The 113,960-nt window shown below is 57.6% G+C and carries 105 protein-coding genes and 1 tRNA gene (2 of these 106 running past the window's edge); 59 read left to right on the top strand and 47 right to left on the bottom strand.

Annotated elements, in window-relative coordinates:
- From purB to ABUK73_RS02570, 3 genes are all read right to left on the bottom strand, one after another.
- Positions 1-1,262 carry the 5' portion of an adenylosuccinate lyase gene (gene purB, locus ABUK73_RS02580; RefSeq protein ID WP_353575895.1) on the bottom strand. Its footprint begins 46 nt before the window's first position, so 1,262 of the gene's 1,308 nt are visible here — the first part of the coding sequence; its start codon is at positions 1,260-1,262; the stop codon falls past the left edge of the window.
- A gap of 125 nt (positions 1,263-1,387) precedes the next feature.
- Positions 1,388-2,065 carry a ribulose-phosphate 3-epimerase gene (gene rpe, locus ABUK73_RS02575; protein WP_113085925.1) on the bottom strand — a complete coding sequence of 226 codons (678 nt, stop codon included), beginning with the start codon at positions 2,063-2,065 and terminating at the stop codon, positions 1,388-1,390.
- 81 nt (positions 2,066-2,146) lie between these two features.
- Entirely contained in the window at positions 2,147-3,220 is a 1,074-nt protein-coding gene (locus ABUK73_RS02570; protein ID WP_353575894.1) for a branched-chain amino acid ABC transporter substrate-binding protein, read from the bottom strand.
- Between the two features lie 684 nt (positions 3,221-3,904).
- On the opposite strand from ABUK73_RS02570, the gene ABUK73_RS02565 reads away from it, so the two are divergent.
- Positions 3,905-4,438: a hypothetical protein gene (locus ABUK73_RS02565; protein WP_353575893.1), complete on the top strand. Its 534-nt coding sequence runs from the start codon at positions 3,905-3,907 to the stop codon at positions 4,436-4,438.
- A 96-nt stretch (positions 4,439-4,534) separates the two neighbouring features.
- Here ABUK73_RS02565 and ABUK73_RS02560 read toward each other — a convergent pair whose 3' ends face one another.
- The 4 genes from ABUK73_RS02560 to bcp form a co-directional block, all read right to left on the bottom strand.
- Positions 4,535-4,954, bottom strand: coding sequence for an NUDIX domain-containing protein (locus ABUK73_RS02560; RefSeq protein WP_353575892.1), 420 nt, complete (start codon positions 4,952-4,954; stop codon positions 4,535-4,537).
- Between the two features lie 2 nt (positions 4,955-4,956).
- Complete coding sequence (locus tag ABUK73_RS02555; RefSeq protein ID WP_353575891.1) at positions 4,957-6,459, bottom strand: DEAD/DEAH box helicase; 1,503 nt, start codon at positions 6,457-6,459, stop codon at positions 4,957-4,959.
- Between the two features lie 208 nt (positions 6,460-6,667).
- Positions 6,668-7,939 carry a M23 family metallopeptidase gene (locus tag ABUK73_RS02550; RefSeq protein ID WP_353575890.1) on the bottom strand — a complete coding sequence of 424 codons (1,272 nt, stop codon included), beginning with the start codon at positions 7,937-7,939 and terminating at the stop codon, positions 6,668-6,670.
- Between the two features lie 99 nt (positions 7,940-8,038).
- Positions 8,039-8,506, bottom strand: a complete 468-nt coding sequence (gene bcp / locus ABUK73_RS02545; RefSeq protein WP_353575889.1) for a thioredoxin-dependent thiol peroxidase — start codon at positions 8,504-8,506, stop codon at positions 8,039-8,041.
- A 178-nt stretch (positions 8,507-8,684) separates the two neighbouring features.
- Here bcp and ABUK73_RS02540 point away from each other — a divergent pair, with 178 nt between their 5' ends.
- The 3 genes from ABUK73_RS02540 (at position 8,685) to ABUK73_RS02530 (ending at position 14,348) form a co-directional block, all read left to right on the top strand.
- On the top strand, positions 8,685-12,083 hold the full coding sequence (locus ABUK73_RS02540; protein WP_353575888.1) for a YhdP family protein: 3,399 nt from the start codon (positions 8,685-8,687) through the stop codon (positions 12,081-12,083).
- A gap of 132 nt (positions 12,084-12,215) precedes the next feature.
- Positions 12,216-13,337: a hypothetical protein gene (locus tag ABUK73_RS02535; protein WP_353575887.1), complete on the top strand. Its 1,122-nt coding sequence runs from the start codon at positions 12,216-12,218 to the stop codon at positions 13,335-13,337.
- 429 nt (positions 13,338-13,766) lie between these two features.
- The gene (locus ABUK73_RS02530; protein WP_353575886.1) at positions 13,767-14,348 is read left to right on the top strand and encodes a transglutaminase-like cysteine peptidase; all 582 of its coding nucleotides are present in this window, start codon (positions 13,767-13,769) and stop codon (positions 14,346-14,348) included.
- A 33-nt stretch (positions 14,349-14,381) separates the two neighbouring features.
- Here the strand turns inward: ABUK73_RS02530 and ABUK73_RS02525 are convergent, their stop codons facing one another.
- Genes ABUK73_RS02525 through ABUK73_RS02515 form a run of 3 tightly spaced genes read right to left on the bottom strand, consistent with a single transcriptional unit; the run spans position 14,382 to position 16,117 of the window.
- On the bottom strand, positions 14,382-15,089 hold the full coding sequence (locus tag ABUK73_RS02525) for a TIGR02281 family clan AA aspartic protease (protein ID WP_353575885.1): 708 nt from the start codon (positions 15,087-15,089) through the stop codon (positions 14,382-14,384).
- A complete protein-coding gene (locus ABUK73_RS02520) occupies positions 15,086-15,280 on the bottom strand; it encodes a DUF1289 domain-containing protein (RefSeq protein ID WP_113088020.1) in 195 nt (64 codons plus the stop codon). The genes ABUK73_RS02525 and ABUK73_RS02520 overlap by 4 nt, the downstream gene beginning before the upstream one ends.
- Before the next feature lie 18 nt (positions 15,281-15,298).
- Complete coding sequence (locus tag ABUK73_RS02515) at positions 15,299-16,117, bottom strand: adenosylcobinamide-GDP ribazoletransferase (RefSeq protein WP_353575884.1); 819 nt, start codon at positions 16,115-16,117, stop codon at positions 15,299-15,301.
- 100 nt (positions 16,118-16,217) lie between these two features.
- On the opposite strand from ABUK73_RS02515, the gene cobT reads away from it, so the two are divergent.
- The gene (gene cobT / locus ABUK73_RS02510) at positions 16,218-17,240 is read left to right on the top strand and encodes a nicotinate-nucleotide--dimethylbenzimidazole phosphoribosyltransferase (protein ID WP_113088022.1); all 1,023 of its coding nucleotides are present in this window, start codon (positions 16,218-16,220) and stop codon (positions 17,238-17,240) included.
- 8 nt (positions 17,241-17,248) lie between these two features.
- Positions 17,249-17,668, top strand: a complete 420-nt coding sequence (locus tag ABUK73_RS02505) for a diacylglycerol kinase (RefSeq protein ID WP_113088023.1) — start codon at positions 17,249-17,251, stop codon at positions 17,666-17,668.
- On the opposite strand, the gene ABUK73_RS02500 is transcribed toward ABUK73_RS02505, so the two are convergent.
- Entirely contained in the window at positions 17,665-19,200 is a 1,536-nt protein-coding gene (locus tag ABUK73_RS02500; RefSeq protein ID WP_353575883.1) for a sensor histidine kinase, read from the bottom strand. The two genes, ABUK73_RS02505 and ABUK73_RS02500, sit on opposite strands and share 4 nt — an antisense overlap.
- Positions 19,201-19,307: 107 nt before the next feature.
- Here ABUK73_RS02500 and ABUK73_RS02495 point away from each other — a divergent pair, with 107 nt between their 5' ends.
- The 3 genes from ABUK73_RS02495 (at position 19,308) to ABUK73_RS02485 (ending at position 21,098) form a co-directional block, all read left to right on the top strand.
- Positions 19,308-19,886, top strand: a complete 579-nt coding sequence (locus ABUK73_RS02495) for a thermonuclease family protein (protein ID WP_353575882.1) — start codon at positions 19,308-19,310, stop codon at positions 19,884-19,886.
- 9 nt (positions 19,887-19,895) lie between these two features.
- A complete protein-coding gene (locus tag ABUK73_RS02490) occupies positions 19,896-20,543 on the top strand; it encodes a uracil-DNA glycosylase family protein (protein ID WP_353575881.1) in 648 nt (215 codons plus the stop codon).
- A gap of 66 nt (positions 20,544-20,609) precedes the next feature.
- The gene (locus ABUK73_RS02485; protein ID WP_111838188.1) at positions 20,610-21,098 is read left to right on the top strand and encodes an Lrp/AsnC family transcriptional regulator; all 489 of its coding nucleotides are present in this window, start codon (positions 20,610-20,612) and stop codon (positions 21,096-21,098) included.
- 89 nt (positions 21,099-21,187) lie between these two features.
- Here ABUK73_RS02485 and ABUK73_RS02480 read toward each other — a convergent pair whose 3' ends face one another.
- The 5 genes from ABUK73_RS02480 to ABUK73_RS02460 all read right to left on the bottom strand — a co-directional run bounded on the left by ABUK73_RS02480 (position 21,188) and on the right by ABUK73_RS02460 (position 25,038).
- Entirely contained in the window at positions 21,188-22,012 is an 825-nt protein-coding gene (locus ABUK73_RS02480; protein WP_353575880.1) for a class I SAM-dependent methyltransferase, read from the bottom strand.
- Between the two features lie 78 nt (positions 22,013-22,090).
- Positions 22,091-22,357: an usg protein gene (locus ABUK73_RS02475; protein WP_113088026.1), complete on the bottom strand. Its 267-nt coding sequence runs from the start codon at positions 22,355-22,357 to the stop codon at positions 22,091-22,093.
- Positions 22,358-22,519: 162 nt separating this feature from the next.
- Positions 22,520-23,350 (bottom strand): ABC transporter permease, encoded by an 831-nt coding sequence (locus ABUK73_RS02470; RefSeq protein WP_113088027.1) that lies wholly within the window; start codon positions 23,348-23,350, stop codon positions 22,520-22,522.
- The gene (locus ABUK73_RS02465; protein ID WP_353575879.1) at positions 23,347-24,150 is read right to left on the bottom strand and encodes an ABC transporter permease; all 804 of its coding nucleotides are present in this window, start codon (positions 24,148-24,150) and stop codon (positions 23,347-23,349) included. Before ABUK73_RS02465 ends, ABUK73_RS02470 begins: the two co-directional genes overlap by 4 nt.
- A 114-nt stretch (positions 24,151-24,264) precedes the next feature.
- Complete coding sequence (locus ABUK73_RS02460) at positions 24,265-25,038, bottom strand: ABC transporter substrate-binding protein (RefSeq protein ID WP_113088029.1); 774 nt, start codon at positions 25,036-25,038, stop codon at positions 24,265-24,267.
- Positions 25,039-25,378: 340 nt separating this feature from the next.
- Here ABUK73_RS02460 and ABUK73_RS02455 point away from each other — a divergent pair, with 340 nt between their 5' ends.
- A complete protein-coding gene (locus ABUK73_RS02455; RefSeq protein WP_353575878.1) occupies positions 25,379-27,661 on the top strand; it encodes an OmpA family protein in 2,283 nt (760 codons plus the stop codon).
- A gap of 92 nt (positions 27,662-27,753) precedes the next feature.
- On the opposite strand, the gene ABUK73_RS02450 is transcribed toward ABUK73_RS02455, so the two are convergent.
- Both ABUK73_RS02450 and ABUK73_RS02445 read right to left on the bottom strand, forming a co-directional pair.
- A complete protein-coding gene (locus ABUK73_RS02450; protein ID WP_353575877.1) occupies positions 27,754-28,677 on the bottom strand; it encodes a pseudouridine-5'-phosphate glycosidase in 924 nt (307 codons plus the stop codon).
- A gap of 31 nt (positions 28,678-28,708) precedes the next feature.
- Positions 28,709-29,647, bottom strand: a complete 939-nt coding sequence (locus tag ABUK73_RS02445) for a carbohydrate kinase family protein (RefSeq protein ID WP_353575876.1) — start codon at positions 29,645-29,647, stop codon at positions 28,709-28,711.
- 247 nt (positions 29,648-29,894) lie between these two features.
- Here ABUK73_RS02445 and recA point away from each other — a divergent pair, with 247 nt between their 5' ends.
- Positions 29,895-30,983 (top strand): recombinase RecA, encoded by a 1,089-nt coding sequence (gene recA, locus ABUK73_RS02440; RefSeq protein ID WP_113088033.1) that lies wholly within the window; start codon positions 29,895-29,897, stop codon positions 30,981-30,983.
- A gap of 191 nt (positions 30,984-31,174) precedes the next feature.
- A complete protein-coding gene (gene alaS / locus ABUK73_RS02435) occupies positions 31,175-33,838 on the top strand; it encodes an alanine--tRNA ligase (RefSeq protein WP_353575875.1) in 2,664 nt (887 codons plus the stop codon).
- Positions 33,839-34,030: 192 nt separating this feature from the next.
- Here alaS and ABUK73_RS02430 read toward each other — a convergent pair whose 3' ends face one another.
- The 4 genes from ABUK73_RS02430 to ABUK73_RS02415 form a co-directional block, all read right to left on the bottom strand.
- The gene (locus ABUK73_RS02430) at positions 34,031-34,657 is read right to left on the bottom strand and encodes a glutathione S-transferase family protein (protein WP_353575874.1); all 627 of its coding nucleotides are present in this window, start codon (positions 34,655-34,657) and stop codon (positions 34,031-34,033) included.
- 168 nt (positions 34,658-34,825) lie between these two features.
- Complete coding sequence (locus ABUK73_RS02425; RefSeq protein ID WP_353575873.1) at positions 34,826-35,284, bottom strand: hypothetical protein; 459 nt, start codon at positions 35,282-35,284, stop codon at positions 34,826-34,828.
- 57 nt (positions 35,285-35,341) lie between these two features.
- Positions 35,342-35,689 carry a YidB family protein gene (locus tag ABUK73_RS02420; protein ID WP_353575872.1) on the bottom strand — a complete coding sequence of 116 codons (348 nt, stop codon included), beginning with the start codon at positions 35,687-35,689 and terminating at the stop codon, positions 35,342-35,344.
- Between the two features lie 189 nt (positions 35,690-35,878).
- On the bottom strand, positions 35,879-37,093 hold the full coding sequence (locus ABUK73_RS02415; protein WP_112500010.1) for an NADP-dependent isocitrate dehydrogenase: 1,215 nt from the start codon (positions 37,091-37,093) through the stop codon (positions 35,879-35,881).
- Positions 37,094-37,303: 210 nt separating this feature from the next.
- Here ABUK73_RS02415 and ABUK73_RS02410 point away from each other — a divergent pair, with 210 nt between their 5' ends.
- The 7 genes from ABUK73_RS02410 (at position 37,304) to ABUK73_RS02380 (ending at position 43,952) form a co-directional block, all read left to right on the top strand.
- Positions 37,304-37,834, top strand: coding sequence for a hypothetical protein (locus ABUK73_RS02410; RefSeq protein ID WP_353575871.1), 531 nt, complete (start codon positions 37,304-37,306; stop codon positions 37,832-37,834).
- 77 nt (positions 37,835-37,911) lie between these two features.
- Positions 37,912-38,742 (top strand): RNA methyltransferase, encoded by an 831-nt coding sequence (locus ABUK73_RS02405; protein ID WP_353575870.1) that lies wholly within the window; start codon positions 37,912-37,914, stop codon positions 38,740-38,742.
- Positions 38,723-39,544: a glutamate racemase gene (gene murI, locus ABUK73_RS02400; RefSeq protein ID WP_353575869.1), complete on the top strand. Its 822-nt coding sequence runs from the start codon at positions 38,723-38,725 to the stop codon at positions 39,542-39,544. Before ABUK73_RS02405 ends, murI begins: the two co-directional genes overlap by 20 nt.
- Before the next feature lie 410 nt (positions 39,545-39,954).
- Positions 39,955-40,173 carry a DUF1127 domain-containing protein gene (locus tag ABUK73_RS02395; RefSeq protein ID WP_353575868.1) on the top strand — a complete coding sequence of 73 codons (219 nt, stop codon included), beginning with the start codon at positions 39,955-39,957 and terminating at the stop codon, positions 40,171-40,173.
- 577 nt (positions 40,174-40,750) lie between these two features.
- Complete coding sequence (locus tag ABUK73_RS02390) at positions 40,751-41,383, top strand: LysE family translocator (protein ID WP_353575867.1); 633 nt, start codon at positions 40,751-40,753, stop codon at positions 41,381-41,383.
- Between the two features lie 43 nt (positions 41,384-41,426).
- Positions 41,427-42,305 (top strand): EamA family transporter, encoded by an 879-nt coding sequence (locus ABUK73_RS02385; RefSeq protein ID WP_353575866.1) that lies wholly within the window; start codon positions 41,427-41,429, stop codon positions 42,303-42,305.
- Between the two features lie 129 nt (positions 42,306-42,434).
- On the top strand, positions 42,435-43,952 hold the full coding sequence (locus tag ABUK73_RS02380; protein WP_353575865.1) for an ATP-binding protein: 1,518 nt from the start codon (positions 42,435-42,437) through the stop codon (positions 43,950-43,952).
- A gap of 229 nt (positions 43,953-44,181) precedes the next feature.
- On the opposite strand, the gene ABUK73_RS02375 is transcribed toward ABUK73_RS02380, so the two are convergent.
- On the bottom strand, positions 44,182-45,171 hold the full coding sequence (locus tag ABUK73_RS02375; protein ID WP_353575864.1) for a TerC family protein: 990 nt from the start codon (positions 45,169-45,171) through the stop codon (positions 44,182-44,184).
- A gap of 440 nt (positions 45,172-45,611) precedes the next feature.
- On the opposite strand from ABUK73_RS02375, the gene rpsD reads away from it, so the two are divergent.
- Complete coding sequence (gene rpsD / locus ABUK73_RS02370; RefSeq protein ID WP_111838204.1) at positions 45,612-46,229, top strand: 30S ribosomal protein S4; 618 nt, start codon at positions 45,612-45,614, stop codon at positions 46,227-46,229.
- 96 nt (positions 46,230-46,325) lie between these two features.
- Here the strand turns inward: rpsD and xth are convergent, their stop codons facing one another.
- The gene (gene xth / locus ABUK73_RS02365) at positions 46,326-47,123 is read right to left on the bottom strand and encodes an exodeoxyribonuclease III (protein WP_353575863.1); all 798 of its coding nucleotides are present in this window, start codon (positions 47,121-47,123) and stop codon (positions 46,326-46,328) included.
- Positions 47,124-47,217: 94 nt separating this feature from the next.
- Positions 47,218-47,547, bottom strand: coding sequence for an iron-sulfur cluster insertion protein ErpA (gene erpA, locus ABUK73_RS02360; protein WP_113088290.1), 330 nt, complete (start codon positions 47,545-47,547; stop codon positions 47,218-47,220).
- Between the two features lie 191 nt (positions 47,548-47,738).
- On the opposite strand from erpA, the gene ABUK73_RS02355 reads away from it, so the two are divergent.
- From ABUK73_RS02355 to ABUK73_RS02295, 13 genes are all read left to right on the top strand, one after another.
- Positions 47,739-48,956: a deoxyguanosinetriphosphate triphosphohydrolase gene (locus ABUK73_RS02355; protein WP_353575862.1), complete on the top strand. Its 1,218-nt coding sequence runs from the start codon at positions 47,739-47,741 to the stop codon at positions 48,954-48,956.
- 72 nt (positions 48,957-49,028) lie between these two features.
- A complete protein-coding gene (argS, locus tag ABUK73_RS02350) occupies positions 49,029-50,786 on the top strand; it encodes an arginine--tRNA ligase (protein ID WP_353575861.1) in 1,758 nt (585 codons plus the stop codon).
- 66 nt (positions 50,787-50,852) lie between these two features.
- Positions 50,853-53,840 (top strand): SPOR domain-containing protein, encoded by a 2,988-nt coding sequence (locus ABUK73_RS02345; protein WP_353575860.1) that lies wholly within the window; start codon positions 50,853-50,855, stop codon positions 53,838-53,840.
- A 229-nt stretch (positions 53,841-54,069) separates the two neighbouring features.
- Positions 54,070-55,086, top strand: coding sequence for a beta-N-acetylhexosaminidase (nagZ, locus tag ABUK73_RS02340; protein WP_353575859.1), 1,017 nt, complete (start codon positions 54,070-54,072; stop codon positions 55,084-55,086).
- Between the two features lie 48 nt (positions 55,087-55,134).
- Positions 55,135-55,965 (top strand): segregation and condensation protein A, encoded by an 831-nt coding sequence (locus tag ABUK73_RS02335; protein ID WP_353575858.1) that lies wholly within the window; start codon positions 55,135-55,137, stop codon positions 55,963-55,965.
- Complete coding sequence (scpB, locus tag ABUK73_RS02330) at positions 55,955-56,686, top strand: SMC-Scp complex subunit ScpB (RefSeq protein WP_353575857.1); 732 nt, start codon at positions 55,955-55,957, stop codon at positions 56,684-56,686. Before ABUK73_RS02335 ends, scpB begins: the two co-directional genes overlap by 11 nt.
- A 157-nt stretch (positions 56,687-56,843) precedes the next feature.
- Positions 56,844-57,065, top strand: coding sequence for a twin-arginine translocase TatA/TatE family subunit (locus ABUK73_RS02325; RefSeq protein ID WP_113088284.1), 222 nt, complete (start codon positions 56,844-56,846; stop codon positions 57,063-57,065).
- A 61-nt stretch (positions 57,066-57,126) separates the two neighbouring features.
- The gene (gene tatB, locus ABUK73_RS02320; RefSeq protein WP_353575856.1) at positions 57,127-58,011 is read left to right on the top strand and encodes a Sec-independent protein translocase protein TatB; all 885 of its coding nucleotides are present in this window, start codon (positions 57,127-57,129) and stop codon (positions 58,009-58,011) included.
- Positions 58,008-58,820: a twin-arginine translocase subunit TatC gene (tatC, locus tag ABUK73_RS02315; protein ID WP_113088282.1), complete on the top strand. Its 813-nt coding sequence runs from the start codon at positions 58,008-58,010 to the stop codon at positions 58,818-58,820. The genes tatB and tatC overlap by 4 nt, the downstream gene beginning before the upstream one ends.
- A 92-nt stretch (positions 58,821-58,912) precedes the next feature.
- Entirely contained in the window at positions 58,913-60,196 is a 1,284-nt protein-coding gene (gene serS, locus ABUK73_RS02310) for a serine--tRNA ligase (RefSeq protein WP_353575855.1), read from the top strand.
- 231 nt (positions 60,197-60,427) lie between these two features.
- Positions 60,428-61,204, top strand: coding sequence for a 5'/3'-nucleotidase SurE (gene surE, locus ABUK73_RS02305; protein ID WP_353575854.1), 777 nt, complete (start codon positions 60,428-60,430; stop codon positions 61,202-61,204).
- A complete protein-coding gene (locus tag ABUK73_RS02300; RefSeq protein ID WP_353575853.1) occupies positions 61,201-61,854 on the top strand; it encodes a protein-L-isoaspartate(D-aspartate) O-methyltransferase in 654 nt (217 codons plus the stop codon). The genes surE and ABUK73_RS02300 overlap by 4 nt, the downstream gene beginning before the upstream one ends.
- A 297-nt stretch (positions 61,855-62,151) precedes the next feature.
- Positions 62,152-63,765, top strand: a complete 1,614-nt coding sequence (locus ABUK73_RS02295) for a peptidoglycan DD-metalloendopeptidase family protein (RefSeq protein ID WP_454892311.1) — start codon at positions 62,152-62,154, stop codon at positions 63,763-63,765.
- A 54-nt stretch (positions 63,766-63,819) separates the two neighbouring features.
- Here the strand turns inward: ABUK73_RS02295 and mobB are convergent, their stop codons facing one another.
- From mobB to moaA, 5 genes are all read right to left on the bottom strand, one after another.
- A complete protein-coding gene (gene mobB / locus ABUK73_RS02290) occupies positions 63,820-64,332 on the bottom strand; it encodes a molybdopterin-guanine dinucleotide biosynthesis protein B (RefSeq protein ID WP_353575852.1) in 513 nt (170 codons plus the stop codon).
- Positions 64,329-64,961, bottom strand: a complete 633-nt coding sequence (gene mobA, locus ABUK73_RS02285; protein ID WP_353575851.1) for a molybdenum cofactor guanylyltransferase MobA — start codon at positions 64,959-64,961, stop codon at positions 64,329-64,331. The genes mobB and mobA overlap by 4 nt, the downstream gene beginning before the upstream one ends.
- Positions 64,958-66,184 (bottom strand): multidrug effflux MFS transporter, encoded by a 1,227-nt coding sequence (locus tag ABUK73_RS02280; RefSeq protein ID WP_353575850.1) that lies wholly within the window; start codon positions 66,182-66,184, stop codon positions 64,958-64,960. Before ABUK73_RS02280 ends, mobA begins: the two co-directional genes overlap by 4 nt.
- On the bottom strand, positions 66,181-67,083 hold the full coding sequence (locus tag ABUK73_RS02275) for a DMT family transporter (protein WP_353575849.1): 903 nt from the start codon (positions 67,081-67,083) through the stop codon (positions 66,181-66,183). Before ABUK73_RS02275 ends, ABUK73_RS02280 begins: the two co-directional genes overlap by 4 nt.
- A gap of 134 nt (positions 67,084-67,217) precedes the next feature.
- Positions 67,218-68,267, bottom strand: coding sequence for a GTP 3',8-cyclase MoaA (moaA, locus tag ABUK73_RS02270; protein ID WP_454892310.1), 1,050 nt, complete (start codon positions 68,265-68,267; stop codon positions 67,218-67,220).
- A gap of 120 nt (positions 68,268-68,387) precedes the next feature.
- Here moaA and ABUK73_RS02265 point away from each other — a divergent pair, with 120 nt between their 5' ends.
- The 3 genes from ABUK73_RS02265 (at position 68,388) to ABUK73_RS02255 (ending at position 71,285) form a co-directional block, all read left to right on the top strand.
- Positions 68,388-68,756 carry a DUF971 domain-containing protein gene (locus tag ABUK73_RS02265; protein ID WP_353575848.1) on the top strand — a complete coding sequence of 123 codons (369 nt, stop codon included), beginning with the start codon at positions 68,388-68,390 and terminating at the stop codon, positions 68,754-68,756.
- Positions 68,757-68,793: 37 nt separating this feature from the next.
- On the top strand, positions 68,794-70,611 hold the full coding sequence (locus ABUK73_RS02260) for a monovalent cation:proton antiporter-2 (CPA2) family protein (protein WP_353575847.1): 1,818 nt from the start codon (positions 68,794-68,796) through the stop codon (positions 70,609-70,611).
- 65 nt (positions 70,612-70,676) lie between these two features.
- Positions 70,677-71,285 (top strand): pyridoxamine 5'-phosphate oxidase family protein, encoded by a 609-nt coding sequence (locus ABUK73_RS02255; protein ID WP_353575846.1) that lies wholly within the window; start codon positions 70,677-70,679, stop codon positions 71,283-71,285.
- 28 nt (positions 71,286-71,313) lie between these two features.
- Here ABUK73_RS02255 and ABUK73_RS02250 read toward each other — a convergent pair whose 3' ends face one another.
- Together ABUK73_RS02250 and fumC are read right to left on the bottom strand one after the other, a co-directional pair.
- Positions 71,314-72,381, bottom strand: a complete 1,068-nt coding sequence (locus ABUK73_RS02250; protein WP_353575845.1) for a GGDEF domain-containing protein — start codon at positions 72,379-72,381, stop codon at positions 71,314-71,316.
- Positions 72,382-72,719: 338 nt separating this feature from the next.
- Complete coding sequence (fumC, locus tag ABUK73_RS02245) at positions 72,720-74,111, bottom strand: class II fumarate hydratase (protein WP_353575844.1); 1,392 nt, start codon at positions 74,109-74,111, stop codon at positions 72,720-72,722.
- Positions 74,112-74,532: 421 nt separating this feature from the next.
- Here fumC and ABUK73_RS02240 point away from each other — a divergent pair, with 421 nt between their 5' ends.
- The 5 genes from ABUK73_RS02240 (at position 74,533) to ABUK73_RS02220 (ending at position 80,233) form a co-directional block, all read left to right on the top strand.
- Positions 74,533-76,437 carry a L,D-transpeptidase family protein gene (locus tag ABUK73_RS02240; RefSeq protein ID WP_353575843.1) on the top strand — a complete coding sequence of 635 codons (1,905 nt, stop codon included), beginning with the start codon at positions 74,533-74,535 and terminating at the stop codon, positions 76,435-76,437.
- 195 nt (positions 76,438-76,632) lie between these two features.
- Positions 76,633-77,562 (top strand): glutaminase, encoded by a 930-nt coding sequence (locus ABUK73_RS02235; protein WP_353575842.1) that lies wholly within the window; start codon positions 76,633-76,635, stop codon positions 77,560-77,562.
- Between the two features lie 70 nt (positions 77,563-77,632).
- Positions 77,633-78,511 (top strand): tRNA 2-thiocytidine(32) synthetase TtcA, encoded by an 879-nt coding sequence (gene ttcA, locus ABUK73_RS02230; protein WP_353575841.1) that lies wholly within the window; start codon positions 77,633-77,635, stop codon positions 78,509-78,511.
- Between the two features lie 46 nt (positions 78,512-78,557).
- Positions 78,558-79,385: an inositol monophosphatase family protein gene (locus tag ABUK73_RS02225; protein WP_353575840.1), complete on the top strand. Its 828-nt coding sequence runs from the start codon at positions 78,558-78,560 to the stop codon at positions 79,383-79,385.
- A 23-nt stretch (positions 79,386-79,408) separates the two neighbouring features.
- Positions 79,409-80,233 carry an inositol monophosphatase family protein gene (locus ABUK73_RS02220; protein ID WP_353575839.1) on the top strand — a complete coding sequence of 275 codons (825 nt, stop codon included), beginning with the start codon at positions 79,409-79,411 and terminating at the stop codon, positions 80,231-80,233.
- A gap of 70 nt (positions 80,234-80,303) precedes the next feature.
- Here ABUK73_RS02220 and ABUK73_RS02215 read toward each other — a convergent pair whose 3' ends face one another.
- The 3 genes from ABUK73_RS02215 to parE all read right to left on the bottom strand — a co-directional run bounded on the left by ABUK73_RS02215 (position 80,304) and on the right by parE (position 84,171).
- A complete protein-coding gene (locus ABUK73_RS02215; protein WP_353575838.1) occupies positions 80,304-81,554 on the bottom strand; it encodes a multidrug effflux MFS transporter in 1,251 nt (416 codons plus the stop codon).
- A gap of 92 nt (positions 81,555-81,646) precedes the next feature.
- Positions 81,647-81,982 carry a Grx4 family monothiol glutaredoxin gene (grxD, locus tag ABUK73_RS02210; RefSeq protein ID WP_353575837.1) on the bottom strand — a complete coding sequence of 112 codons (336 nt, stop codon included), beginning with the start codon at positions 81,980-81,982 and terminating at the stop codon, positions 81,647-81,649.
- Positions 81,983-82,104: 122 nt separating this feature from the next.
- The gene (parE, locus tag ABUK73_RS02205) at positions 82,105-84,171 is read right to left on the bottom strand and encodes a DNA topoisomerase IV subunit B (protein WP_353575836.1); all 2,067 of its coding nucleotides are present in this window, start codon (positions 84,169-84,171) and stop codon (positions 82,105-82,107) included.
- A gap of 173 nt (positions 84,172-84,344) precedes the next feature.
- Between parE and ABUK73_RS02200 the strand changes: the two genes are divergently transcribed.
- From ABUK73_RS02200 to proP, 8 genes are all read left to right on the top strand, one after another.
- Complete coding sequence (locus tag ABUK73_RS02200; RefSeq protein ID WP_353575835.1) at positions 84,345-85,226, top strand: alpha/beta hydrolase; 882 nt, start codon at positions 84,345-84,347, stop codon at positions 85,224-85,226.
- Positions 85,227-85,412: 186 nt separating this feature from the next.
- Positions 85,413-86,183: a triose-phosphate isomerase gene (gene tpiA, locus ABUK73_RS02195; RefSeq protein WP_353575834.1), complete on the top strand. Its 771-nt coding sequence runs from the start codon at positions 85,413-85,415 to the stop codon at positions 86,181-86,183.
- 102 nt (positions 86,184-86,285) lie between these two features.
- A complete protein-coding gene (gene secG, locus ABUK73_RS02190) occupies positions 86,286-86,765 on the top strand; it encodes a preprotein translocase subunit SecG (RefSeq protein ID WP_353575833.1) in 480 nt (159 codons plus the stop codon).
- Positions 86,766-86,923: 158 nt separating this feature from the next.
- Positions 86,924-88,552, top strand: a complete 1,629-nt coding sequence (locus tag ABUK73_RS02185) for a CTP synthase (protein ID WP_353575832.1) — start codon at positions 86,924-86,926, stop codon at positions 88,550-88,552.
- A 219-nt stretch (positions 88,553-88,771) separates the two neighbouring features.
- On the top strand, positions 88,772-89,155 hold the full coding sequence (locus ABUK73_RS02180; RefSeq protein ID WP_353575831.1) for a hypothetical protein: 384 nt from the start codon (positions 88,772-88,774) through the stop codon (positions 89,153-89,155).
- Positions 89,156-89,334: 179 nt separating this feature from the next.
- The gene (locus tag ABUK73_RS02175) at positions 89,335-89,727 is read left to right on the top strand and encodes a hypothetical protein (protein ID WP_353575830.1); all 393 of its coding nucleotides are present in this window, start codon (positions 89,335-89,337) and stop codon (positions 89,725-89,727) included.
- A gap of 164 nt (positions 89,728-89,891) precedes the next feature.
- The gene (locus ABUK73_RS02170; protein WP_353575829.1) at positions 89,892-90,245 is read left to right on the top strand and encodes a hypothetical protein; all 354 of its coding nucleotides are present in this window, start codon (positions 89,892-89,894) and stop codon (positions 90,243-90,245) included.
- 365 nt (positions 90,246-90,610) lie between these two features.
- Positions 90,611-92,131 (top strand): glycine betaine/L-proline transporter ProP, encoded by a 1,521-nt coding sequence (proP, locus tag ABUK73_RS02165; RefSeq protein WP_454892309.1) that lies wholly within the window; start codon positions 90,611-90,613, stop codon positions 92,129-92,131.
- Between the two features lie 10 nt (positions 92,132-92,141).
- Here the strand turns inward: proP and ABUK73_RS02160 are convergent, their stop codons facing one another.
- From ABUK73_RS02160 to ABUK73_RS02135, 6 genes are all read right to left on the bottom strand, one after another.
- A complete protein-coding gene (locus ABUK73_RS02160; RefSeq protein ID WP_353575828.1) occupies positions 92,142-93,356 on the bottom strand; it encodes a molybdopterin molybdotransferase MoeA in 1,215 nt (404 codons plus the stop codon).
- A 65-nt stretch (positions 93,357-93,421) separates the two neighbouring features.
- Positions 93,422-93,910 (bottom strand): cyclic pyranopterin monophosphate synthase MoaC, encoded by a 489-nt coding sequence (moaC, locus tag ABUK73_RS02155; protein WP_353575827.1) that lies wholly within the window; start codon positions 93,908-93,910, stop codon positions 93,422-93,424.
- Complete coding sequence (trpC, locus tag ABUK73_RS02150) at positions 93,907-94,722, bottom strand: indole-3-glycerol phosphate synthase TrpC (protein WP_353575826.1); 816 nt, start codon at positions 94,720-94,722, stop codon at positions 93,907-93,909. Before trpC ends, moaC begins: the two co-directional genes overlap by 4 nt.
- A gap of 9 nt (positions 94,723-94,731) precedes the next feature.
- Entirely contained in the window at positions 94,732-95,745 is a 1,014-nt protein-coding gene (gene trpD, locus ABUK73_RS02145; protein WP_353575825.1) for an anthranilate phosphoribosyltransferase, read from the bottom strand.
- A 25-nt stretch (positions 95,746-95,770) separates the two neighbouring features.
- Positions 95,771-97,660, bottom strand: coding sequence for a peptidylprolyl isomerase (locus ABUK73_RS02140; protein ID WP_353575824.1), 1,890 nt, complete (start codon positions 97,658-97,660; stop codon positions 95,771-95,773).
- Positions 97,661-98,081: 421 nt separating this feature from the next.
- Entirely contained in the window at positions 98,082-98,261 is a 180-nt protein-coding gene (locus tag ABUK73_RS02135; RefSeq protein ID WP_113088116.1) for a hypothetical protein, read from the bottom strand.
- Between the two features lie 418 nt (positions 98,262-98,679).
- On the opposite strand from ABUK73_RS02135, the gene coaD reads away from it, so the two are divergent.
- The 6 genes from coaD (at position 98,680) to ABUK73_RS02105 (ending at position 103,960) form a co-directional block, all read left to right on the top strand.
- Positions 98,680-99,174, top strand: coding sequence for a pantetheine-phosphate adenylyltransferase (gene coaD, locus ABUK73_RS02130; RefSeq protein ID WP_353575823.1), 495 nt, complete (start codon positions 98,680-98,682; stop codon positions 99,172-99,174).
- 29 nt (positions 99,175-99,203) lie between these two features.
- Positions 99,204-99,773 carry a peptidylprolyl isomerase gene (locus ABUK73_RS02125; RefSeq protein WP_045230545.1) on the top strand — a complete coding sequence of 190 codons (570 nt, stop codon included), beginning with the start codon at positions 99,204-99,206 and terminating at the stop codon, positions 99,771-99,773.
- 35 nt (positions 99,774-99,808) lie between these two features.
- Positions 99,809-100,318, top strand: coding sequence for a peptidylprolyl isomerase (locus tag ABUK73_RS02120; RefSeq protein WP_062449175.1), 510 nt, complete (start codon positions 99,809-99,811; stop codon positions 100,316-100,318).
- Positions 100,319-100,573: 255 nt separating this feature from the next.
- Positions 100,574-101,656, top strand: coding sequence for a tRNA preQ1(34) S-adenosylmethionine ribosyltransferase-isomerase QueA (gene queA, locus ABUK73_RS02115; RefSeq protein WP_353575822.1), 1,083 nt, complete (start codon positions 100,574-100,576; stop codon positions 101,654-101,656).
- Positions 101,656-102,786, top strand: a complete 1,131-nt coding sequence (gene tgt / locus ABUK73_RS02110; RefSeq protein WP_353575821.1) for a tRNA guanosine(34) transglycosylase Tgt — start codon at positions 101,656-101,658, stop codon at positions 102,784-102,786. The genes queA and tgt overlap by 1 nt, the downstream gene beginning before the upstream one ends.
- 22 nt (positions 102,787-102,808) lie before the next feature.
- Positions 102,809-103,960, top strand: coding sequence for an aminodeoxychorismate synthase component I (locus ABUK73_RS02105; RefSeq protein ID WP_353575820.1), 1,152 nt, complete (start codon positions 102,809-102,811; stop codon positions 103,958-103,960).
- A 70-nt stretch (positions 103,961-104,030) separates the two neighbouring features.
- Here ABUK73_RS02105 and ABUK73_RS02100 read toward each other — a convergent pair whose 3' ends face one another.
- From ABUK73_RS02100 to ABUK73_RS02075, 6 genes are all read right to left on the bottom strand, one after another.
- On the bottom strand, positions 104,031-104,876 hold the full coding sequence (locus tag ABUK73_RS02100) for a universal stress protein (protein WP_353575819.1): 846 nt from the start codon (positions 104,874-104,876) through the stop codon (positions 104,031-104,033).
- 166 nt (positions 104,877-105,042) lie between these two features.
- Complete coding sequence (locus tag ABUK73_RS02095) at positions 105,043-105,816, bottom strand: competence/damage-inducible protein A (protein ID WP_353575818.1); 774 nt, start codon at positions 105,814-105,816, stop codon at positions 105,043-105,045.
- Between the two features lie 564 nt (positions 105,817-106,380).
- Entirely contained in the window at positions 106,381-106,626 is a 246-nt protein-coding gene (locus ABUK73_RS02090) for a DUF982 domain-containing protein (RefSeq protein ID WP_113088125.1), read from the bottom strand.
- A gap of 97 nt (positions 106,627-106,723) precedes the next feature.
- Positions 106,724-107,029, bottom strand: a complete 306-nt coding sequence (locus tag ABUK73_RS02085; RefSeq protein WP_353575817.1) for a hypothetical protein — start codon at positions 107,027-107,029, stop codon at positions 106,724-106,726.
- A 191-nt stretch (positions 107,030-107,220) separates the two neighbouring features.
- Positions 107,221-107,294, bottom strand: a tRNA-Cys gene (locus tag ABUK73_RS02080).
- Between the two features lie 146 nt (positions 107,295-107,440).
- Positions 107,441-107,593, bottom strand: a complete 153-nt coding sequence (locus ABUK73_RS02075) for a DUF3309 family protein (RefSeq protein WP_082469772.1) — start codon at positions 107,591-107,593, stop codon at positions 107,441-107,443.
- Between the two features lie 248 nt (positions 107,594-107,841).
- Here ABUK73_RS02075 and ABUK73_RS02070 point away from each other — a divergent pair, with 248 nt between their 5' ends.
- The 4 genes from ABUK73_RS02070 to ABUK73_RS02055 form a co-directional block, all read left to right on the top strand.
- Positions 107,842-108,513, top strand: coding sequence for a protein-L-isoaspartate O-methyltransferase family protein (locus ABUK73_RS02070; RefSeq protein ID WP_353575816.1), 672 nt, complete (start codon positions 107,842-107,844; stop codon positions 108,511-108,513).
- A 210-nt stretch (positions 108,514-108,723) separates the two neighbouring features.
- Positions 108,724-109,659 (top strand): DUF2497 domain-containing protein, encoded by a 936-nt coding sequence (locus ABUK73_RS02065; RefSeq protein WP_353575815.1) that lies wholly within the window; start codon positions 108,724-108,726, stop codon positions 109,657-109,659.
- A 257-nt stretch (positions 109,660-109,916) separates the two neighbouring features.
- Positions 109,917-112,760, top strand: a complete 2,844-nt coding sequence (locus tag ABUK73_RS02060) for a valine--tRNA ligase (RefSeq protein WP_353575814.1) — start codon at positions 109,917-109,919, stop codon at positions 112,758-112,760.
- Between the two features lie 418 nt (positions 112,761-113,178).
- On the top strand, positions 113,179-113,960 hold the 5' portion of the coding sequence (locus ABUK73_RS02055) for an OmpP1/FadL family transporter (protein ID WP_353575813.1). It continues 454 nt past the right edge of the window; the window shows 782 of its 1,236 coding nt (coding positions 1-782); the start codon lies at positions 113,179-113,181; the stop codon falls past the right edge of the window.

Raw genomic sequence — 113,960 nt, 5'->3', positions numbered from 1 at the left:
GTGTGATAACCCAGATCGAACTTCTCGCGGATCGTTTCTTCCGGCAGGGCTGCGCGGACTTCTTCGTCTGCGAGCAGCTCTTCCAGGAAGTCAGCGCCGTGTTCCCACACCTTCATGGCATTGCGCTGCACGAGACGGTAGGAATCTTCGCGAGAAACGCCAGCCTGCGTCAGCGCCAGAAGAACGCGCTGGGAGTGAACGAGGCCGCGGAACTTGTTCATGTTCTTCAACATGTTGTCCGGGTAGATCACCAGCTTTTCGATGACACCAGCCAAACGGTTCAGCGCGAAATCGAGCGTGATGGTCGTGTCGGGGCCGATGGCGCGTTCGACAGAGGAGTGGCTGATATCGCGCTCATGCCAGAGAGCAACGTTTTCCATGGCCGGAACGACCGACATGCGCACGAGACGCGCAAGGCCCGTGAGGTTTTCGGTCAGCACAGGGTTGCGCTTGTGTGGCATGGCGGAGGAGCCCTTCTGGCCCGGAGAGAAGAACTCTTCGGCTTCCAGAACCTCGGTGCGCTGCATGTGACGGATTTCGATTGCGACGTTTTCGATGGAAGACGCGATGACGCCGAGTGTGGCGAAGAACATGGCGTGACGGTCACGAGGGATGACCTGCGTGGACACGGGCTCTGGCGACAGACCCAGCGCCTTGCAGACGTGTTCTTCGACCGATGGATCGATATTGGCGAAGGTGCCGACCGCACCCGAAATGGCACCGGTCGCGATTTCCGCACGGGCTGCGACGAGGCGGGCGCGGTTGCGGTCCATCTCCGCATAGAAGCGGGCGAAGGTCAGGCCCATCGTTGTCGGCTCGGCATGAATGCCGTGGCTGCGACCGATACGAACCGTGTCCTTGTGTTCGAAGGCGCGGGTCTTGAGTGCTGCGAGAACGCGGTCCATATCTGCAATCAGCAGATCGGCGGCGCGCACCAACTGAATATTGAGCGTGGTATCCAGCACGTCCGAAGAGGTCATGCCCTGGTGGATGAAGCGGCTGTCGGGGCCGACGAATTCTGCCAGATGCGTCAGGAAGGCGATGACATCATGCTTGGTGACGGCTTCAATCTCATCGATACGCGCGACGTCGAATTCCGCAGCGCCGCCCTTTTCCCAGATGGTCTTGGCCGCATCCTTGGGGATGACACCGATTTCGGCAAGCGCGTCGCAGGCATGCGCCTCGATTTCGAACCAGATGCGGAACTTGGTTTCCGGCGACCAGATTGCGACCATTTCCGGTCTGGAATAACGAGGGATCATGGCAATGGCTTTCTATACGAGGAAATTTTTCTGCCCCTTTAGCAAAGTGTTCCGGCAATCTCAACGCATTCGAGGGCCGAGGGGGAAAGTGGCGAAGGGGCAGGGGCCGCCACTTGGGTGGCCGCTTAGCTGCGGCCCTGTTCTGCAGACGCGCGCACCGCGCTGACCATGGTGCGATAATCTTCGACGCCGTCACCCTTGAAGATGGCTGAACCGGCAACGAGAACATTTGCACCGGCGGCAATTGCGCTTCCAGCGGTGGCAATGGTGATGCCGCCATCCACTTCAAGTTCAATTGGCCTGTCACCGATCAGAGACTTGGCGGCGCGGATCTTGTCCAGCATGGCGGGAATGAATTTCTGGCCACCGAAGCCGGGATTGACGCTCATTATGAGGATGAGATCGACATCATCAAGCACGTTTTCCAGAACCGACAGCGGCGTCGCCGGATTGAGCGTAACGCCGACCTTCTTGCCCAGCGAGCGAATGGTTTGCAGCGAGCGGTGCAGATGCGGGCCAGCCTCGGCGTGAACGGTGATGCCATCGCAGCCAGCCTTGGCGAAGGCTTCAAGATAGGGATCGGCAGGCGCGATCATCAGATGGCAATCGAAGAATGCCTGGCTGTGCGGGCGCAGCGCCTTGATGACATCAGGGCCGAAAGAGATGTTCGGCACGAAATGGCCGTCCATGACATCGAGGTGAATCCAGTCGGCACCCGCCGCCGTCACATCGGCCACTTCCTGTCCGAGTTTTGCAAAATTGGCGGCAAGAATGGAGGGGGCGATCCGCACGGGAAGAGACATCTGCAAAAGCTCCTACTATAAAGGTTTGCGCGCTTTACCACCGATACCCGGTATCAACAATCGTCACGCGGCCAATTGGGCTCAGCGCTCGGCGCGGTCCACAGAAACGAAGGCCGTGCCATCCCATTTCTGGAGGCGGTATGGATTGGTCTGCAATTCGTGGCGGTCGTTGAAGGTGATCTGGCCGATGGCGGTTTCAAAAGCGGTGCCGACCAGAACGGCGGGGGCCGGCTTGTTCTGCGCTTCCGCCAGCTCAATAAGCTTTGCGGCAATCTGCGTGGCTGCATAGGCGGGCAGGGCGTACCCCTCCGGCTCGACATTGGCAGCACGGAGTTCCTTGACCGCGTCCGCAGCCGAAGGCAAGGCGGCGTAATCGGGGATGGTGATGGCCAGAACGCCCGGCTGCAAAGGCACCGGGTTATTGGCGGCGCGCATCGTATCGCCCGACATGATCGTCAGTGGCGCCTTTTCGGCTGCCGCATCCCGGGCGATGATAGCGACATCGTTGCGTTCCGCACCGATGAAGACATGCGTGACGCCAGTGCGGCTGAGCCGACGGACGAGCGCGACCTGCTGTTCCTGCGCGGGGCGTAGCGTATCGGTAAAGGTGGGCTTGAGGCCGGATTCTTCCAGCTTGGCGCGGATGCGGTCTACCAGTTCGCGGCTATAGATCGTGCCATCATCGATGAGACCGAAGGAGTGGCCCTTCCAGTCGCGCAGAATGGCGTCGATTGCCGCTGCCGATTCGTCCGTATCCGATGGCCCCAACCGGAAGAGCGGCCAGCCACGTTTCATCGTATCTTCCATCAGGCCAGAGGCGCGGCTGGAGAGGGTAATGGCCGGGATCGCTGCATTTTTGAGCGTGGGCAGTGCCTCAGGCAGAGTTTCCGTACACAGAAACCCAACGACGATGCTAACCTTGGCCGCGACCAAGCCATCGGCGATGGCACCGCCACTACCTTCTTCACAGCTTTCATGAATTTCCATGACATCGAGGCCAGCCTTCGCCGCTGCAATCTTGACGCCCTGACGGATTTGCGAGCCTAGCATCTCATAGGCACCATTTTGCGGCGCAACGACACCGATGGTGGCAGCACTTGCTGTGCCGGCAAAGGCAACACTGGCAGCGATCATGAGCAGGCGAAATAATGGCATCGGGCGGCTGTGTTCCTCTTCCTGTCCTGACAGCATATCCAATAATCGCCGCTGGCCGACTGCAAATGGTAATTTCTGCGCTTCCGGTGCTCACATACGTTAAGTACGCTCCATCCCGGTTCTCGAAATCACCATTTTCGCCGGGCCAGCAGCAATTCTTGAACAGGCTGAGAGATGTTTATCGACACAGAACCGTTTACAAAAGAGGCAATGCTTTCGAAAACGCGCCAGCAGGACGAATTTTGGCGTATTTTCAGCGGTATAAACGAGAAGAGGCCAATCAGGAGTGCAGATTGCGCAAATGCCCCTTAAAAAATGGGAGTAGCCGGAGCAGGCAATCTTGGATACATATGGGTGAATTCATCGCTGCTATCGACTTCAGCGATTATTTTAATCGATTGGTCGGCTGAAATGTCAAAGTTTCTTCTTTATGGAGATCGCATTGACGCAAAAAAATTCACGATTTTTTACGAAGATTTCCTTGCGCAAGTTTCGTGTTTTATTTGACTCACGATGAGGCGCGTAAGGGAACGATCTGGCTATTGCCTGATTAGTTCTTATATGTAAGGAAAAATAAAAAAATAAAAGTCCAGTATGGAGAGTGTGCTATGTCCCAAACTGTCCGAATAGATCGTGATGCATTTAAGCGTGGTGTTCACGATGTAATGACGTTTGCTCCTTTGCGTGACGCTGTTAGAACAGCAAGTGGGGTTTTCGGGAGCCGTTCTGAAAACGCGAGCCAAGTGGATAAAAAGGGAGTTCCTGCGGCAAGCGGGAATAAGGCATCTGGTGACGGAAAATCTTCCCGATGAAAATGATAAGGAACACCAAGAAAACGGCCGCCGAGATGGTGGCCGTTTTCTTGCGATTAACAATCTTCATTATCACGCCAACGATATTTCAGAACTGCGCAAGCTGGCAGAGCTGGATCCACTTTTGGCAGAAAAAATTATCGAACAACGTGACCGAGAAAGCGCTCGGATAACAGCTAGCTACAATTTTGGTTTGCTGTGCACTATCATATTATTAATCACGCTACTCGTTGCCGTCGTATCTTTGCTCATATTTTTAGGAATTTTGGAAACGATGGTGGCCATCGTTGCCATTCTAGCGCTCGCCTTGCTCGTGAAAGTAATTCTAACAGGTGAGTGGTCTGAAACATCATGGTTTGGAAAAATCATATCCGTTATTATCCGCACCTTGGGCGGCTCTACTTGATTAGTAAGCCGTATCGCCATTTTCTAAGAGGTGATACGCTGCTCCAAAACGTGAGAGTTGACTAAGCGTTGTTTGGTCGCTTACGGTTTCTGACTGTTAGGTAGCTTTTAGCTTGCGCAAATGCCGGAACGCGTCCTGCGCGAAAAGCGATAGTGGCTGCGGGGCGTCGTTCATGTCGAACCAGCCCATATTGGACAATTTATCGGGTTCTGTCAGGCTCGGTTCCCCCTGCACATCGTCTGCAAGATAGATGAGCGATAGCCAGTGCTGGCCGTCCGAGGGAATGATCTGTTCGCTGATGCAAAGGAAGTTGACGTCGCCAATGGCTAGGCCGGTTTCTTCTTCGGCTTCGCGTTTTGCGGCGGTGGCGGCGGATTCCATGTGGTCCACTTTGCCGCCGACGATGCTCCAATGCCCTGCTTCCGGCGGATTGACCCGCTTGTAAAGCAAGACCTTGCCATCTCTTTGGATGACAAGGCCGGAGCCTACACCCGGAAAATCAATGCCGGGTTTCATGCTCACGCTTTCGCGTTTGCCACGATCAGCATGAAGGCAGGAATGTCATCGCCGAAGCCGACAGGTGTCGGGCCATCGTCGTAGTCGCGGTAGTGGCGGCGACGCTCGCGATTGTCGTCGTTTGCAGGAGACGTCGTGTGGTTCCGCTCGAAATTGCGAGGTGCCTTTTCGTGCTTGCGCTCTGCCTTCAACTTTTCGCCTCCGTTGGCCGCAACATCCACGATGGCTGATGCTGGCTGAATGGTTTTGACTTCTGGTTCGGTCTGAGGAACCGCATCGCGGCGGTTTCTGTCGCGGCCACGACCGCGCTGTTCTTTTTCCTTGCCACGGCGCGGGCGCTCTGAAGCAAAGCTTTCCATCGGAGCCGGAAGCTCGGACAGGTCACCGTTCAGCCATTCGATCTTTTCGTTGATCAGCTTTTCGATGGCGTCGAGATACTTCGTGTCGCGGCGGTTGACGAGCGTAAACGCAGCGCCGGAGCGGCCTGCGCGGCCCGTACGACCGATGCGGTGAACATAGTCTTCCGCATGGATCGGAACATCGAAGTTGAAAACGTGGCTGACATCGGGAATATCGAGACCGCGCGCCGCAACGTCGGATGCGACGAGCAGGGTGATCTGATTGTCCTTGAAGCCCGCAAGCATCTTGGTGCGCGAGTTCTGGTCCATGTCACCATGCAGCGCGCCGACGGAGAAGCCGTGACGTTCCAGCGAACGGAACAGGTCAGCGACATCCTTCTTGCGATTGCAGAAGATGATCGCATTCTTCAACTCGGTCTGGGCATTGATGAGCTCGCGCAGAACGGCGCGCTTCTCATAATCCTTGTCGTGCGTGGCAACGATACGCTGCGTCACCGTCTTTGCCGTCGAGGATGGCTTTGCCACTTCGATACGAACCGGGTTCTGCAGGAAGCGGTCGGCCAGCTTCTGAATTTCCGGCGGCATGGTGGCCGAGAAGAACAGGGTCTGACGGGTGAAGGGAATCATCTTCGCGATGCGTTCGATATCCGGGATGAAGCCCATGTCGAGCATGCGGTCGGCTTCGTCGATCACGAGGATTTCGACGCCGGTCATCAAAAGCTTGCCGCGTTCGCAATGGTCGAGCAGGCGGCCCGGGGTGCAGATCAAAACATCTGCGCCGCGCTCCAGCTTGCGATCCTGCTCTTCAAAGGAGACACCGCCGATGAGAAGGGCGACGTTGAGCTTGTGGTTCTTGCCGTATTTCTCGAAGTTCTCAGCCACCTGTGCGGCGAGTTCGCGAGTGGGCTCCAGAATGAGGGTTCGCGGCATTCTTGCACGCGCACGGCCTTTTTCCAGCAGGGTCAACATTGGCAGCACGAAGGATGCGGTTTTGCCCGTACCCGTCTGCGCGATGCCGCAAATGTCGCGTCGTTCAAGCGCTGGCGGAATTGCGCCTGCCTGAATGGGTGTCGGTGTCGTGTAGCCGGCACTTTCGATAGCGGAAAGAACTTTTTGGCTCAGGCCAAGATCAGAGAATGTTGTCAAAGGAAAAACTGTTTCCGTGTTGGTTCGAAAAGAACACTTAGCTGTCATAACGGCGACGCCGCAGACTGTAGCGGCGAAATAGGCCGAATTAGCCGGAAAGTCAAGGAAACAGGGATTTATCCCAAAATAATACAGGTTGCCCCACTGTTTCCAGTGAGACTGGCAATTGTAACGGCATCAATAACCAAGTCGTATCGCGCCGGCTGTTCTATTGAAGATAGGTTTTCAGCTCTGTCCCAGCCACCAGAAACCGCATCGGATCGACCGGATTGTCGTTCAACCGCACTTCATAATGCACATGTGGCCCAGTGGAGCGACCGGTGCTGCCGGCTCTGCCGATGACATCGCCAAGATTGACCTTGTCGCCTTCCTTGACGAGAATCTGGGACATGTGGCCGTAACGGGTGGTGATGCCCTTACCATGATCGACCTCGACCATGTTGCCGTAACCGCCTGAAAAACCGGCACTTGTGACCGTACCAGCACCTGTGGTGCGAATATCGGCACCGGTTTCGGCAACGAAGTCCACACCCGCATGCAAGGCGAGGCGGCCCAGAAACGGATCGATGCGATTGCCGAAACGGCTGGAAATTTCGCGGCCCGGAGCTGGGTTGCCGAAGGGCAGCGACACGGCTGCACCGCGCACCGTTTCCAGCCGGTTGAGAGCGCTATCGAGATTGCTGAGGGATGTTTCGAAGGTGCCAGCGCTATCATTGACCGGCTCAACGAAGGGGCCGCCGATCGCTTGATCGGCAGAATCGTCGATTTTGATTCCGGTTCTGCGAATGATGTCGGCCATCGCATCGGCCTTGTTTTCGGCACCTATCGTCAGCGAAGCGATTCGGCTTAATTGGTCGTTTTCGACCTTGCTGAGAGAGGTGATCATCTTCGCAAGGCTGCGGTCGGAGAGTTTGTCGCTGGTGGCGCCATAGGTCAGGCTGCCCTTCAGCCCGCTGCCGGAGGAGGATGATACCATGAGATTGCCGATGGCGCTGGACGCGCCGGAAAGGCTCGCTCTCTTGTCAGGCGCGTAGGCGTTGACCGGGCTCTTCTCATTCGTGTTTTCGGACAGGCCGGATTTTTCGGCGCGCTCCAGAAGCTCGCTCATGCGGCCATGGCGGGAGGTTAGGGCGTTCTGCTGCTGCAAGAGAAGCTCGACCTTTCGCTCAACCACCTTCTGATCCAGCAACTGTTTGGAGGTGACTCGATCCACCTGCGCACGCAGGGTAGCGATGCGGTCTTCATATTCCCGCTGAATGCGCGACTGGCGGGCAATGGTCGCGCCGACCAGATCGTCGCGCAAAACAAGATAAGCAGTCGCTCCGATGTAACCGACGCTGAGCAGGCCGACTACGCAAAGGGCAGTCGCGGCAAGCCACGGGCGAATAGTGAGATGGCGGACTTTATCACCGCTGGCCAGAATCAGAACGTGCTGCTGGCGCTTTTTGCCAAATGACAGGCTTTTACCCGCTTCCGTCAAAATCCCACCTCCGGCCAATCTCGTCTTGGCCGGATAGTAATTTGTTAAGGTTAACGAAGTTTTGACTTTCACTGGCGCCGCAGCACCATGGCGCGATTTTCAGAGCGCCTTGATGGCGTCCAGAACCTCTTGGGCGTGACCGGGCACCTTCACCTTGTTCCAGATTTTGGCGATCTTGCCACCTGGCGCAACGAGATATGTGGTACGCTCTACGCCCATATATTTCTTGCCATACATGCTTTTTTCCTTCCACACGCCATAGGCTTCCAGCACCTGACGCTCCTCGTCGGAGGCCAGCATGACGGTGAGGGAATGTTTGGCGGCGAATTTGTCGTGGCTCTTCACCGAATCGGGCGAAATGCCGATGACCACGGCGTTGGCGACTTCGAAGTCCGCACCCATGGCGCTGAAATCAATGGCCTGCGCGGTGCAGCCGGATGTGTCATCCTTTGGATAGAAATACAAAACGACGGCTTTGCCTTGCAGGCTGGCCAGATTGATGTCTCCGCTGCCGTTTCTGGGAAGCGTGAAATCCGGTGCTTTATCGCCAATTGCTAAATCTGTCATGGGTGACCTTTCTTTCGCCGGATTGTTGAGTAAATGGGCCACTATTCGATATATACCGAATAAGAGCTTCGTCCAGTCTTGTGGCGAGTCAGACGTTGTGATTGGTTGACCCGTCACTCCGAGCAGGCCTTGATGGTGATTTCAGGGCCGTGGCAATTCCGGGAGCAAGCACAGGCGGATGGCGGAAATTCGTGGCGAAAAGGTCAGCTTCAGCAAGCGCGATATCACGCCGCTGCATGCAATGCCTTCTGCCCAAGTGGTAGACCCGATCATTGTCCATTGCCCCGCGCCACGCTCCATGATGCGTGCGCTTTTGAAGGTTTTCGTGGCGCTGGTTATTCTGGCCTTCATCTCGGTCGGCGGAATCATTCTTTCCATTGAAACCGGCTCTGTCGACAGCGCGCTGTCCAAGCAGGCAAAGCAGGCGCTGGAAAACGCCATCGGCTCCCGCTATGAGGCGCGCATCGGCTCGACCTCTGTGCGCTTTGCCTCCGGCTTTCATCTGGCGCTGGTGGCGCAGGATGTCGATATCATCGAGCAGGATACCGGCCAGCATCTGAGCCGCGCCCGCGCCATCGGCATGGCGCTCGATCCCCTGGCGCTGATTACGGGTCGCGTCTCCGTCCAGAGCCTTGAAGCGACGGGCATGGAGCTCGACACCGCGCTTTTGCCAAAGGGGCAGGCCATTGATTGGGCGAAGATGCGGGTGGACGACGTTCCCACCTATCTGGACCTCGCCTTCACCGAGCTGGATCGTTTTGCGCAGGCCTTCCAGCGCAGTGGCACGGAAGAGATCGACCTCTCCGACATCGCCATCCGCCTGCCGCCAAGAGAAGACGGTGAGCCGCGGACGATTTCGCTGCGCGAGCTTTCGCTGGTTCCCGATGGCGATGGCGGTTATTCGCTGGATGGAAATGTCGCCTTCAACGGAGAGGTTGCCACGCTCTCGCTGGCGGCCAAGGGTGCTAGCGGCAGTATCGATGGTTTTACCGCACGGCTGGATGGTTTCGATATCGGTCCGCTTCTGGAGCAGCACGATCCCGAAGGACTGATGCACCAGGGCCTGAATGTCAAAGCGGGCATCAACATCGTCGGCAACAGAGACCGAGGCGAGACCAAGCCATCGCTTGCGGTCTCCGTGGGTATTGGCGACGGCAAGCTCTATATCGGCGGCGATGCGCAGCCGGTGACGAGCGGTGTCATCAATGCGAGGTATGACTTCGACAAGAGCGTCATCGCGGTCGAGAACTCCCGCCTGACGCTGGGCCAAACCGTTTTGCCTCTGCATGGGCAGATCAAGGATAGCGATATCGGCTATGATCTGGCGATGCGCATGGAGCAGGCAACCGCGATTGCCGAAGGCGGCGGGGAACCGCCGGTCACTTTCGATCTGACGGCAGATGGTACTTATGACAAGTCGACGCACCGGCTGGATGTGCCGGCACTCTATGTAAAGAGTGCGCTGGGCGACATGGCAGGATCGCTCAAGGTGCATTTCGTTGGCAAGGGCTCGCCTGAGATCAGCTTCGGCGGCCAGATTGCCAAGATGGAGGCGACGGCGGTCAAGCAATTGTGGCCGTTCTGGATGGCGCGCAAGGCGCGTCCCTGGGTCGTGGCCAACCTGTTTGGCGGTACGGTCAGAAACGGCTCCATTGCCGTCTTCATTCCGGAAGGCAGAATGTGTGGGCCGGGTTGTCCGCTGGAGCTTTCCGCTGGCGAATTGCAGATCAGGTTCGATGTGGACAATACACGCCTGAACGTGACCGGCGACATACCGCCGCTGCGAGACGCTTCCGCCCATTTTGAGCTGGTGGGTGAGAAGATCAACGTCGATATCATCAAGGCGACATCGTTCTTCCCGTCCAACCGCACGCTGGCGCTGGAAAACAGCAAGTTCTCCATCGACTCGGTCTATGACAAGCCGTTGACGGCCGATCTCGATCTCAATGTCTCGGGCTCGGCCGATGCCGTGGCGGAGCTGGCAACGTTTCAGCCGATCAATGCTCTGAAGGATACAGAATTCAAGCCGGAGGATTTTTCAGGGCAGGTGAAGGCCAATGCCAAGCTGACCGTTGGCCTTCTGAACAGTCAGCAGCCACCGCCGCCCAAATGGACGGCGCGGTTGGATCTGGATGACGTCTCACTAACGAGGCCATTCGCTGGCCGCGATGTGTCGTCGATCAATGGTCCGATGACCATCGACAATGATGCGTTGCGCATGAAGGGCAAGGCCCGCATCGATGATGTTCCCATGGACCTCGATCTGGTTCAGCCGACGCGCAAATCCAGCACCGTTGCCCGGCAGATGCTGCTCAAGGCCACGCTGGAGCCGGGGCAGATCGCCAAGCTCGCACCGGAACTGACCAAGCTTCTGGGCGGCACGACGCTGCTGGAAATCAACGGTTCCGATCCGCGTCGGCAGGGTGTGAAACTCGATCTTTCCAACGCCTCCATCATCCTGCCGGGCATTGGCTGGACAAAGGGGGCTGGTATTCCCGCCAATGCCTCCTTCACCATGGATACGGTCGATGGCCGCACGTCGATCAGCAACTTCTCGCTCAAGGGTGATGGGTTCGGGGCGGCGGGTGATCTGGCTTTCGACAAAGCGGGGCTGACCTCTGCCAATTTCTCGCGCTTCCAGCTTTCTCCGCAGGATGATTTTGCCGTTTCCATCTCATCGGCGCGCAAGAATTACACGGTCAGCGCCAGCGGAAAATCCGCCGATCTCCGGCCTCTTATCGCAAAGCTGCGTAGCTCCAGCGGCAAGAGCAATGCCGCCCCAGGCGGCGGTGACGGCGACTTTGGTTCCTTCTCGGTCAAGGCGCAGCTGGACAAGATCTATGGCTTCAATGACGAGGTGATGAGCAACGTCAATGCGGACATCAATCTGCGTGACGGCAAGCTGCGCACCATTGATCTGAAGGCGGTCACCAGCCGGGGACAGGCGCTGGTTGCCCAGACCGCCAATCGCGGCGATGGCGGGACGATCAATCTGACGACCAGCGATGCGGGCTCGTTCGCGCGCTTCACCAACCTCTATTCCCGCGTTCGCGGCGGTCTGTTGAATCTGGCGCTGACCACGGCCAATGGCAATGACTGGAGCGGGTCTCTCGACCTGCGCAATTTCGCCGTTCTCAACGAAGCCAAGCTGCAGGATATCGTGGCGACGCCGACGGGTGAGGATGGCCGAAGCCTGAACACGGCGGTTCGCCGCAACATCGATGTCAGTTCGGAAAAATTTCAGCGCGGTTTTGCCCGCGTAGTCTATGTCAACGGTACGTTGGCACTGGAAAACGGCGTGGTTCGTGGCGAACAGATCGGCGCGACCTTTCAGGGCATCGTGAAGGACCAGAACGGCAATATGGACATGACCGGCACGTTCATGCCTGCCTATGGCCTCAACCGCCTTTTCGGGGAATTGCCCTTCATCGGCATCTTCCTCGGCAATGGGCGGGATCGTGGTCTGCTGGGCATCACCTTCAAGCTGACAGGACAGACGGACTCGCCGCGTCTCGCCATCAATCCGCTTTCCCTGATCGCGCCCGGCGTCTTCCGCCAAATCTTCGAGTTCCAATAAAAAGGGCCGCTCCAAGCGGCCCTGAATATGGATATGGCGTATTACCGAAGTCTTTTTGATGTGTTGGAGACTGGCAGCGCGAGCGCTGCCAGTTTTCCATCTTGAAGGCGTTCAGGTAGCGTTGATTTCGCTATGGCCGCCGCCGTGGCCACCATTGCCACCGTTGCCATGCTCACCGCCGCCGCCCCAGCCGGCGTGGTCGCCACCATTGCCGTTGCCACCACCGTTGCCGTTGCCGCTACCATTGCCATTACCGTCATGGCCGCCTTGGTTGCCGCCGTGCTCACCGCCTCCGTGACCACCGCCACTTTCGCCATGACTTCCGCCATTGCCGTTCCCGCTGCCATTACCGTTGCCTCCACCGTTACCATTTCCGCTGCCGCCTTCGTGGCCACCGCCACCCCAGCCGCCGCCGCTCTGGCCGCCACCGTGATCGCCACCGCCATGGCCACCGCCACCGCCCCAGCCGCCGTGGTCTCCACCGCCGCCCTGGCTGCCGCCGCCGCTATGGCCTCCGCCATTGCCATTGCCACCACCGTTGCCGTTGCCGCCGCCATTACCATTGCCGCCGCCCCAGCCGCCGTGATCTCCACCGCCGCCATGGTTACCGCCACCGCCGTGGTTGCCACCGCCGTTATGGCCTCCGCCATTGCCGTTGCCGCCGCCATTACCATTGCCGCCGCCCCAACCGCCGTGATCTCCACCGCCGCCATGATTACCGCCACCGCCATGGTTGCCACCGCCGCCGTGATCTCCACCGCCGCCATGGTTGCCGCCACCACCGTGATTACCGCCGCCGCCCCAGCCGCCGTGATCTCCACCGCCGCCATGGTTACCGCCACCGCCATGGTTACCGCCACCGCCATGGTGTCCGCCGCCGCCATGATGGCCACCGCCGCCGTGATGTCCGCCACCACCATGGTGCCCGCCACCTCCGGGATTGCCACCGCCAGGGTTACCGCCGCCGGGATTGCTGCCGGTGCCTGGGTCGGTGCTTACGGGATTTCCGTTGTTTCTGTCGTTGTCGCCCTGGTTGTCAGGGGTCGTGGGAATTGTGGCCGTTGGCCTGCACAGGAGATATTCTATCGTCCCTGGCCTCACCCGGTCGCATCTTTGTACGCGCGTTTGTGCCGATGCCAGTGTGGTACTGGACAGCAAGATTGCAATACACGAAAACACAGTTGTTATCTTACTGCTCATGGGATTCCTCCATTGATTGGCAGTTTTATGACCGCAATCTGGAGGCTATATTAAGAAAATATTATCCACAACGTGCTGATATACTGTGATTATTTCGTACTAATACCTTGACTGTAATTCCATTTAGCTAGATTCGCGACGTTACTATCCGAAAGTATTATTCTGATTTGAGGATTTTTTTCTAATTTTTAACGTTTTTGTAGTTCGGCGCGAAGGTTGATGCCAGGTGTGGGATGTTTGTTGCGTTTGGAAAAATTCCCGATTTGGCACATATCAAAACGGGGTAGATTAATTTTTTTTTGATATTTTAGGCTAATCATGCGAATAGGTGAGCCTTAGGCGCGTTTTAGAGGTGCATTTAGTTCGAGTACGACGTGATGTCGGGTCACCTTCAGTGTGAATGCCTACTTGTTATTGCGTGAGTCGGGCGGCGGATGCCGAACCCTTGGATCACCAGGCTACCTCGAAGGAACTGGCATAATCATGAAGATTTCCGTTTTAGCTTTCGCTCTTCTGGGCGCGGCAACGCTTTGCTCTAATGTCTCCGCAGGCCAGCTTCAGGCCACACGCTCCATCGCAGCACCTGAAGGTTTCTCCTCCGCCTGTCAGCGCTACAGCTGGCTCTGTTCCGCCAAGGCCGGCACGAAGATGAGCGATGAAGATGCGCTTGCACTCGTGACCAAGGTCAACAGGCAGGTCAACTCCGCCATTCGTCCCGCCGAAGACACTGTTGTCTATGGTCGCAGCAATTACTGGTCTCTGCCGAAAGACGGACGCGGCGACTGCGAAGATTACGCCATGGCAAAGACCAAGGCGCTGCTGGATGCAGGCTTTCCTGCCAGCAGAATGTCGGTTTCCGTCGTGTTGGACCGTGGTGGCAACAACCATGCCGTCCTGATGGTCCGCTTTGCGGATGGCGATTACGTTCTGGACAACATGACCAGCTCGATCAAATCCTGGGATCGCACCGGCTACACCTTCCTCGCTCGCCAGAAGTTCGAGAACAAGGCGGCCTGGGAAGTCATCCTGTCCGGCCCGCGCGCCAAGCAGTTGAGCGAAATCTGATTTAGACCGTTTCTCATTGATAATGGGAACGGTCTAGCGGTCTCGCAATCTCAGCTCATCGGTTTGCATTTGCAGTGAACCGAGCGTGGAGAGGAAGGTCATGCCCAGCAGGCTCTGGTCCAGTTGACCATCCTGCGCCACGAGGGCAGGGACATTACGCCTTACAATCGGGCCGATGGCGATTTCCGACAGGCGAACGGGGGCGGCGGATGTCCGCCCATTGGCCGTCATCACGGTGACCGTATAGGCCAGATTATCCACATTGATGCCGACTGCCTCCGCATCGCTGCGAGACAGCACAACGGAGCTTGCGCCGGTATCGACAAGCATGCGCACCGCTGCGCCATTGACCTGCGCATCGGTCTCGAAATGGCCGCTCATGGATTTGTTGAGAATGACTTCCTGCGCACCGTCCTGCGTGGTGACGACCACGGCGCGGCCGGGCATCAGCCCTGCCAGCAACCGTTCTCCGAAGCGTTGGGCATCATAACGATAGAGATAGGCCGAGACGAGGCCGAGGATGATGACGAGCCAGATGGCCAATTGCCGCAGAACCGTTGAAAAGCCGCCGCGATTGCCCGCCAGGATGCCGACCGACAGAAGGCCCGCGATAGGCAGAAGATAAACGGCTTCCCCGAATTGCTCGTTATTGATGCCGAAGGTTTGGCCGCTATCATGATTGATGATCAGCAGTGCAAGACCGACGCCTAGCACGAGAAAAACGAAAGTCAGCCTGTTCATGCGTTCGCAGTCTCCTCAGTATTTCCCGTATTCCTCGCAGCCAGACGGCCCGGCAGGTCAGCCATGATCTGGCTGCGCTCGGCATTGCTATAGCGCGACCACGCCATGATCTCATCTATGCTGCGATGACAGCCATCACAAAGGCCATCTTGCGGGTCGAGCGTGCAGACATTGATACAGGGCGTTTCCATCGACTTTATATCCGCACTTCACGCAATGAGAGCAAGGCCTGCGAGCATCACGATCTCCGTGATCTGCTGGGTTGCGCCGATGGTATCGCCAGTGTGACCTTCGATCTTGCGCAGGCAGAACCGGTTGAACAGATGGGTCGCGACGCATGCGGCTATGAGCGCCAGACCCAACGGCACCAGTTGGAGGAAGGGCAGGCCGAAAAGAATGGCGATGCCCAAACCGAAGATGAGGGCGGTGTTGCGCTCGCGCTCTCCCGGCTGACCTGCCGATACGGCAACGCCACCGTCTCTGGCCGGTGACAGCGCCTGCCAGTGCCAGACCATCAGTCCACGGCTAAGGCATGCCGTCGCCAGCAGGGCGACGAAGATGGCAAGCGGCGAGGCTTCGCGGATCAGCGCGGCAATGGCGGCTGTTCTGACGAGAAACGACAGAGTGAGCGCGATGGCGCCATAGGTGCCGATGCGGCTGTCCTTCATGATTTCGAGCGCGCGATGCTTATCCCTGCCGCCGCCGAAGCCATCCGCCGTGTCGGCAAGGCCATCTTCGTGCAGCGCGCCTGTCATCAGTGTTGCGATGGCGAGCGTGATGGCGGCTGTCAGCAGCGCGTCGGCATGGAAATGGGCTAGAAGCGCCGCGACGAGGGCTGAGGGCAGGGCGATGAGAAGACCGGCAGCGGGAAAGGCGCGGGCGCTTTCGCCCATGGTGCGATGCTCGTTTTCAAAGAAGATGTCGTGCACCGGAATGCGGCTGAGAAAGCTCAGCGCGCGCATCATATCCGTCAGAAAATCCCCGGCCCGCAATCGTCTCTCCAATAGTTGAGGTGGCGCTTGTCGCATTTGAGGTTGTCGCTGCGCGCATCCCCGATTATGAGAAGCGCAACAAAGACCGATTTGCCGGAAAACACAAGCGTCCGGCACGACCAGAAAGACCGATATCATGAGCATGAGCGGATTGCCTTTTGATGATTTTCGCACGCTGCTGCGCGACCTGCCGGGACCGGACACGCACGCGCTCGTGGCTGCCAAAGAGCGCAACGCACAGCTGACGAAGCCTGCCGGTTCGCTCGGTCGTCTGGAAGAAATCGCCATGTGGCTGGCGGCGTGGTCTGGCCGCGCGCCAGCCGTTACCCGTCCGCTGGTGGCAATCTTTGCCGGAAACCACGGTGTTACCCGCCATGGCGTCACACCCTATCCATCTTCCGTCACCCAGCAGATGGTGGAAAACTTCGCCGCCGGTGGTGCCGCCATCAACCAGATTTGCGTGACCCATGATCTGGGCCTGAAGATTTTCGATCTGGCGCTCGACTACCCGACCGGCGACATTACCTGCGAGCCTGCGCTTTCCGAGCGCGACTGTGCCGCCACCATGGCCTTTGGCATGGAGGCGATTGCCGGTGGCACAGATCTTCTCTGCCTCGGTGAAATGGGTATCGGTAACACCACCATTGCGGCTGCAATCAATCTGGCGCTCTATGGCGGCACCGCTGAAGAGTGGACCGGCCCGGGCACCGGTTCTGAAGGCGATGTCATGGCGCGCAAGATTGCTGCTGTGAAAGCCGCCGTCGAATTCCACAAGGATCATCTGTCCGACCCACTGGAAATCATGCGCCGTCTGGGAGGTCGCGAAATTGCGGCCATGGCCGGCGCCATTCTGGCTGCGCGCGTGGAGAAGATTCCGGTGTTGATCGACGGCTATGTGGCAACGGCTGCGGCGGCCTTGCTGAAGGCTGCTAATCCTGCTGCGCTTGACCATTGCCTTATCGGCCACGTCTCCGGTGAGCCCGGCCATCTGGCCGCCGTTGAAAAGCTTGGCAAGACGCCGCTGCTGGCGCTTGGCATGCGTCTGGGGGAAGGCACGGGTGCAGCCCTTGCTGCCGGTATCGTCAAATCGGCAGCGGCGTGCCATTCTGGAATGGCAACATTCGCCATGGCGGGTGTCGATACTCGCACCGACCACTGAGCACGCCGATGGACAACATCAACAACACGCCTTCTCCTGAACCGGTTTTTCGCAAGGAAACCGGGTTCAAGCATCTTTTTGCCGCGGCCCGTTATTCGGGGCAGGGGCTGGTGCGTCTGTGGAAGGAAGCGGCATTTCGCCACGAGGTGCTGGCTCTGGGCGCGGGGCTCGTGCTGCTGGGCGTCATCGGTGCACCATTGCCGCATTACCTGATTTTCGTGGTTCTGATGCTTCTGCTGTTTTCTGTGGAAGCCCTGAACACGGCCATCGAAGAAATCGTAGACCGCGTTTCGCCGGAGTTTTCTTCCGCCGCTCGCAACGCCAAGGATCTCGGCTCGTTTGCGGTATTCTGCCTGCTGCTCGCCAATGGCGGATTCGTGCTGTACTCGCTTGTCAGCACCTTGTTCTTTTCGCCGGTGATGCTTTAAGCGAACGAACGCTTGCGGGGCTGCACCACCTGCACGTCTTCCACGGCGGGAATGCTTTGCAGCACGCGCTTGGCTGGCAGAATGGCGATAACTTCCGTGCCTTCGCGCAATCTGGATTTCAGCACGAACTGCCCGTCATGCTTGGCGAGAATGGCCTGAACGATGGGCAGGCCGAGGCCCGTGCCCTGTTCCGCGCTCTTGATGGCGATCGATCCCTGGCCGAAGGCAGAGAGCACGACCGGAATTTCCTCTTCAGGAATGCCGGGACCATTGTCCTTTATCGACACATATTGCCCGCCGCCCGCCGTCCAGCCCGCCTTGATGGAAATCTCGCCGCCCTGAGGCGTGAATTTCACGGCGTTGGACAGAAGGTTCAAAATGACCTGACGGATGGATTTTTCATCTGCCCAAACTTGCGGCAGGGTGGTTTCAAACTGCTGTGAAATGCGGATGTTCTTGGCGCGCGCCCGAAGCTGGATCATGCCGACGCAATCTTCGGCAATTTCCAGAAGCGCGATGGCTTCCTCATGCAGATCGTAGCGACCGGCTTCGATGCGCGAGAGATCGAGGATTTCGTTGATGAGGTCGAGCAGGTGCTGGCCGGAGCGGTGAATATCGCCGGAATACTCTTTATATAGAGGGTTGTTCAGCGGCCCAAGGACTTCCGATGCCATGACCTCGGAAAAGCCGAGAATGGCGTTCAGTGGCGTGCGCAGCTCGTGCGACATGGACGCCAGAAAACGGGACTTCGCCATATTCGCTTCTTCTGCCCTGCGACGGGCCTCATCCGACATGGATTTTGCCACTTCCAGCTCTGCAATCAGGTCGTCCTTCTCAGACTGGAAGGACAGAAGCTTGATGCTGGAGTGATAGAGACGCTTCGTGACGTGATGGCAAAACAGCATCGCCATGGAAAACATCAGCGCCAGACCGATTTCCATGGGGCTGCGAGACAGCGCGGCGGTGACGCTGAGCGCCACCAGCACTGGCAGGAATGTCATCAACGTCGCGCGCCGCAGCAGGAAGTTGGATGTCGCCGTGATCGACAGCGCAATAAGTAGAGTCGCGCCTTTGTAGAACATGATGAGCGAGGCATCGCCGGGCTCTATGCGCTGGATCGCAAACAGCACCCAGACGAGGCCGATCACGATCTGCGTGGCGAGGAATATGTTGTTCCAGGTGACGATGTTTGCGGCGTTCAGTTCCTGCCGCGATGCGCGCCGTGCAAAAAAAAGCGCGAGCGCATGGGCGGTCAAAGCCAGCACGGACCAGCCGATGATCTGCGGATCGCGGCTGATATAAATGCCTACGCCGGTGGCCAGAACGATGAAGAGCGGCATGATGGTTGCGCTCTGCAAGGTCTCGGCAATGTGCATCTGCAGCATGTCACGCTCGAAAGCGTTGGCGCTGACAGGGCCATATTGCAGGCGCTCACGCGTCGACTTGACCGTGTCGAAAACAGCCTTGTTGCGCCGTGTCCGGGACCGGTCGACGATGTTTTTGTCGGCAGTGGTGCTAGCGCTCTTACTCATGGACACAACGCGAGTGATCTAAAGACTTGCAGCCTAATGGCAAAATCTTAAGAAGATGCTGCTGTTAAAGGATTTGTTTGCCATTTCTGAAAAGGGTTTGTTCTTACATGAGACGAAAGTCAGGCACGCCCTTCCGGCTGGTGAAGGACGGCATCATCGCGGCCCTTATACTGGTCATGGGAACGCTGATTGCGGCGAAGGTGGATGGCCTGAACCAGGAGCGGTTTTCGGGTCGGTTTACGGCGGTCGATGGCGATACAGTTTCGCGGGATGGCGAACGCTTTCGTCTTGTCGGAATCGACGCTCCGGAACTGGGCCAGACCTGCCTGCGTGACAAAAAAGAGTGGCCGTGCGGTGCTGAGGCAAAAGCCTATGTGAAAACATTGCTGCAATCCGGCACAGTGGAATGTTCCGGCAACGAGAGGGATCGCTACAAGCGGTTGCTGGTGCGCTGTTCCATCGAGGGCAAAGACGTTGCCGCGCAGATCGTGGCTGCGGGTTTTGCGGTGACGACGGAGTATTTCCTCTTCTCGCGCGAGCAGGCCTTGGCGCAAAACCAGCGGGCTGGCATCTGGTCCGGAACGTTCGAGCAGCCGCGCGACTGGCGGCGGGAGCATAAGGCTGCCGATATGGATGTACCTCTGGCGGGTGTGCTGTCTCTGGTTCGTCATATTCTTGGGTGGTAAGGTCGCGTCATGTTGGCAAAGACGGAGCAGGATGAGGTGTTGATAGCGGCATTGCGGCGGGATATCGCGCACTGTCGCATCTGTCGGGATACGCCGTTAAAGGGCGAGGTGGATCGCTTGCCGCATGAGCCGCGCCCCGTGGCGGTGATTTCCAGCAAGGCGAGACTATTGATTGCCGGGCAGGCACCGGGCCTGCGCGTACATGAAAGCGGGCTGCCGTTCAACGATGCCTCCGGCAACCGCCTGCGGAATTGGCTGAATGTCAGCCGCGAGACATTCTACGATGCCGACCGTTTTGCGATCGTGCCGATGGGCTTCTGTTTTCCCGGTTACGACGCCAAAGGCAGCGATCTGCCGCCGAGGCTGGAATGTGCGCCGCGCTGGCGCGAAAGCGCTATGCAGGCCATGCCGCAGATCGAGCTCATTCTGGCCATCGGCCAATACGCGCAGGCCTGGCATCTCGGTGCATGCCGTATGAAAACCATGACGGAAACAGTGCAGAACTGGCGCAGCTATCTCTATGTAAATCAGGGCGTGCCGGTGCTGGCATTGCCGCACCCAAGCTGGCGAAACAGCGCCTGGCTCAAGAAAAACCCCTGGTTCGAGGGGGAATTATTGCCCGTGCTTCGACAGAATGTGGATAGGCTACTCTCCTGAAACAAATTTCTTTTTTTTCCTTTTTTTTAGTGTAAACAGAGGAAAATAATTCTGGAGGAGAGTAGATTGGACCGCCTCGACCGAAAAATACTACGAATTCTGCAAGAAGACTCTACCCTTGCTGTTGCCGACCTTGCCAAGAAGGTTGGTCTTTCCACGACGCCATGCTGGAGACGTATCCAGAAGATGGAAGAGGACGGTGTCATCCGTCGTCGTGTCGCCATTCTCGATGCCGGCAAGGTCAACACCAAGGTCACGGTGTTCGTTTCCATCCGCACCGCATCCCACTCCATCGAGTGGTTGAAGCGCTTTTCCGAAGTCGTCTCGGAATTTCCGGAAGTGGTCGAGTTCTACCGCATGAGCGGTGACGTGGACTATCTGCTGCGCGTCGTGGTGCCTGACATCGCCGCCTATGACGCCTTCTACAAGCGCATGATCGCCAAGATCGAAATACGCGACGTATCCTCTGCCTTCGCCATGGAGCAGATCAAATACACGACGGAACTGCCGCTGGATTACATGCTGCTGGACAACCCGAAGTCCGGCGAAGAGTGATGTGAAGAGGCGTGCCGGATGGCGCGCCCACTCTTTCGTTCCTTATTCCTGTGACGAGCATAGGAATGAGCGTAACTGACGTTACGCCATCACCCCTTGAACTTAGCAATCACCAGATGACCCGGCGTCGGGTGTCCGTCCTGCATGCGCACGTTGATGTCGGTGACTTCGGTGATCTCGAAACCGGTCGCAGCAAGGCGTTCGCGGACATAGGTTTCGGAATGGGCGAAACGCTGGTGCGGGCCGACCATATAGGGGCGGCCAGCGAGGATTTCGGTAGGCAGTGTTTCCGATGAGAAGATGAAGACGCCACCTTCGACCATATTTTCAGCCGCGCCGAAAAAGATAGGCTCCAGTGCGCCGAGATAGGGCAGCACGTCGGTTGCCGTGATCAGGTCGAAGGGCTCGTCGTCATTGTCTTCCAGAAAGTCTTCGACTTCCGCGATGTAGAGCGTTTCGTAGAGTTCCTTTTCATGGGCGAGTTCGACCATGTTTTCGGAAATGTCGATGCCGGTAATGTCTTCCGCCATGTCGCGCAGGGCTTCACCGGTCAGGCCTGTGCCGCAGCCGAGGTCGAGCAGACGCTTGAATGGGCCGAGTTCCAGCGTTTGCAGGCGCTGGCGCACGATCATTGGTACGGCATAGCCGAGCTGTTCGACCAGAATATCCTCAAAGGCTTCGGCCTGCTGGTCGAAAAGGGTTTCGACATAGGCATCCGGTGCCTTTGGTGGCGTTTCGCCGCGTCCCATGGAGGCGATGCGAACGGCAGCGCCGCCGTGATCGTCCGGGTCGATGGCCAGAACCTCTTCGTAAGCCTTGACCGCAGCATCGATATCGCCAGCCTTTTCCAAGGCAAGAGCGCGGTTATAGGCTTCGGCTAGAGCCTCTTCATCGATCTTCTGGTTCTTCGTCATGGCGCGCATCCGGGGCTTGGCTTTGAAAATTGAAGCCTGCTTAGTCCGCAACGCCGTGAGGTGCAATCCTTGTTTTCGTCAGTGGAGGATGAACTCTCCCTTGAGCGAGCGCCATTCCTGCGCCGAAATCAGCTGGCGGTGGACGTAGCGCACGGAGTGCAGCGGCCCATCCAGCTTTTCCTGCCAGAATTTGAGGAAGCCCTTCATTTCGGGAAAATCCGGCGCAAGATCGTAGTTCTGCCAGAGGTAGGTTTGCAGAACGACGGGATGGTCCGGCATATGATAGAAAATCTGGGCCGTGGTAACGCCATAGCCCTTCAGCATCATTTCCATGTCTTTGTTCATGGCGGCTGCTCCGGTTCTTGTTGGTCGCCGATACTTTGGAAGTATCGCAGACCATGGGAGCATGACATGATTAACCGAACCTTGCCAATCGGCCAGATTGTCACAAATTCGTTATATTTTTCAGTCTGTTAGCATTCGTTCGGCATGAGTGCTGCCAAGCGTTTACCGGGTGAGGTGCCGCGTCAGACGCGCCTCCAGCCATGCCCAGACGTGACGCAATATTTCGACCATGGAGAGATAGAAAATCGCAGCCCAGAGATAGGTCTGGTAATCGAATGTGCGCGAGAACGCATAACGTGTCTGGCCCATCAGATCATAGACGGTGACGATGGAGACGACGGCAGACCCCTTGATCATCAGGATGATTTCGTTGCCGTAGGGGCGCAGCGCCACGATGAGGGCTTGCGGCAGAACGATCTTCCAGAATGTCACCGGCTTGGAAATGCCAAGCGACGCGGCACCTTCCAGCTGACCCTTCGGCACGCTCTGGATCGCGCCACGCAGGATTTCCGCCTGATAGGCAGCTGTATTGAGCGTCAGCGACAGCAGGCCGCAATACCAGGCCTCGCGGAAAAACCACCATAGGCCGACGGCTTCCATCTCAGGTCGGAAACTTCCAAGGCCGTAATAGATCAGGAAGAGCTGCGCCAGAAGCGGCGTGCTGCGGAACACATAAACATAGACATAGGCCAGCGTGCCGAGAATGCGATTGCTGGACATGCGGGCAAAGGCGATGGGCAGCGATAGCATAGCGCCAAGAATGATCGATGTTCCCACCAGTGTGATGGTGGTGATCAAGCCATCCAGATAGCGGGGGCCATAACGCGTGAACTTGTCTGGGTCCCAATCATCGATAACGCTGTAAATGAGACCCAGCGCCAGCAGCAGCCACAAGCCGGTTACGGTAACGCCAACGATTTTGGAGGCGGAAAGCGGCTTGGCGGCGGCAGGCGGGGCAGGGCGTGCGGGAATGAGGTGTTCGGCGTGGCTCATCGGCGTGCCTCCGAACGGCGCGACCAGCGGTCGATGAAGCCAAGCCCGAAGGACGAAATCAGCGCCAGAATGAGATAGAGCAGACAGGCGATGCCGTAAAAGAAGAAGGCTTCCTTACTGACGCGGGCAGCGATGCCCGTCTGACGCAAAATATCGGACAGGCCGATGATGGAGACGTAGGAGGTATCCTTGAGCAGGATCATCCAGAGATTCGTCATGCCGGGCAGCGCAATGCGCACCAGCTGCGGAATGATGATGAGAACCATGGTGCGGCTGCGGGAAAGACCCAGCGCATCGCCCGCTTCATACTGGCCCTTGGGAATGGCGCGGAAGGCGGACAGCAGCACTTCCGACGCGTAGGACGAAAAGACCACCGAAAGCGCCACCATGCCCGCAACGAAGGCATTGATCTCGATGGGGCCGGAAAAGCCGATATAGCCACCGGCGGACTGCAACAGCATCTGTATGCCGTAATAGACGATGAAGAGCGTCAGCAGTTCCGGCAGACCGCGAAAGATGGTGGTGTAGATACCGGCGGCAAGCCGCAGCGATTTTTCACTGGATTGCGCCGCAAGCGCAATGAGAAAGCCGATGGTCAGCCCAACTGGTAAGGTGGCGAGCGCAACGGAAATGGTGATCTTGACGCCATAGGCGATTTCATCGCCCCAGCCCGCATCGCCACAGGCAACGAGTGTTCCGTTACCGAAGAGAGAGAAGATGCCGACCGGTCCGCAGAATGGATCGAAGAGATAAGTGAGATAGGTCCAGAACGAACCTATGGCGGAAAATGCTCCGCTCATGCCAATTTCCCCTGCGGTCTTTGCCGCGCGTTTCGTATTGTTTTATGACCTTGTTCTCAAACAAAAATGGCGGAAGGGCAAGCCTTCCGCCACAATATTCAACAAACAAATCGCTTACTTGCCGTAAACGTCGAAATCGAAGTACTTGTCGTTGATCTTCTTGTACTCGCCATTGGCACGGATTGCGGCGATTGCAGCAGTGAACTTGTCGGCAAGCGCCGTGTCACCCTTGCGAACCGCAATGCCTGCGCCCTGACCGTTGATGGCTTCATCAACCGGCATTGGCGTCAGGATCTTGCAGCACTTGCCAGCGTCGGACTTGACCCATTCCGACAGAACGACGATGTCGTCGATGACGCCATCGATACGACCGTTGGTGATGTCGAGCTTGTACTCGTCAGCCGTCGGATAGAGCTTCAGCTCTGAATCCGCCAGGTGCTTTTCGGCGTAGTTGGCGTGGGTGGTGGAACCCTGCGCGCCGATGGTCTTGCCCTTCAGGTCTTCAACCGTCTTGGCCGGGCTGTCCTTTGGCACGGCAATCGCTGGCGGCGTGTTGTAGTACTTCTTGGAGAAATCGACCTTTTCCAGACGCTCTGGCGTGATCGACATGGACGCGACGATGGCGTCGAACTTCTTGGCCTGCAGGGCAGGGATGATGCCGTCCCAGTCATTCGTGACGAAGGTGCACTCTGCCTTCATTTCAACGCACAGCGCCTTGGCGATGTCGATGTCGAAGCCGGTCAGCGTGCCATCTGCTTCAAGAACGTTGAAGGGTGGGTAGGCGCCTTCCGTGCCAATGACCAGCTTGTCCTGCGCCATGGCGGCACCGGAGAAAAGCGACATCGCGGCAATCGATGCAGCAGCTAGCAGACGGGTGGAAATACGCATTTCGATCCTCTCTTTCGGCGAGTCTTCCGCACCGGTTTGTTTATGTTTTCCGGGCGGTGAATGTTTCGCGTGGCCTCTTAGCCCGAAAGGGTGAGCGCCGCGCTTGGCGGATAGTCTTATCCTTGTCTTGAAAATGCAACCCTAATCGTTTCGCACCGCAACGAAGGCCACAATCAGTTCATGAAAAGGCCTTGATCTGTTCATTTGCGGTACAGAACAGCTTCGCCATGATGGGAACAAGACTGCCATTCAGGCGTTGTTCACCGCCCGCATGTGCAGAAGGTTTTTCAAAAGGCCGTGAGACAGCGGTATAAAGACGATCACTAGGTGAGGAACTACGATGCTCAAGAAAAACAAGCTGCTGACCGGGGTGGTATTTCCGCTCATGTCGATTGCGATGGTTGCCGAGCCTGCATTGGCTGCGGCCAACGCGGGCGCTATTCATTATACATCATCTCAAACCACGGATGCCGCCAGCGCACCTGTCCTTCTGGCACAGGCAGACCCCAATGCTGAGGAGCTTCTGAAGAAGCGCCAGCAGGAGCAGCCAAAGGAAGAGCCGAAGGCCGAACAGCCTCAGCGTCAGCAGGAAGAAGCTCCGCGCCCACGCCGTGAGGCAGCGCCAGAGCAGGCACCTGAACAGCAGCGTCCACGCCGTGAAGCAGCCCCCGAAGCTGCACCCGAGCAGCAGCAGCGCCCACGTCGCGAAGCCGCACCGGAGGCAGCACCCGAACAACAGCAGCGTCCTCGTCGCGAGGCAGCCCCCGAAGCTGCGCCAGAGCCGCAGCAGCCACGCCCGCGCCGTGAAGCTCAGCCGGATGCAGCACCTGCGCAGGCTCAGCCCGAGCAGCAGCAGGAGCGCCCGCGTCGTCCACGCGACCAGCAGCCAGCGGCTGAAGGCGAAACACGTCCGGAACGTCCACGTCGCGACGCCAAGCCGGATGCCGCGCCCGATCAGGCTCAGCCGGAACAGCAGCAGGAACGCCCACGTCGCCAGCAGGGCGATCAGCAGCCAGCCGCAGAAGGCGAACAGAAGCCACGCCCTGAAGGCGAGCGTCCTCGCCCAGGCCAGGAGCCAGCACCGGCAGCCGGCGAAGCAAACCCGGAAAAGCCAGCCGTTCCAGGCAAGAAGCCAGCAGCCCCGGAACCGGATGCAAAGAACGCACCTGTGCCTGCCGAGCCGCCGACACCCGGCCAGCCGCCAAAGCCAAGAGAGCAGCCGAACCCCGCACCGGGCCAGCAGCCTTCCGAACAGCCGCGCCCACCGCGTGGCCAGAACGGTGAACCTACACCGATGCCAAATGCACCGACGCCCGCACCGCAGGACGGCAGAACCACAGGACAGGCGCCAGCTGGCGAACCCGTTCCTGATCAGGTCGCAGTTCCGCAGCAGGAAGCGCCTCCTTCGACCAAGGAGCAGCTCGACAAGGCCCGTGCCGTTGCCAAGGACCCATCCAAGTCTGCCGACACTGTTATCCTGCCGGTAGACAAGGGTGCTGCGGTTCTCGACAGCGACAAAGAAGCCGAACGCACCGGCAACCAGCAGTCCCGCGAGCAGCGCCGCCAGGAACGCGAGCAGGTCCAAGACTACAAGGTGCCGACATCTGACGCGGAAGCGCAGGCTGCCGCGCGTGGAAACAATCCTGCACCGCAGATCAACATTCAGGCCATCACCAATATTCAGGGTGAGCGGATCAACCGCCGTCCAGACTATGATCGCCCGGATGGCGTGCGCGAATGGCAGCCCCGCGATATGCCGCGCGGCGGCCCACGGGATCGGGACATGGGCGACCGCGTCTTCCTGCAGTTCGGCGACCGCGTGGTCGTGCGTGGCAATGACGACGATCGTTTCGTTCGCGATGGTGCCAAGCCATACTACGAGCGTCTTCCTGACGACCGCTACCGCGAAACGATCGAGCGGCCAGATGGCACGCAGGTCGTGACCGTTCGCAACCGCTACGGCGATATCATCCAGCGTTCGCGTATCGATAATCGTGGCCGTGAATATGTGCTGTTCTACGCACCGGAACTCGTGGATGAGCCGGATCGTGAATATGTCTATCGCGACCCGGGCCTGGACCTGCCCCCGATGCGCCTGCGCATTCCGGTTCAGGACTACATCATCGACACGTCCAGTGATCCGGACCGCGATTACTATCGCTTCCTGGAGCAGCCGCCGGTCGAGCCCGTCGAGCGCGTCTACACGATGGATGAAGTGCGCTACTCCGCCCGTATTCGTGACAAGGTCCGCCGTATCGACCTCGACACGATCACCTTTGCGACCGGCAGTGCCGAAATTCCGATGAGCCAGGCACAGTCTCTGCGCAAGGTGGCGGATGCCATCAACAAGGTGCTGAAGAACAACCCGGCGGAAACCTTCCTCATCGAAGGTCATACCGACGCCGTGGGCAGCGACGAGAGCAACCTTGTTCTATCCGACGAGCGTGCTGCGTCAGTCGCCAATGTGATGACAGATGTTTACGGCATTCCGCCGGAAAACCTGACGACGCAGGGTTATGGCGAGCGCTTCCTCAAGGTCCAGACACTCGGACCAGCACAGGAAAACCGACGCGTAACCATCCGCCGCATCACCTCGCTGGTGAAGCCGATCGCGCAGAACTAAGCGGATCACACGTACTAAAAAGCCCGGGAACCGAGAGGTTTCCGGGCTTTTATTTGTCCTGCGTTACTTGCTAAAACGCAGCGCCTTCAGCTTCAGCCCAACGCAACCGCGATTTCGGCAGCAAGGCGGGCATTGTTGCGCACCAGTGCAATATTGGTCTCAAGGCTGCGGCCTTCGGTGATTTCGAAGATTTTTGCCAGCAGATATGGCGTGACCGCCTTGCCAGCAATCTCGTCTTCCTCGGCATGGGACAGCGCCCGGGTGATGTAGATTTCCATCTCCTCGCTGGCGATCTCATCTTCTTCCGGAACGGGGTTGGCGATCAACATGCCGCCTTCGATACCCAGTTGTTCGCGGGTGGACTGGAAGTTCGCAATGGCTGCCGGGCTGTTGAGTGACAGGGGGCTCTTGAGGCCTGACGAGCGTGACCAGAATGCCGGAAATTCCGTCGATCCGAAGGTGGCGACCGGAACGCCCTGCGTTTCCAGCACTTCCAGTGTCTTGGGAACGTCCAGAATTGCCTTTGCACCTGCGCAGACGACGATCACGCCGGTCTTGGCAAGTTCGGTCAGGTCGGCAGAGATATCGAAGCTCTCTTCCGCGCCGCGATGCACGCCGCCGATGCCGCCTGTGGCGAAAACCTTGATGCCTGCATGTTCGGCGGCAATCATTGTGGCGGCAACGGTGGTGGCGCCGGTGCGACGTTCGGCAATGGCAAAGGCGATATCGGCGCGTGAAACCTTCATCGCATCCGTCGTCTGCGCAAGCGCCTCGAGCTGGTGCTTCTCAAGCCCGATATGCAGCGTGCCGTGAATGACGGCGATGGTCGCGGGCACCGCGCCCTGATCACGGATGATCTGCTCCACGCTTTCAGCCATCTGGATATTGCCGGGGTAGGGCATGCCATGGGTGATGATGGTGGATTCGAGCGCGACGATGGGCGCGCCGCGCTGTTTTGCTGCGGCAACCTCGTCCGAATAGGCGATGGGCAAAAGCGGGAGCTGGGGTTTTGTCATTGTTTCTTCCAATTCTATGTCAGCGATCTCTTCACAACATTTCGGCTGCGGGGACAAGGGCCAGCATCGCTTCCAGCGAGCCCGTGTTGAGTTCCGCTGCCGTAGCACTGACCGATTGAACGGTGATGGCAGCCGCCGCCGCACCCCAGCGAAGGGCCTGCGAAGGCGGCTCACCTTGCGAAATTGCGGCGAGATAACCCGATGCCATCGCATCTCCCGCACCGGTGACATCCCGCACGGCTTCGATCAGCGGTGGGTGAAGGATAGCCGTTTCCCGCTCGGAAAAAGCGACGACGTGACGTGCACCGCTGGTGATGACGCCGCCGCGAAGACCGAGTTCGGCGAGGTGCTTTGGCCATTCGCGCACGTCGTGCACACTTTGACCCGTCAGCGCATGCGCCTCCGCCTCGTTCATGAACAGCATATGGAGATCCGGCAGTGCCGCTTTCAGCCTCACCACCTTGGCGGGGGAAATGGCGATGGCAGCCAGAGGCTTTCCACAGACCCGCGCTGCCGTGCCGATGGCCTGTAACGTATCTTCGGGCAGGTTGGCGTCGCAGAGGATCATGTCGCTTGCCATGATCGCGTCGCGAACTGCGCGCACCCGCAGGCGACGCGGGGTGAACAGCCTGTAGAGATCCATATCCGCAATGGCGATGACGAGGTTGCCGTCGCGTTCCAGAATGGCGGTGTAGCTTGGCGTGCGGCGGTCGAGAAAGGTGAATGGCGTGTCTTCCACGCCTGCTTCGCGCGCAGCAGCGGAAACCGTCTCGCCATTGGCATCGCCGCCGCGTGGCGCGATGATCCTGACCGTAAAGCCAAGCCGCGAGAGATTGCGCGCGGCGTTGAAACCGCCACCGCCTGCCTCTTCCATCCACGCGCCGGGATTGCTGGCGCCAACCACGGTTTCGGTCTCGATCATGCCGCGGCGGTCTATATGTGCGCCGCCAAGAACGAGTATTTTCTTCACTGCAAACTTTCCTTTTGTGATCGGTCAGAATCGCGTCGATTCGTGCCTGATGACCTGTTTGGACGCTATCGTATCAGCCATTTTTTCCACAGAGCAAAAAGAAAAACAAAAGTAGAACAAAGGACTTATCCATATTTGATTTCAATATGATGATGCGCGCTTGTGGAGGGAGAACAAATAAAGTACAAAATCGCCATAGAGAGCTTCATTGCCTGTGCGGCTTCAATAACCTAAAGGTGGTTTCCAGATGGCACAAAATTCTTTGCGTCTTGTAGAGGACAAAGCAGTGGATAAAAGCAAGGCACTGGAAGCGGCGCTTTCCCAGATCGAACGTTCGTTCGGTAAGGGATCGATTATGAAGCTCGGTTCCAATGAAAGTATCGTCGAGGTAGAGACCATTTCGACAGGGTCGCTCAGCCTCGATGTTGCACTCGGCATCGGTGGTCTGCCAAGGGGCCGCATCATCGAAATCTATGGACCGGAAAGCTCCGGTAAGACGACGCTTGCTTTGCAGACCATTGCAGAAGCGCAGAAAAAGGGCGGCATTTGCGCCTTCGTGGATGCCGAACATGCGCTCGATCCAGTCTATGCCCGCAAGCTCGGCGTCGATCTGCACAATCTTCTGATCTCCCAGCCTGATACGGGTGAGCAGGCGCTCGAAATCACCGATACGCTGGTGCGTTCCGGTGCGTGTGATGTTCTCGTGGTCGACTCCGTTGCGGCGCTAACACCGCGTGCGGAAATTGAAGGCGAAATGGGCGACAGCCTGCCGGGCCTTCAGGCTCGCTTGATGAGCCAGGCGCTGCGCAAGCTGACAGCTTCGATTTCCAAGTCGAAGACGATGGTCATCTTCATCAACCAGATCCGTATGAAGATCGGTATTTCCTATGGTTCGCCGGAAGTAACGACGGGCGGCAACGCGCTGAAGTTCTACGCCTCCGTTCGCCTCGACATCCGCCGCATCGGTGCGGTCAAGGATCGCGAAGAAGTCGTCGGCAACCAGACCCGCGTCAAGGTCGTCAAGAACAAGATGGCACCTCCCTTCAAACAGGTCGAGTTTGACATCATGTATGGCGAAGGCGTTTCCAAGACCGGTGAGCTGGTTGACCTTGGCGTCAAGGCCGGGCTTGTTGAGAAGTCAGGTGCCTGGTTCTCCTATAACAGCCAGCGTCTGGGGCAGGGGCGTGAAAACGCCAAGACCTTCCTCAAGGAAAACCCTGCGGTTGCCAATGAGATCGAACTGGCCCTTCGCCAGAATGCTGGTCTGATCGCAGAGCGCTTCCTTGAGAATGGTGGACCGGAAGCCGATTCTGACGGCGTTGACCCCGACGCATAAGTGAGCTTTGCCCGGCTCCGGCTCGGCGATATCTTGGAATTTGAACTGTAAAGGCCGTGCGATTGTTTCGCGCGGCCTTTATTTGTGTCGTAACGCCGCCCTCTTTGGCTGGACAGGCAGGGTGGTGAGCGATAAAAGCCATTGATTTTTATGCTATGGCCGCGTGACTGCGTGGCAATGAAGGACTTCGTATGAGCGGTGTAAATGAAATCCGGTCGACCTTCCTCGACTACTTCAAGAAGAACGGCCACGAAATCGTGCCATCCAGCCCGCTGGTGCCGCGCAACGACCCGACATTGATGTTCACCAATGCGGGCATGGTGCAGTTCAAGAACGTCTTCACCGGACTGGAAAGCCGCCCATACTCGACAGCCGCGTCGTCGCAGAAATGCGTGCGCGCCGGTGGCAAGCATAACGACCTGGACAATGTCGGCTACACCGCCCGTCACCACACCTTCTTCGAAATGCTGGGCAACTTTTCCTTTGGCGATTATTTCAAGGAAGAGGCGATCACACACGCCTGGAACCTGATCACCAAGGAATTCGGTATCGACAAGAACCGTCTGCTTGTGACGGTCTATCACACCGATGACGAAGCCTTCGACCTGTGGAAGAAGATTGCCGGTTTCTCCGATGATCGCATCATCCGCATTCCGACCAGCGACAATTTCTGGGCGATGGGCGATACCGGCCCGTGCGGTCCCTGTTCCGAAATCTTCTATGACCATGGCGACCACATCTGGGGCGGCCCTCCCGGCTCTGCCGATGAAGACGGTGACCGGTTCATCGAAATCTGGAACCTCGTGTTCATGCAGTATGAGCAGGTGACGAAGGAACAGCGCATCGATCTGCCGCGCCCGTCCATCGATACCGGCATGGGTCTGGAGCGCATTTCCGCGCTGCTTCAGGGCAAGCACGACAATTACGATACCGACCTGTTCCGCGCGCTGATTTCCGCGTCCGTCGAAGCCACCGGCGTTCCGGCTGAAGGTGCGAACCGCGCAAGCCATCGCATCATCGCCGACCATCTGCGCTCTTCTGCCTTCCTGATTGCCGATGGCGTTCTACCGTCGAATGAAGGTCGTGGCTACGTCCTGCGCCGCATCATGCGCCGCGCCATGCGCCATGCCGAATTGCTGGGCTCGCGCGAGCCGCTGATCTGGAAGCTGCTGCCAGCACTCGTTCAGCAGATGGGTCGCGCCTATCCTGAACTGGTGCGTGCCGAAGCGCTGATTTCGGAAACGCTGAAGCTCGAAGAAACCCGCTTCCGCAAGACGCTGGCCCGTGGCCTGACCCTGCTGTCGGATGCCACATCCACGCTCCACAAGGGCGACATGCTGGACGGTGAAACGGCCTTCAAGCTTCATGACACCTACGGCTTCCCGCTCGATCTGACGCAGGATGCACTTCGCGCCCGCGAAATCGGCGTGGATGTTGCCGGCTTCACAGACGCTATGGAGCGTCAGAAGGCCGAGGCTCGCTCACACTGGACCGGCTCCGGCGACAAGGCGACCGAAACCGTCTGGTTCGAACTCAAAGAAAAGCACGGCGCAACCGAGTTTTTGGGTTACGACACGGAAACGGCGGAAGGTATCGTTCAGGCCATCGTCAAGGATGGCAAGTCTGTCGATAGCGCTGTTGAGGGCGAAAGCATTCAAATCGTCGTCAACCAGACGCCATTCTACGGTGAGTCCGGTGGCCAGATGGGTGATACCGGCATCATCTCGTCCGACGACGGCAGCTTCACGGTGTCCGACACGCACAAGAAGGGCGAAGGCCTCTTCGTGCATATCGGCACTGTTGCCAAGGGTGGCGTCAAGGTTGGTGATGAAGTTCAGCTGACGGTCGATCACGACCGCCGCTCACGCCTGCGCGCCAACCATTCCGCCACGCACCTGCTGCATGAAGCGCTTCGCGAAGTTCTCGGCACGCATGTCGCCCAGAAGGGTTCGCTGGTCGCGCCCGAGCGGCTGCGTTTCGACGTCTCTCACCCCAAGCCCATGTCGGCTGAGGAGTTGAAGATCGTCGAGGAAATGGCCAACGAAATCATTCTCCAGAATTCGCCTGTCGTCACGCGCCTGATGAGCGTGGACGATGCGATTGCCGAAGGTGCGATGGCGCTATTCGGTGAGAAATACGGCGATGAAGTTCGTGTCGTATCGATGGGCACGGGCATTCACGGCGCGAAGGCCAATCGTCCCTATTCCGTTGAACTCTGCGGCGGCACGCATGTTGCGGCCACCGGCCAGATCGGTCTGGTACGCGTTCTTGGCGACAGCGCCGTGAGCGCGGGTGTGCGTCGTATCGAAGCGGTTACGGGGGCAGGGGCTCTCGCCTATCTGGCCGAGCAGGATGATCGCGTCAAGGCGCTTGCGTCTTCGCTCAGGGTTCAGCCAGCCGAAGTGCTGGGCCGCGTCGAAGGCCTGCTGGATGAGCGCAAGAAACTGGAGCGTGAACTGGCCGACGCCCGTCGAAAGCTCGCCATGGGTGGCGCTTCGTCCGAGGGTTCTGCTGGCGATGTCAAGGAAATCGGCGGCGTGAAATTCCTTGCCAAGTCTCTCTCCGGCATCGATGCGAAGGACCTGAAGAGCCTTGCGGATGAAGCCAAGGGTGGCCTTGGCTCCGGCGTGGTTCTGCTGATCGCGGTTTCAGAAGACGGCAAGGCCAGCGCGGTTGCTGCCGTCACCGAAGACCTGACCTCGCGCTTCAGTGCAGTTGATCTGGTGCGCACCGCGTCCGCTGCTCTCGGCGGCAAAGGCGGCGGCGGTCGTCCGGATATGGCGCAGGCCGGTGGGCCGGATGGCGCAAAGGCGGATGAGGCCATAGAGGCCGTGGCCGCAGCGCTCGCTGCTTGATTAATTGAAAAAAAAGGGCGGGTTTGACCCGCCCTTTGCATATGAGGCTTCTGATCGCTTCACCCCCTGGCTTGCAAAGCACTGAATATGTTGAATGTTGGGGTTCGTTAGATCCCCGGGATGAGCCCGAGGATGCGGAAGAAATAGCTAAGCGTATTTGAAACGCGCCATATGCCTGCTCACCAAACCCCCTTAACTCGCTGCCTGCAACTGCTTCGTGGCTTCTTCATCGATTTGATGCGCGCGCTTATAGGCCGGGCGTTCGCTGAGGTGGCCGAGGTAATCCACAAAATGCTGGCGTTTTTCGATGGTGCCGAATTGCAGGCCCCAGCTGATATGGGAGCCGACATAGACATCGGCGGCTGTGAAGTGGTCGCCTGCGACGAACTGGTTTTCGCTGACCGCCTGTTCCAGCGTTCTCATGACATCGGCGTAAGAGCCGCATCCGGCCATGCGCAATTTGTCCGGTGAGATTTCAAATCCCATCGCTTTCATGGTCACGGCCATTTCCAGTGGACCTGCCGCGAAGAACAGCCAGCGATAATAAAGCCCGCGGTTCTTGACCGCTGGCGCAAGGTTTGCGCCCGGGAAGGCATCGGCAAGATAGGCACAAATGGCGGCACATTCGGTGACGATCGTATCGCCATGCTTGATGGCCGGAACCTTGCCCATGGGGTTGATGGTCTTGTAGGCGTGGGATTTCATCTGGTCGCCAAAGCCCAGAATTTCCGTGTTGTAGGGCACGCCGACTTCTTCCAGCATCCAGCGCACGATGCGCCCGCGGGACATGGGGTTGGTGTAGAATGTGAGTTCGCTCATGATGTTTCCTCCCTTGCTTTCTGCTTCACGTCGCTCTCGCTTGGCCTCTTGTCGGCAGATGTTGTCTGAGGGAATTTTGCGCCTGCGATGCGACGCAATCAAGACATTGCGCCATAAAACGAAACCCGGCAAAGCCGGGTCTCTGATGATCTGTCTAACGTATGGTCTTCAGCTCTTTACGGCCTTGAGCGCGGAGCTGCAAAGGCTCCAGTAGCCGCCACCTTTCTGAATCCATTTGAGGTCGTTTAGCGTGCCCGCATCCTTGTTGGCATGGTAGCTGTCCACGCAGGTCTTCATGCGCGCCTTGCCGGGCGTTTCAGAGGCATATTTCTTATCCACGGCCTTGGGGAAGGTTACGCCTTTGGGCGCAGCCATCATCGGCTTGTCGGGTTCTTTTTCCGGGGTCGATGCGACGTCCTTCTCGTCCGCAGCATCTGCCGCGGCTGTATCTGCGCCGCAGAACTTGGCGCGGTAGTCATTCCATTTCATGTCCTTGGCGCTGCCATCTGTTTTGGCGGCCTGGTATTTGGTGCTGCATTCTTTCATGGTCAACGCAGATGCAGGCGATGACAGTGCGAAACTGGCCATCAAGGTACCGGCGGCTGCGAGCAGAAGCTTTGTAGACATTGGACTGCCTCTCTTATTGGATTGCCTCTATGGATGATGCATGCGGGTGATCGCCACTCAGGACGGAAGAACGCCGTCGGGGCTGTCCTTGTCGATTGCCTTGGGCAAATGTTCGGCAAGGATCTGTGGCAGCTGGTCGATATCAACCCCGAAGGATTGAGCCAGGCTGCGCAATTGCTCTGATGATAAGGCTGCTTTGATCTGCTCGGCAGAAACGGGGAGATTGTTACCCGTGCCGATCCATGAGGCGACCTGTTCGCCAAGACCCGCTCGGTTCAGCTGGTCGGTTATGCCTTGCAGGCCACCGGCATTTTGAAAAAGTTGGTTGGCAACGGCGGCCAGATTGACTGACTTTCCGCTCAGCGCATCGCCAATGATACTTCCAAGTCCATCCAAAAGTCCCATTATAACCACCCTCGAGAAGAGCATTTATTATGTATTCGGGCACTTTCATCTGTCGCTACATTACCAGTTCATAACATTTCTGTCATCAGCAATCATACGGCGCATGTCGCGGCTGGCGGGCGGCATCCGGACAAAAAAATACCCGCGTCGGTGACGCGGGTATCGTGTCTAAAAAAGACGAATGGCCTATCAGGCAGCCATGGCCTTCTTGAGGTTTTCATCGATCTTGTCGAGGAACGCCGTTGTGGAGAGCCAAGGCTGGTCGGGGCCGATCAGCAGCGCGAGGTCCTTGGTCATGTAGCCGGCTTCGACGGTGTCGACGCAGACAGTTTCCAGCGTAGAGGCGAAGCGAGCCAGTTCCGCGTTGTCGTCCAGCTTGGCGCGGTGAGCGAGGCCACGGCTCCAGGCGAAGATCGAGGCGATGGAGTTGGTCGAGGTTTCCTGACCCTTCTGGTGCTGGCGGTAGTGACGTGTCACCGTGCCGTGCGCAGCTTCGGCTTCAACCGTGCGGCCATCTGGCGACAGAAGAACGGAGGTCATCAGGCCGAGCGAGCCGAAGCCCTGCGCAACCGTATCGGACTGTACGTCGCCGTCATAGTTCTTGCATGCCCAGACGTAACCACCGGACCACTTCAGAGCAGAGGCAACCATGTCGTCGATCAGGCGGTGCTCATAGGTAATGCCGACTTCGTCGAACTTTGCCTTGAATTCCGTCTGGTAGATTTCTTCGAACAAATCCTTGAAGCGGCCGTCATAGGCCTTGAGGATGGTGTTCTTGGTGGACAGGTAAACCGGCCACTTGCGCATCAGGCCATAGTTCATGGATGCGCGGGCGAATTCGCGGATCGATTCGTCGAGGTTGTACATGGCCATGGCAACGCCAGCGCCGGGCGCGTCGAACACGTCCTTCTCGATGACCTGACCGTCTTCACCAACGAACTTGATGGACAGCTTGCCCTTGCCGGGGAACTTGAAATCGGTTGCCTTGTACTGGTCGCCGAAAGCGTGACGGCCAACAACGATAGGCTTGGTCCAGCCGGGAACGAGGCGCGGCACGTTTTTGCAGATGATAGGTTCGCGGAAAATAACGCCGCCGAGAATGTTGCGGATCGTGCCGTTCGGGCTCTTCCACATCTGCTTGAGGTTGAATTCCTTGACGCGATCTTCGTCTGGCGTGATCGTCGCGCACTTGATGCCGACGCCGTGCTTCTTGATGGCATGGGCCGCATCGACCGTTACCTGGTCGTTGGTAGCATCGCGGTTTTCAACGGAAAGATCGTAATATTCGATATCCAGATCGAGGTATGGCAGGATCAGCTTGTCCTTGATGAGCTGCCAGATGATACGGGTCATTTCGTCGCCGTCGAGATCGACGACCGGATTGGCTACCTTGATCTTTGTCATGAATTCCTCACCTTCGAGAACGATTGCGCCGGGAGGGCGCGATATGCAAAAAATATCCCGTGGCGCTATAGCATCGTGAGCGTCGAAGGCAAAGCCATAGACACGCTTTTTTGGTTCTAAAACAACCTGAGACTCATTGCCAAAAACCATCCGCGAATTAAAGTCTGGCGAATCGCTTACGTAGGGTAAGCCCCGTGCCAGGACATCATCATGCGGAACATTCTGCTCGCCACCGCCGCCATTCTCTTTGCGACCAACGCCTTTGCGGCAGACCCGACGGAGCCGGTTAAAAAGGTGATGGACATCACCGTCAAGAACTGGTCGGGCGAGGCGGATGACTGGAAATACATCTTCGATGAGGATCTGCTGACGACGCTGTTCAGCAAAGCCTTCGTGGCGCAGTATCGTGAAGCGTCTAAGAAGCCTGCTTCCGATGTGGAGAGCGGCGATAAGGGCGATCCTTTCGGTTACGACGTCGTTACCAATTCGCAGGATGGCTGCCCCTTGCAGGACATCAGCATTACGCCAGCGCCGGCCAAGGATGGCGTGACGGATGTCACCGTAAAGTTCAAGCTTTGGGCCTGCATGGATGAGGCCGAGATGAAGGCGACAGTCGATCAGGTTAATTTCGATGTGATCGAGGAAGACGGCAAGCCTGTGATCAACGACATCCACCGCGTGGGTGACGAGGGCCGTGATTCCGTCGTTCAAGAGATGACAAACATCATCAAGGGCGAATAAGCCGCTTTCGCGGGCCGCTGCCTTTGATTTGTCCAGAAAACTGTGCCAGTGAAACGCCGAAATATTGGAAGGCGACTATGGCAGGTACAAACAGCGAGCTCGAGCTTCTGGCGGAAGGTCCGGCAATCATTCTTGTCGAACCCCAGCTGGGCGAAAATATCGGCATGGTGGCACGCGCCATGGCCAATTTTGGTCTGGCCGAGCTGCGGCTGGTCAATCCGCGTGATGGCTGGCCGAATGAGAAGGCGCGGTCTGCTGCCTCCAAGGCCGATCACGTCATCGATAATACGCGGGTGTTCGACACTATCGAAGAAGCGACGGCTGATCTGCAGTTTACATATGCGACAACGGCGCGGGAGCGCTACGGCTTCAAGCCGGTGCGTGCGCCCGTGGTTGCGGCTGAGACGCTGCGCGTCAAATTCAAGTCAGGTGAGAAAACCGGCATCCTCTTCGGTCGTGAACGTTGGGGCCTGACCAATGAGGAAGTGGCGCTGGCCGATGAGATCGTGACCTTTCCGGTCAACCCCGCCTTTGCCTCGCTCAACATAGCGCAGGCCGTGCTGCTGATGTCCTATGAATGGATGAAGTCAGGCATGGAGGACTTGAGCCAGACGCTGTTCGAACCTCTCGAGCAGAAGCAGGCGACGAAAGAGCAGCTTTACGGTCTGTTCGAGCAGCTGGAAGAGGCGCTGGACGCGCGCGGCTATTTCCGCCCGGAAGGCAAGAAGCAGCGCATGATCGAAAATCTGCGGGCCGTCCTGTCTCGCAGGGCGCTGACCTCGCAGGAAATCAGCGTGCTGCGCGGCGTGTTTGGTACTTTCGACAAATATGGCCGCCAGACACCACGCGGCAGCAACGGTCCTTATGCTGACGGGAGCAATGCGGACAATGACGGCGACAACGCGTAATACCGTAGAGACGACACTCAAGCCGTTGCTGGTGTTTGACAGTGGCATCGGCGGACTGACTGTTTTGCGTGAAGCTCGGGTGTTGATGCCGGAGCGTGGCTTTGTCTATGTCGCAGATGACGCGGCCTTTCCCTATGGCGGCTGGGAAGAAGACGCCTTGCGCGAAAGGCTTCTGTCGCTGTTTGCCCGGCTGATCGAAAACTATCAGCCGGAAATTTGCATTGTTGCCTGCAACACTGCCTTTACGCTGGCGGGTGCGGCTCTGAGGGCAGAGTTTCCCGACATGACCTTTGTGGGCACGGTGCCCGCCATCAAGCCCGCAGCAGAGCGCACGCGCTCAGGCCTCGTCTCCGTTCTGGCCACGCCCGGCACCGTAAAGCGTGCCTATACGCGCGATCTCATCCAGTCCTTCGCCTCGCAATGCCATGTGCGCCTCGTCGGCTCGGAAAACCTCGCCCGCATGGCAGAGGCGTGGATTCGCGGAGAGCCGGTTTCCGATGACGATGTGATAGCGGAAATAGCGCCCTGTTTCATCGAGGACGGTGGAAAACGCACCGATATCGTCGTGCTGGCCTGCACACATTATCCGTTCATGGCGAATGTCTTCCGCAGGCTTGCGCCATGGCCGGTGGACTGGCTGGACCCGGCAGAAGCCATTGCCCGGCAGGCACGGCGCAAGGTGGAGCTTGTGCACGGCGCAGAACATCCCGATGGTTTCGACTTTGCCATTTTCACATCCGGCCAGCCGGATTTCACCACGCGCAGACTTATGCAGGGTTTTGGCCTGCGCGTTGCCGACTAGCAGAAAGCCCACCTGTGGCATTTTTGCACTGATTTCTGCCCTTTGATGCAATTCGAGATTGCGTCTATTGAAATCGAATCGAACTCATGTCACAAAACTCAGGCCCGCAACTCAAACAAGGAGGCTTACAAATGAATACATTTAATATGCACGGCCTCTTTGGCGTGGTTCGACTTATGGCAACGGCGCTTACCGCCACTATTATGCCATCAGTCCGACGCGGAACAGCGATTTAAAGCCGTTCCTCAGCCTTTATAGGCCTTTTCAACGTACCTCATAACGTGTCGATCGTCGTTAAGCCGTCGCAGCGTCTTGCTGTGTCTGTCGGTCCCGCACGTCTTTTCTCATCACGAAAGGACCTGGTCGCCATGGTGCGCCGGGGCGGATTTCCCATGTCTCAAGAACAATCTTTGAGTGTAAATAACCTTTCCGACCATGTCGACGACCTGTTCAGCCAGTTCGGCGCATGGGCAACCGTTCAGGCCCTATTCGTGGTCGCGTGGCGCCGCCACCGGGCACGGGTTCACGTTTCGCATCTATCCGACCATTTGCGGCGCGATATCGGCCTGCCGGTACACAAAAAACTGTCCGGTGAACCACTGATACCGCCATGGATGCCGCGGTTTTGACGTGGATCTCTCCGTCGGTTAATCGGCGGGGAGGTCGTCTCAGGCTGTCCAGTGTAACGGCGACGAAGGGCCGGTTTATTTCGACCGGACAGTATCATGTTGTACGCGGACAAACATATGACGTCGGACGAACCACGATATTGGATACCCTCTGCCGTCATCTTTGGGCTTGTCCCACTGCTTTTCGGTTTGAATTGGAGGACATTTGGGCGGAAACTTCTCAAATTCCGTCACCCCGGCCCTGAGCCGGGGTCTAGCCGACGCGCGTCTGCGCGGCGGGAAGACTCTCTTCAGACCAAGGACTTGGTCTGACTGGATACCGGCTCAAGGCCGGTATGACGGAAGGAGGAATACGTCCCGTGCTTGAAGTTGGAGATGGCTCTTATGGACATTCCCGGACTTTCTGCCCGGACGTGGGTAGTCATGCAGGCGTATCACAAGTTTGGCTTAGGCGCAGGAGCGTCTACAGCCAGTTTTTTGATCATTAAACGATCAACCCGTGGGGTGGATAATATCACTTGATATCAGCGTCTCACGGTGGCTTTCTGAACAACAATTACGAAAAGGGGACATCATTATGCCAATAGAAAACTGGTTGGCCTTCGTGGCCGCATCCGCTGTCATGCTCGCCATTCCCGGGCCGACGATTTTGCTCGTTATTTCCTATGCGCTCGGTCATGGGCGCAAGGCGAGTTCTGCTACGGTGGCTGGGGTCGCATTGGGGGATTTCACCGCCATGACGGCGTCGATGCTGGGGCTGGGCGCGCTGCTGGCGACATCGGCTGCGCTGTTTACCGTGCTGAAATGGGTTGGTGCCGCTTATCTGATCTATCTCGGTATCAAGCTGTGGCGGACACCGGTGGGCGGTGAGGGCGCTCAAGAAGAGGCAAGCGGCAAGGAACGTCCGCTGAGAATCTTCCTGCACACCTACATCGTCACGGCTTTGAACCCGAAGAGCATCATCTTCTTCGTGGCGTTTCTGCCGCAGTTTCTGACGCCATCGCTACCCTTCTGGCCGCAGGTCATGATTTTCGAAGTGACCTTCCTTGTGCTTGCCACCTGCAACGCGGCTCTTTATGGGTTGCTGGCAAGTGCGGCCCGCAACACCATTCGTAAGCCCAATGTCCAGCTTATCGTCAACCGTACAGGCGGCAGCCTGCTGATCGGTGCTGGCCTGCTGACTGCCGGTTGGAAGCGCGCTGCCGGTTAAGAACGCCGTAATCCCATGCGGCACCCGATTGGATAAAAACAAAATGGCCGTGCCGCATATCCTACTCGCCCTCGTTACCGTGTTTTTGTGGGGCTTCAACTTCGTTGTCATCAAGGTCGGCGTCATGGATATGCCGCCCTTGTTTCTGACAGCACTGCGCTACTTCTTTGCCGCTGTTCCGCTCATCTTCTTTTTACCGCGCCCGAAAGTGCCGTGGCCGCATATGGTCATTTACGGCATGGTCATGGGCTGTGCGCAGTTCGGTCTGCTCTACACGGCCATCAAATGGGGACTTCCCGCTGGCTTGGCGTCGCTGGTCATGCAGGCGCAAGCCTTCTTCACCATGGCGCTGGCGGTCACATTGCTGGGTGAAATTCCGCTGAAATCCCATGTTGCCGGTGCCGCTGTGGCATTCGGCGGTCTGGCCGTCATCGGTCTTGAGCGTCTGAACATCAGCGCCATGGTGCCGCTTTTGATGTGCATTGGCGCTGCCTTCAGTTGGGCCATTGGCAACATCGTCAATCGCAAGGTCGGGCGCGTCAACGCCGTTTCCTTCGTGGCCTGGACGAGCCTTGTGCCGGTGTTGCCGTTGGTCGCGCTTTCGCTGGTGCTGGAAGGTCCGCAGGCCATCTCGGCGGGGTTGGCCTCCGCCAACCTGATGACGGTGCTGGTCGTGGTTTACATGGCCTATGGTGCGACCATCGTTGGCGCTGGCATCTGGAGTTTCCTTCTGTTGCGTTATCCCGCGGGCACTGTCGCGCCATTTTCGCTTCTGGTGCCGATCGTCGGCTTTCTTGGCGCCTATTTCGCCTTTGCCGAGGAAATCACCCTCTTGGAAATCATTGGTAGTACGCTTGTGGTGGCGGGGCTGGCGCTCAACGTATTCGGTCGGCGCCTGTCGTTGCGGCGCGTTGCATCCTGAGGTTAGCGATATTCCCTGTGCATTGCATTGACGCCACAGGCCATCAGCTGATTTTTTTGCTAAGGGAGAGGTTCGCGGTCGTTTCAACGAATCGGCGGTTATCCATTCGCAGTGCAGGGAATTGTTAAATTGCAGGTCGGTATCGACATGGGAACCCTATCGGGCGGGCAGGCGGCCAAGCTCGATATTGAAGAATTGCTTGCCACGCGTTTGCTGGTGCAGGGCAATTCCGGTTCCGGTAAATCGCATCTCCTGCGCCGATTGCTGGAGCAATCCGCCCCCTGGGTGCAGCAGGTCATCATTGATCCCGAAGGCGATTTCGTTACGCTGGCCGATAAGTTCGGCCATGTGGTGGTGGATGGTGAGCGCACCGAAGGCGAGCTTGCAGGCATCGCCAACCGCATCCGGCAGCATCGCGTTTCCTGCGTTCTAACGCTGGAAGGGCTCGATATCGAGCAGCAGATGCGCGCCGCCGCCGCCTTCCTCAATGGCCTGTTCGATGCCGACCGTGAGTTCTGGTATCCGGTACTGGTCGTGGTGGACGAAGCGCAGATGTTTGCTCCATCAGTTGCCGGTGAGGTGACGGAAGACGCCCGCAAGATGTCGCTGGGTGCCATGACCAACCTCATGTGCCGTGGCCGAAAGCGCGGTCTGGCCGGCGTTATCGCCACGCAGCGTCTGGCAAAGCTTGCCAAGAACGTGGCGGCTGAAGCCTCCAACTTCCTGATGGGCCGCACCTTCCTCGATATCGACATGGCGCGCGCCGCTGATCTCTTGGGCATGGATCGTCGTCAGGCGGAAATGTTCCGCGATCTCCAGCGCGGCAATTTCGTGGCGCTGGGCCCCGCTCTGTCGCGCCGTCCGTTGCCGATCGTCATCGGCAACGTCGAGACCTCGGCGCGGTCTTCCTCGCCAAAGCTGATGCCATTGCCGGACTCGCCCCAGGATGTTGAAGACCTGATTTTCACGCCTGACCCGGAAGAGTTTACGCGCTCTCCAGTGCGTCGCACCCCTCCGGCACCACGCCCGACCACGGATATTCTGGCGGAGCTTTCGCGCTCCACGCCTGCCATTGGCGGGCCGGAACCGCAGCAGCCGCAACGCAGCAGCCAGCCGGAGCTTTCGCCTGAAGAGCGGACCGAGAAGATTTCGCTGGTGCTGACCGAAATCATGGACGACCCGCAATCGGCATACCGCACGGATGCGGTGTTGTATCAGGAGTTTCTGGTGCGTGCTCGCATGCGCCGCATTCCCGGCACACCAATGTCTCTATCCGAATTCCGCCGGCAGGTCGCGATAACCCGTTCCGGCGTGGATGCAGAGATGGCAGCAAGCGAGGACTGGCAGAAGGCGCTCGATCTTTCGAAGAACGTCTCCGATGATTTGCAGGGTGTATTCCTGCTGCTCGTCAAGGCGGCACTGGCGCAAGAGCCTTGCCCGTCTGACGCCCGGATTGCCCGGGCCTATGGCACGCATTCGGCGCGGCGTGCGCGCATGCTGCTCGGCTATTTCGAGGAGAAGGAACTGGTGGTCGTCCACGCCGATTTCTCCGGCAAGCGCATCGTTGCTTTCCCCGACCTCGACGCAAAAACCGCACCCGGAGATGCGGATGCGGCTGAGGATATTGCGAAGCTGGCGGCTGAGTAGGGTGTTTGGATTGTTTATCTCTCCGTCATGCCGGGCTTGACCCGGCATCCAGCAGACGCGCGTCTGCGCGTCGCAAGACTCCTCTCGCCCTGTGCCCGACAAATGACTCTTCTTGCCTTGCAGACGCAAGGCGGCTGGACCCCGCATCAAGTGCGGGGTGACGGAAGAGATAGATGCACGCGAAAAAAAGGCGGGTTTCCCCGCCTTTCCTCATCACGATCAAACGTCCTTAAACCTTGTCGATGGACTTCGTTTCCTTGCGTGTGGCCAGCAGCGAGCCGACAACACCCGTTACTAGGATGGCAACCGTTACGCCCAGCGACAGGGCAGGCGGGATCTTGGCGATGCCCAGCATGTCTGCCACGAAGATTTTCGAGCCGACGAAGACCAGAACCGCAGCCAGCGCATATTTCAGATACGCAAAGCGGTGGATGAGCGCAGCCAGCGCGAAGTAGAGCGCACGCAGGCCAAGGATCGCAAAGATGTTCGATGTGTAGACGATGAACGGGTCCGTGGTGATCGCGAAGATCGCCGGGATCGAATCGACCGCGAAGATAAGGTCGGCGATTTCGACCATGATCAACGCCAGAAACAGCGGCGTCACGAAGGTCTTCAACTTGCCAGTCTTCTCATCGACTTCCTTGACGATGAATTTTTCGCCGTGCAGTGCATTGGTCACCGGCAGGTGACGGCGCAGGAACTTCAATATCTTGTTGTTGCCGATATCGTTTTCATCATGGTCCGACGAAAACAGCATCTTGAGGCCGGTGAAGACCAGAAACGCGGCAAAGATATAGAGAACCCAGTGGAAGTTTTCGACGATGGCCGCACCGGCGGCAATCATGATACCGCGCAGGACGATGACGCCGAGGATACCCCACAGCAGCACGCGGTGCTGATATTGGCGGGGAATGGCGAAGTAGGAAAAGATCATGGCGATGATGAAAATGTTATCCATCGCCAGGCTTTTTTCGACCACGAAGCCGGTGACATATTCCATGGCCGATTGCTGGCCCGACTGATACCAGATCCAGCCGCCGAAGGCCAAGCCGATGGCGATGTAGAAGCCGGACATCAAGAGGCTTTCGCGCATGCCGATTTCCTTGGAGTTCTTATGCAGAACGCCAAGATCGAGAGCGAGAAGACCCAATACGAGAGAAATGAAGACGCCCCACATCCATGTGGGCGTGCCGAGAAAATCCGAAAAGAGGAAGTCCATCAGTCAACCTTTAGCCGGACGAGGTTGGCTTTACGGATGGGGAACGTGTGATAGTTATAACGTGGCCCCAACCTTAAGAAACTCGACATCGCGTATTGTCCGGTAATACGCCAGAGGGGCCCGAGTTCTGATCACGACGATGAAATAATGTGGCGAAATCCTGTTTCAAGAGGATCGCCAAACTTTTTTCTCGTTGACATTTTTATGAACGCCCCCTAGAAGCCGCTCAACACCGGGCAGCAATGCTCGGTGTGTTTCGTTGACTGCCTTGCAGTTTCATAACTGACGTTCGGTAGTCAACATCACCGACATGTCCCGTGGCTTCTCCATTCGCAAATGTGAGAAACCTGTCAGAGGTCCTTCATCGGACTTCAGAGGAGGGCGTGTTTCCTTGATCCGGTTTGGCGACAAACCGGTGTAACATTCTGAAAGGAAATACGATGAGCAAGCGCGAATCGTCTAAGTATAAAATTGACCGCCGCATGGGCGAAAATATCTGGGGTCGTCCTAAGTCCCCTGTAAACCGCCGCGAATACGGCCCAGGCCAGCACGGCCAGCGCCGCAAGGGCAAGATGAGCGACTTCGGCACGCAGCTGCGCGCCAAGCAGAAGCTCAAGGGCTACTACGGTGAAATCCGCGAGAAGCAGTTCCGCGCAACCTACGACGAAGCAAACCGTCGCAAGGGTGACACCTCCGAGAACCTGATCGGTCTGCTCGAGTCCCGTCTGGACGCGATCGTATACCGCGCAAAGTTCGTACCGACCGTTTTCGCTGCTCGCCAGTTCGTAAACCATGGCCACGTCACGGTTAACGGCGTTCGCGTCAACATCGGTTCTTACCGTTGCAAGGTCGGCGACGTTATCGAAGTTCGCCAGAAGTCCAAGCAGCTCGTAACCGTTCTGGAAGCTGTTGCTCTCGCAGAGCGCGACGTTCCTGACTACATCGAAGTTGATCACAACAAGATGGTTGCGACATTTGCTCGCGTTCCAGCTCTGTCTGACGTTCCATACCCAGTCGTCATGGAACCGCACCTCGTGGTCGAATTCTACTCGCGTTAATCGACGCGTGTCAGTCATAGAAAAAGCCGCCCTTCGAGGCGGCTTTTTTGTTGGGCGGTTTTTGAAGAGAAAGACGTTTGGCGATATCGTGAAACGTCAGCTGGCGACCTTGAAGTCGAAATAGCCGCAGACGGGAACGTGGTCGGATGGCTTTTCCCAAGCGCGGACGTGCTTTTCGACAGAGACGGATTGCAGCTTGTCCGCTGCTTCCGAGGACAGCATCAGGTGGTCGATGCGGATGCCGTTATTTTTGGGCCATGCGCCCGCCTGATAATCCCAGAAGGTATAGAGGCCAGCTTCATCCGTTGTCGTGCGCGCGGCGTCTGTGAGCCCCAGATTTTCCAGCTTGCGGAACGAGGCGCGGGTCTGCGGCAGGAACAGAGCGTCGCCTTCCCACGCGCGCGGGTCGTAGCAGTCAAAGGGCTCGGGAATGACATTGTAGTCGCCTGCAAGGATAAGCGGCTCCTCCAGCAGCAGGCGGTCTTCTGCAAAACGACGCAGGCGCTCCATCCATGCCAGCTTGTAAGGGTACTTGACCGGATCATCCGGCGGGTTGCCGTTGGGCAGGTAGAGCGAGCAGACGCGGATCACGCCGCCATTGACGGAAAACACGCCTTCGATGAAGCGGGCCTGTTCGTCGGCATCATCACCCGGCAGGCCGCGATTGACCTCATCCGGCATCATCTTCGATAGTAGCGCTACGCCGTTGAAGCCTTTCTGGCCATGCGTTTCGACATGGTAGCCAAGCGCTTCGATTTCGAGGCGTGGGAAATTCTCATCGACGGATTTGATTTCCTGAAGGCAGGCAATATCGGGGTTCGAATCCTTCAGCCATTGGCAGAGATTTTCGATGCGCGCCTTGACGCCGTTAATGTTCCAGGTGGCAATCTTCATCGGACATTCCATTGTGTGATGGAGTCCGTTTTAAACCAAGTGCTGGCGAATGCCACCCGTTTTCACGGTTTCAACAGGCGGAATGACGGCTGGCTTAAATGGAGAAGCTGGTGCCGCAGCCGCAGCTTGCAACGGCATTCGGGTTCTTGATCTGGAAGGACTGGCCGAGCAGGTTGTCGACGAAGTCGATTTCCGAACCTTCCATGTAGATCACGGACATGCTGTCGATCAGTACCTTGGCATCATCGCGGGCGATGACGAGATCGTCGTCCGTCGGGGCGCCATCGAGATCGAACTTGTAGGAAAAGCCGGAGCAGCCGCCGCCTTCGACGGAGACGCGCAGAGACTGTTTACCCTCTTCGGCCGCTACGATCTGGGCGATTCGCTTTGCGGCGGATTCGGAAAGTGTAATCGGTGTGGTCATGTGATTTCTCCAACCGGGGTCAAGAACCGGAGAGCTATGTTTGTATAAACGCGATTATAAACCAGTCAAATTAACGGTCTATAGCCTTGTTGCGCAGCGATGACGCTTTGCGGCAACCTTCGGGATAGGTATGAAGGGTAGATGAAAAGGTCAATGGCAAGACCGTGGGATAAAGTTCGGCAGGATACGGAATGATTATCGATCAGCGCGCATTGGGGTTCGGAAGCGGAGAGAGGGCGGTCTATGCCACGGATCCATGGACGACACGCGGGCGGCTGTTTCCGGAAGCCTCTAGCCTCACACGCTCCGATTTCCAGCGTGACCGAGATCGCATCGTCCACACGACTGCTTTCCGTCGCCTCAAGCACAAGACGCAGGTCTTCATCAGCCCGGACGGCGACCATTATCGCACCCGGCTGACTCATACGGTGGAAGTCGCGCAGATCGCCCGTGCGCTGGCACGCGCGCTAAAGCTTGATGAGGATCTGGCGGAAGGCGTGGCGCTGGTTCACGATTTCGGCCACACACCCTTCGGTCATACCGGTGAGGACGCGCTGGATGCGGTGCTGAAGCCCTATGGGGGCTTCGACCACAATGCCCAGTCCTTGCGCATCGTTACGAAGCTGGAGCGTCGCTACGCGGAATATGACGGCATCAACCTGACATGGGAGACGCTGGAAGGGCTTGTGAAGCACAATGGCCCGCTGATCGGTGAAAATGCGAAGGGGGGGCATGGCCCCGTCGCGCTGCCTATCCTCGAATATTGCGAATTGCAGGATCTCGAGATCGGCACCTTCGCCAGCCTGGAGGCGCAGGTCGCGGCCATCGCCGATGACATTGCCTATAACACCCATGATATCGATGACGGCTTGCGGGCGGGCTATCTGACTTTCGACATGCTGGAAGAGGTGCCTTTCCTTAGTGGCCTGATGGCAGAGGTGCGGGCGAAATATCCCAATCTCGAAGATGACCGCTTCGCCCATGAAATCATGCGTCGGCAAATCACCCGCATGGTGGAAGATGTTATCGGCGTTGCGCAGCAGAACCTGAGCAAGCTAAAGCCGAAATCTGCGGCGGATATTCGTGGGGCTGATTACACCGTGGCGACGTTCTCGCCCGAGATGGCGGAGACGGACAGGCAGATCAAGAAGCTGCTGTTTGCCCATATCTATCGCCATGCGGAAATCATGCGCATTCGCGCCGGTGCAACGCAGATCGTGACCGATCTTTTCCACCGTTATATGGAGGTCCCGGCAGAAATGCAGAGCCACTACTGGGTAGACAGCATTCCGGGCATGAGCGTGGCCGCAAAAGCCCGGCATGTCGGGGATTATCTGGCCGGTATGACCGACAGTTATGCACTGAAAGCCCACCAGCGCCTGTTTGACCACACCCCCGATTTACGATAGGCAGCGGCAACCGCAGACCCGGTTTCAATATTGCCGGGACGTAGATGACAGCCTTCGCGCAGGTATATGATGATGAACCTTTTTGCCGATTTCGATACCAGAATCAAAAACGCGCTTGAGACGATCGACCTCGTCAAAGCCCATCGCGATGCTGTGGATTTCGGCCGAATTACCATTGAATCTCCTCGCGACCCCAGCCATGGCGACGTCGCGACCAATGCTGCGATGGTGCTGGCAAAGCCGCTGGGCACCAATCCGCGCGCTTTGGCCGAGCTGATCGTTCCAGCGCTGGAGCAGGACGACGATGTGGACAGCGTCAATGTCGCCGGTCCGGGCTTCATCAATATCCGCGTGTCCGTCGCCTATTGGCAGCGCCTTCTGGCAGGCATGATAGAGCAGGGCGTCGATTACGGCCGCTCGACTGTCGGCGCCGGCAAGAAGATCAACGTCGAATATGTTTCCGCCAACCCGACTGGTCCGATGCATGTGGGCCACTGCCGCGGCGCCGTTGTGGGCGATACGCTGGCGAATGTTCTGGCCTTCACCGGCTATGAGGTGACCAAGGAATATTACATCAACGATGCGGGCTCGCAGATCGATGTGCTGGCACGTTCGGTCTTCCTGCGTTACCGCGAAGCCTTGGGCGAAGAGGTCGGTGCCATTCCGCCGGGTCTTTACCCGGGTGATTATCTGGTGCCGCTGGGCAAGTCGCTGGCAGATGAATTCGGCATCAAGCTACGCGCCATGCCTGAAGAGCAGTGGCTACCCATCGTCAAGGACAAGGCCATCGACGCGATGATGGTGATGATTCGCGAGGATCTGGCCGCGCTGAACGTGAAGCACGACGTGTTCTATTCGGAGCGCACGCTGCATGCGGGCAATGCCGGACCTATTCTATCTGCCATCAACGATCTGACCTTCAAGGGCCATGTCTATAAGGGCACGCTTCCGCCGCCAAAGGGCGAGCTGCCTGATGATTGGGAAGACCGCGAGCAGACGCTGTTCCGTTCCACCGAAGTCGGTGACGACATGGACCGCGCGCTGATCAAGTCCGATGGTTCGTACACCTATTTCGCGGCAGACGTAGCCTATTTCAAAGACAAGTTCGACCGTGGCTTCGGCGAAATGATCTATGTTCTGGGTGCCGACCATGGCGGATACGTCAAGCGTCTAGAAGCGGTTGCGCGGGCGGTTTCCGAAGGCAAATCTAAACTGACGGTTTTGCTGTGCCAGCTGGTCAAGCTTTTCCGCGATGGTGAGCCGGTAAAGATGTCGAAACGCTCCGGCGATTTCGTCACTTTGCGCGATGTTGTGGATGAAGTCGGGCGCGACCCGGTGCGATTCATGATGCTCTATCGGAAGAATTCTGAGCCGCTGGACTTCGATTTTGCCAAAGTAACGGAGCAATCCAAAGATAATCCAGTGTTTTATGTGCAATATGCACATGCTCGCTGCAAGTCGGTTTTCAGGCAGGCAAACGAGGCATTTCCGGACCTGGATGTGTCCCAGTTGACCATGGCCTCCAGTGCGTCTTTGATCAGTGATGTCAATGAGTTGCAGCTGATTGCTAAACTGGCCGAATACCCGCGTCTGATTGAGTCCGCAGCACTCAATCACGAGCCTCATCGGCTTGCTTTTTACCTTTATGATCTGGCCAGTTCCTTCCATGGCCATTGGAATAAAGGTAAAGATCAGCCAGAATTACGTTTTGTTAACGATAAAAACCGAGAATTAAGCGTTGCCAGGTTAGGGCTGGTGAATGCTGTCGCAAATGTACTGAAGTCTGGATTGACGCTTTTGGGAGCGGACGCACCTGACGAAATGCGATAACATCTCACCATTATTTGCTCACAATACGCTGGCAAGAGCTGTGATGCGTAGATGGTGGAACACGTAATGGTCGAAAAAAATGTCGCGTATAACCGGGATAACCGGGCAGAAGAATTCGCCGACAACGATCCCTTGGCGCAGCTTGCGCGTCTCGTCGGTCAAGAGGATCGTCCTTCCCATGTCGCTTCCCCGGCTGCGCAGCATCCGGCGGAGCGTCGGGAGCCTGAATTCAATCTCGAAGACGAGTTGCTTCGCGAATTCGCGATTTACGATTCGCCACGCTACGAGCCTGTAGCGCTCGATGCGGCCAATGACGTGCGTTCGCCCGTTCCGGCTGGCGAATTCATGCAGCGCGTCGAATCCGTTTTCTCCCGCAAGGAGCCTGAGCTTGCACCGCCTGCGCCTGCGCCTGCGCCAGTCGAGCAATATGCGCCTGCCGAAACGGAAGAGTATCTGGTCGCCGAACATGCGTCCGCCGCGGCTTCCAATCTGCGTGACGATTTCAGCGACGATCCGGAATCGGTCGCGGCCTTGTTCGATGTCGCTCACCGCAACGTCGCTCCTGAGCCGGTTTACGAACCTGCACCCGAGCAGGCTCCTGCCTATGTAGAGCCGGTAACTTATGCCGAGCCACAGCAGCCGGCTACTCAGTATGAAGAGCCTGTCGTTTCCGCGCCGGTCGTTGAAACTCCAGTCCATCATCACGTCGAGCCGTCCGTAGCGCACCAGCCGAACTGGGAGCATATGGCGGAGACGTCTGGCGAAGTGGCCATCGATCTTGCCAGCGAACTGGAGCTGTCCGTGGCGGATGAAGCTCCGGCTCCGCTCCAGGTTTCCCCGCCGATTGCCCGTCGCTCGTCGCTTGACTATTCCAGCCTGCGCCTGCCGCTGGCCAATTTCGGTGCGCCCCGTGCGACGCCGGTTGCGCCAAAAGTAGAGCCTGTCGCTGATGCACCGGCACCTGTTGCCGCGCAGTTCACGCAGCCCATGGAAGCGCCTGCAAATCACGTCGAGCCTGCCATTCCCGCCGGACAGAAGCTGTCAGCGATGGATGAGCTGATCTACGACGTTGCGAAATACGAAATCGGTGGTGTCGTTGCTCCAGCAGCGCGCATCGAGCCGGTTGTGGCCGTTACGCCGCCCGTTGCTGTTGCGCCGACGCCGGTCGTTTCCGCGCCTGTTGCGCCACAGCCGGTTGTTGCGCCGAAGCGTGCAGAGCCAGCCTTTGAGCCAAGTGTTGCAAAGTCCGAGCCCGATCTCAGCGATTTCGATGCGTTCAAGGACGATGATTTCGAGCTTGCTCTTGATGATATCGATTTCGACATCGATCTTTCTGAAATCGCCAATATCGATGTCGCGGTGGCACCAGTGCCACAGCCTGCCGTTGCCCCACAGCCAACGCCTGTTGCGCAGGCCCCGGTCGTTCAGCCGAAGCCTGTTGTAGCACCGCCTGCACCCGCACCTGTTGCTGCAGCGCCCGTTCGTCCGCAGCCTGTCGTGACACCTCCGGTCGCCCGTCAGGAGCCACCACGTCCGGTCACGCCGGTCGTTGTTGCACCGCCTGCTACGCTCGAAAGCCTGCCGTTCGATCCTTCGCAGATCGGTGAGACGGAAGATCAGCCGGAAACCATCACCGAGATGGAAGTGCCGGAACTGCCCGTTGGTGTGTTCGAACCGAAGCCAGCGCCTCGCCGTCAGGAAGAAGATCTCGATCTCGACACCGAGCTTGCGACGCTTTTTGCGCCTGCCGTTTCCGGTGGGCTGGATCGCAACAAGAATGCCGCTCCTCGTCAGGCCCAGCCGCAGCCGAGCCCGGAAGAAGTGGACGAATTCGAACGCGCGCTGGAGCAGGATTTCCGCCGCAGCATGCAGGAAGCCGCAGAAACGCGCGTATCCGGCGAAAGAATCGCACCGACCGATCTTGCCCAGCAGGTTCGCTACTCCGACGACGAACGCGGTGGTGCACGCCGCTGGTTCGTTCCCATGGCAGCCGTTTTGGGCGTCGTTCTGGTCGGCGGCGGTACTTACGCGCTGATGTTCGGCAATGGCAGCGGGCAGGGCTCCAACGGAGCGCCAGTCATCATTTCCGCTGACAGCGAGCCGACCAAGGTCGTGCCTGAAAATCCGGGTGGTCGCGTGGTGCCAAACCAGGATAAGGCGGTTTATGACCGTGTTGCCGGTGGCGCACCTGTCGACCCGAAACAGCCTTCGCTGATTTCCACCAACGAGCAGCCAGTCGATGTGGTTCAGCGCACGTTGATCCCAGAGCAGTTGCCGCTTGAAGGCGAAAACGAAGACATGGATGCGGTCACTTCCACGCCGGTTGGCGAAACGGAAGACCCACGTCTGCTGTCTCCTGAAGAGAAGGCGCAGGCCGCTGAAAATCAGGGCGGTTCGCCGGTCAATGTTTCGCCGCGCAAGGTCCGCACCATGATCGTCAAGCCTGATGGTACGCTGGTTGCACAGGAAGTTCCTGCGCCTGCTGCCTCCGCCCCGCAGGCGGACAAGGTTGAAGAACTAGCCGCACCGAAGGCTAACGCTCCGGCAGAAGGCGCACCGGCTGTAATCTCCGCATCGCGTGTTCCTGTTGCTCCGGCACAGCCAGCCCAGCCACAGACACCGGCTCCGGTTGCCGCTGCACCGAAGCCTGCCCAGACGGCAGCACCGATGCCTGCATCGCGCCCGGCAGCTCAGCCTGCCAATGTCGTGGCGACCGTTACAAATCAGGGCAATGTTCGCCCGGCACCGCCTTCGCAGCCCGCACAGGAAACTGCTGCAGCGCCTACGGCGACGACGAACGCGTCCTCCACGGGTGGCTACTTCGTGCAGGTTGCCTCGCTACCGAGCCAGGCGGAAGCGCAGAAGTCTTACCAAAACCTGTCGGTCAAGTTCGGCTCCGTCATCGGCGGTCGTGGCGTGGACATCAAGGCAGCGGAAATTGCTGGCAAGGGTACGTTCTACCGCGTCCGCATTCCAGCTGGCGACAAGAACGAAGCGGCAGCATTGTGCGAGCGCCTGCGCTCCGCCGGTGGCAGCTGCCTGATTGCCCGCTGATTTTATGCTGACAAGAATTGAAGCCGGGATGGTTCTGCTGTCCCGGCTTTATTTTTGACTGGCTCTTCCATAAACTCGACGTCATCCTCGGGCTCGTCCCGAGGATCTGCCCACATTCAATGTCGGGGTTCGTTGGATCATCGGGACAAGCCCGAGGATGACGGTGGAGAGAGAGGCCTTTCTCGCTCCCGATCCCACACCCCAAACTCATCCCAAGCAGGATACATCCATGACCGACACGAAAGCTATGATCCTTGGCTGTAGCGGCCTGACCCTGACGGAAGACGAAATCGCGCTGTATGAGGCCGAGCGTCCGTGGGGCTTCATTCTGTTCGGGCGCAACATCGGTGATGCCGCGCAGATCACGGACCTCGTGGCGTCCATGCGTGATGCCGTTGGCCGCCCGGATGCTCCTGTGCTGATTGATCAGGAAGGCGGTCGCGTGCAGCGCATTCGTCCGCCTTTGCTGCAATCCTATCCCAATGCGCAGGCGCTGGGTGAAATCTATCTGCGTGATGCGGCTCAAGGTCTGCGCGCCGCATGGCTGATGTCACGCCTGCATGCTTTCGACCTGATGAAGCTCGGCATCACCGTGGATTGCCTGCCGGTTCTCGACGTGCCGGTGGAGGGCGCGAGCAACGTCATCGGCAACCGTGCCTATGGTTTCGATCCGGCGCTGGTGGCTGCCATGGGGCAGGCGGCGGCGGATGGGTTGAAGGCGGGCGGCATGTTGCCGGTCATGAAGCACATTCCCGGCCATGGTCGAGGTCTGGTCGATTCGCATCACGAATTGCCTGTTGTCGATGTTCCCCTGGATGAGCTTGATGCGCATGACTTCGTGCCATTCCGGGCCCTGAACAAGGAACTGATGGCCATGAGCGCGCATCTGGTGTTTACCGCAATCGATGCGCAGCGTCCGGCAACGACATCGCCCATCGTCATCGATGAGATCATTCGCGGGCGGATCGGTTTTGACGGTCTGCTGATCTCCGACGATAGCTCCATGAATGCCCTGAAAGGGACACTCGGCGAGCGCGCTGCCAATATTGTTGCGGGTGGTTGCGATATAGTCTTGCATTGCAACGGCGTGATGGATGAAATGCTGCAAGTCGTGAAGGAAGTGCCCGTTCTTTCCGGCAAGGCTCTGGAGCGTGTTCGGGCTGTCAAGGCTGGTTTCCCGGCTGCTGACGGTGCAGATGAAGCGGCGCTCAGAGACGAATTCAACGCCATGCTGCCGGTTGCCTGATAAGCGACCAGCCGGGCGTCTTTAATGTTGGGCCCGGTGGACGAATGAATGGCGGCAGATAAATCGCGCGGCAGCGCGCCGATGGAAAAGCTCTGGGAGGATATCAAGCCAGAGCGAGCCACCGGTGAAGCAGCATTGATGATCGATGTGGCGGGCTTTGAAGGCCCGCTCGATCTGTTGCTGCATCTTGCCCGCACGCAGAAGGTCGATCTTTCCCGCATTTCCGTACTGGCGCTGGCCGAACAGTATCTCGTGTTCGTGGAGCAGGCACGGCGCGTACGCATCGAACTGGCTGCCGATTATCTGGTCATGGCGGCGTGGCTGGCCTTCCTCAAATCCAAGCTGCTTATTCCTCAGCAAAGCAAGGATGATGGCCCGAGCGGTGAGGAAATGGCTGCAACGCTGGCCTTCCGGCTGAAGCGTCTGGAAGCCATGCGCGAAGCGGCGGAACGTCTGGTCAATCGTAATCAACTGGGCCGTGACGTTTTCGCCCGTGGTACGCCGGAGCATATTCCCCACAAAAGCCGCTCCTCTTTCGAGGCAAGCCTTTACGATCTGCTAAGCGCCTATGCCAATTTGCGTCAGCGCCAAGCCATCACTCAGGTTACCATTGAAAAACGGGATGTCTGGTCGCTGGTCGATGCGCGCGAGTTGCTGACTTCCATGCTGGGCGAAATCGGCGAGTGGACGGAGCTGGATCGCTATCTGTTGCAATATGTTGCCGACCCTGCCATGCGGGCGACAGCGATGGCGAGTGCCTTTGCCGCCTCGCTGGAACTGGTGCGCGAGGGATCGCTGGAGATTCGTCAGGACGGCGCGTTCCAGCCGATTTTCATGCGCAAAGGGTCTGGCCGTGAAAGGACACGTGATGTCGAGTGAACTGGATGCGGATGATAATGCCGTCGTGACAGATGGGGTGGGATTCGAACCCACGGTCACCGAGCGGCAGCTGAAAGACGCCGAGCGCATTGCTGAGGCCTTGATCTTTGCGTCTGCGCAGCCCGTGTCCGAAGCCTTCATTGCCGAGCGTGTGCCGAAAAGTATCGATGTTGCGGCGCTGCTGTGGAAGCTCAAGGGCGTCTATGCCGAGCGCGGCGTCAACCTTATTCAGGTTGGCGGAAACTGGGCCTTCCGCACGGCAGGCGATCTCTCCTTCGTCATTCGCATGGATGAGAAAGAGCCGAAGAAGCTTTCGAGGGCTGCTTTGGAAGTGCTGGCCATCATCGCTTATCACCAACCGGTAACGCGCGCGGAAATCGAGGAAATCCGCGGCGTGCAGACGTCGCGCGGTACGCTGGATGTGCTGATGGAAGCGGGCTGGGTGCGGTTTCGTGGACGGCGCAGAACGCCGGGTCGGCCAGTGACCATGGGAACGACGGTGGAGTTTCTCGATCATTTCGGGCTGGAAGAACTGCGCGATCTGCCGGGGCTGGATGAATTGAAGGGAGCAGGGCTGCTCTCTGGTCGCATCCCGTCCAACTTCGGTATCCCACTGCCATCCATGAGCGATGAGCTGACCGAGGACGAAGATCCGATCACGCAGCTCGATCTGGAAGAACTCGGGCTGCTAGCACCCAGCGGCGACGAGCCGGAAAGCTGAGCGCATTCTATTGTTGCCGTCATCACAAAGAGTTGCCAACATTTGGCAACCAGCGGATTTATAGTGTCTTATCGTTTGTTGATAGCCATTTTGGTGTTTGAAAAACCTCCGCAAACGTCTTACATCGGATCAAAGCAAAATTCAGGGAGTTTGCGTTATGGGTTCTTTTAGTGTGTGGCATTGGCTAATCGTTCTGGTCATCGTGCTGGTCCTTTTCGGTCGCGGCAAGATTCCGGAACTGATGGGCGATGTTGCAAAGGGTATCAAGAGCTTCAAAAAGGGCATGGCTGACGAAGACAACACGCCACCGCCAGCAGCAGACCCAACCAGCAACGTCAATTCCAAGACGGTCGACCACAAGGCTGACGAGATCAAGTAATCGATCTTGCGGCGCGGGCTGAAAATCGGGCCGCACCCTTAGGCGTCTCAGGAGCTTTGTGATGTTTGATATCGGCTGGAGCGAGTTGCTGGTGATTGCGGTCGTCTTGATCGTTGTCGTTGGCCCAAAAGACTTGCCGCCCATGATCCGCGCCTTCGGTAAGACGATGGCGGGATTGCGCAAGATGGCGGGAGATTTCCGCACGCAGTTCGATGAGGCCTTGAAAGAGGCTGACATGGACGACGTGCGCCAGACGATTTCCGACGTGCGCAATCTCAACCCGACGAATTCGCTGCGCGATGCGATGAACCCGCTTCGCCAGCTGGGCAATGAAATCCGCTCCGATCTTCAGGGCGCGGCGACACCGTCAGGTTCTGCGGCAACCAGCGCACCCGCCGGTGCGCCTTCGGTCAGCCTCTCCGAGCCAGAGATGAAGCTGCCGGATGGTCCGCCTGCGATTGCGACTGACGCTGCATCTGTGGCAGCTGGCGTTGCCACTGGCCCAGCCACCGCGGCACCGACCACGGTCCCCGCGTCCGTCGCACCATCAGCTGTCGCCACCGCCGCAGTCGCGCCATCGGCTACACCTTCCGAGAAGCCGAAAGCTGTGCGCAAACGCGCGCCTGCCAAGTCCGCTCAGGAAGTGGAAGCCGAAACGGTTGCGGCAAAGCCGAAGCGTGCGGCCAAAACTGTTTCCGCCAAGACGGAAGCCGCGACATCCGCCAGTGCTAAGCCTGTTGCGCCGAAAAGCAGCAAGCCTGCCGCCTTGACCGACGTTGCCGCAAAGGCTTCCCGCGTTAAGGCTGCAAAGGCCACGGTCGAGGCTGGCAAGCCCATGGTCGCGAAGGCCAAGGCAATGGTGAAAAAGACCGATACGGAACAGACGGCGGCGGCAACGCCTGCCAAAACAGTGAAGACGGCCAAGGCCAAGAAGGGTGAAGCATGAGTGGGGAAACCGATGATAAGCCACAGCCGCTTATCGAACACCTCATGGAACTGCGCACGCGACTGATCTGGTCGCTCGGTGCTTTCTTCGTAGCCTTTATCGCCTGTTTCGCCGTTGCCAAGCATCTCTTCAACCTGCTGGTCATTCCTTATAAATGGGCGGTGATCTGGGCCGGGCTGGATGTTGCCAAGTCCTCGCTGATCTACACCGCGCCGCAGGAGTTCTTCTTCACGCAGATCAAGGTCGCCATGTTTGGCGCGCTGGTCATCTCCTTCCCGGTCATCGCCTCGCAGCTCTACAAGTTCGTGGCACCGGGCCTTTACAAGAACGAACGTGCGGCGTTTTTGCCGTTCCTGATCGCGTCTCCGCTGCTGTTTCTTCTGGGCGGTGCGCTGGTCTATTTCTTCTTCACGCCCATGGTCATGTGGTTCTTCCTTGCCATGCAGCAGCTGCCTGAGGATGGTGAAGTTGCGATTTCGCTGATGCCGAAGGTGTCGGAATATCTCAGCCTCATTATGACGCTGGTGCTGTCCTTCGGTCTGGTGTTCCAGCTGCCTGTTGTCACCACGCTGCTGGCACGCGTCGGTCTTTTGACTAGCCAATGGCTGAAGGAAAAACGCAAATTTGCGATTGTCGGTGCCTTCGTCGTGGCCGCCGTGCTGACACCGCCGGACCCGATGTCCCAAATCGGTCTTGCGTTGCCCGCAATCCTTCTCTACGAGATTTCCATACATTTGGCTCGACTCGTGGAGAAGAAGCGCGCTGAGGAAAATGCAGGCCGTGAGCTTGAAAATTCCAGTGACGACTGACGGTTTTCGTCAGAACCTTCTTCAAACGCCGGGCCATTCGTCCCGGCGTTTTGTTTTTCAAAACATGATGCAAATTACGGTCTGGAACCACGATGCACGACATTAAATGGATACGCGAAAACCCTGAAGCTTTCGACGCGGGCCTTGCCCGTCGCAATGCCGAGCCGCAATCCGCAAGCCTGATTGCGCTCGACGAAAAGCGCCGCTCCGTCATCCAGACCCTGCAGGACATGCAGTCCCGCCGCAACGCCGCCTCCAAGGAAATCGGCGCGGCGATGGCGCAGAAGAACATGGAACTGGCCGAAAAGCTCAAGGCCGAAGTCGCCGACATCAAGGAAACCATGCCGCGCCTCGAAGAAGAGGATCGTCAGGTTTCGGCTGAGTTGACCGATGCCCTATCGCGCATTCCCAACCTGCCGTTCGATGACGTGCCCGTGGGCAAGGATGAGCATGACAATGTGGTCGCCCGCGTCGTTGGCCAGAAGCCCGGCTGGAACCACGCTGCCAAGGAGCATTACGAAATCGGTGAAGCGCTCGGCTACATGGATTTCGACCGTGCCGCCAAGCTGTCCGGTTCGCGTTTCACCGTGCTGACCAGCCAGATCGCCCGGCTGGAGCGTGCGCTCGGCCAGTTCATGATCGACCTGCACACGAGTGAGCATGGTTACACGGAAGTGTCGTCGCCGCTGATGGTACGCGACGAAGCGATGTATGGCACCGGCCAGCTTCCGAAGTTTGCCGAAGACCTGTTCAAGACCACCGACGGTCGTTGGCTGATCCCGACTGCCGAGGTCACGCTGACCAACCTCGTATCAGGTGAAATTCTGGAGCAGGAAAAGCTGCCGCTGCGCTTCACCGCACTGACTCCGTCCTTCCGCTCGGAAGCAGGTTCTGCCGGTCGCGATACGCGCGGCATGCTGCGCCAGCACCAGTTCTGGAAGTGCGAACTCGTCTCGATCACGGATGCTGAAAGCGCAATCGAAGAGCACGAGCGTATGACCGCCTGTGCTGAAGAGGTGCTGAAGCGTCTTGGTCTGCATTTCCGCACCATGACGCTGTGCACCGGCGACATGGGCTTTGGCGCACGCAAGACCTACGATCTCGAAGTCTGGTTGCCCGGTCAGGATACCTTCCGCGAAATCTCGTCCTGCTCTGTCTGTGGCGATTTCCAGGGACGGCGCATGGATGCGCGCTACCGCGCCAAGGGCGAGAAGGCGACGAAGTTCGTCCACACGCTCAACGGTTCCGGCACGGCTGTCGGTCGCTGCCTGATCGCGGTTCTGGAGAATTACCTGAACGAGGATGGTTCGGTGACGATACCGGACGTGCTGCTGCCCTACATGGGCGGTCTGACGCGGATCGAAAAGGCTGTTTGAGCTTCTCGGTCATCACGGCCTAAGTTGCTGCTGTGTGGTCGGGGAAATGCTGAGTGTAAACGCCCACCTCCGTCATCCCGCACTTGATGCGGGATCCAGTCAGACCAAGTCTTTGGTCTGAAAAAGAGTCTTCCTGCCTTGCAGACGCAAGGCCGCTGGATCCCGCATCAAGTGCGGGATGACGAGGATGGAGAGGGCAGCGTGTGAAAAAATTGACGTCGGGAGAACACCATGCGGATATTGCTGACGAATGATGATGGCATTCATGCCGAAGGGCTGGCGGTGCTGGAGCGTATCGCTCGTACCATTTCCGATGACGTTTGGATCGTGGCACCTGAAACCGACCAGAGCGGCCTTGCCCATTCGCTGACGCTGTCTGAGCCTCTGCGTCTGCGCAAGATTTCCGACAAGCATTTCGCACTGCGTGGCACGCCGACCGATTGCGTCATCATGGGTGTACGCGAAGTGTTGCCTGGCAAGCCTGACCTCATCCTTTCGGGTGTCAATGCCGGTGCCAACATGGCCGATGACGTGACCTATTCCGGCACCATTGCCGGTGCCATCGAAGGCACGTTGCAGGGTGTGCGCTCCTTTGCGCTGAGTCAGGCCTTTGCCTATACCGGCCACGCCGAACGCGTCGTGCCATGGGAAGTGGCGGAGGCTTTTGCGCCCGATCTCATTCGCAAGTTGATCGATGTCGATCTTCCCAGTGAAACCTTCCTCAATCTCAATTTCCCCAATTGCGCGCCCGCCGATGTGAAGGGTGTGAGCGTCACTGAACAGGGCAAGCTCGATTTCGGCCTGACGGTCGACCAGCGCCAGGATGGTCGCGGCCTTCCCTATTACTGGCTGCGCTTTGGTGAGCGGCTTGGCAATTTCCGCGAAGGCACCGATATCCATGCGGTCAAGGACGGCCAGATTTCGGTCACGCCGCTCAAGCTTGACCTGACGGATTATACCGTGAAGGATCGCGTGGCGGCGGCGCTTGGGCTTGGAGTGAAAGATTGAAATCAGCAATGGTCGAGAAAGAGGGCTTTGCAGCCCTTGTGCTGCGGTTGAGAGCCGAAGGCATTTCCGATATCGACCTGTTGACGGCGGTCGAACAGACGCCGCGCTCGCAATTCGTGCCCGCACAGTTTGCGGCGGAAGCCTATTCCAGCCGCACCATTCCCATTGATTGCGGTGCCTTCATGGAAAGCGCCGATATGGCTGTGAAGACGGTTCACCGTCTTCAGGTCAAGCCGGGTCAGCGCGTGCTGGAAATCGGCACCGGCAGTGGTTTCATGACGGCTGTGCTGGGAAAACGCGCTGAGCGTGTCGTCTCGATAGAGCGTTATAAAACGCTGGTGCAGATGGCGCAAAACCGCATGGATGATCTCGGCATCCGCAATGTGGTGATTCGCCAGGCGGATGGAACGAACGGTCTGGTGGGCGAGGGTACCTTCGACCGAATCATCTCTACGGCAGCATTTACAGCCATGCCGCGCTTTTTTACCGAGCAGATTGTCTCCGGCGGCATGATGATTGCCCCCATTATCATGGAGGATGGGCGCTGCATCATGACCCGTTTCTCCAAGACCGGCAGCCGCTTCGAGCGTGAAGAGATGTTTGAAACGCCCTATCTGCCTATCGAAACCCACATAGCGCGCTATCTGTAGCAGAATGAAATTCCGCTGCCAAAAGTGGAACGAAAGCAGATTTTTTCCAAGTCTTTGATTTGAAATTATTTTCCCGTCAATTTTTGCGAAAAATGGCGCGTATTCCGGCGTTTCATGGTTATCGAAGTGTCAAAAAATGTTCGAAGACCTTAACGTTTTAACGGCGTGGTAACACTAACGCGCTTTAATCAACCTCATCAACGCATGGTTTTCCCGTCACGGGAGAGGGGCCTTGCAGAGTGTTGTTAGAGCCGGATCGATCCCGATGCGGCGGTTGGCGTCAGTGTAGATCGAGTCATGCGTATGAGTAATTCGCCTAAAATCGGAAAATCAATCGCAAAGATGTTCGCAGCGGCATTGCTGGCAAGCGTCGCAACGGGTTGTAGCTCGGACGCCACGCGATTTGGCGGCCTCTTTTCCAGTGGACCGGACCAAATGACGACCGCATCCATTCCAAACCGCACAGCCGGTGGCGCTTACGGGCAGGCTCCTGTCCCGCAGGGTGATGTGAACAGCGGTGGTTATGCGTCGTCTGCACCGCAGGGTGGCTACGCGAACCAGAATTCGGCCCGTAATTCGGCCATGAACCAGCCTTACCCCGCTTCCAACGGCGGCTACGGTTCGGTTCAGCCATCGTCGGCACGTACGGCTTCGTCTTCTGCGCCTATTCAGCGCTCAGAGCTTGCCGCTCCGTCGCCAGCGACCAATCGCGATCCATCCACGCGTAGTCAGGCAATGGCGCAGCCATTCCCGTCTGCCACGGCGAATTCGGCGCCGTCGGTGGCATCGGCCCGCGTTCCTGCCAGCAGCGGTGACAACCTGTCCACCGGCTCGATCAAGGCCGATGGTAATGGCTGGCACACGGATGGTGCTTCTTCGGTCACTTTGAAGTCCGGCGAAACGATTGCGACGCTGTCGAAGCGTTACGGCGTTCCTGAAAAGGCTCTGCTTCAGGCAAACGGCCTTTCCAGCGCCTCTGCCGCGGCACCCGGCCAGTCGGTCATCATTCCCAAGTTCGGTCAGTCCCGCAATGCAGCCCGCGCTGCTTCCGGCAATATCGATCTGAGCAAGAACAACAACGGTCCAGCGCCAACGCGTGGTCCTGAGCAGAATGTAGCCGTGCTGCCTTCGCAGAATGCAGCGCGTGACAAGGCCTCGGCAGAAGCCGGCAAACTGACGCCTCCAGGCGGCAAGCCACTTCCTCCGACCGGCGGCTACAAGGTTCAGACCGGTGACAGCCTTGCGAAGATTGCCCGTGCAAACGGCGTTTCCGTTGCTGATCTGAAGTCTGCCAACGGTATCACCGACGGCAACATCCGCATCGGCCAGACGCTTAAAATTCCGGGTGCAGGCACGGATGGCATCAAGACGGCTTCCGTTCAGCATCAGCCAGCGGCGCAGCCAGCAGCAACCAAGCCGGTGGAAGCACCAGCCGTTGCCAAGGCTGAAATGCCCAAGGCACCTGCTGCTGAAGCCAGCGTCAGCGATGTTGAGAAGAAGTCCGACATGGCGTCGCTTGCGCCAGAATCCACGGGCATCGGCAAATATCGTTGGCCGGTTCGTGGTGCCGTTATCTCCGGCTTCGGTGAAAATGTTGATGGCAGCCGTAACGATGGTATCAACATTTCCGTGCCTGAGGGTACGCCGATCAAGGCTGCGGAAAACGGTGTCGTCATCTACTCCGGCAACGGCCTGAAACAGCTGGGCAACACGGTTCTGATCCGCCACGACGACGGTCGCGTCACCGTCTATGGCAACGCCGCCAGCCTTGACGTGCAGCGTGGCCAGAAGGTTCAGCGCGGCCAGACCATTGCGTCGTCAGGCATGACCGGCAGCGCCAAGCGTCCACAGGTTCACTTCGAAGTCCGCAAGGATGCTACCCCGGTGAACCCATCCTCTTTCCTTGAATAGGTATTGCGTCTCAAGGGTCGAAAAAGCCGGGTCAACGCCCGGCTTTTTCACGTTTCAGGCTCTGGTCAGACCCACCGTTCGTTCGATGAAGTCGGCAATCGTTGCCGTGTCGTCCAGATCGAACACCGGTAACGCGGTATCCGGCACGGCGTGATCGGTGGCGATGGCGACGATATGCGGATCGGTCGGCGCTAAGGGCTCGGTCTTGGCCGCTTCCAGCCTGCGGGCCTCGATCTTGGGAACGGGCTCGTATTTATAGCCCTCGATGAGAACCAGATCGCAGGGCGCGATGCGCGCCAGAATATCCTCGAAGGATGGCTCGGGGCCGCCCCGAAGCTCGTGCATGATGGCAAAGCGGGTGCCTGACACGATGGTGACTTCATGCGCACCCGCCTGCCTGTGCCGCCAGCTATCGGCGCCGACCTTGTCGATATCGAAATCATGATGCGCATGCTTGATGGTGGAGACGCGGTACCCGCGCGCCGTGAGCTCGGTCACGATGCGAACGGCAAGGCCGGTCTTGCCGGAGTTTTTCCAGCCGGAAATACCGAATACTTTCTGGGTCATGCATTCATACTCTTGAAAAACGCCTCCGCCGTCGCAAGCTCATCCGGCGTGTTGATGTTATAGAATGGGTCGATGGAGGCCGTGGCACTCTCGACTGGGGAAAAAGACACGCCAAGCGTGGAATGTCGCGCCAGAAAGCTGCGAATGCGGCGGTTGTTGTCATCCGCCAGCCAATGCTCCAGATCGTCAGCGATGGAGATGGGCCATAGCCCAAAGACCGGATGCACATGACCGCTGGAGGCTGCGATGACGATGGCATTGTCGCCGGTAATATGATCCGCAAGCCGCGATGAAAGATCTGCCGGGAAGAAAGGACTGTCTGCCGGGACCGTCAGGAAATGTGTCGCTTGCGGAGCGTGGATAGCGAAGTGACGCATGCCTGCCAGAATGCCCGCCAGTGGACCGGCATGACCGGGCGTGGTGTCTGGCACCAGCGGCAGGCCGAATGCCTCAGCCCAGCTCTCAGGCGCATTCAAGGCCAGCGTGGAAACCTGTGGGGCAACGCGCTCGATGACATGCGACAGCAGCGGCTGGCCACCCAGCGGGCTCAGCGCCTTGTTCGTTCCCATACGTCGGGAAAGTCCACCGGCCAGAATGAGGCCCGGCATGGTGTTTTCAATACTGCTCATGCTTTGCCTTGCTGCACGCTGTTCCGGTGGTTGCGTTCCTGCATGCCGGTATAAGCGCTTGCCATAAGGGCAAGAGCGGCAATGATCAACATGACCAGCAGGAGCGGTGTGGTCCCGGCCTCTTTCGACAGAAGAGATGAGGCCAGTACGGCAAGAGCAGCGCCGCCTCCAATCGTCAGCGCTCCTCCCAGGCCCGATGCGGAACCGGCCAGATGCGGCTGGACATTGACCATACCCGCATTGGCGCTGGGCAAGGTGACTCCGTTTCCAATACCGATCAGCGCGAGCGGCAGGAAAAACTCGTAGTGGCTGTTCAGGTCAAGAAGGGGCAAGCTAATGGCACCGATGATGCCGATGGTGGAGATGCCATTTCCGGCTACCATCATCCGCGCGATCCCGACGCGTTGCGCATAGCGACCGGACAGGAAGTTTCCGAGCATGTAGCCGCCCGCCATGAAAAAGAACTGCATGCCGAGCGTGGCTGGCGTCAGTTCGTAAAGGACGCTGCCAACGAAGGGCGCGCCGCCGAGGAAGGAGAAGAACAGGCCGGAGGTAAAGGTGGAGGTAAGCGCATAACCCCAGAAGCGGCTGGAGCGCAAAAGCTGCGGCCACGCCTGAAATTGGGCGGAGAAGCTTGCTGATTTCTGACGGTTGGTTTCACCCAGATCGAAAAAGACCAGAAACAGCATCGCTGCGCCGCATGAGGCGACAAGGAAAAAGCTGGACTGCCAGCCGGAGAAATCATTGAGGAAACCGCCTATCGTGGGACCAACCATGGGAACCACGGACATGCCCATGGTGACGTAGCCGATCATCGAGGCGGCACGATCCGCAGGCACCATGTCGCGAACGATGGCGCGGGATAGAACGAAGCCCGAGGCAATGACGGCCTGAAACAGCCGCCCGATCATGAAGACGGTGATGTTGGGAGCAATAGCGCAAACCACCGTTGCGATCACCATGATCACAAGAGCGCCCAGAAGAACGGGACGGCGACCGAAGAGGTCGGATAGCGGGCCGATGATCAGTTGCACCACCGCTGTGGCGGCCAGATAGCCTGATACGGCAAATTGCATGACCGCGTAATCGGTCTCGAAATACACCGCCATGGCGGCAAGCGAGGGCAGAAAGATATTCATGCAGAGCGCCGCAACGCCGGACACCAGAACAAGCGTTCCGATATGCGGCGGCGTCGATCTGTCGAGGAAGCGAACGGACTTCATTGTATTCTCGTAGACGTCTTCGCAAGCGGCGGCTGATGACGCCTGCTTTCACGATAGAATGTGTAAAGGCCGGACGTGACGATGATGGCCGTGCCAAGCAAAATCCATGAATTCAAACTGTCTTCGAACACGAAATAGCCGATTGAAAAAGCCCAGATCATGCTCGTATAGCGGAAAGGTGCGACGAAGGCGATATCGCCGCTGCGCATGGACAGAATGACCGCCTGATATCCAACGACGACCAGAATGGCGGCGGCGAAGAGATGTGACCAGACATAACCATCCATCGGCTGCCAGCCACCGAAGGGCACGATGAGGGCTGCACCGAACAGCGTGTTGACGACAGCGGTGGTCATCGTCACCGTCAGCGACGGAATGTCCGTATACATGCGCCGTGTCAGAAGATCACGGCCTGCGGTGACGAAGACGGCGCCGACGACCAGCAGCGCTGCTGTTGTAAAACCATCCGGGCCGGGCCGCAGAATGATGAGCACGCCAACGAAGCCAACAAGGATCGCTGTCCAGCGCCGCCAGCCGACAGGCTCGCGCAGAAAAATGGCAGCTCCTAGCGTCACCGCCAGTGGCAGCGACTGCATGATGGCGGAGACATTGGCGAAACCCATGGTCGCCAGCGCGCGCAGATAGAGAATGGAGGCCCCGACTTCACACAGACAGCGCAGCAGGATGATGGGCCGAAGAATGGTCTTTAGCGGCCTTAAGGCTCCCATATGACGGGCGATGACATAGACTAGAGCGCAGGTCATCAGGCCGCGGACGAAGAGGATTTGACCTGTGTTGATGTAGGGGGTGACGGATTTGGTGAATGCGTCGTTGACCGTAAAGCAGGCCATCGCGAGCGCCATGAGCAACGCGCCGCGCGTATTATCCGTCAATGCCATTATTCCAAATCCCAGATACGAAACGGCGTCGATGCACATCGTACGACTCCGCCCACTCCTCTTACATTGAATGGGTGACACGCTGCTATTGGGAATTCAATCGAATAATTTCAGCAGACTTGAATAAAGGCCGATCAACCGCCGGTCACGCTCATATGGCGCGCAACGGCTGGACGCTTGTGGGTGCGGTCGATGATGAAGTCATGACCCTTGGGTTTGCGAAGGATCGCATCGTCAATTGCTTGCGACAGAAGCGCATTGTCATCGGATGCGCGCAGCGCCGTGCGAAGATCGGCAGCATCGTCCTGGCCAAGGCACATATAGAGCGTGCCGGTGCAGGTCAGTCGCACACGGTTGCAGCTTTCGCAGAAATTATGGGTCATCGGCGTGATGAAGCCAAGCCTGCCGCCGGTTTCTTTGACGGAGACATACCGGGCCGGGCCGCCGGTCTGGTAGCCGATGTCATCAAGCGTGAACTGCTCTTCCAGCGAGGCCCGAACCTGCGACAGTGGAAGATAACGATCCGTGCGGTCTTCCTCGATCTCACCCATCGGCATGGTTTCGATGACGGTGAGGTCCATGCCGCGCTCATGCGCGAACTGCATGAGCTGAGGGATTTCATGCTCGTTGAAATCCTTGAGGGCGACAGCATTCAGCTTGATCTTGAGGCCAGCGTCGAGCGCCGCATCGATACCGCCCATGACCTTGGAGAAATCTCCCCAGCGGGTGATCTGCTTGAACTTGTCAGGGTCGAGCGTATCAAGAGAGACATTGATGCGCCGTACGCCGCAATCGAACAGCTCGGCTGCATGGGTAGCCAGCTGCGATCCGTTGGTGGTAAGCGTCAACTCGTCCAGCGTGCCTGTCTGAACATGGCGACCGAGATCTCGCACCAGCTGCATGATGTTCTTGCGCACCAGCGGCTCGCCGCCCGTCAGCCTGATCTTGCGCACGCCTTTCGTGATGAAGGCGGAACAGAGTCGATCCAGCTCTTCCAGCGTCAGAAGATCCTTTTTGGGCAGGAAGGTCATATGTTCCGACATGCAATAGGTGCAGCGGAAATCGCAGCGGTCTGTCACGGAGACGCGCAGGTAGGTTACAGCCCGGCCGAAGGGGTCAACCATCGGGGCATTGCTTTCCGTCAGGGATTGCGCTTTGGGGAGCGATCCGAGGAAGCTGTTCAAGCTGAAATCTCCATTGCATTCTATGAGGTGCGTGTGGCCTGATGCCTTCATGTAGTGGCTTGCCCACGGACGGGCAAGGTCATAAGTGTGCAGTATATTATCATGCGACGGAAATGAAAAATGAGTGAGCCCTGGCCAACGGAACTGCGGGTGTCGAAAGACAGGAAACATCTTGTCGTGACATTTGACAATGACGCGTCCTTCGACCTGCCCGCAGAGATGCTGCGGGTGCTGTCTCCCTCTGCCGAAGTGCAGGGCCATGGGCCGGGCCAGAAGATCACCGTACCGGGCAAAAAGAACGTCACTCTTCGCTCTCTGGTGGCCACCGGCAACTACGCCGTTCGCATCGCTTTCGATGACGGTCATGACAGTGGCATCTATACGTGGAAGTATCTTTTGGAACTGGGCGAACGGGGTGACACACTGTTCACGGCCTATGAAGGGGAACTTGCTGAAAAAGGCTTGAGCCGGGAGCCCAGAATCCGTTAGCAGCAACGTATATTTCAGACAGGGACAGGGGTGACACTTGGCGGTCGAGGGAAATGCACATGATCTGGCGCAAGTGGTCGTCCTGCTCGGGGCGGGTGTCATCGCGGCACCGCTGTTCAAGCGAATTGGTCTCGGCTCCGTTCTGGGTTATCTCGCAGCCGGTCTGGTAATCGGCCCCTTCGGCTTCGGTGCCTTCTCCGATCCGCAAGCCATCATCCATATTGCCGAACTCGGCGTGGTGATGTTCCTGTTCATCATCGGCCTTGAAATGCAGCCTTCGCGGCTGTGGTCCATGCGCAAGGATATTTTCGGGCTCGGGGCCTTGCAGGTGCTGGCCTGCATGGCGGGCCTGACGCTGGTCGGCCTGGCCCTCGGTTTCTCGCTCATCCCTTCTTTCGTCGCCGGTACCGGCTTCGTGCTGACTTCCACCGCCATCGTCATGCAGATGCTGCAGGAGCGCAACAGCATGTCGACGCTGAAGGGCCAGCGCATCATCGCCATCCTGCTGTTCGAGGATTTGGCCATCGTGCCGCTTCTGGTGCTTGTAGCGTTTCTAGGGGCAGGTGGTGAGGCAGTGACGCTGACGGAACGGTTGACGTCAATCGGTATCGCACTGGCCGCAACTGCCGCCTTGATTGTCGCCGGGCGTTATCTGCTGAACCCGTTCTTCCGGCTGCTCGCAGCGTCCGGTGCGCGGGAAGTGATGACGGCTGCGGCGTTGCTTGTGGTTCTCGGATCGGCCTTGCTCATGCAGGTCAGCGGATTATCCATGGCCATGGGTGCGTTTCTGGCCGGTGTTCTTCTGTCGGAATCCTCTTTCCGTCATCAGCTGGAAGCGGACATCGAACCCTTCCGTGGCATTCTGCTTGGCCTGTTCTTCCTTGGCGTCGGTATGGCGATTGACCTGACGGTGATTGCCGCTAACTGGCAGCTCGTACTGATGAGCGTCGTTGCCTATATGCTCGTTAAGGCGCTGCTGATCTATTGCGTCGCGCGGGTGCTGGGCACCTGCCAGCGCGAAAGCATAGAGCGGGCAGTGTTGATGGCGCAGGGCGGCGAATTCGCTTTCGTGCTGTACTCCGCAGCCGTGGCCGCGGGCATTCTCGACGCTGAAGCCAATGCCGTGCTGACGGCGACCATTATCATCTCGATGATTCTGACGCCGCTGATGGTGATAGCGCATGATCGCATCATGCCGAAGAAGCTACCCGAAACCGGTGATCTCGATCTGCCCGAAAATGTCGATGGCAGCATTCTGATGATCGGCTTCGGTCGTTTCGGACAGATCGTTTCCCAGCCGCTTCTGGCGCGCGGTTACACGCTGTCGCTGGTCGATAAGGACGCAGAGTTCGTGCGCGATGCCTCCGGCTTCGGCTTCAAGGTCTATTATGGCGATGGCTCGCGCGCGGAAATTTTGCATGCGGCAGGTGCCGGGTCGGCCCGCGCGGTGCTGATCTGCGTGGACGACAAGGAAGCGGCCATTCGCATCGCCGAAATCGTCAAACATGAGTTCCCTCTGGTGCCGGTTCTGGCCCGTGCCTATGACCGTGGCCACGCGCTTGATCTGTTGAAGGCAGGTGTCGATTACCAGATCCGCGAGACATACGAATCCGCGCTCAACTTCAGCGAAAAAGTGCTGACGGCAGTGGGTGAGGAAGTCGAGCTGGCGGAGCGTCTGATCGAAGAGTTCCGTGATGTCGATAAGGAGCGTTTCGCGCTCGAAGTCGTCGGCGGCGTCTATGCCGGCCGCTCCCTTATTCGCGGCAATGCGCAGCCTGCCGATATCGTTGCGGCGCGCACAGCACGCGAGCGCGCCGAACGGGAAGCGCGGGAAGAGGCGCGAGAGGAAAGTTAAGCCGCGCTGTCATATCTCTGTCGCAGCAGCGCGATTTAAAGCGAGATTATGGGAAGGGATTCATCATGACCATCATTCACTCTGTGGACGAACTGAAGAAGATTTACGACGGCGTTTCGGACGCATCCGTCGTGAAGGTCACATCCACGTTGACGCCGGAATATCGCCAGATGATCGAGGCAGCGCCGTTTCTGGCGCTCGCGACCGTTGGGCCGGAAGGCATGGACTGTTCACCGCGTGGTGACAAGGGTGGCGTGGTGCGAGTGCAGGATGAAAAGACCGTCTTGCTACCCGACTGGCGCGGTAACAATCGCGTCGACTCACTGCTGAATATCGTGCGTGACCCACGCGTGGCGCTGATGTTCCTCATTCCCGGCTCCAACACGACCATGCGGATCAATGGAAAAGCCGTAGTGTCCATCGATCCCGAATTGCTCGACAGTTTCGAGATGGATGGAAAGCATCCACGCACAGTGACTGTTGTCACCATCGATGAGGTCTATTTCCAGTGCGCCCGCGCACTCATCCGCTCCGAATTGTGGAAAGCGGAAAACTTTGTCGATCCCGCATCGCTGCCGACCCCCGGCACGCTGCTGAAAGCTGCCAAAGCGGATTTTGATCGCGAGACCTATGACCGGGAATGGCCGGAACGCGCTGCCAAGACCATGTGGTAAAGAAGGGGAGGAGAGCCGAGAAATCGGCTCACTGCTTGTAAATCAGCCAGCTCTTTGCGGCATAATTCTTCTGCATTCCGTCTTCGAACAGAACGGTGCGGTTACGGCCCGTTTCCTTGGCGTGATACATGGCGGTATCGGCGCGGGCATAGAGTTCGCCGGGGTTCTGCGCCTGCGAGGCCAGCGCGTAACCGATGGATATCGTCACCTGGCCATAATCGATGCCGGATTTGGAATTGCGGAACGGCGTCTTTTCCAGCGACAGGCGAATGCGTTCGCACATCGCATGGATTTCTTCCTGATTGTTGCCTTCGAGGATAATCGCGAATTCCTCGCCGCCGCTTCTGGCCACGAAGCCATCCTTGCGCACATTCATCTTGATGACGGATGCGACGCTTGCCAGGATTTTATCGCCCACCGGGTGACCGAACGTATCGTTGATGCGCTTGAAGTTATCGACATCAAGCAGCACAAGCGCCGACAGATGAAGGCCGATGCTGGTATCGTAGATGGAGGCCAGCTTCTCATCGAAAGCGCGACGATTGGCCAGCCGCGTCAGGGAATCCGTGTTGGCGATGCGCTTGTATTCATCAAGCTCCAGACGAACCTGCTGCATCTCTTCTGCGTGACGGTCGAAATTCTTAGACGTGCTTTCGTTCTCCGCCATCTTGTTGCCGGTGGCTTCCGCCAGCATGGAGATGGCGGTGCGCAGAAGATGCGTGCTGGAATGGTTCTTGTCCGCAATGCCGGCCCGGGTTTCATCCAGAATGCGGTTATAATTCTCAAGGCATGTCTGCTCGTGCTGCAAGACAACGAGTAGGGCGTTCAGCTCCGCATGAAGCTTGTCGCGGGCGGCCTCGATGAGCTGGCCGTGTGTGTGGTCGAAATAGCGTGCGCCAAGATCGTCCAATTCTTCCTGTGTTGCCCGACCGCCCAGCGCTGCGAGTTCTTTCGTCAGAGCAGGGTTGGAACCAATATAGGCTTCATAAAAGAGGTTATAGTTCCGCGGAATGGGAACGACACCCATGTTGCGCATGGCAAACAGTATTTGTGCAGCTATATCAGGTCCTGGTGCCTTGGGCGTTGATGTACTCATCAAGTCACTCCCGGAAATAAAGTTAGTATCTGCTGTCTAATCTTACAAAACGTCGTTCGCAATCTAACTGACTGAAATAAATATTATTTCGTAAGAAGATAGCCTAGTATAACCGTGTTCTGTCTTGGTTTTAGGCTTCTTATAATTAGAATCGGCTAAAACAGAAAAGGTTACTTCCCATAGCATTTTACGGGTGATTTTGTAGAGGTAAAATCTTGTATGACATTAAAATTTTCAATTTTTATCAACATTTCCAGTGGGCTTGAACCGCGCCACCGGGTTTCGCTCATGCAAAGGTAGCAAAAAACGGCTCCGAAGAGCCGTCTTTTTTTAATCGGTCACTTAGGGCCGATCATGTTTTCCGGGCGTACATACTGATCGAATTCTTCGTTCGTCAGGTATCCGCCGCCGACGGCTTCTTCGCGAAGCGTCGTGCCATTCTTGTGAGCGGTCTTGGCGATCTTGGCGCAAGCATCGTAGCCAAGCTTGCTGTTGAGCGCGGTGACCAGCATCAGTGAGTTTTCGACGCCCTTCTTGATGTTGTCTTCGCGCGCTTCGATGCCGACCACGCAATTGTCGGTGAAGGACACGGCAGCATCACCCAGAAGCTGGACGGACTGCAGGAAGTTGTAGGCCATCATCGGGTTATAGACGTTGAGTTCGAAGTGACCCTGCGAACCTGCAAAGGTGATCGCTGCCTGATTGCCGAAGATATGCGCGCAAACCTGCGTCAGTGCTTCCGACTGTGTCGGGTTGACCTTGCCCGGCATGATGGAGGAGCCGGGTTCGTTTTCCGGTAGGGCCAGTTCGCCGAGACCAGCGCGCGGGCCGGAGCCGAGGAAGCGGATGTCGTTGGCGATCTTGAAGAGGGCAGCGGCTGCGGCGTTGATGGCGCCATGAGCAAAGACCATGGAGTCGTGTGCGGCCAGTGCTTCGAACTTGTTGGGCGCGGTCACGAAGGGCAGGCCGGTGATCTTGGCGATCTCGTCTGCGACCTGCTCGGCAAAACCGACCGGTGCGTTAAGACCGGTACCGACCGCAGTGCCGCCCTGTGCCAGTTCGCAAAGGCCGGGAAGCGTCAGTTCAATGCGCTTGATGGAGGAGGCGACCTGCGCGGCGTAACCGGAAAACTCCTGGCCCAGCGTCAGCGGTGTTGCGTCCTGCGTGTGGGTACGGCCGATCTTGATGATGTGGGCAAAGCCCTTGGCCTTGGCGTCCAGTGCCGCATGCAGATGCTTGAGGCCGGGCAGCAGGTGGTGGACGATCTGCTCTGCGCAGGCAATGTGCATGGCCGTCGGGTAAGTGTCGTTGGACGACTGGCTCATATTGACGTGGTCGTTCGGATGAACCGGCTTCTTGGAGCCCATCACGCCGCCGAGCATCTCAATCGCCCGGTTGGAGATGACTTCATTGGCATTCATGTTGGACTGTGTGCCGGAGCCTGTCTGCCAGACGACCAGCGGGAAGTGGTCGTTGAGCTTGCCGTCGATGACTTCCTGCGCGGCCTTGATAATGGTTTCGCCAACCTGCGCATCGAGCCCGGCCAGCGCCATGTTGGTGCGGGCTGCGGCCTGCTTGACGATGCCGAGCGCACGAACGACCGATGCGGGCTGCTTTTCCCAGCCGATCTTGAAGTTTCCGAGCGAGCGCTGTGCCTGTGCGCCCCAGTAACGGTCGCTTGCAACGTCTATCGGGCCAAATGTATCGGTTTCGGTGCGTGTGGCTGTCATCAGTCCTGCCTCTCCTGTGTGTCCTTCGCAGGGCGGCGTCTTCGCCAAGTCCTGCGCGCGCGCCGACATATAAAGCGATAGCGCAAGCATGGAAAGCCTGTCGTGCAGGGCATTGCCATATTTCCCAACAGTTTCGAAATGGCGGCAAGCGGATTTCGAAAGTCCGGCTGCGTGGCTTTTGGGTAACGTGGCTGGAAAGCCGCAATAGGTGTCTGGTGGACCCGTGTCTGCCGAAAACTTGTTTGCGCAATGTTAAGAAATTAAAGAGAAATTTAACTATTCTCGCCAAACGTGGAGCCCATGCCAAAACGAAAATTTTCGTGATGGGAACTCGTGTCTGGCACCGGATTGGACTTCGTGCGTTTCTTTCCAAAAGAAGACCAATCGGCTAGACAGACACATACTCTTTACATGCGCCTCGATGAATGACGGCGCGGACGCGGCGAGGACTAAATTGCAAATTACATCAGGAAAAACGTCGGCAGCATTGATACTGGCTCTCGGTCTTTCCGTCTCGGCGGGCGTTCCGGGTACTGCTGGTGCGGTGACCCTCATGGATCTGCTGCGCGGCGGACCGGGCAAGGTCGAGCGTGAGCGTCAGGATCGCGGTCTTCCCGGTGTGACGACAATGCAGGGCAATGCATCGACACGCGATGTCGATCCCGAGCCGCTGCCGCGTGTTTCCGGTCCTCGCTACTACACTTATAAGGCTGATAGCGCGCGTGCTGTCGATACGTCGAAATTCTCGTCCGGTCTGGCAAGCGTTAAGCTCTCTGCGACGCCTGAGATCGCCAAGGCTTTGGAAGCCTATTACAATGCGGGCGGCGCGCCAATCTGGGTTTCGAATGGCGATCTCAACGAGCGCGCCAGCGCCGTTCTCGCCTTCTTTGAAACGGTTGGCGACAGCGGCCTGAACCCTGCCGATTATTCCATCTCCGCGCCTTCGCAGGACGTGACCGCAAGCATTTCGTCTGAGCCGCAGGCGCAGGTGCAGAACGTTTCGGTTTCTGAAGAAAAGCCCATTGCGCCTGCGATGATGCAGTTCGAACTGGCGCTTTCCGCCAAGGTACTGGCTTACGTGCAGGACACGACCCGTGGCCGCGTCGATCCAAACAAGCTGTCTGGCTATCATGACTTCAAGCGCAAGGCGGTCAATCTCGCGCCCGTGCTGAAACTCGCCAGCATGAGCCCGGATGTTTCCGCCTATCTGCGCAGCCGTGAGCCTTCCAACCCGGAATATCAGGCGCTGAAGGCTGAGCTTGCGAAGCTGCACAACGAAGACAAGGACGCAACCCACAAGGTTGTCGTTCCTGCCAATCTCGTCCTGAAGCCCGGCGAAAACAATGCCGATATGGCAACGGTGGTCAAAGCCATCGAGCATCGTTCTTCTGCGACCCTGAAGACCGATCACGCCACCACGCTTTCTGGCTATCAGCAGACACCGGAATACACGCCGGAACTGGTTGATCTCGTTAAGGCATTCCAGAGCGAGAACGGCCTGAAGGCTGACGGCGTCATCGGTCGCGCTACCGTGCGCGCAATGACCGGCGACAGCAACGAAGCCAAGATTGCCAAGCTTGAAGTTGCCATGGAGCAGGTTCGTTGGCTGCCAGCCGATCTGGGCGACCGTTTCGTCTTCATCAACCAGCCCGCTTTCATGGCTTACTACCATAATGAGGGCAAGGAAGACTTCGGCATGAAGGTGGTCATCGGTTCGAAGACGAACCAGACCTATTTCTTCCAGGATGAAATCGAGACCGTGGAATTCAACCCTTACTGGGGCGTTCCGCAGTCAATCATCATCAACGAAATGCTGCCGAAGCTTCGCAACGATCCGTCTTATCTGGATCGCCTCGGTTACGAGGTCTCCGTCAACGGTCGCGCCGTGTCGTCTTCCAGCGTCAACTGGTACGGCTCCACGAATGCGATTTCCGTGCGCCAGCCACCGAGCAGCGACAACGCGTTGGGCGACCTGAAAATTCTCTTCCCGAATGCCCATGCCATCTACATGCATGACACGCCGTCGAAGAGCTTCTTCAACCGCGATATGCGTGCACTCAGCCACGGCTGCATTCGTCTGGTCGATCCACGCCGCATGGCCGCCGCGGTTCTCGGCACGACGCTCGATAACGTCAACAAGCAGATCGCCGCCGGTCAGAACCGCGCCGTGCAGGTACCGACGAAAATTCCAGTTTACGTCGCCTACTTCACGGCATGGCCGGACAAGGACGGAAAAGTGCAGTATTTCGATGATGTCTATGACCGTGACAGCTACGTCATGAAGGCCTTCGACGCGACGACCAAGGCACGGGCGTCTTCGATCTGATATTGATGCTGAGGTTTGCGATTCAGATCGCAAACCTCTCCTTCGTCATCCTCGGGCTTGACCCGAGGATCCAATCACGTTGGATGTTGTGGATCGTTAGATCCTCGGGTCAAGCCCGAGGATGACGTCGAGGTTGGGGGAGCCTTCGTCGTCATTTCAGCGCCGTCATGGCGCTTTTTCTTTTGGGACAAGGCCATGCAAAACATTCAGCCGGTTATCGATTCCATCTATGAGGTCATGCAGTCGCGGCTGGGTGAGGGGAAGGTTGCCGACTATATTCCAGAGCTGGCCAAGATCGATCCCAAACAGTTTGGCATTGCCGTCACGACCGTGGATGGTGATACGTTTGTGGCTGGCAATGCGCAGACGCCGTTTTCCATCCAGAGCATTTCCAAGGTTTTCATGCTGACGCTGGCGCTTGGCAAGACGGGCGAAAGCGTGTGGAAGCGCGTGGGGCGTGAGCCGTCCGGCTCTGCTTTCAACTCCATCGTTCAGTTGGAGCGGGAGTCAGGCATTCCGCGAAACCCCTTCGTCAATGCCGGCGCCATCGTGGTGACGGATATGGTGCTGGCCGGGCACCAGCCGCGTGAGGCGATTGGCGAGTTGCTGCGCTTCATCCGCTATCTGGCCGATGACGAAACCATTTCCATCGACAACAAGGTCGCGAAATCCGAGCAGGCGACGGGCTATCGAAATTTTGCGCTGGCCAATTTCATGCGCAGCTTCGGCAATCTGCACCATCCGGTCGAGCATACGCTGGGTGTCTATTTCCACCAGTGCGCCATTTCCATGAACTGCGTGCAGCTGGCGCGGGCAGGGCTGTTTCTGGCCAATCGCGGTCGCAACCCGATTACGGGCCACTCCGTAGTCTCCGACCGGCGGGCGCGGCGTATCAATGCTCTGATGCTGACCTGCGGTCACTATGATGGCTCGGGCGACTTCGCCTATCATGTCGGTCTGCCAGGCAAGAGCGGCGTGGGCGGTGGCATTCTGGTGGTGGCACCCGGCAAGGCCTCCATCGCCGTCTGGTCTCCCGGCCTGAACGAGGTCGGCAACTCCGCACTGGGTTCGGAAGCGCTGGAAATGCTGGCAAACGAAATGGGCTGGTCGGTATTCGGGGCTTGATCTTCACCTCATATGCGGGCATTCCCTGAAGCTGAACGCTGACGCGCGTTCAGGAACGAGCGAGATTGCCATGAACATTGCCGCAGATATCGATGACATGCCCGAAGGCGTCGAGCCTGACGAGCAGGGTGGCGCGCATCCGCTGTTTGCCAATGCGCCGCGCTCCGTGTCTTTCAACAAGCTGCGCAAGCGGCTGTTGCGCAATGTGCGCCAGGCCTTTGACGATTTCGATATGCTGAAAGGCCAGAAGCGCTGGTTGGTGGGGCTTTCCGGTGGCAAGGACAGCTATGGACTGCTGGCGCTGCTCTTGGATTTGAAGTGGCGCGGCCTTCTGCCGGTCGAGCTGATTGCCTGCAATCTCGATCAGGGTCAGCCGAACTTCCCGAAACACATCCTGCCGGATTATCTGACCAAGATCGGCATGCCGCATCGCATCGAATATCGCGACACCTATTCCATCGTGAAGGAAAAGGTGCCGGCTGGCGGCACCTATTGTTCGCTCTGTTCGCGGCTGCGTCGTGGCAATCTCTATCGTATTGCCCGAGAGGAAGGTTGCGATGCGCTTCTGCTCGGACACCATCGCGAAGACATTCTCGAAACCTTCTTCATGAACTTCTTCCATGGCGGGCGGCTGGCCGCCATGCCGCCAAAACTGATGAATGACGAAGGTGACCTGATGGTGCTGCGTCCGCTGGCCTATTGCGCAGAAGACGATATGGCGAAATTTGCCTCTGCCATGGAATTCCCGATCATCCCTTGCGACCTCTGTGGCTCGCAGGATGGGCTTCAGCGCAATGCCATGAAGGACATGCTGGCCGATATCGAGCGGCGAATGCCCGGCCGCAAGGACGTGATGCTGCGCGCCATGGCGCACGTCAATCCGTCGCATTTGCTGGATACCAAGCTTTTCGATTTCTCCGCGCTCACTGTCACTGATCCGTCACGCTAGGAGAATAGGTCGTGAAGCCTCTCCGATCTTTTCAAAGAAATCCTTCATGACCCTTTCCGATACCGATCTTGATTTCCTCGTGGCCACCGTCGCCGACGCAGGCGTGACCGAAATTCTTCCGCGCTTCCGCAATCTCAGCGCATCCGATATTTCCCAGAAGACCTCGGTTGTCGATCTGGTGACAGAGGCCGATATTCTGGCTGAAAAGCGCATCACCGCAGCGCTGCTGGAGCGTTTCCCCAAGGCGCACATCGTAGGTGAAGAAGCCTATGATGCCGACCACTCGGTTATCCCGGCGCTTACCACTGCAGAGCTTGCTTTCGTGATCGATCCTATCGACGGCACATTCAACTACGCCTCCGGCTTTCCGGCCTTCGGCACCTTGCTCGCCGTCACCATCAAGGGTGAGACGGTTGCGGGCATCATCCATGATCCTGTGATGGGTGACACGATTGTTTCCGTCAAAGGCGCAGGCGCGACGCTCAAACGCAAGAATGGCAGCGAGGCGAAACTGCGCGTGGCCAATGCTGTTGATCTGTCGCAGATGGTTGGCATATTCTCCTGGGGTCACAGCTTCGAAGAGCGTCGCCCGGTTATCGCCGCCAATATGACCAAAGCAAAGATGGCGCTATCGCTGAATTGCTCTGCTCATGAATACTGGCTGGTTTCCACCGGCAAGCTTCACTTCATTGGCCATGAAAAGCTGATGCCGTGGGACCATCTGGCCGGTGTGCTGACACATCAGGAAGCGGGCGGTTACACGGCCAAGTTCGATGGCACGCCCTACCGACCTGGCGATCTGGCCGGCGGCATTTTGTCTGCGCCCGACAAGGACAGCTGGAAAATGCTTCGCCGCGAAATCGTCGGCCTTTGATTCGATACCAGAAAGGAAAACCCATGACCGTTCAACTCGACATCGCATCCCTTGCCAACGCCCTGCAAGAGGCGGCGGCGGTGGAAATTCTGCCAAGGTTTCGCAATCTCGGCGAAGGCGATGTGCGGATAAAGACGGAAGCCATCGATCTGGTGACGGAAGCGGATGAAGCAGCCGAACGCCTGATCCGTGCCCGCGTGGCCGAGTTCATGCCCGAAGCACAGTTCGTGGGAGAGGAGGCTGTTGCCGCCGATCCATCGCTGCTCTCCAAGCTGGGTGAGGCGGATCTGGCGGTGGTGGTCGATCCCATCGATGGGACCTTCAACTTCGCGGCGGGTTTGCCGCTGTTCGGCGTCATGCTGAGCGTGGTTTCCAAGGGTGAGACGGTCGCCGGTATCATCTTCGATCCGATGGGCAACGACTGGGTGATTGCGGAAAAGGGCTCCGGCGCGTGGATGTGCAGCGCCGATGGTTCGCAGAGCCAGATGAATGTGGTGCCAGCGCCTGAGCTTTCGCAGATGGTGGGCATTGCCAACACAGGCTATTTCGAAGGCGAAGTCCGCCGTCGGCTTCTGAACAATCTGGCCGATGTTCGTCTCTTCACCAGCTATCGCTGCGCGGCCCACGAATACCGCGTCTTCTGCGGCGGCCACATGCACTTCCTGATGTACAACAAGCTGATGCCTTGGGACCACTTGGCCGGTACACTGATTTCACAGGAAGCCGGTGCCTATGCCGCGCGTCTGGACGGCTCAACCTATCTGCCGCACCATGTTAGCGGCGGGCTTCTTCTTGCGCCCGACAAGGACACGTGGACGCTGTTGCGTGAGAAGATTTTCACGGTTTAAGTCAACTCGAGATCAAAACAAAAAAAGGCGCGGATGGTGACATCCGCGCCTTTCGCATTATGGGGCATATTTAGTGTGTCGGCTTGTTCTGCGGATGAAAGAGAACGCCCTTTTCACCGATCAGCACGAAGACAAGGCCCAGTACCGAAACGACGAAGAAGCCCGTCACCATTGGCAGCGCCGTGCCGTTGAAGGCCTGGCCGATGGCCGCACCAATCAAAGAACCGCCAATCGTGCTCATGAAGCCGATGACCGAGGACGCAGTGCCCGCGACATGGCCGAGTGGCTCCATGGCCAGCGAGTTGAAGTTCGAGCCGATGAGGCCAAACTGGAACATAGACAGGGCGAACATGGCGATGAACAGCACGAAAGGCATGGGTTGTGGCCCGAAGATTTGCGCCAGAAGCCAGAGGAAGGTGATGAGGATGAAGAGAATGAGCGAGCCATGCGACAGCTTCCTCATGCCAAACTTTCCGACAAGTCGGGAGTTCAGGAAGGACGAGGCTGCCATGAACAGGGCCACCGCAGCAAAGGCCGCCGCGAACCATGCACCCAGATCGTAAATGCCCTTGTAAACCTGCTCAGCCGAATTGATGAAGCCGAACAGCGCACCGAAAATGATGGTGCTCGCGATTGTGTAGCAAAGCGCCACCCGGTTGGTCAGCACGATCTTGAAGCCGCCGATGACGGACGAGACGGTAAGGGGACGCACATCCTGCGCATGCAGCGTTTCCGGCAAGCGCAGATACATCCATACGCTTACGATAGCCGCAATGGCCGCCATGAAGCCGAAGATGAGGTGCCAGTCGCCGAAGAACAGCACGATCTGCCCCGTACCCGGCGCGATGACCGGAACGACCATAAAGACCATCATGATCAAGGACATGACTTCCGCCATCTGCCGCCCGCCATAGATATCGCGAACGATAGAGATGGTGATGACGCGCGTTGCCGCCGAGCCGATGCCCTGAATGAAGCGCAGGGCCAGAAGACCGGCAAAGGACGGCACGAAAACCACGGCGATGGAAGAAAGGATGTAGATGCCGAGGCCAAACAGCATGGGCTTGCGACGGCCGAAACGGTCCGCAATCGGTCCGTAGAACAGCTGCGCAATGCCGAAGCCGATGAGATAGGCGGAGATGACGTATTGGCGATGATTTTCATTATCGACACCCAGCGAAGCGCCGATTTCCTGCAGGCCGGGCAGCATGATGTCGATGGCCAAGGCATTCAGCGCCATCAGCGCCGCCGCAAGGCCGATAAATTCTGTACGCCCCATAGCAACGGTGCGCGTCGAATCCGATTGTGAAGGATTTGTCACAGACTTTGTCCCAAAAGAACGGCAAAGGCGTTGCTTGGGGCAACGCCTATACAAGTTTTAATAAGTAGGGTGGGCCGGGGAACCGGCCGAAATCATGCCGCGCCGCGGACGCTGATACCCTGTTCCTGAAGATGATCCTGAAGCTCGCCAGACTGGAACATCTCTCTCACGATGTCACAGCCGCCGAGAAACTCGCCCTTGATGTAGAGCTGAGGAATGGTTGGCCAGTTGGAATAGTCCTTGATACCCTGACGCAGGTCGCCGTCGGCAAGCACGTTGATGCCCTTGTACTGCACGCCAAGATAGTCAAGAATCTGTACGACCTGACCGGAAAAACCACACTGTGGAAACTGTGGGGTGCCCTTGAGGAAGAGGACGATATCGTTACCCTTCACTTCGCCGTCGATCATATCGTGAATGCCGCTCATGGCCATTTCCTTTCACACGCGGTTCAAGGCCGCTGCTTCGTTTGTTCTTAAATAACATGGTAGCGGACGATTTCCAGCCATGAACGGCAAAAAATCGAAGGCGGTTGCGCATATCGGCTATGTCAAATATCCAGATTTTCCGCAAATGCGGAGCGATCCTGAATGAAGCGGAAGCGTGCATCCGGCTTGGTGCCCATGAGATTGTCCACGGCTTCGCGGGTGCCTTCGAAATCCACGTCATCGATTTCCACGCGCAGCAGCGTGCGCTTGGATGGGTCCATGGTGGTCTCTTTCAGCTGCGCTGGCATCATTTCGCCAAGGCCTTTAAAGCGACCGATTTCGACCTTTTTGCCTTTGAAGACGGTTTCCATCAGCTCGGCGCGGTGTGCGTCGTCGCGGGCATAGACCGTTTTCGCACCCTGGCGGATGACGTAAAGCGGCGGCACGGCGAGATAGAGGTGGTTGCCGCGGATGAGTTCCGGCATTTCCTGATAGAAGAAGGTAATCAGCAGAGAGGCGATATGTGCTCCGTCTACGTCGGCATCGGTCATGATGACGATGCGCTCATAGCGCAAATCTTCGTCGCGATACTTGGTGCGTGTGCCGCAACCCAGCGCCTGAATGAGATCTGCGATCTGCTGATTGGCAGACAGCTTTTCGCGGCTGGCGCTGCCGACGTTGAGGATTTTACCTCGCAGCGGCAGGATGGCCTGATTGGCGCGGTTGCGCGCCTGCTTGGCCGAACCACCAGCCGAATCACCTTCCACGATGAAGAGCTCTGCACCCTCTGCCGTGTTCTGTGAACAATCGGCCAGTTTGCCGGGCAAGCGCAGTTTGCGCACGGCGGTCTTGCGGTTGACTTCCTTTTCCTTGCGGCGGCGAAGACGTTCTTCGCAACGCTCGATAACCCAGTCCAGCAGCTTTGCCGCTTCGTTAGGATTTCCGGCCAGATAGTGGTCGAACGGGTCTCGCAGAGCGTTTTCCACGATGCGCTGCGCTTCAACCGTTGCCAGCTTGTCCTTCGTCTGGCCGACAAATTCCGGCTCGCGGATGAAAACCGAGAGCATGCCGACGGCGGAAATCATCACGTCATCTGTGGTGATTTCGCGGGCGCGCTTGTTCTGCGTCAATTCTGCGTAATTCTTCAGCCCCTTGGTCAGCGCAATACGAAGACCCGCTTCGTGGGTGCCGCCTTCGGGCGTGGGGATGGTGTTGCAATAGGAATGCAGCTGGGCATCGCCACCGTACCAGGTGATCGCCCATTCCATCGCCCCGTGGCCACCGGTCTTTTCCGTCTTTCCTGCAAAGATTTCGCGGGTGACAGTGAAGTCCTTGCCGAGCGTCGCCGCCAGATAATCCTTCAGTCCGCCGGGGAAGTGGAACACTGCCTTTTCCGGGATGTCACCATCGGGTGGCACCATGCCGGGATCGCAGCTCCAGCGTATCTCGACGCCGCCAAACAGATAGGCTTTCGAGCGTGCCATGCGGAAAATGCGAGCCGGTTCGAACTTTGCGTGATCGCCGAAGATTTGTGGATCAGGATGGAAACGCACACGGGTGCCGCGACGATTGTGCACGTCACCCAGCTCTTCAAGGCCACCCATGGGAACGCCACGCGAAAAGCGCTGGCGATAGAGCTTGCGATTGCGCGCGACTTCGACTTCGAGAAGATCGGACAGAGCGTTGACGACGGACACGCCGACGCCATGCAGACCGCCCGAAGTTTCGTAGGCCTTGCCATCGAACTTGCCGCCTGCGTGCAGCTTGGTCATGATGACTTCGAGGGTGGATTTGCCGGGAACCTGCGGGTGGTTTTCCACAGGAATGCCGCGACCATTGTCGCTAACCGTCAGAAAACCTTCCGCATCCAGATGCACTTCAATGAAATTGGCGTGGCCAGCGACGGCCTCGTCCATGGAGTTATCGATGACTTCGGCAAAGAGATGGTGCAGTGCCTTCTCGTCCGTGCCGCCAATATACATGCCGGGGCGCATGCGCACGGGCTCCAGCCCCTCAAGCACACGGATGGAGGATGCACCGTAATCATCGCCCGATGAGGTGGTCACGAGCGTAGGCTTTGGCGCTGCGGCAACAGCTTTGGTCGCAGCAACAGGAGCAGCCTCACGGGCCTCTGGCTCTTCGCGTTGCGGTGCGACTTGGCTTGAAAATAGGTCGTTGCTATCGTCCATTGTACCCAGTTCAGTCAGAATTTGGCCATGCGAATCAGCGTTGCTTTGCCTCTGACGGCAAGACATGCTGTTACTCAAGCACGGAATAATCGGGTTTGCGTCATCTCAAAGGATTGCGCTGCCCCCGCCCGGATGACAAGTGTTCTGGCCCAAATGAAACGGTTACTCAAGGCATGTCCACAGCTATCTTCACCTTTTGTACTCTTTTTTGCCTGTCTGTTGCGATAACGCCCGCTCAGGCGCAAGACACGGGCGGCCCTCTGAAGCCCTTCAAGGACGATCTGTTTTCCAATCAGCCCGTGCTTTCCACGGGTGATGGCGGTGCCTCCGTGGTCGTCGACTACAATGAAATGCGCGACATCAATGGCCGCGACGAGACGCCGGAACGGCGGGTGAAGCGGCAATATGTCGATCTGGCACCGAAGAAATTTCAGGAGCTGGAAACACTCTCGGTTGAGAGCAGGGGGCTGGATGTCGGGCGCGTGGGGGCGGCCTCCGGGCAGGCCTTTACGGTGATTTTCATTCACGGACGAGGCGGAGACCGGAGGCTGGGCATGAACGACTACACCTTCGGCGGCAATTTCAACCGGCTGAAGAATCTCGCCGTTGCCAATGGCGGCACCTATTACGCGCCGAGTGTTAAAAGCTTCGATGAAAAGGGCGTTGCCGATATCGCTGCGCTGATTGCCGATGCGAAGGTGAAATCCGGCGGGCGTCCCGTCATTCTTGCCTGCGCCTCCATGGGCAGCTTCATCTGTTACGGCATCAGCCGCGATCAGAAAGCCGTTTCCGACCTGAAAGGCATGGCCATTCTGGGTGGCGCGGTCGATCCCGATTTTCCCAAGAGCGCTTTCGTGAAGGCGAAAAAGCCCGTGTGGTTCACCCATGGCAGCGAAGACAGGATTTATTCCGCAGACCAGCAGGCTGGCATTTTCCGCACATTGTTGAAAGCAGGGCAGCCCGCGCGGTTCACGCTGTATAAAAGCGGAACGCACGGTACGCCGGTACGCATGACGGATTGGCGGGCGGTGTTGAACTACCTGATATCAAGTTGAACATAAAAGAAGCGGCCAGCTGATCAAAAAACGACAAAATGCGACGATTTTGACCAAAGTTTTGAACCAAAACCTTTCTTTTTTGTACCAAATGATCTCGCTAGCCTTTAAGACTTAGCCAGTACCTGCCGTTACCGGCGTCCAGTCTTTTCGGGCGCCCTTTTAGTTAAGAGGAATGGATCGCTTATGACCCCTGATGTTCGCCCGCTTGTCGCTGGAAACTGGAAGATGAACGGTACGCGCGAGTCTCTCGATCAGATCAAGGCGATGGCCGAAGGTGTCAAAGGTGCGTTGTCGCAGAAGGTGGATGCGCTGATTTGCCCGCCCTCCACGCTGCTTTATGTCGCCACCGCGCTGTGCGATGACAGCCCGCTGAAAATCGGCGCGCAGGATTGCCATCAGAATGTGTCAGGTGCTCACACCGGCGATATTTCCGCTGAAATGATTGCAGATTGCTTCGGCACGCACGTCATCGTCGGCCACTCCGAACGCCGCACCGACCATGCAGAAACCGACCATCTGGTGCGGGCCAAGGCATCTGCTGCCCACGCTGCTGAACTGGTCGCCATCGTCTGCATCGGTGAAACGGCGGATGAGCGCAAGGCTGGCCAGACGCTGGACGTCCTGAAGCGGCAGCTGGCGGGTTCTCTGCCGGATGAGGCGACTGCCGCGGATACGGTGATTGCCTACGAGCCCGTATGGGCCATCGGTACCGGCCTCACGCCGACGACACAGGATGTGCGGGAAGCGCACGCTTTCATGCGTGATGAGCTGGTCAAGCGCTTCGGTGCGGAAGGTAAGGGCATGCGCATTCTCTATGGTGGATCGGTCAAGCCCGGCAACGCGCTGGAGCTGATGGGTGTTGAGAATGTGGATGGCGCGCTGATCGGCGGGGCCAGCTTGAAAGCATCCGATTTCCTGTCCATCTATGCGGCATACGAGCAATTGACTGCTTGATCGCTTCTTTCGTCTTACAGGGGCTTGGAATACGCTTTCGCCTCATGTAAAGAGCCGCAAACTTCTTCATTGTGCTCCTGATGGGGCATGGAATGGATTGTCATGCAGAACGTACTGATTGTTATTCATCTCATGATCGTGCTGGCGCTTGTCGGCGTGGTTCTGATCCAGCGTTCCGAAGGCGGTGGCCTTGGTATCGGCGGTGGTTCGGGCTTCATGTCCGCACGCGGTACGGCAAATGCCCTGACGCGCACCACGGCCATCCTCGCGGCGCTGTTCTTCGCAACGTCCCTCGGCCTTGGTCTTCTGACCCGCTACGAATCGCGTCCGACCGATATTCTGGACCGTATTCCTGCCACGCAGGGGCAGGGTAACGGCATTCTGGATACGCTCGGCCCGTCTTCGACAGCGCCAGCGACGCAGGCCCCGACTGAGGGCGGCGTTCCGTCCACGACCAATGGCGCTGCTGCTCCGGCCACAGGCGCTGCGCCTGCCACAGGTACGGCACCGGCCACGACGCCTGCTACTCCGGTACCAGCGACACCGGCTCCGGCCAACAACGCAGTTCCAACCGGCCAGTAAAACCGGTTCAAGCATATCACTCCGGCAGGCCAAAAGCCTGCCGGTTTTCTTTTGTTTACATTCCGGGCAGGCCTGCCGCATTCCATCAACAGATGAATGCGGGCGTTCAGAAATTTGGGCTGGCGGAATCACTCATTTAAAGGTAAGCGGTGAATCCCATGGCGCGATATGTATTCATCACAGGCGGCGTGGTCTCCTCACTTGGTAAGGGCATTGCGGCCGCAGCACTCGGAGCGTTGTTGCAATCCCGTGGTTATCGGGTACGACTTCGCAAACTTGACCCCTATCTCAATGTCGATCCCGGCACCATGAGCCCCACCCAGCACGGTGAAGTGTTCGTGACCGATGACGGCGCGGAGACTGACCTCGATCTCGGTCACTACGAACGCTTTACGGGGCGCTCGGCCACCAAGACCGACAACATCACCACGGGTCGTATCTACAAGAACATCATCGATAAGGAACGCCGCGGCGATTATCTCGGCGCGACGGTGCAGGTCATTCCGCATGTCACCAACGAAATCAAGAATTTCGTGACCGAAGGCAATGAAGACTACGATTTCGTCATCTGCGAAATCGGCGGCACGGTGGGCGACATCGAAGCTATGCCCTTCATGGAAGCCATCCGTCAGGCCAAGAACGACCTGCCACGCGGCACGGCCATCTTCGTTCATCTGACGCTGATGCCTTACATTCCGGCAGCCGGTGAACTGAAGACCAAGCCGACACAGCACTCCGTCAAGGAATTGCAGGCGCTGGGTATTCACCCTGACATTCTCTTGGTACGTGCCGACCGGGAAATCCCCGAGGCCGAACGCCGCAAGCTCTCCCTGTTCTGCAACGTGCGTCCTTCCGCCGTCATTCAGGCGCTTGATGTTGCCAATATCTATGACGTGCCGATCGCCTACCACAAGGAAGGCCTCGACAACGAAGTACTGGCCGCTTTCGGTATCGAGCCTGCGCCGAAGCCACGCCTTGAGCATTGGGAAGAAGTCTGCAACCGCATCCACACGCCGGAAGGCGAAGTGACCATTGCCATCGTCGGCAAATATACCGGTCTGAAGGATGCGTATAAGTCGCTGATCGAAGCCCTGCATCACGGTGGCTTTGCCAACCGCGTCAAGGTCAATCTGGAATGGATCGAGTCGGAAGTCTTCGAAAAGGAAGATCCGGCACCGTATCTCGAAAAGGTCGACGCCATCCTCGTTCCCGGCGGCTTTGGCGAGCGCGGCTCTGAAGGCAAGATACGCGCGGCGCAATATGCCCGCGAGCGTCAGGTGCCGTATTTCGGTATCTGCTTCGGCATGCAGATGGCGGTCGTGGAAGCGGCCCGCAATCTCGCCGGTATCGAAAACGCATCCTCAACCGAATTCGGCACCACGTCCGAGCCGGTGGTCGGCCTGATGACGGAGTGGGTCAAGGGCAACGATCTGGAGAAGCGCAATGCCGCAGGCGACCTCGGCGGCACCATGCGTCTGGGTGCCTACAAGGCATCGCTCAAGAAAGACACCAAGATCGCCGAAATCTACGGCTCGACGGATATCTCGGAGCGCCACCGCCACCGCTACGAGGTGAACGTGGATTACAAGGATCGCCTTGAAAGCTGCGGCCTCGTCTTCTCCGGCATGTCTCCTGACGGCGTTCTGCCTGAGACAGTCGAGTACCCCGACCACCCATGGTTCATCGGCGTACAATACCACCCCGAACTCAAGAGCCGCCCGCTAGACCCGCACCCGCTGTTTGCAAGCTTCATTGAAGCCGCGCTGGAGCGAAGCCGGTTGGTTTAATTTGATGGACGTTAAAAAAAGGCCGCAGCGATGCGGCCTTTTTTGTTTGTCTAAGACTGCTTTGCGCCAATTGCGGACTTCGTGCTTTCGCTGTTACCATAACTTTTCGCTCAGTATCGGCAGTGGGCACTGTGACATGCTCGCAATCCCGGCCCGGAGTGAGTCGATCACGTAGAGGAGGGTGAAACTTCCTTACCGTTCAAAATCATGGAGCAACCTATGTCCGAGAATTCCGAGCTGGTTGAAGACCTAGTCGGCGCGATCATCAATTCTGACCAAATCGAGCAGCAGAATTGGGAGACGTTTTCGCTGGTGATTGCTTTCCAGGACGACAGGGTAAGCGAAACCTACGGCTATTCCTACGATGTTGAGGGAGAGTGGGAAGCCATTTCGGTTCGGCCACGTTTGGTCAACGCGGAAGCAGGCTCATACAGAGAGTGGCTGAAGCAGGAAAATGACAAGGCTGTTATCAAGATGCTCATTCAGTTCAATCGAGTGAGCAACAGGTTTAACGTCGATTTCGAGTATGAAAATCACGCACGCTGGAGCGTAACGCCTTCAAACCTGAACGAAATCACCAAGGAACTTCATCCGCAGCTATGAGTATCGGTTTGGCCAGCAGCCAAACCTTAGGACGTACGCGTGTTAAAGGCCAGACGCGTTCTGTGTCCAAGACACGGTCGTGATCCGACAATCGATGAAACCAAATAGACGAAAAAATCACGTTCTGAACTTTGACCGTCAAAATTTGCCCTAATGCAGTTTCGGAATATGGAGCAATTATGTCTGAGAACATGGAATATATGGGCGCAATCGCCAAGGCTATATTCAACTCCCAAGAAATGCAGCGGCTAGACTGGACGCAGGCATCAATCGTCTTTGAAGTAGACGACGATGGTTATCTCACCGGCACGTATGGTTATGCCTATGGTACATCCGGCAAACCCAACGCAGTGGCACCAGACATAGACGACGTCGAAGCGCCAGTCTTGGCCTATCGCGAGTGGCTACTTCAGGAGGGTGATAAGGGTTTCATAAAGTTGCTTTTCCAGTTCGACAGAGTGAATTCGAAGGTAAACGCCGATTTTGAGTACGAAAACCCCGCACGCTGGAGTGTCACCCCGGCAAATATCGACAGGATCATGGACGAACTGGCCCCCAAGTTCGGGGATTGATATGCAAGCCGGCGTTTCAGACTTCTCGCCTTCAAACGCGGGCCTTAGGCAATGACCTCTTTGGGCCAAATGCCGCCATGTCGCTGAGGCGCCAACAGGAGACATTGCGGCAATGAAAAAATAGCTTTATCTCGCGTTGTACAGAGTGAACCAAGAGGACGATTTTGAAAGACACTCTCGTTTACGTGGCTGGAGCGTTCATCGTTCTGTTTATCATTTTCTTGGCAACGAGCCCCTTTGCATTGATCTTTCACGCTATGATCGCTTTCACCAAGCGCAGGATCGGTAGTGTAGCAGCGACCGCCTTGTACGGCACTGAAGTGATTGGGGTATATCTTTGGTTTAGATGGATTATCGACCCGATTAATGCGGGCTTTGATGCCAACCTTTATGATGGCCCTGTCGGCTTCGGGGCGGGTATGTTTGGGGGCTTCATCATGATCTTTGCCGGAATGCTGGTGATACTTAACGGCATTGGCCTATGTCGACTATCCCGAAAGGCCCCGCAACGCCGATGAAATGGAAGTAGTTGTCTGCAAAGGGCCAAATGCAGACGCGAGTACTGTCATATATTGAGGAAGACTTATCGCTGGGGCGCATGGCGATGCGTCAGAGATCCAGCATCATGCTTTGGGCTTTCAGGGCTGCTTGCACGAGATCACGATCGCCGACAGATGCGCCGCCCGGTGTAACCAGCACATCCACCCGCCGCGGCGATGCGGCCTTTTTTGTTGGATTAATACGACTGCGCGGCTGTTACCCACATAGAGCGCCGCTTTCTGAAAACATCGCTGACGCCCAAAACTTTGCCTTACGGAACCCTTTCAACAATCGCGCATTTTACATCACGATATATTCAATCGATATTGCATGGGGGCTTATATTGGGTGAGATTGCCGATACAAATCATCTGACGATTACGGATGTTACCGTCATCGAAGATTCCAAATTGAAGAAGGCCATCACTGCTGCTGCTCTGGGCAATGCGATGGAGTGGTTCGACTTCGGCGTTTACGGCTTCGTAGCCGCCACTGTGGGAAAAGTCTTCTTTCCCGATGCTTCTCCGGCGGTTCAGACGATAGCTGCTCTCGCGACATTTTCCGTGCCGTTTCTGGTCCGCCCGCTGGGCGGCCTTTTTTTCGGCGCGATGGGCGACAAATTTGGCCGTCAGAAGGTTCTTTCACTGACAATCGTCATCATGGCGATTAGCACGTACTGCATTGGTATCATTCCCGGATATGCAACGATTGGCATATGGGCACCCATTCTGCTTCTGTTGTGCAAACTCGCGCAGGGCTTTTCCGTTGGTGGCGAATATACGGGGGCTGCGATCTTCGTAGCCGAATACTCTCCAGATCGCCGTCGTGGCTTTCTTGGAAGCTGGCTTGATTTCGGGTCCATCGCTGGTTTCGTGCTTGGCGCCGGACTGGTCGTTGTGCTCAGCGCTATCATGAGTGAGGCGGACTTCCTGTCCTGGGGCTGGCGTATTCCGTTCTTCCTTGCTGCGCCGCTTGGCCTAATCGGGCTTTATCTGCGCCATGCTGCCGAGGAAACGCCTGCCTTTACCGAGCGTCTCAAGCAAACGGAAGCAGAAGACAAGGATTCGCTGAAGGAGCGGCCAACAGTTCCTTTTGCGGAGATCTTCAGGGAACATCCACGTTCCCTGTTGATCTGCATCGGTATGGTCCTGGTCACCAATGTGACCTACTACATGCTGCTGACCTATATGCCCACATATCTCTCCAAGACGCTGGGATATACCGAGGATCATGGGGCGCTGATTATCATTGCCGTGATGGTCGGCATGCTGTTCGTGCAGCCACTCGTCGGTTTCCTGAGCGACCGCATCGGCAGACGTCCGTTTCTTGCCATTGGCAGCACCATCGTCCTGACCTTGTCGCTTCCAGCCTTTCACCTCATCGCGGGCGGCAATGTTATCGGCATCTTCTTCGGTCTATTGATCCTCGCTATCGGCCTGAATTGCCTCGTAGGCATTATGGCTGCCACGCTGCCGTCGCTGTTTCCCGCACGTATTCGCTACAGCGCTCTGGCAATTTCGTTCAATATCTCGATCATCGTTGCAGGCCTGACGCCCACGGTGGCCGCGTGGTTGGTGGAAGCGACCGAAAACATCTACATGCCGGCCTATTATCTGATGATCGCCGCATTGGTTGGACTGGTGACGACGTTGTTTCTGAAAGAGACCGCCAATCGACCTCTCTACGGTGACACCCCCAATGCATCCAGCCGTAAAGAAGCCAAGGCAATTCTTGCCGAGCACTATCTCCACATCGAAGAAAGCGTCGACAAGATCGACGAGGCGATGGGCGAGTTGAAAGAGCAAATGGATTTGCTCCAGCAGAAACGCGACAGGCTCGTGGGTCAACATCCCGAACTGACTTGAAGTGTCGACCTTAACGAAGCGTGATGGCCAAACACTCCGTACCGGCAGCGATCTCGGATGCGTGCGGTGGTCGGATGATGAGGCAATCCGAACTGGCCATGATCTTCATCATCGAAGAATCCTGCTTTGTGAAGGCTTCGACAACCGGCAGGCCGCCTTCATGGCCGATGATGCGTGCGCGCAAATAATCCTGCCGCTGGTCGTTGGTTTTCAGTGCGGTGGCAGTCTTAACTTTGATTTCTCGGGATGTGATGGAACGGTGGCTGAGTTTTTGGATGAGGGGTTCCAGAAACAGCAGGCTGCAGACGAGGCTGGCAACAGGGTTGCCGGGCAGGCCCAGCACCTGCATCTCGCCGATGGAGCCAACCATCAGCGGTTTGCCGGGGCGCATGGCGATGCGCCAGAAATCCAACTCCATGCCTTGGGCTTTCAGTGCCGCTTGCACGAGGTCATGATCACCGACCGAGGCGCCGCCCAGCGTGACGAGGACGTCAGCTTTCGCAGCGATGGCTTTTTCTACAGCCGCGCGGATCAGGTCCTCGTTATCGGCGACGATCCCCAGATCGAGGATATCGGCCCCGGCTTTGCGGGCAAGTGTCGCAACGCCGAAGGTGTTGGAGGCGATGATCTGGGCGGGGTTAGGGGTGCCGCCGGGCGGGATCAGTTCGTCGCCCGTCGCCAGAATGGCGATGAGCGGTTTGCGATAGACGCAAAGCTCCGCATGGTTCATGGCGGCAGCAAGGGTGATGTCTGCGAAGGTGAGTTCCGTTCCGGCCTTGAGCCCCGTTTCGCCTTCAAGAAAATCCTGCCCGCGCGGGCGTATGTGTCTGCCTTCGGCGACTTCGAATGTCGTGCGGATTGTGCCGCCTTCGAGCTTTTCCGCGTCTTCCTGAATGAGAACCGTATCGGCATCCTCGGGCAAAGGCGCACCGGTGAAAATCCGCACGGCCTGACCTTCACCGACGCGACCCTCGAACGCATGGCCCGCAGCAGATTCGCCGATGACGGTGAGGATGGAGCCGATCTGCGGGGCGTCGATGGCCCTCAGCGCGTAACCATCCATGGCCGACGCGTGGAAGGGTGGTTGGGTGAGGCGTGCCTGAAGGTCCTGCGCCAGCACACGTTGGTCCGCCTGGTCCAGTCGTACGGTTTCGACCGACATGACGGGCCTGGCTGCAGCCAGCAACCGCGTCTGAGCTTCCGCAACGGGCAGGAGGGGTTTCATGGCGTTTCCTCTTCCTGTGGCCGTAAGGGGGATGCGTCGCATGCCCACCGGACCCATTCAATGTTTTAGTCTTGTGCCTTGAAGTGCCCGGATTTTCCGCCGGTCTTTTCCAGAAGACGGATGGAGCCGATTTCCATGCCCTTGTCGGCGGCTTTCGCCATATCGTAGATGGTCAGGCAGGCGATGGAAACAGCGGTGAGCGCTTCCATTTCGACGCCCGTCTTGCCGAAAAGCTTGACGGTGGCCTGAACGCGCAGACCGGGCAAGGCTTCGTCTTCGGTTATATCGACGGCGACTTTCGTCAGCATCAGCGGATGGCAGAGCGGAATGAGGTTGGAGGTCTGCTTGGCGGCCATGATGCCGGCCAGACGGGCCGTGCCGATGACATCGCCCTTCTTGGCATTGCCTTCACGGATCAGCGCCAGCGTTTCCGGCTTCATTTTCACGAAGCCTTCCGCCACCGCAACGCGCGTCGTCTCAGTCTTGTCACCGACATCGACCATATGCGCCTCGCCGGACGCGCCGATATGGGTGAGTTTCGGGTCAGCGCTCATTCGGCAGCCAGAATGTCACTGCGGCCCGTCAGCAAGGTGCGTGTGGCGGATGTCACGTCATCCTTGCGCATCAGGCTTTCACCCACAAGGAAGGTGGTGATGGCCGACTTTTGAAGCCGAATGCAATCCTCAAAGGTGAAGATGCCGCTTTCACCCACCAGCAATTTGTCTGCAGGAACCATCGCCGCCAGACGCTCGCTGACATCGAGGCTGACCTCGAAGGTGCGCAGGTTGCGATTGTTGATGCCGAGCAGTGGGGAGGCGAGCTTCAGCGCGCGTTCAGTCTCTTCTTCGTCATGCACTTCAACCAGAACATCCATGCCCAGCGAAAACGCTTCGTCCTCCAGACGCTTGGCCTCATCGTCGGAAAGCGACGCCATGATAAGAAGAATGCAATCGGCACCCCAGGCACGGGCTTCATGGACCTGATAGGTCTCAAACATGAAATCCTTGCGCAGCGCTGGCAGGGCGCAGGCCTCGCGGGCCGCAGTCAGGAATTCGGGCGCACCCTGAAAGCTCGGCGTATCCGTCAATACGGAAAGGCAGGCAGCACCGCCGGCCTCATAGGCTTTTGCCAGCGCTGGCGGATCGAAATCCGGGCGGATGAGGCCCTTGGAAGGGCTGGCCTTCTTGATTTCAGCGATAAGCCCGAATGCGCCATCCGCCTGTTTGCGCTTCAGCGCATTGTAAAAGCCGCGCGGCGCAGTCTGGTCGGCAGCCATGGCTTTCAGATCATCCAGCGAAACCTTTGCCTTGGCAGCAGCGATTTCTTCGCGCTTGTAGGCTTCGATTTTTTTCAGAATGTCGCTCATGGCTTTGCCTTACTCTTCGTTCGAAACCGCAATCAGCCTGTCGAGGGCTGCTGCTGCTCTGCCTTCGTCCAGCGAGGCACTTGCGATTTTCATGCCGTCTGCCAGCGTCTGCGCCTTGCCAGCCACCACGAGAGAAGCCGCAGCATTGCAAAGCGATACGTCGCGGTAAGCGTTCTTTCGCCCGCTCAGGACGTCGCGCAAGGCGGCCGCATTGGCAACGCCATCGCCGCCCTTGAGATCATCGATGCTGGCGGTATCGACACCAAAATCCTTTGGCGTCAGATCGAAGCTTCTGATCTTGCCACCTTCCAGCGCGGCCACATGGGTCGTGCCTGTGGTGGTGATTTCGTCCAGCCCATCACCGTGAACGACCCAGACACTTTCCGAGCCCAGATCGCGCAGCACTTCTGCCAGCGGCACCAGCCAGTGCGGGGCAAATACGCCGAGCAACTGCTTCTTGGCGCCAGCCGGGTTGGACAGAGGGCCGAGCAGATTGAAGATGGTGCGCGTGCCAAGCTCAACCCGGCTGGGATTGACGTGGCGCATGGAGGAATGGTGACGCTGGGCAAACATGAAGCCAAGACCGGCTTCGCTCACGCAGCGGCTGATCAGGCCCGGCTCAATATCCAATTTCACGCCCAGAACGGAGAGCGCATCTGCCGTGCCGGATTTTGAGCTGAGGGCGCGGTTGCCGTGCTTGGCAACCGGTACGCCTGCGCCCGCCACGATGATGGAGGCGAGCGTGGAGATGTTGTAGGTACCTAGCCCATCGCCACCGGTGCCAACGATATCGATCGCGTCAGCGGGCGCGGTGACGGGAAGCATGCGCGAGCGCATGGAAGAAACGGCACCGACGATTTCGTCCACCGTTTCACCGCGCACCCGCAAAGCCATGAGGAACGCGCCGATCTGCGAAGGCGTCGCTTCGCCAGACATCAGAATGTCGAAGGCCTGACGGGCATCATCCCGGTTCAGGCTTTCGCCATTGGCCACCTTCGCAATCAGCGGCTTCAAGTCAGCCATGTCGTCACGTCCCCCGAATTGCGGCTTAGAATGCTGTCATGGCCTGGTCTGCGACAGCCTGATTGATGGTGACACCATAATCATTCTGAAGACGGTTGACCATCTGGTCGAGCATGTCATCGCCGGCGGCGGTTGCCATGGCAGTCAGCTGCTGGTCGTTGTTATCAAGCGCGTCGGATGGCGAGTTGGTGACATCCGTGACCTTGAACAGAACGCGGCTGGAGCCTTCCGTATCCGGTGCTGTACCGACAAGGCCGTTTGCGCCCGCAAAGACGGCGGCCACTGCCTGCTGGCCCAGCAATGCGTCTTCGCTGGTGCGGCGGAGGCCCATCTTGGTTTCCACGGCAAGGCCCATCTCGCCAGCAATTGCGGCCAGCGTTTCGCCCTTTTCAACGCGTGCCTTCAGTTCGTCGGCCTTAGTGGCCAGCGCCGTGCGCTGCTGTTCGGCAGTCCAGTCGGCTACGACCTGATCCTTGACTTCGTTCAGTGTGCGGTCACGCGGCGCAGTGATCTGCTGCAGGTCGAACCAGACGTAACCGTCACGGCCGATATTGACGGCAGGCGCATCGCCTCCCTGATCGGCCTTGAAGACTTCCGTCACGAGGGCAGGGGTCGGCAGACCCTCGACAGGCTTGCCCTTGTCGTCTTCGCCATTGGCGTCGATTGCTTCGACCGTCACCGGCTTGAGCTTGAGCTGTGTCGCTGCATCCGCGAGCGAAGAGCCGCCGCCACGCAGATCTTCGTAACGGTCGTGAACATTGTTCAGCTCTTCGGCAGCATTGGCCGTGGCGAGATTGATGCGAATCTCTTCCTTCGCCTCATCCAGCGTCTTCATGCTTTCGTTCTTGATGCCTGTTACACGCAGAATGACCGGGCCAAAGGCACCGTCAACGACAGGAGACACGCCGCCATCCTTCTGGATTGCGAAGGCTGCTTCGGCGACGGACTGGTCGGGAACCGTGTCCTTGGTGAATTCGCCCAGCGTCACGTCGGCAGGCTGCTTGCCCTGATCCTTCACGACCTGATCGTAAGTTGTGGTTCCCGCGCGAATCTGCGTCGCAGCGGCTTGCGCCATTTCCTTGTCGGAGAATGTCAGCTGCTCGATTGTGCGACGTCCGGCGGTCCGGAAGTTATCCTTGTGACCTTCGTAATAGTCGGCAATCTGCTGGTCGGTGATTGCGGCCTGATCGGCAATGTCGGAAGGCTCAAGCTTCACATAGGTGAACTTGCGATATTCTGGCGCACGGTAATTGGCCTTGTTCTTTTCGAACCATGCCGCCAGCACATCGTCACCCGGTGCCTTGACCGGATCGATATTGGCGTTGGACAGCAGGATATATTCGATTGAGCGCTGTTCATCGCGATAGTGCTTCAGCGCATCGACCAGAACCTGCGGCGGCTTGAAGCCGTCGGAAATGGCATCCACGATCTGGCCGCGCACGGCAACCTTGCTGCGCTCCTTCACGTAATCATCTTCGTTGAAGCCTGCGCCGCGCAGGCGCTGGCTGAAGAGACTGCGGTCGAACTGGCCGTTCGGAGATTTGAATGCCGGGTCTTCGGCAATGAGGGTCGCGAGACGATCTTCGGAGAGGCCGAGGTTCATCTTCGAGGCCAGTTCGTCTAGCGCTGCACCTGCAGCAAGCTGGCTGAACACCTGACGGTCGATACCGAATGCCTTGGCCTGTTCCGTGGTCAGACGCGTGCCGAACTGGCGGCCGACATCTGCCATCTGGCGCTGATAGGCAAAACGGAATTCATTGGGCGTGACCGTCTGGTCGCCCACCGTCATGACGGCATGCGAATTTGTCGACACCAGAGATGCGGAAACGCCCCACACGCCGAAGGACACGACGAGGAGAAGAAGAAGAATCTTTGCCGCCAAAGTTCGAGAAGCATTTCTCAGGGAATCGAGCATCGTTATGCAAACCTCACAATATTCGCCCGTTACGCCGGGTCTATGGGGCTTCCTTAAATCAATCCTCTTTGGAATTGAAGGCTAAATTCCGCGTAAAGGCGTGCTTCTTCAAACGATGGCGTGAGCAATTGCGCCAGTGGGAGTAATTGTGCGCACGATGCGAAACGCCAGACACCAAAAAGCCGCCTGACGGGCAGGCGGCTTTCAAACGTCGAATATGGTATCGAACCTTCAGGGTCTCGCGGTCAGAACGCCTTACTGCGTTCCATCAACGCTTTGAAATCCTCATCTTCCTTACGAGACTCCGTCACCACCGAGATAACGGATGCCACAAACATTACGCTGATCAAGGCTGCTAGCAGTGTCAAGAATGTAAGCATGGCATAACTCCAGAAGTGATGAGTATTTCACTCCCGCTGGATCAATAATAATTCATATACTGAGAGCGGGCAGTAAGCTGCGGAAATTCAGGGCCGTTCTGTTCTGGCTTCTGACCATAGAGGCTGAACGTTGTTGCTACCATCGCGATAACCAACATTGTCCAGGCTGTGCTGATCACGCCGATTTTCGCCGAAGTAGACTGTTTTTCTCTGATAAACATGTGTCCGTTCCTTTACTGCGATCTGAACGCGTGACAGCTGATCCAGTTCCGCGTTATTGTTAAAAATCGATTAGCATCGCGCCTCTGAAGCTTTGTTGAATGCTTCGTTCATCTGGCGTTCAGGAAATCGGCAGTTCACGTCAATCCATGAAGACATATTCAACGACGAAGGATGTCGCGATTGTCAGGATCATCATAAATACCAGCATTTCCGTCTCCGACTGGGCCGAGTGCCCGTTTGCGATGCGATGAGACGTTTATAGAGATATGCTTTGAAGCCGCGCTGAATGGCGCGTTCATGTGGTGTTCAGTGTAATCTTGAGGCTGCGCGGCGAAAAGCCTGCCACGCCGAGGTCTTGCGAACCTCTGTCTTACATGACAAAAGGCGGCACAACTAACGTTAAATATCGAGAGCGGTATGACGATTGCCTTTTATCCCGGATCTTTCGATCCGATGACCAACGGACACTTGGATGTTTTGATCCAGTCCCTGAACGTTGCGTCGGAAGTCATCGTCGCTATCGGCATTCATCCCGGCAAAGCGCCAATGTTCAGCTTCGAGGAAAGGGCAGAACTCATTCGCCGTTCTTTGACCGAAGCAGTGCCGGATGCCGTTGATCGTCTTCGTGTCGTTTCTTTCGGCAATCTTGTCGTAGACGCCGCCCGCGAGCATGGCGCGACTCTTCTGGTGCGCGGCCTGCGTGATGGAACCGATCTGGATTATGAAATGCAGATGGCGGGCATGAACAGGCAGATGGCGCCTGACATCCAGACCGTTTTTCTACCAGCCGGAACGGCATCGCGGCCCATTACCGCCACATTGGTTCGTCAGATCGCCGCAATGGGCGGTAATGTGGAGACTTTCGTGCCGAAAGCCGTTTTGCAAGCCCTCAACAGCAAGCTGAAACAATAGTTTCGGCGATTATTCTGGAGCCTATTCCAATGAAACTGCTTCGATTTGCCTTTGCTGGCGCCCTGTTCGTCAGCGCCATCGCCGCCAGCACCTTTGCTTCGGCTGCGGAATTCCTCACGATCCAGCTGAAAGACGGCCCAGTCGTCATCCAGCTTATGCCGGAAGTTGCGCCCAAGCACGTTGCGCAGATCAAGGCGCTGGCTGAAAAGGGTGCCTACGACAACGTCGCTTTCCACCGCGTCATTCCCGGCTTCATGGCCCAGACGGGTGATGTGCAGTACGGCAATATGAGCAAGTCGTTCAATGCTCAGCGCGCAGGCACTGGTGGTTCCGACCTGCCTGATCTGCCAGCCGAGTTTTCCAAGACACCGTTCGAGCGTGGCACTGTTGGCATGGCCCGTTCGCAGGACCCGAATTCCGCCAACTCGCAGTTCTTCATCATGTTCGATCAGGGCTCGTTCCTGAACGGCCAGTATACCGTCGTCGGCAAGGTCGTGTCCGGCATGGAATTTGTCGACAAGATCAAGAAGGGCAAGGGCGGCAACGGCGAAGTTTCCGATCCTGACCGCATGGTCAAAGTCACCGTTGGCAAGAAATAAAACCGGGCGCATGCCCACGTAAAAGGAGAGATACCATGGCCGAGATCAAAGATCCCGAAAACACCCTCATCATGGAAACAACGACTGGTAAGGTCGTCATCCAGCTTATGCCCGAAGTGGCTCCGGGCCACGTTGCCCGCATCAAGGAACTGGTTTCCGAACAGGCTTACGACGGCGTTGTTTTCCACCGCGTCATCTCCGATTTCATGGCGCAGACCGGCGACGTGAAGTTCGGCAAGAAGGGTTCTGAAAGCTTCAACCCAAGCCGCGCTGGCATGGGCGGTTCCGAGAAGCCTGACCTTCAGGCAGAGTTTTCCGCTATTCCGCACGTTCGCGGCACCTGCTCCATGGCCCGTTCGCAGAGCCCGAATTCTGCCAACTCGCAGTTCTTCATCTGCTTTACAGACAGCCCATGGCTGAACAAGCAGTACACCGTCTGGGGCCAGGTCATCGAAGGCATGGAAGCCATCGATAAGGTCAAGCGCGGCGAGCCTGTGAAGGACCCCGATTCCATCGTCTCGATCCGCCTTGCTTCTGCGGCCTGATCGTCGGATATAGACACTTGGCCCGCCTCGCAGGTTCTGCGGGGCGGGTTTTGATTGGGTGACATAGGTATCAAGCCTATCCGCCGTCATCCTCGGGCTTGACCCGAGGATCTAACCACGTCTGACGTTGTGGATCGTTAGATCCTCGGGTCAAGCCCGAGGATGACGGCGAGTGTAGAGAGAGGGCCTTGTCACTCAAATTACCCGCCCCACATGAGAATGGAGGGCGGGTTTGATGTTTTTCGAAAGCCCATCATGCGTGTAGACCTGTTCGACTTCGACCTTCCTGACGATAACATCGCGCTTCGCCCGGCGAACCCGCGCGATAGTGCGCGTCTGCTCGTGGTCGAGCCGAATGCAGGCAGCATGACGGACCATCAGGTTTTTGATCTCCCAAGCTTTCTGAAGCCCGGCGACGCTCTGGTGTTCAACGACACACGTGTCATTCCCGCCCAGCTCGAAGGTGTGCGGCTGCGCGAAGGTGCGCCAGAGACGGCGGTGTCCGCCACGCTGCATATGCGCGCAGATGCCAGCCGCTGGAAGGCATTCGCGCGTCCCGGCAAGCGCATCAAGCAGGGCGACCGCATCCGCTTCGGTTACGAGCGTGACAATGCCTGCGGCTTGGCTTTCCTTGAGGCGACCGTCGAAGAGAAGGGCGATGAGGGCGAAATCACGCTTCTGTTCGACGTCTCCGGCCCCGTGCTGGACGAGGCCATCGCGTCCGTTGGCCACATCCCGCTTCCGCCCTATATCGCCGCCAAGCGTCCCGAAGACGCGCAGGACCAGACCGATTACCAGACAATCTACGCCCGCGAAAAAGGTGCCGTCGCAGCGCCCACCGCAGGCCTACACTTCACGCCCGCTCTGTTCGAAGCTCTGGATGCCGCCGGTATCGAGCGGCACTTTGTAACGCTGCATGTCGGCGCTGGCACGTTTCTGCCTGTAAAGGCTGATGACACCGAAGAGCACAAGATGCACCTCGAAATCGGCTATGTCTCAGAAGAGACAGCGGCCAAATTGAATGCGGTCAAGGCGAGGGGCGGGCGCATCGTCTGCGTCGGCACCACGTCGCTGCGGTTGATTGAAAGTGCGGCTGCCAATGATGGGCAGATCATGCCCTGGTCCGGCCCAACCGGCATCTTCATCACGCCGGGATATCGCTTCAAGGCGGTCGATATTCTGATGACCAATTTTCACCTGCCGAAATCCACGCTGTTCATGCTGGTTTCGGCTTTCTGCGGGCTGGAAACCATGCGCGACGCCTACACGCGCGCTATCGAAACCGGCTACCGTTTCTATTCCTATGGCGATTCCAGCCTCCTTTTTCGGAAGACCTGATGCACGAGAACTTCTCCTTCACCCTCAAAGCAACCAGCGGCGGCGCGCGTCTTGGCGAGGTGGCCATGCCACGCGGCACCATTCGCACACCCGCTTTCATGCCGGTCGGCACCGTCGGCACCGTCAAGGCCATGTATCTGGATCAGGTGCGTGACCTCGGCGCCGATGTCATTCTGGGCAACACCTACCACCTCATGCTGCGACCCGGCCCGGAGCGCGTGCAGCGTCTCGGCGGTCTGCATGAGCTGATCCGCTGGCCGCACCCCATCCTCACCGATAGCGGCGGCTTTCAGGTCATGTCGCTGTCTGGCTTGCGCAAGCTGGATGAGAAAGGCGTGACGTTCAAAAGCCATTTGGATGGCTCGCTGCACCACATGTCACCCGAACGCTCCATCGAAATTCAAGGCATGCTGGATTCCGATATCCAGATGCAGCTCGATGAATGCATTGCGCTGCCTGCGGAGCGTAAGGAAATCGAACGCGCCATGGAAATGTCGCTGCGCTGGGCGGAGCGTTGCCGCGTTCAATTTGGCGAGCAGCCGGGCAAAGCCATGTTCGGCATCGTGCAGGGCGGCGATCAGCCGGATTTGCGCATCCGCTCGGCGGAAGGCTTGAAGCAACTCGATCTCAAGGGTTACGCCGTCGGCGGTCTTGCCGTGGGCGAACCGCAAGAGGTGATGCTCGGCATGCTCGACATCACTCTGCCGGTCCTGCCGACTGAGAAGCCGCGCTATCTGATGGGCGTCGGAACTCCGGATGATATCCTGAAATCAGTGGCGCGCGGTATCGACATGTTCGATTGCGTCATGCCGACCCGTTCCGGTCGCCACGGTCTGGCCTTCACCCGCCGTGGCCGCGTCAACATCCGCAACGCCCGCCATGCGGAAGACATGCGCCCGCTGGACGAACAGTCCAACTGCCCTGCAAGCCGTGATTACTCCCGTGCCTATCTTCACCATCTCGCCCGCTCCAACGAGGCGCTGGGCGGCATGCTGCTCTCCTGGCACAATCTCGCCTATTATCAGGAACTGATGCAGGGCATCCGCAAATCCATCGAAGAAGGCCGGTTTGCGGATTTCTACGCCGAGACCATTGAAATGTGGGCGAAAGGCGATATCGATCCCATCTGACCTTTTGAGGGATTGAACGGATTTGCTGACCGCGCCTTATGTGCTTTTTCGCGATGATACGACCGGTTCGGTAACGCTGTTTACCGATCCGGAAGAGATGATCGTTGCGCATGAGGCGGTAGACTTCTTTCCCGCGTTGGCTCGAATGCAGGCGGCGCAGGCAGCGGGAAAATATCTCGCCGGTTATATGTCGTATGAGGCCGGATATCTCTTCGAGAAAAAGCTGGCGCCACTTGCTGGCGCAAAGCGCGATATGCCGCTGCTGTGCTTTGGCGTGTTCACGTCACCATGCGGTGATGTGGCGAACGCCGCGCCATCAGGCGCATTGATGAATGCCGATCATTTTCTGAGCGACCTCGCGCCCGGTTGGACGCTGGAAGACTACCGAGTGCAATTCTCAAAGCTGCATCAGCATCTGCGACAGGGTGATTGTTACCAGGCCAATCTCACAATGCCGATCGATGCCCGCTGGCAAGGCGATCCGCTGACCGCCTTCTGGTCGCTGATCGAGCGGCAGCCGGTGAAATACGGCGCGCTCGTCAATCTCGGTGGCCCGATAATCCTGTCCCGCTCGCCGGAGCTGTTTTTCTCGGTCAGCGATGGATGGATCGAAACGCACCCCATGAAGGGCACGATCAAGCGTGGCGCCTCGGTAGAGCAGGATGCCGCGCTGGTCGACGGCATGCTGAAAGATGAAAAGACGCTCGCCGAAAACCGCATGATCGTCGATCTGCTGCGTAACGATATTTCCCGCATTACCGAAGTCGGCACGTTGGATGTGCCGAAGCTGTTTGAAATCGAAACCTATCCCACCGTCCACCAGATGGTCAGCCATGTGCGGGCAAAGCTTTTGGCCGACATAACGGTGGAGGATATTTTCGCGGCACTTTTCCCCTGCGGCTCCGTCACCGGCGCACCGAAAATGCGGGCGATGGAAATTCTGCACGATCTGGAGATCGGACCCCGCAACGTCTATTGTGGCGCAATTGGCGTGATCTCACCTGATGGTGACATGCGATTCTCGGTTGCCATTCGCACTATCACGCTTTTTGAGGATGGCAGTGCGAGATTCAATGTCGGCGGCGGCATCGTGTTCGATTCGACTGCGGATGCTGAGTATGACGAATGTCTGCTGAAGGCGAAGTTCGCGACGGGTGAAAAGCGGCTGGTTTAGTTTATCGGCCTGAATGCGGTAAGCCGCCGATCGTCTCGGCGGCTTCTTTGGTTTTCAGCTCACTATCGGCTTAACGCGACAAGAGCGTCAGGGCAGTGGTCTTGTCCAGCACTGTGCGCGTAACGCCGCCGAACAGCATTTCCCACCAGCGGGAATGGCCGTAAGCGCCCATGACCAGCAGATCGATGCTGTTATCCGAGAGGCGCTGCTCGATTGCTTTCTCGGCTGACAAGCCATGCGCTTTTTCTTGCGAGGTGACGCTGACATTGATGCCGTGACGGGCGAGGGTGGAGGCGAGTTCTGAGCCCGCAATCGCACCGAACTGAACATCACTGTCTTCCGCACCGACAGAGAAAATCTCTACGCTATCTGCTGCCATCATGAAGGGCAGGGCATCGAAGGCGGCGCGGGTGGCCTCTCGCGAACCGTTCCACGCCACCAGCACCCGTTTGATGGGTTTGGGCTGCTGCAAGGTGTGTGGAACGAGAAGCACCGGGCGGCCGCTTTCATAGAGAAAATTGTCGAGTTCTGCACGGCTATCCGACATTGCCGAAGCACTGGTCTGCCGTGCCAGCACGATGTCGGAGCAGCGCGCGCTTTGAACGGCGGTGTTGGATGAATAACCAACGGAGGAAACGAAGCTGCGCCATTCGTGCGAAACGCCTTCGGCAGACATTTTCTGATCGAATATCCGCCCCACATCCGTGGTTTCCTGATGCGCGACTTCCTGAACCGCCTGTACGGTTGCCGGGTCTGGCATTTCCATGGGGGCGACGAGCGGAACCGCTGCAAATGTTTCCATGTGCAGTCCAATGACGTGTGAGGAGAATGTGTTTGCCAGAGAAACGGTAAAATCGCCCAACTTTCGGGCATTTTCCGCGGTGTCCATAACGGCAAGTATCGTCTTGTAACCCATGGTCGGGCTCCCTCATCATGGTGAAGCTGTGCAGCTTGGGAAATCTGCAATCCGCTTCCGTTTAGGCCCGCATTCTGCTGTCTTCAGCCTAGCAAGACCTTGATCACGATCAACGCGAACGCAACGCCGTTATCGCCTCATGTAAACGTTCGACGGCTGCAAGCGTTCAAACGGCGCGCGCTGCTTTCTCGCGGGTGATGGTCTCGATCATTGCGGTCACGTCCTGCGCTGCGGCGCTGAGGGCCGCTGCATCGCGGGCGCGAACGACGATCTCCGTTGAGAAACGCTGGCCGTCATATTTGGGGTAGGAGCCGATGCTCGTTTCGGGATGGGCCTTCTGAACGCCGGTCAAAAGCGTGCCGATATCACCTTCGCCATAGGGCGAGCGAACGGCCTGTGACAGGATTTTCGATCCGGTGCGGAGTGTGGGAATCACATTGTCGAGCATGGCCTGAAACACTTGCGGTACGCCCGCCATGACGTAGACATTCTCTACGATAAAGCCGGGTGCGACCGATACCGGGTTGGCTATGTGCTGCGCCCCACGCGGCATGCGGGCCATGCGCTTGCGGGCATCAGTAAATTCCATTTCCCGCACGCGGTACATATCGCCCAACAGGCGCATCGCTTCGTCATCATGTTCGCAGGGCAGACCGAAGGCTGCGGACACGGCATCGGCGGTGATATCGTCATGGGTAGGGCCAATCCCGCCCGACGTGAAGACATAGTCATAACGCTCACGCAGCGCATTCAGCGCCTCGATGATCGCCGGTTCCTCATCCGCGACGATTCTCACTTCCTTGAGATCTATGCCGGACATAGTCATGACATCGGCGAGGTGGCCGATGTTCTTATCCTTGGTGCGACCGGAAAGAAGCTCATCGCCAATGGCCAGCATGGCGGCGGTGACGATTGTGGAGGAAGACTGGGGTGCAGACATGCGCGTTACTCACAAGAGGCTATTGTCAGACGTTAGCGCCCCGCACGCCGAATGCAATAAGGTCTCTATCGAAAAACGCTGATGAACGAGGTCGTGAAGCACAAAAACAAAATGCGGCGCAAAGGCCGCATTTTTGCATCGTCATTTTAAATAACGTTGTCTGATAATCGCTTAGATATAGCAATTAAATGATAGGATTAACCATCATAAGGCAAGTTACAACCACAAAACCAAGTAGTGAAACTTCAAGCAGACTGTTGAGACCGTCACGCATCGCTTTACCCTCCATGTTCGTGGAAGAAGAACGTGCAAAACTTAACGGAGTTCCGTGACGCTGACATGAATTGTTAGGAATTCTATGGGCAGCAGACATGCCCGGCATTTGCACTCAGGTCACGACGAGTGCAAAAATCCAATGCCCGACAATGCTGATCAGCAGGCAGGCCAGAATAAGGATGAAAATGAACTTTTTCATTGAGAAGAGTGCCTCGGTATTTTTTGATTTTCGTCAACATCTTACCGACAAGGCGGTCGGTTTTTAAGATAGCAAAATCACCTGCGTCACTATGACTTTACGTCTAGACCAGCTTCAATCGCTGCATCGATGAAGGCCTTGCGTGCATCTTCAGGCTTTTTCTTACCAGCATCCACAGCCGCGAAGACGAGAAGCGCACGATCCAGCATCTCGCCATCCTCTTCCGGCCAATCCTCGATCAGCGCCCAGGACGCCGCCTGCGTCGATTCGATGCTCACATAAACGCCAGGCTCTTCCAACGCGATGAGAACCGGCTTTTTCCAAGGCGTCTGCATGGCTTTTCCCGTTGCTTCCAATACTGGACTGGCGTTTAGAAGGTTCGGGGTGGCTGTTCAATGTCTATCTGCATGCTACCGGCATTATGTTGCCAGCCTAGTCATCCCGACCAAGGAACGACCAGTCCCTGATGATACGGCGGTCGATGATTTTCAGCGAACGATCCGGCTGGATCTGATACGTCTCGACCACGCGGTCATCGAAGCGGCGGAAATTATGGGTAAACGTGCTGCCGATGGGCGATTTCGTCAACTTCGTTCGCGGCTGCCCGCCATAGGTAATGCTGCCGGGTATCGGCTCCAGGCTGTAGGACGAGATAGACGTGGCCGTAAATCCGCCAGCCGTACAACCGCCAAGCCCCAACGCCAGTCCTGCACTCACTAAAGCAACGGTCAATCTCATGGCGCTCTCCCGGAAAGTCTGTTGGGTTGCATATCGCAACACTACTCTTGTGTCGCGGTAAACTGCAAAAGCCGATTGATGTTCCGAGGAGGAGATGTAATTGGGAAGCGCGGTCCCTTCCGTCAGTCACGCCATTAATAGAATGACTTTAAGGAACTGCTGTAAAACTTTGAAGTTTCGGTGATTTTTGTTGGAGGCCTCGCCCGGAATTGAACCGGGGTACAAGGATTTGCAGTCCTCTGCGTCACCACTCCGCCACGAGGCCTCACGGGCTTGTATCGCTCAAGCCATGGCGGGGATTTAGAACGAATCCATTTTCCACGCAATAGGGTAGGTTTGAAAAAGCCCAAGAAGTTTTGTGGAAAAGCCGCATGTCCTTTTTGAGGGGGCGATGCGGCTTTCACGGGGACGTTAGATACGGCCGAGGAGGACCAAAATCAGCACGATAACGAGAACAAGGCCGAGACCGCCTGAAAGACCATACCCGTAATTATGGTAACCCCAGTTTGGCAAAGCGCCGATCAGGAACAGAACGAGCAGGATGATGAGGATTGTGCCGAGCATGCTGGCCTCCGAAGGTTGTTGAGCGTTTCCAGTCCTTTATCAATGATTAGGCGGATAAAAAGTTCCCGCTTTTGGAGTGTTTTGCGCAATCTGGATGCTAAAATCTGCGATGAAAGTCACAACCTGCCTTTTTCCACCCTCTGCGGTGCGCTTGTGCTTGAAAGCCAACGCGCAGGCAATTAAGACGGTAGCCAACGGTGGTCTGAATTTCAGGCTGCTTTCGAGCTTGTATTTGAGGCGAACACGACATGATGGATTTCGAAACCGCACGCGGCAAGATGGTAGACAGCCAGTTGCGCACGACCGATGTGACCTCGCATTCGGTGCTGAAGGCCTTTCTTGCGGTGCCGCGGGAAGAGTTCGTGCCCGCTGGTGTGAAGCAGATTGCTTATGCGGATGAGGATTTGCAGATCTGTCCGGCCAAGGATGGACTTGGTCCTCGCTACGTAATGAAGGCATCGCCACTGGCCAAGCTGTTGCAGCTGGCAGCCATCACCAAGGATGATGTCGTTCTCGAAATCGGCGGCGGTCTGGGTTACGTTTCGGCGGTCCTTTCGCAGCTGGCCGGTTCGGTCGTTTCGCTGGAATCGGATGAAGAGCTGAGCGCAGCGGCCACGGCAACGCTGTCGTCGCTCGGTTTCGATAATGTCGCGACCGTCACTGGCGCGCTGGATAAGGGTTATGCCGCAGAGGCGCCTTACGACCTCATCTTCATCAACGGCTCTGTGGAAGACGTGCCTGCGGCTCTTCTCGATCAGCTTGGTGATGGTGGCCGTCTCATCGCCGTCGTCGGTTACGGCAACTCTGCCAAGGCAACCGTTTACCGCCGCGATGGCAAGGGCACATCGTCCACCTCGTTCTTCAATGCTTCGGTCAAGCCGGTTCCCGGTTTTGCCAAGGCGCGCGACTTCGTTTTCTGATCAAGACGACAGTTTTAAATCGATGTTGAGGTGCCGGGCCGGCGAGGGTCCGGCATTTCTGTTTTTCAGCCGCGCGAAATAAAGCTGTGTAACAAGCGACTTACTGCCGTCAGGTGGATTCATTTCTACCCATGGGTGCCCTACACTAAAGGTGATTCGGAGTGCGTATTTTGCTCCGTTCCGTCTTGAACGTGAAAACCGGGGATAAAAATGGCTCAGCCAAGTGTAGCGCGCGAACCATCCATGGAAGAAATTCTGGCATCCATTCGCAGGATCATCGAAAGCAATGAGCCTGCGTCATCAGATGCTTTTTCGGCGCCGTTGCCTCCGGTTTATGATGAGGAAGAGGATGGGGATTCGTCCTTCTCCGCAGAGCTTGCCAGCCCGCCTGCACATGTGCCGCCAGCCGCAAACCAGGGTTACGGCGCGCGCCAGCCCGAGCCATCCTTTGCGGAACGGCCTGATATGACCGGTGCAGATTCGGCGGAAAAGACCATGTCGCTGGCAGATGTCGCGGCCCGAGTACGCGCTGCTGCGGATCGCAATGCATCGCTTGGCCCTCAGGGCTACGCCGCCCAGCGTCTGGTAGAGCCAGCCCCGGTTTCGCAGCCACCGTTCCAGCAAGAGCGGGCAGCCGCTGCATCCATTCGCCCGACCGACATGCGCCCGCTGCTGAATGCAACGCAGGCCCCGGTTCGCCAGCAGCCGGAACCCGCGCCGGTTTTCACGCGCCCGGTCGTTGCCGCGCCGGAACCACAGCCTTTGCCGGCTTGGGAAAACATGGCCCTTCGCGGTGCCGTTGAGCCTGAGCAGCCTGCGCCAGCCCCGGCACCTGTCCAGCCGGAAGTCATGATAGAACAGCCCGTTACCGAACAGCCGGTAGCAGCCGAGCCGCAGCACCGTCAGCCTGAACAAACTGGCCTTTCGCTTAACCTCATTTCCGCTGCCGCAGGTGCGCAGATCGCGCAGTCCTTCGGCGAACTCGCTGAAATGTTCGATGGCGTGGAGCGTCCTTCCGTCGAGCAGATGGCACAGGATATGCTGCGCCCGATGCTGAAGGATTGGCTGGAAGACAACCTTCCCACGCTGGTCGAGCGGCTGGTGCGCGAGGAAATCGAGCGCGTTGCGCGCGGCCCGCGCCGCTGATTACAGCAGACAAGCCAACGCAAAGCCGCTCCAGAACCCGGGGCGGCTTTTTTGTTTGTTAGCCTTTGCCGTTGAAAACGCCACTTTCTGTTGACTCTGCACCGCCCATCCTTATTTAAAAAATCAAACATATGGCGCATTGCGATCCCAAGGATTCGTGGTGCACTGTAGATTCCTTGTATTGTCGTATGTCGTTTCCGCAAAACCGCTGCAAATTTGCGCGACATACTCCAGAACTCTAAAATTCAGGTCCGTAAATGCTCGAAAAGACCTACGATTCCGCATCCGTAGAACCAAAAATCGCCAAAGCCTGGGATGAGGCCAACGCGTTTCGCGCTGGCGCGAACGCCAAGCCGGGCGCGGAAACGTTCACAATCGTGATACCGCCGCCGAATGTGACCGGCTCTCTCCACATGGGACACGCGCTCAACAACACGCTTCAGGACATCATGGTCCGGTTTGAGCGTATGCGCGGCAAGGACGTGCTGTGGCAGCCGGGTATGGACCATGCCGGTATCGCAACGCAGATGGTGGTCGAGCGCAAGTTGATGGAAAATCAGCTACCGGGCCGCCGCGACATGGGCCGTGAAGCCTTCATCGAGAAAGTCTGGCAGTGGAAGGAGGAGTCCGGCGGGTTGATCTTCAACCAGTTGAAGCGCCTTGGCGCATCCTGCGACTGGTCTCGCGAACGCTTTACGATGGACGAGGGGCTTTCCCAAGCCGTTCTGGAAGTCTTCGTCACGCTCTACAAGGAAGGCCTGATCTACAAGGACATGCGCCTTGTAAACTGGGACCCCAAGCTGCTGACAGCGATTTCCGACATGGAAGTCGAGCAGCTGGAAGTGAAGGGCAACCTCTGGCACTTCCGCTATCCCTTGGAAAAGGGCGTTACCTACGAATACCCAATCGCATTCGATGAAGAGGGCAAGGCCACCGAATTCGAAACCCGCGATTACATCGTCGTTGCCACTACGCGCCCGGAAACCATGCTGGGTGATACCGGCATTGCGGTGAACCCGGATGATGAGCGTTACAAGTCCATCGTTGGCAAGCACGTTATTCTGCCGATCGTAGGCCGTAAGATTCCAATCGTTGCCGATGATTATGCCGATCCGACGGCGGGTACCGGCGCGGTCAAGATCACGCCTGCGCATGATTTCAACGACTTCGAAGTCGGCAAGCGTGCAGGTCTTCGTGCTATCAATATTCTCAACATCGACGCCACCATCACCATCAAGGAGAACGAAGAGTTCCTCGAAGGACTGGATCATCCAGCCGCCCTGCATGGAGCATGGGATCGCCTCGAAGGTCAGGATCGTTTCACGGCCCGCAAGATCATTGTCGAGATATTCGAAGAAGCGGGTCTGCTGGACAAGATCGAGCCGCACAAGCACATGGTGCCGCATGGCGACCGTGGTGGCGTGCCAATCGAGCCGCGCATGACCGATCAATGGTGGGTGGATAACAAGACGCTTGCCAAGCCAGCCATCGAATCCGTTCGCGAAGGCCGCACCAATTTCGTGCCGAAGAACTGGGAAAACACATACTTCCAGTGGATGGAAAATATCCAGCCATGGTGCATTTCGCGCCAGCTCTGGTGGGGTCACCAGATCCCGGCATGGTATGGTCCGGATGGCCAGGTCTTTGTCGAAAAAACCGAGGAAGAGGCGCTTCAGGCCGCAATCCAGCACTATATTTCCCATGAAGGTCCGTGGAAGGCCTGGGTTGAGGAGAAGCTGGAAAACTTCAAGCCGGGTGAAATTCTGACCCGTGATGAAGACGTTCTGGACACATGGTTCTCGTCCGCACTGTGGCCGTTCTCCACGCTCGGCTGGCCAGAAAAGACGCCGGAACTGGCGCGCTATTATCCGACCAACGTGCTGGTCACCGGCTTTGACATCATCCCGTTCTGGGTTGTCCGCATGATGCAGATGGGTCTGCATTTCATGAAGGACGATGCCGGCAACCCGGTCGAGCCGTTCCATACGGTCTATATCCATGCGCTGGTCCGCGACAAGAACGGCCAGAAGATGTCGAAGTCCAAGGGCAACGTCATCGATCCGCTCGAACTGATCGACGAGTATGGTGCAGATGCGCTCCGCTTCACGCTGGCCATCATGGCGGCGCAGGGACGTGACGTGAAACTGGACCCGGCCCGCATCGCCGGTTACCGCAACTTCGGCACCAAGCTGTGGAATGCGACGCGTTTTGCCGAGATGAACGGCGTCAAGCGCGACCCGCATTTCCTGCCGGAAGCAACGACACAGACGATCAACCGCTGGATTTTGACCGAACTTGCCAATGCGGCAAAGGACGTCACATCGGCCATCGAGAACTACCGTTTCAACGATGCGGCAAGCGCGCTGTATCGCTTCGTCTGGAATCAGGTCTGCGACTGGTATCTGGAACTGCTGAAGCCCGTTTTCAGCGGCGAAGACGAGGTCGCCAAAAAGGAAGCGCAGGCTTGCGCTGCCTATGTTCTGGAAGAAATCTACAAGCTGCTGCATCCGTTCATGCCATTCATGACGGAAGAACTGTGGGAGCATTCGGCAGGTGAGGGCGAAAGCCGCAAGGACCTGCTGTGCCACACGGATTGGCCAACACCTGAGTTCCGCGATGATGCTGCTGCTGCCGAAATCAACTGGCTGGTCGATCTCGTCTCCGGCATTCGCTCGACCCGCTCGGAAATGAACGTTCCACCGGGCGCCACTGCACCGCTGGTCATCGTTGCCGCAAACCCGACCACTGAAATGCGTCTGGACCGTCACTCGGCAGCCATCCGTCGTCTGGCCCGCGCAGATGAAATTCTGGCCGCTGATGTCGCACCGAAGGGTTCGGCACAGCTGGTGCTGGGTGAGGCGACCGTTTGCATTCCGCTCGGTAACCTCATTGATATTGCGGCTGAAAAGGCTCGTCTCGAAAAGGCGATTGGGAAAGCAGAAAGCGAACTGGAACGCATCGACAAGAAGCTGTCGAACGAGAAATTCGTGTCCAATGCCGACCCGGAAGTCGTGGCCGCCGACCGCGACCGTAAGGCGGAGCTGGAAGTCCAGATCAAGAGCCTCAAAGTCGCGCTTCAGCGGGTCAACGAAGCAGGCTAATCAAAGCGTAGCTCAACAAAAGCCGCCCTTCAGTCGAGGGGCGGCTTTTTTGTATCTGCTATGGAATGTCGGGGCGGCAGAGCACAGAATCACTTAGTCCTTTCTCCCTAATCACGAAGATGGTTTAGGCGGGTCCACCTCAAGCGGGCAAAATCACGGCTTTTGCGTGTGAAAATTGTGGATGTGGTCATGGGGTCACACCTGCGCGCGCAATTGACATATCATTCTATTTTGAAACGTATTAATCCAAAATCATTAGAATAATCATCCAAATCGAAACGATGAGACCATGTTGATCAGCATCTTACGTAAAAATTTTTCGCACTGCAAAAAAGACCCGACCCTAAGCGGCAGATTGTGTTTTGTTTCAAAGCCCTGCACGTTCACCGTCACGACATTGCCTTGATTGGGGAGAGAGATGGCAACACAAAATCGTATTATTAGTGGCGCTTTGGGCCTTGCTGTCGGTATCACATCGATGACACCTGCTTTTGCGGGTGGTTTGGAGCGAGGTGGATATAATATTGACTTGCTTTTTGATAGTTCAAGATTCGCAGCTGAATCGACGGCAACGTTTGTTGCGCCTCAGCGAAAACTGAAAAATGTTGTTGATACAGATCCGACTAATGGTCTCGGATCTAACGGAATCAACGGCGGCACGACTACCGCGAATGACAGCGAGAACTATTGGGTGCCGCGGGTTGGGCTAAAGGCTGGCTTTGGTGATGCTGCGGATTGTATGGTAGATTATTCTCAGCCGTGGGGAGCGCACACTAAACCCGGCGCAAATTGGCGTGGCGCTAACGAAAATATCGAAACGAAAGTTAAGAGCGATAATTACGCGCTTACCTGCTCTTACAGATTCGACGCTGGCCCTGGCCAAATTCGTGTTATCGGCGGTGGATTTTATCAGGAATTGTCAGGCTTCAAAGAGCGTCTCGTGGCGCCTGCCGGAGCGCTAGGTGTGGTTGGAACGGGCGTAGGTCGGCTGGATTTGAAAGGCGATGGATGGGGTTGGCGCGCTGGTCTCGCTTACGAGATTCCAGAGTATGCCCTTAGAGCAAGTCTCGTTTATAACAGTGCTGTAAAGTTGGACGACATCACTGGAACGCTAAACCTTTCGCAAGTCAACGGCGCGGTTTTCCCCGTTCATGGCTCGCAGGATATGCCGGACTCGTTAGAGTTTAAGTTCCAGACTGG

The organism is Agrobacterium vacciniicorymbosi (genome assembly GCF_040427045.1).
Lineage (GTDB): Bacteria > Pseudomonadota > Alphaproteobacteria > Rhizobiales > Rhizobiaceae > Agrobacterium.
This window is presented reverse-complemented; position numbering and strand designations above follow the sequence as displayed.

Excerpts from the sequence above, each read along its gene's own strand:
- rpe (WP_113085925.1), bottom strand. The coding sequence starts at position 2,065 with ATGTCTCTTCCCGTGCGGATCGCCCCCTCCATTCTTGCCGCCAATTTT.
- ABUK73_RS02570 (WP_353575894.1), bottom strand. The coding sequence starts at position 3,220 with ATGCCATTATTTCGCCTGCTCATGATCGCTGCCAGTGTTGCCTTTGCC.
- ABUK73_RS02560 (WP_353575892.1), bottom strand. The coding sequence starts at position 4,954 with ATGAAACCCGGCATTGATTTTCCGGGTGTAGGCTCCGGCCTTGTCATC.
- bcp (WP_353575889.1), bottom strand. The coding sequence starts at position 8,506 with ATGACAGATTTAGCAATTGGCGATAAAGCACCGGATTTCACGCTTCCC.
- ABUK73_RS02540 (WP_353575888.1), top strand. The coding sequence starts at position 8,685 with ATGGCGGAAATTCGTGGCGAAAAGGTCAGCTTCAGCAAGCGCGATATC.
- ABUK73_RS02535 (WP_353575887.1), top strand. The coding sequence starts at position 12,216 with ATGGCCGCCGCCGTGGCCACCATTGCCACCGTTGCCATGCTCACCGCC.
- ABUK73_RS02530 (WP_353575886.1), top strand. The coding sequence starts at position 13,767 with ATGAAGATTTCCGTTTTAGCTTTCGCTCTTCTGGGCGCGGCAACGCTT.
- ABUK73_RS02525 (WP_353575885.1), bottom strand. The coding sequence starts at position 15,089 with ATGAACAGGCTGACTTTCGTTTTTCTCGTGCTAGGCGTCGGTCTTGCA.
- ABUK73_RS02520 (WP_113088020.1), bottom strand. The coding sequence starts at position 15,280 with ATGGAAACGCCCTGTATCAATGTCTGCACGCTCGACCCGCAAGATGGC.
- ABUK73_RS02515 (WP_353575884.1), bottom strand. The coding sequence starts at position 16,117 with ATGCGACAAGCGCCACCTCAACTATTGGAGAGACGATTGCGGGCCGGG.
- cobT (WP_113088022.1), top strand. The coding sequence starts at position 16,218 with ATGAGCATGAGCGGATTGCCTTTTGATGATTTTCGCACGCTGCTGCGC.
- ABUK73_RS02505 (WP_113088023.1), top strand. The coding sequence starts at position 17,249 with ATGGACAACATCAACAACACGCCTTCTCCTGAACCGGTTTTTCGCAAG.
- ABUK73_RS02500 (WP_353575883.1), bottom strand. The coding sequence starts at position 19,200 with ATGAGTAAGAGCGCTAGCACCACTGCCGACAAAAACATCGTCGACCGG.
- ABUK73_RS02495 (WP_353575882.1), top strand. The coding sequence starts at position 19,308 with ATGAGACGAAAGTCAGGCACGCCCTTCCGGCTGGTGAAGGACGGCATC.
- ABUK73_RS02490 (WP_353575881.1), top strand. The coding sequence starts at position 19,896 with ATGTTGGCAAAGACGGAGCAGGATGAGGTGTTGATAGCGGCATTGCGG.
- ABUK73_RS02480 (WP_353575880.1), bottom strand. The coding sequence starts at position 22,012 with ATGACGAAGAACCAGAAGATCGATGAAGAGGCTCTAGCCGAAGCCTAT.
- ABUK73_RS02475 (WP_113088026.1), bottom strand. The coding sequence starts at position 22,357 with ATGAACAAAGACATGGAAATGATGCTGAAGGGCTATGGCGTTACCACG.
- ABUK73_RS02470 (WP_113088027.1), bottom strand. The coding sequence starts at position 23,350 with ATGAGCCACGCCGAACACCTCATTCCCGCACGCCCTGCCCCGCCTGCC.
- ABUK73_RS02465 (WP_353575879.1), bottom strand. The coding sequence starts at position 24,150 with ATGAGCGGAGCATTTTCCGCCATAGGTTCGTTCTGGACCTATCTCACT.
- ABUK73_RS02460 (WP_113088029.1), bottom strand. The coding sequence starts at position 25,038 with ATGCGTATTTCCACCCGTCTGCTAGCTGCTGCATCGATTGCCGCGATG.
- ABUK73_RS02455 (WP_353575878.1), top strand. The coding sequence starts at position 25,379 with ATGCTCAAGAAAAACAAGCTGCTGACCGGGGTGGTATTTCCGCTCATG.
- ABUK73_RS02450 (WP_353575877.1), bottom strand. The coding sequence starts at position 28,677 with ATGACAAAACCCCAGCTCCCGCTTTTGCCCATCGCCTATTCGGACGAG.
- recA (WP_113088033.1), top strand. The coding sequence starts at position 29,895 with ATGGCACAAAATTCTTTGCGTCTTGTAGAGGACAAAGCAGTGGATAAA.
- alaS (WP_353575875.1), top strand. The coding sequence starts at position 31,175 with ATGAGCGGTGTAAATGAAATCCGGTCGACCTTCCTCGACTACTTCAAG.
- ABUK73_RS02430 (WP_353575874.1), bottom strand. The coding sequence starts at position 34,657 with ATGAGCGAACTCACATTCTACACCAACCCCATGTCCCGCGGGCGCATC.
- ABUK73_RS02425 (WP_353575873.1), bottom strand. The coding sequence starts at position 35,284 with ATGTCTACAAAGCTTCTGCTCGCAGCCGCCGGTACCTTGATGGCCAGT.
- ABUK73_RS02420 (WP_353575872.1), bottom strand. The coding sequence starts at position 35,689 with ATGGGACTTTTGGATGGACTTGGAAGTATCATTGGCGATGCGCTGAGC.
- ABUK73_RS02415 (WP_112500010.1), bottom strand. The coding sequence starts at position 37,093 with ATGACAAAGATCAAGGTAGCCAATCCGGTCGTCGATCTCGACGGCGAC.
- ABUK73_RS02410 (WP_353575871.1), top strand. The coding sequence starts at position 37,304 with ATGCGGAACATTCTGCTCGCCACCGCCGCCATTCTCTTTGCGACCAAC.
- ABUK73_RS02405 (WP_353575870.1), top strand. The coding sequence starts at position 37,912 with ATGGCAGGTACAAACAGCGAGCTCGAGCTTCTGGCGGAAGGTCCGGCA.
- murI (WP_353575869.1), top strand. The coding sequence starts at position 38,723 with ATGACGGCGACAACGCGTAATACCGTAGAGACGACACTCAAGCCGTTG.
- ABUK73_RS02390 (WP_353575867.1), top strand. The coding sequence starts at position 40,751 with ATGCCAATAGAAAACTGGTTGGCCTTCGTGGCCGCATCCGCTGTCATG.
- ABUK73_RS02385 (WP_353575866.1), top strand. The coding sequence starts at position 41,427 with ATGGCCGTGCCGCATATCCTACTCGCCCTCGTTACCGTGTTTTTGTGG.
- ABUK73_RS02375 (WP_353575864.1), bottom strand. The coding sequence starts at position 45,171 with ATGGACTTCCTCTTTTCGGATTTTCTCGGCACGCCCACATGGATGTGG.
- rpsD (WP_111838204.1), top strand. The coding sequence starts at position 45,612 with ATGAGCAAGCGCGAATCGTCTAAGTATAAAATTGACCGCCGCATGGGC.
- xth (WP_353575863.1), bottom strand. The coding sequence starts at position 47,123 with ATGAAGATTGCCACCTGGAACATTAACGGCGTCAAGGCGCGCATCGAA.
- erpA (WP_113088290.1), bottom strand. The coding sequence starts at position 47,547 with ATGACCACACCGATTACACTTTCCGAATCCGCCGCAAAGCGAATCGCC.
- ABUK73_RS02355 (WP_353575862.1), top strand. The coding sequence starts at position 47,739 with ATGATTATCGATCAGCGCGCATTGGGGTTCGGAAGCGGAGAGAGGGCG.
- argS (WP_353575861.1), top strand. The coding sequence starts at position 49,029 with ATGAACCTTTTTGCCGATTTCGATACCAGAATCAAAAACGCGCTTGAG.
- ABUK73_RS02345 (WP_353575860.1), top strand. The coding sequence starts at position 50,853 with ATGGTCGAAAAAAATGTCGCGTATAACCGGGATAACCGGGCAGAAGAA.
- nagZ (WP_353575859.1), top strand. The coding sequence starts at position 54,070 with ATGACCGACACGAAAGCTATGATCCTTGGCTGTAGCGGCCTGACCCTG.
- ABUK73_RS02335 (WP_353575858.1), top strand. The coding sequence starts at position 55,135 with ATGGCGGCAGATAAATCGCGCGGCAGCGCGCCGATGGAAAAGCTCTGG.
- scpB (WP_353575857.1), top strand. The coding sequence starts at position 55,955 with ATGTCGAGTGAACTGGATGCGGATGATAATGCCGTCGTGACAGATGGG.
- ABUK73_RS02325 (WP_113088284.1), top strand. The coding sequence starts at position 56,844 with ATGGGTTCTTTTAGTGTGTGGCATTGGCTAATCGTTCTGGTCATCGTG.
- tatB (WP_353575856.1), top strand. The coding sequence starts at position 57,127 with ATGTTTGATATCGGCTGGAGCGAGTTGCTGGTGATTGCGGTCGTCTTG.
- tatC (WP_113088282.1), top strand. The coding sequence starts at position 58,008 with ATGAGTGGGGAAACCGATGATAAGCCACAGCCGCTTATCGAACACCTC.
- serS (WP_353575855.1), top strand. The coding sequence starts at position 58,913 with ATGCACGACATTAAATGGATACGCGAAAACCCTGAAGCTTTCGACGCG.
- surE (WP_353575854.1), top strand. The coding sequence starts at position 60,428 with ATGCGGATATTGCTGACGAATGATGATGGCATTCATGCCGAAGGGCTG.
- ABUK73_RS02295 (WP_454892311.1), top strand. The coding sequence starts at position 62,152 with ATGCGTATGAGTAATTCGCCTAAAATCGGAAAATCAATCGCAAAGATG.
- mobB (WP_353575852.1), bottom strand. The coding sequence starts at position 64,332 with ATGACCCAGAAAGTATTCGGTATTTCCGGCTGGAAAAACTCCGGCAAG.
- mobA (WP_353575851.1), bottom strand. The coding sequence starts at position 64,961 with ATGAGCAGTATTGAAAACACCATGCCGGGCCTCATTCTGGCCGGTGGA.
- ABUK73_RS02280 (WP_353575850.1), bottom strand. The coding sequence starts at position 66,184 with ATGAAGTCCGTTCGCTTCCTCGACAGATCGACGCCGCCGCATATCGGA.
- ABUK73_RS02275 (WP_353575849.1), bottom strand. The coding sequence starts at position 67,083 with ATGGCATTGACGGATAATACGCGCGGCGCGTTGCTCATGGCGCTCGCG.
- ABUK73_RS02265 (WP_353575848.1), top strand. The coding sequence starts at position 68,388 with ATGAGTGAGCCCTGGCCAACGGAACTGCGGGTGTCGAAAGACAGGAAA.
- ABUK73_RS02255 (WP_353575846.1), top strand. The coding sequence starts at position 70,677 with ATGACCATCATTCACTCTGTGGACGAACTGAAGAAGATTTACGACGGC.
- ABUK73_RS02250 (WP_353575845.1), bottom strand. The coding sequence starts at position 72,381 with ATGAGTACATCAACGCCCAAGGCACCAGGACCTGATATAGCTGCACAA.
- fumC (WP_353575844.1), bottom strand. The coding sequence starts at position 74,111 with ATGACAGCCACACGCACCGAAACCGATACATTTGGCCCGATAGACGTT.
- ABUK73_RS02240 (WP_353575843.1), top strand. The coding sequence starts at position 74,533 with ATGAATGACGGCGCGGACGCGGCGAGGACTAAATTGCAAATTACATCA.
- ABUK73_RS02235 (WP_353575842.1), top strand. The coding sequence starts at position 76,633 with ATGCAAAACATTCAGCCGGTTATCGATTCCATCTATGAGGTCATGCAG.
- ttcA (WP_353575841.1), top strand. The coding sequence starts at position 77,633 with ATGAACATTGCCGCAGATATCGATGACATGCCCGAAGGCGTCGAGCCT.
- ABUK73_RS02225 (WP_353575840.1), top strand. The coding sequence starts at position 78,558 with ATGACCCTTTCCGATACCGATCTTGATTTCCTCGTGGCCACCGTCGCC.
- ABUK73_RS02220 (WP_353575839.1), top strand. The coding sequence starts at position 79,409 with ATGACCGTTCAACTCGACATCGCATCCCTTGCCAACGCCCTGCAAGAG.
- grxD (WP_353575837.1), bottom strand. The coding sequence starts at position 81,982 with ATGAGCGGCATTCACGATATGATCGACGGCGAAGTGAAGGGTAACGAT.
- parE (WP_353575836.1), bottom strand. The coding sequence starts at position 84,171 with ATGGACGATAGCAACGACCTATTTTCAAGCCAAGTCGCACCGCAACGC.
- ABUK73_RS02200 (WP_353575835.1), top strand. The coding sequence starts at position 84,345 with ATGTCCACAGCTATCTTCACCTTTTGTACTCTTTTTTGCCTGTCTGTT.
- tpiA (WP_353575834.1), top strand. The coding sequence starts at position 85,413 with ATGACCCCTGATGTTCGCCCGCTTGTCGCTGGAAACTGGAAGATGAAC.
- secG (WP_353575833.1), top strand. The coding sequence starts at position 86,286 with ATGCAGAACGTACTGATTGTTATTCATCTCATGATCGTGCTGGCGCTT.
- ABUK73_RS02185 (WP_353575832.1), top strand. The coding sequence starts at position 86,924 with ATGGCGCGATATGTATTCATCACAGGCGGCGTGGTCTCCTCACTTGGT.
- ABUK73_RS02180 (WP_353575831.1), top strand. The coding sequence starts at position 88,772 with ATGTCCGAGAATTCCGAGCTGGTTGAAGACCTAGTCGGCGCGATCATC.
- ABUK73_RS02175 (WP_353575830.1), top strand. The coding sequence starts at position 89,335 with ATGTCTGAGAACATGGAATATATGGGCGCAATCGCCAAGGCTATATTC.
- ABUK73_RS02160 (WP_353575828.1), bottom strand. The coding sequence starts at position 93,356 with ATGAAACCCCTCCTGCCCGTTGCGGAAGCTCAGACGCGGTTGCTGGCT.
- moaC (WP_353575827.1), bottom strand. The coding sequence starts at position 93,910 with ATGAGCGCTGACCCGAAACTCACCCATATCGGCGCGTCCGGCGAGGCG.
- trpC (WP_353575826.1), bottom strand. The coding sequence starts at position 94,722 with ATGAGCGACATTCTGAAAAAAATCGAAGCCTACAAGCGCGAAGAAATC.
- trpD (WP_353575825.1), bottom strand. The coding sequence starts at position 95,745 with ATGGCTGACTTGAAGCCGCTGATTGCGAAGGTGGCCAATGGCGAAAGC.
- ABUK73_RS02140 (WP_353575824.1), bottom strand. The coding sequence starts at position 97,660 with ATGCTCGATTCCCTGAGAAATGCTTCTCGAACTTTGGCGGCAAAGATT.
- ABUK73_RS02135 (WP_113088116.1), bottom strand. The coding sequence starts at position 98,261 with ATGTTTATCAGAGAAAAACAGTCTACTTCGGCGAAAATCGGCGTGATC.
- coaD (WP_353575823.1), top strand. The coding sequence starts at position 98,680 with ATGACGATTGCCTTTTATCCCGGATCTTTCGATCCGATGACCAACGGA.
- ABUK73_RS02125 (WP_045230545.1), top strand. The coding sequence starts at position 99,204 with ATGAAACTGCTTCGATTTGCCTTTGCTGGCGCCCTGTTCGTCAGCGCC.
- ABUK73_RS02120 (WP_062449175.1), top strand. The coding sequence starts at position 99,809 with ATGGCCGAGATCAAAGATCCCGAAAACACCCTCATCATGGAAACAACG.
- queA (WP_353575822.1), top strand. The coding sequence starts at position 100,574 with ATGCGTGTAGACCTGTTCGACTTCGACCTTCCTGACGATAACATCGCG.
- tgt (WP_353575821.1), top strand. The coding sequence starts at position 101,656 with ATGCACGAGAACTTCTCCTTCACCCTCAAAGCAACCAGCGGCGGCGCG.
- ABUK73_RS02100 (WP_353575819.1), bottom strand. The coding sequence starts at position 104,876 with ATGGGTTACAAGACGATACTTGCCGTTATGGACACCGCGGAAAATGCC.
- ABUK73_RS02095 (WP_353575818.1), bottom strand. The coding sequence starts at position 105,816 with ATGTCTGCACCCCAGTCTTCCTCCACAATCGTCACCGCCGCCATGCTG.
- ABUK73_RS02090 (WP_113088125.1), bottom strand. The coding sequence starts at position 106,626 with ATGCAGACGCCTTGGAAAAAGCCGGTTCTCATCGCGTTGGAAGAGCCT.
- ABUK73_RS02085 (WP_353575817.1), bottom strand. The coding sequence starts at position 107,029 with ATGAGATTGACCGTTGCTTTAGTGAGTGCAGGACTGGCGTTGGGGCTT.
- ABUK73_RS02075 (WP_082469772.1), bottom strand. The coding sequence starts at position 107,593 with ATGCTCGGCACAATCCTCATCATCCTGCTCGTTCTGTTCCTGATCGGC.
- ABUK73_RS02070 (WP_353575816.1), top strand. The coding sequence starts at position 107,842 with ATGATGGATTTCGAAACCGCACGCGGCAAGATGGTAGACAGCCAGTTG.
- ABUK73_RS02065 (WP_353575815.1), top strand. The coding sequence starts at position 108,724 with ATGGCTCAGCCAAGTGTAGCGCGCGAACCATCCATGGAAGAAATTCTG.
- ABUK73_RS02060 (WP_353575814.1), top strand. The coding sequence starts at position 109,917 with ATGCTCGAAAAGACCTACGATTCCGCATCCGTAGAACCAAAAATCGCC.